Origin of the sequence: Janthinobacterium sp. UMAB-56 (genome assembly GCF_900095265.1) — a bacterium.
Lineage (GTDB): Bacteria > Pseudomonadota > Gammaproteobacteria > Burkholderiales > Burkholderiaceae_D > Janthinobacterium.
The window spans coordinates 1-87,681 of record NZ_LT607661.1 but is presented as its reverse complement, the minus strand read 5'-3'; the positions used below and the strand labels follow the sequence as shown (position 1 = coordinate 87,681).

The window sequence follows — 87,681 nt, the reverse complement described above, 5'->3', positions numbered from 1 at the left end:
CTGACCTGACCCGAGGAGCAGTCGATCAGGTCGGCACCCGCCTGCTTGAACAGGCGCGCGATGACGACGGCATCGTCGGGCGTGATGCCGCCTTCGACCCAGTCGTGGGCCGAGATGCGCACGCTCATGGGTTTATCCTGCGGCCAGGCGGCGCGCATGGCGCGCAACACGCGCAGCGGATAGCGGCAGCGGTTTTCCAGGCTGCCGCCATATTCGTCCGTGCGGCGGTTGGTCAGCGGCGAGATAAAACTCGACAGCAAATAACCATGCGCGCAATGCAGTTCCAGCCAGTCGAAACCGGCGACGGCAGCGGCCAGGGTGGCGCGCACGAAATCCTGCTCGATGCGCGCCATGTCGCCTTCCGTGGCGGCGCGGGCCGTTTGCGACACGCCGGCCAGGTACTGCTGTTCCGAAGCCGAGATCAGCGGCCAGTTATCTTCCTTCAACGGCAGATCGATGCCGTCCCACATGGGGCGCGTCGAGCCTTTCGCGCCCGCGTGCCCCAGTTGCAGGGCGATCTTCGCGTCGCTGTTGGCATGCACGAAATCGACGATGCGGCGCCACGCCTGCGTGTGCGCTTCGCTATACATGCCGGGGCAGGCGGGCGTGATGCGTGCGTCGGCCGATACGCACGTCATCTCGGCAAACACCAGACCGGCGCCGCCCATGGCGCGCGCCCCCAGGTGCATCACATGGTAGTCGCCCGCCACGCCATCGACGGCGCTGTACTGCGCCATGGGCGAGACGGCGATGCGGTTTTTCAGCAACACGCCACGCAGGCGAAAGGGCGTGAGCATGGGCGGCACGGCCTCGTCCGCCATCGCCACGCCTGCCTGTTCGGCCGCGCGCCGCGCCAGCCATCGTTCGTAGCTGGCCACATATTGAGAATCGCGCAGGCGCAGGTTTTCATGCGAGATGCGCTGGCTGCGCGTGAGCATGGAATAGGCGAACTGCGGCGCTTCCATGGCGCTGTAGCGCTCGACGTTCTCGAACCATTCCATGGAATTGCGCGCCGCGCTCTGGATTTTGAGCACCTCGATGGCGCGCAGCTGCTGGTAGGCCGCCAGCGCAGCATCAGTATCGGCATGCTGGCCGAAGCAGCGCGCCAGCTCGATGGCGTCTTCCAGCGCCAGCTTGGTGCCGGAGCCAATCGAGTAATGCGCCGTGTGGGCCGCGTCGCCCATCAGCACGACGGGTACGCCATCCTGCCGGTGCACCCATTGCCGGCAGACGATGCGCGGGAAGGTGATCCACTGCGCGGAACCGCGCAAGTGCGGCGAATTGCTCAGCAGGCCATGGCCATCGAGTTCCTCGGCGAACAGCGCTTCGCAAAAGGCGATGCCCTGTTCCTGACTCATGGCATCGAGTCCAGCAGCGCGCCACACGTGTTCGGGCGTTTCGACGATGAAGGTCGAGGTATCGCCGTCATATTGATAGATATGCGCCTGGAACCAGCCATATGGCGTCTGGCGGAAGGCAAACGTGAAGGCTTCGAATTTCTTGCGCGTGCCCAGCCAGACGAAACGGCAATGGCGCTGCTCGATCTCGGGCTGGTAGCTGGCCGCATAGCGCGTGCGGATGCGGCTGTTCAAGCCGTCGCTGGCGATCACCAGGTCGGCGCCGTACTGGCGCGCGATGGCCTGGTCATCCTGCACTTCCGTCTCGAACACCAGTTGCACGCCGAGCTCCTCGCAGCGCGCCTGCAGGATATTGAGCAGGCGCTTGCGGCCGATGCCGCAAAAACCATGGCCGCCAGAGCGCACGGTCTCGCCCTTGAAGTGGATCTCGATATCATCCCAGTGGTTGAACGCCTGCAGGATGGCGCGCGCCGTCGGCTCGTCCGCGCTGGCCAGGTTGCCCAGGGTCTGGTCGGAAAACACCACGCCCCAGCCAAACGTGTCGTACGGGCGATTGCGCTCGATGACGGTGATGCGATGCGCGGGGTTCTGCTTTTTCATGAGCAGGCTGAAATACAGGCCGGCGGGGCCGCCGCCGATGCAGACGATATTCATGGGGTGTCCGTGCGAAGTTTGAAGCGCTGCAGCTTGCCCGTTTCCGTGCGCGGCAGGGAAGGCAGGAAGCGGATGGCGCGCGGATATTTATATGGGGCGATCTGCTGGCGCACGAAGTCCTGCAGTTCGGCCGCCAGCGCGTCGCTGGCCTGGCAGCCACCTTTCAGCACCACATGCGCTTCGACGATCTGGCCACGTTCGGCATCGGCGCGCCCAACCACCCCGCATTCGGCCACGGCAGGATGACGCAGCAGCGCATCTTCCACTTCCGGGCCGGCGATGTTGTAGCCGGCCGAGACGATCATGTCGTCGCTGCGCGAGCGGTAATAGAAATAGCCGTCAACGTCCATCTCGAAGGTGTCGCCCGTCAGGTTCCAGCCGTTCTGTACATACTCGCGCTGGCGCGGGTCGGACAGGTAACGGCAGCCCGTAGGGCCTTTCACCGCCAGGCGGCCTGTCACGCCGGGCGGCTGCGGCACGCCAGCGTCGTCGACGATGCAAGCCTGGTAGCCGGGAATGGCCTGGCCGATGGCGCCGCGGCGGATGCCTTCGCCCGTGGCGGAAATGAAGATGTGCAGCATCTCGGTGGCGCCGATGCCGTCCGTCATGGCCAGTCCCGTCGCCGCCTGCCAGGCGTCGCGCGTGGCCAGCGGCAGCGCCTCACCGGCCGACACGGACAGGCGCAGGCTGCGCACATCGTGCTGCGCGACCAGGGGCGCCATCTGGCGGTAAAAGGTGGGCGCCGTGAAGCAGATCGTGGCCTGGTATGCACCGATGGCGCGCAGCAAGCCGTCGGGCGTGAGTTTTTCCAGCAGTACGGTGGCCGCGCCAAAGCGCAGGGGAAACAGCAGCAAGCCGCCCAGGCCGAAGGTGAAGGCCAGCGGCGGCGTGCCGATGAAGATATCGTCGGCGCGCACCTGCAGCATGGAACGGGGAAAGCAGTCGCAAATGGCCAGAAGGTCGCGGTGCATGTGCATGGTGCCTTTGGGGACGCCCGTCGTGCCCGAGGTAAAGCTGATCAGGCAGACGTCGTCGGCCGCCGTGTCGCATGCGGCGAAGGGCGCATCGTGGGCCGACATGCGTTGTTCCAGTTGCGCGCCATCGGCGCCAAAGCACAGCATGGCAGGCAAGCCCGGTATGCCATCGAATTCCCCGCGCAAGCCCTGCGCGCACAGCACGGCGTTCACTTGCGCCCTGGCCAGGATGGTAGACAGTTCACGCGCACGCAGCAGTGGCATGGTGGGCACGGCGATGCAGCCGGCTTTCAGCACGGCCAGCAGGCAGGCCGCCATCATGGGGGTATTCGCGCCGCGCAGCAACACGCGGTTGCCGGGGATCAGGCGCAGGTCCGTCCGCAGCACGTGGGCAATGCGGTCAACCTGCCGCGCCAGCTGCGCGTAAGTCCAGCGCTGGCCGTCGGCAAGGATGGCGGTGCGCTCGCCACCACCGCTGGCAACGGCCGCATCGAGCAGCACGGCGACGCAATTGAAGCGCGGCGGATACTGCAGCTCGGGCAAGTCCAGGCATAGCTGCGGCCAGAGTGCGCGCGGCGGCAAATGCGTGCGCGCAAAATCGTCCCGGGGAGTTGCGGTGCTAGGCGAAGGGTCGCTGCTCATGCTCATCCTGGCTGGTGACGGGCGCGTGCACAAGGCCCGGAAGTAGATACTTTAAACCTAAAGTATTTTTCCGGCAAGCAGAAAAAGGCAGAGTCAGGCAGTGCCGTCGTGCTGCCGCAGCAATCGCACCTGCTGTGCCACGCTGCGCGCCAGCGCTGTCAGTGCCGTTTGCATCCGGTCGCCATCGAGCACCGCTGCCTGCAGCAGGGCCAGCATTCCAGCCTCCGCGCCATGCAAGCCCAGGGTGCGGCAACCGAGGTGCAGCCGTTCGAGCTGCTGGCGCGCCTGGGCCGGTTCGCCGCGCGCCAGCAAGGCGTCGACCTGTTCGCTGGCTGCGACTATCTGTCCCTGGAAGCCCGTCAGATAGGCCTGCAGGCGTTCGCCATCGATGCCCAGCCGCTGCAGCGTGTCGCGCGGCGCCTCGGCCGGCAAGGCCGACACGTCGAAGCAGGCGTCGATATGCTGGCGCACCTGCTCCGGCTGGAAAGGCTTGACGATGTAGCCTGCAGCACCGGCCTGCACGGCATCACGCACCGTGTCAGTATCATTGGCCGACGATACCAGCACCAGCACCAGCGGCATGGCGTCGAGCGCGCTGTCGGAGCGGATTTTCTGCAGCAGCTCCATGCCGGACAGGCGCGGCATGCGCAAGTCGCAAAAGCACAGCGAGGGGCGCAAGCCGCCTTCGAGCTGCTCCCACGCCGCCGCGCCATCCTCGGCTTCCACGATATCGTGCACGCCGCAGCTATCGATCAGATGCATCAACACCATGCGCGACACGACATCATCGTCAACCACCAGTACTTTCATTGCTTTCTCCATTGCCGGCAGCGCCAGGGGCCTGGCCGTATTCTATCCAGTTTCGCCGTGCGCTCGATGGCCAGCATTGCCTATTTTACATCTCATTGTCCGTAACGGCTATTTGCGCCAACAGTGCGCGCAATTGCGGCAAATGCAAGGCCACCTGCGTCCAGCGGCCGCCGTCCGCCGCCTCTTCCATGTCCGTGCACAGCATGTGCAGCTGCATTTCATCGAGATAGGCGGCGCTACCTTTCAAACCATGCAGCAGGCGCCCGGCATTGTCACTGTCCTGCACAGCCAGGGCGGCATCGAGTTCGCGCAAGCGCTCCTCCAGGTCGGCGACGAAAGCGACGCGGATGCGCCGCTGCAGTTCGCTGCTGCGAATGGATGGGGAAGGCGCCGCGACGGGCACTGCCGGTGCGATGCCGAACAAGGCATCGAGTTCTGCCTGCCCCGGCGCGGCCCCGCGCGGCGCGTTCGACGGCATGCGCGGCAACATGAAACCACGCTGCAACTGGCGCTCGATGGCGCGCGCCAGCAAGCCGTGCAGCGCCGCCTCGTCCACCGGTTTACTGAGGAAATCGTCCATGCCGACGCCAAGATAGCGGCTGCGGTCTTCTTCGCTGGCATTCGCCGTCAGGGCCACGATCATCAGTTCCTGATCGCGCACGGGCTGGTCAGGCCAGCCGCCCAAGCGGATCAGGCGCGTCGCCGTGGCGCCATCCATCTCCGGCATGCGCCCGTCCATCAGGATCAGGTCATAGCGGGTATGCACGCAGGCCGCCACCGCCAGCACGCCGTTGGCGACTACGTCGACTCTATGCCCCAGCTCTTCGAGCATGACACGGATGATGATCTGGTTGGTGGGGAAGTCTTCCGCGCACAGCACGCGCAGCTGGTGGCTGTGCGGCGCCAGCGCCACCTGCGGCACCAGCGGCGGCGCCACGCCGTCGGCCAGCGGCAAGGTGAAGGCAAAGGTACTGCCCTGCCCCGGTGTGCTGGCCACTTCGATCTCGCCCTCCATCAGTTCGACCAACTGGCGGCAGATCGCCAGCCCCAGTCCCGTGCCGCCGTAGCGCCGCGTGGTGCTGGCGTCGGCCTGCTCGAACTTCTGGAACAGGCGCCCCATCGCTTCCGCATCGATACCGATGCCGCTGTCGCTGACCGTAAAGCGGATCAGGTTGACCTTGCGTCCGCCGCTGCCGCTGGCCACGCCGGCCCGCTCGACGCAGACGCTGACGCCACCGCGCTGCGTGAACTTGAAGGCATTGCCGACCAGGTTGACCAGCACCTGGCGCAAACGGGTCGGGTCGCCCACCACGAAGGGCGGCAGGTCGGGCGCGAAGTCAATGGAGAAACCGATGCTGCGCGCGGCCGCCTGCTCCTCGAACAGGCTGACGACCGTCTCGATCGCCGCACCGAGCGCGAAATCGATGTTTTCGATACTCAGCTTGCCCGCCTCGATCTTGGAAAAATCGAGCAAGTCATTGATGATCACCAGCAGCGACTGGGCATTGGCCTGGCCGCGCAGTATCTGCTCGCGCGTGGCGTCGTGCAGCTGCTCGTCGCGCAGGGCAAAGCCCAGCATGCCGATCACGCCGGCCAATGGCGTGCGCATCTCGTGGCTCATGTTGGCCAAGAACTCCGACTTCTGGCGCGTCGCATCTTCGGCCTTGCGCTTGGCCAGGCGCAGGCTTTCCTCGTTTTTCGTCAGGCTGCTGTTGACTTGCGCCAGCTTTTCCGACTGGGCCAGCACTTCGATTTCCTTGCTCTGCAACTCGGCCGTGCGTTCGCTGACCTGCTTTTCCAGCTCGTTTTGCTGATGCCGCAGCGCGCGCACGCGCTGCCGGTAGGCGACATACACGGCCCCCAGCAGCAGCGCCGCCATCAGGGTGCGAAACCACCAGGTTTTCCAGACTGGCGGCAAAATCGTGATGGCCAGCGTGGCGCCGCTCTCGTTCCACACGCCGTCCTTGTTGGCCGCCTTGACGCGAAACACGTAGTTGCCGGCATCGAGGTTGGTGTAGGTGGCAAAGCGCCGCCCCGCATCCGTCATGACCCAGTCCTGGTCGAAGCCTTCGAGCCGGTAGGCGAACATATTGCGCTGGGGTGCGGCGAAATGCAGGGCCGCGAACTCCAGCGAAAAGACGCTTTCGCGGCTGGTCAGCACCAGCTTGCGCGTATGGTCGATGGCCGCCTTGAGCACGTGCGCGAACTCGCCGCGACCGATCACCACGGGTTTATTGAAGATCTGCAGCTGCGTGATGGCCACCAGCGGCGGCACGCGGTTGTCGTGGATATCCTGCGGCACAAACGCCGTCATGCCGTTAAAGCCACCGAAATACATGATGCCATCGGACGCGCGCAGGGCCGCACCATCGAAGTAGGAACCTTCCACTGTGCCATCCGCGCTGTCGTAGTTGCGAAACAGGCCGCTGCGCATGTCGAGCCGCGTGATGCCGCTATTCGTGCTTAGCCACAGTTGCTCGTTGTCGTCGCCGAGGATGCTGGCGACGGCATCGTCGGCCATGCCATCCTTGCGCAGGAAACGCCGGAAGCGAATCTCGCCCTTGGCATCGACATCCATGCGGTTCAAACCATTCGCCGTGCCCACCCACAGCACGCCGCGCTTGTCCTCGTGCAGGAAATGCACTTCGTCGTGGCTGAGGCTATGCGGGTTTTGCGGATCGTGGCGGAAATGGCGGAAGTGGCCGCTGGCACGATCGAGCAAGTCCAGGCCGTGGAAGGAACCTATCCACAATCGCCCCTTGCCGTCTTCCAGCACCGGCCGCACCATGTTGTCGGACAGGCTGTTCGGATCGGCAGGGTCGTGGCGGTAGGTGGTAAAGCGCCGGCTAGACGGGTCGAAACGGTGCACGCCGCCCCGCGTCGAGACCCACAGCATGCCGCTGCGGTCGCTGACGATATTACGGATGGTATCGCTGTTCGGGTCGCCTGCGGCAAAGCGCATGGTGGAGAAGCGCCCCAGTACCGGATCGAAGCGGTGCAAGCCCGTCGAGCCGCCCACCCACAGGACGCCGTCCGGCGCCTTGTACAGGGTGGTGACCTGCTCGTCGCGCGACATGCCGGGCGCACTGCGCAGGTCGAAAAGCCGCGCGCTGCCGTCGCGCGTGTCATACAGTTTCAGGCCGCCCTTGGTGGCCAGCCACAGCTTGCCATTGCCCGCGTCGGCCACGGCGCGCACCTTCTTGTCCGCCAGCGCGCCCACATCGCCTGGTGCGCGCGCCATGCGCGAAAAACCACCGCTGCCCAGATCGACCCGGCTCACGCCGTTGTACCAGGAGCCGACCCAGAAGGTGCCGGCGCGGTCGCGGTACAGCGACGACAGCTGGTTGTCGGCGAGGCTGAATTTATCGCCCGTCTGGTGGCGGTACTGCAGGAAGCTGTCGCTCCCGGGCAGCCAGCGGAACAGGCCATCGGCATTGCTGCCCAGCCAGACAGTGGCGTCGACATCCTGGTACAGGCTGGCGACGCGGATGGCGGAGAAGCCATTTTTCTCACCGAAACGCACGCGTGCCTGCGGCGCCTGGCCAGCACCGCCCAGGCGCCAGCGCTCGGCGCCGGCCATGGTGCCGATCCACAGATTCTGCTGGCGGTCGATCAGCAGCGACTGGATCACGTTGTACTTCGAGCCTGGCTCCTTGTCGACGGCAAAGTGCTCGAAGCGCTCGCTGCCCGGCGCCAGCATGTCCAGGCCCGTCACGGTGCCTATCCACAGGCGCTGTTGCGCGTCCAGCGCCAGCGCCTTGATTTCATTGTCGCCCAGGCTGTGCGGGTTACCCTCTTCGTGGTGCCAGGTGCGGAAAGCGCCCGTGGCGGGATCGAAATGCTGCAAGCCGTCCGAGGTGGCGATCCAGAAGCCGCGCGCGCCATCGTCGAGAATGGCGTGGATATGCCGGTTGCCGTTGCCGCGCTTGCTCTTTTCGGCCGGCGCATAATGGATGAAAGTCTGGCTGGCGGCATCGAAGCGGTCCAGGCCATTGTCGGTGCCCACCCATAGCTGGCCCTGGCTATCGACATGCAGTTCGCCGACCCAGTTGTCGACCAGGCTGGTTTTGTCGCCCTCGATATTCTTGTAGACGACCATGCGGTAGCCATCGTAACGGCTCAGGCCAGACTGGCTGCCGAACCACATATAGCCCTGCCGGTCCTGGGCGATGGCCAGCACCGATTCCTGCGCCAGGCCCTGGTCGACGCTGAGCTGCTCGAAACGCAGGGTGGGCGCAGGCGCCGCCGCGACCTGGCCACCCAACAATAGACACAACAGCAAGACAACATCGCAAACACGTCGAAATACCAGCACAATCGTCCTGTCAAAAAAAACGCGAAAACTCCGGCTACTCTTCCGGGGGCCGTCTCAAGAACCAAAAAACGCCAGTACATCGTCCTTGCGGGCCTGCGTATCGCGCTGTCCAAGACGGATCAGCTCATTAGTATACGTCGATTCGAACAATAAATACGATGCCAGCGCCGCGCCGCGCGCCTCGGCCGCGCCGATGCCCGACAACATGGTGCGGATAGGACGCGGCAAACTGCCGATATGCCGGCTGGCGATGGCGTCGAGCCGCTCGGACGGCGCGATGACCAGCAATTCCACCGGCCGCAAGGCCGTCCTGCCCAGCAACTCGGGCGGCAGCATCGACAGGGTCAGGTTGATGCGGTTCAGGCGCTCGATGTCGACGGCCAGGCCATCGAGGAAAATCGACGACAGCGCGTGCCCGGCGATCTGCGCCAGGCTCGGGTAGCGCGCCGCTTCGGACGCGGCGGGCGCCGCTTCCGTCATGCGTCCCGCGCCCACCACCAGCACCTTGTTCGCGCCCAGGTGGATGGCCGGCGAGATCGGCGCTAGCTGGCGCATGGAACCATCGCCACAGTATTCGCGCTGGCCGCCCACGTACAGGGGCACGGCGGGGAAAATAAAAGGGATGGCGGCCGAGGCGAGCAAGTGTTCCACGCCGATCTGGTCCGGCAGGGCCAGGCGCTGCGTACGCACCCAGGGCGCGATATCCTCGGCCGTCTGGTAAAACGTCATGTGGCGGCTGCCCGAATACGACGACGCCGTCACGGCCAGCGCATGCAGCAAACCGTCGGCCAGGGCCGCGTCCAGGCGCGGCAGGTCGAGCATGCGGTGCAGCAGGCTGACCAGCGGGGTATTGTCGAGCAGGGAACTGGGCGGCGAAGCATGCCACTGGCGCAGCAGCCAGCCGAACGACAGCAGCGACAGCCAGCGCGCGCCCGAGCGGATCACGCCCAGCGAATCGGCCCGATACACTTGCTCGACCTGGATGTGCTGCCACACGTCGAGCAGCTTTTGCACGCCTTCGCCGAAGTTGTCCGCACGGCAGGCCAGCGCCGTGGCGTTGATGGCGCCGGCCGAGGTGCCGCAAATGATGTCGAACGGATTGCGCGCCGGCGCCCAGCCCGCTTCCCACAGAATCGCCGAAATCGCCTGCAGCACGCCCACCTGGTAGGCGGCACGGGCGCCTCCTCCCGTGAGTATCAAGCCTGTTTTATTTTGCATTCCCATGCCGGCAGATTAGCAGGGTCTGTATGCTTTGTGGAAAAGTTTCGGGGTGAATCAATCACCTCTGACCATGCCTTCCCTGCGCGGATCGGCGCCCCCAAACCAGAAATCCTTGCCGTGCGCGTTCAGGCGCATGATGCCCTGCAAGCCGGAATTCTGTTCGATCACGCGCACCTCGTGGCCCATCGCCTGTAGCGCCTCGACTTGCGCTGCGGGCGCGCGGCCCTTTTCCAGCTCCGTCGGACCGTTGCGGCTGCCGAAGTTCGGCAGGTTGATCGCTTGCTGCACGTTCAGGCCCCAATCCATGGTACCGACCAGTACCTTGGCGACATAATTGATGATGGACGAGCCGCCAGGCGATCCCGTCGCCAGCACCAGCTTGTGCGTGCCTTTTTCAAACACCAGGGTGGGCGACATGGAACTGCGCGGACGCTTGCCAGCCTGTACGCGGTTGGCGATGGGACCGTCCGCATCGCGCGAATCGAACGAAAAATCCGTCAGCTGGTTATTCAGCAAAAAGCCGTCGACCATCTGGCGCGCACCGAAGGCGTCTTCCACGCTGGTGGTCATCGACAGGCCGCCGCCGAAGGCGTCCACCGCCACCAGATGCGAGGTCGATGGACGCTGCAGCGCGTTGTCCATGCCCCACGCCACCTGCATGCCGGGCGGCGTACCGGGCAAGGCGCGGCCCATGGATTTGTCGCCGATCAGGGATGCGCGCTGCGCCAGATAGGTTTTATCGAGCATCGAGGCGATGCCGTCACCGGGCAACGGCACGAAGTCCGTGTCGGCCACGTAGCGGTTGCGGTCCGCATAAGCCAGACGCCCCGCTTCCGAAAACAGGTGTATCGCTCGCGCATCGAGCACGCCGCCGACGGGCGGATACGGACGAATATCCTTCACTTCCAGCATGCCCAGCATCTGCGCAATAGCGATGCCGCCCGACGATGGCGGCGGCATGCCGCACACGGTCCAGGCCTTGTAGTCGCTGCAGACGGGTTCGCGCACCTTGGCCTGGTAGCCGGCGATATCGAGCGCCGTCAGCTTGCCGGGATTGGTCGGGTGCGAGGCCACCTTGGCGGCGATGTCGCGCGCGATGCGGCCCTGGTAAAAGGCGTCGGCGCCGCCACGGGCGATCTCGCGCAGGGTGCGCGCCAGCTGCGGGTTTTTCAGCACATGGCCGACGGGCCAGGCCTTGCCGTCCTGATCATAAAAATAGGCGGCGGCGACGGGGTCGCGCTTCAGGGCCTGGTCCCAGTTTAACAGGCCATTGAGGCGCTGGCTGACGGGAAAACCGCCATGCGCCAGCTTGATGGCGGGACCGAACAGGGTCGCCCACGGCAGCTTGCCATGTTCCTTGTGCGCCAGTTCCAGCATGCGCAGCACGCCAGGCGCGCCCACGGAGCGCCCGCCCACCACGCCCGTGGCGCGCGAGACGGGACTGCCGTCCGCATTCTGGAACAGATGTTCATCGGCGGCGGCGGGCGCCGTTTCGCGCCCGTCGAAGGCTTGCACGCGCTTGCCGGTCGAGTACAGCAAGAAGGCGCCGCCGCCGATGCCCGACGATTGCGGTTCAACCAGCGTCAGTACCAGCTGCGTGGCGATGGCTGCGTCGATGGCGCTGCCGCCTTTTTTCAGCATCTGGTAGCCGGCATCGGCGGCCAGCGGATTGGCGGCAGCCACCATGAATTTCTGCGCTGCCCAACCCGATTTTTCCGCATACGCGGTGGCGATTTCCGGCGCCTTTTGCGGCACTTCGGCAAATACGGGACTGGCAGCGAGCGCTCCCAGCAAGGTCAGGCGCAAGGCCAGCGGCTTCAATGTGATCATGGATTCTCCGATAAAAAAAGGGCGCACAGCCGAGCAAGGCTGTACGCCCCATACGGGGATATCCTACATCAAATCGCGCCTGGCTTACTTCGGCTGCATGCGGATCGCGCCGTCGAGGCGGATAGTCTCGCCATTGAGCATGACGTTTTCCACGATGGCTTTTACCAGTTGCGCGTATTCGCCGGGCTTGCCCAGGCGCGATGGGAACGGCACCATCTTGCCCAGCGCATCCTGCACTTCAGCCGGCATGCCGAGCAGCATCGGTGTTTCGAAAATGCCGGGCGCCACCGTCATCACGCGGATGCCGTTGCGCGACAGGTCGCGCGCCATCGGCAGCGTCAGTCCCACCACGGCCGCCTTCGACGAGGCATACGCGGCCTGGCCGATCTGGCCATCGTAGGCCGCCACGGAAGCCGTGTTGATGATGATGCCGCGTTCGCCCTCAACGGTGGCATCCTGTTTGGCCATGGCGTCGGCCGCCAGGCGGCACATATTGAAAGTGCCCACCAGGTTGATGTTGACGACCTTCTGGAACAGGGCCAGCGGATGCGGGCCATCCTTGCCCACGGTTTTCACGGCGGGCGCCACGCCGGCGCAGTTGACCAGGCCGCGCAAGGTGCCCAGCTTGGTCGCCGCGGCCACCACGGCCATGCCGTCTTCTTCCGAGGTGACGTCGCACGGCACGAACACGCCGTTCAATTCAGCGGCCAGCGCCTGGCCCGCCTCGGTCTGCACGTCGGCCAGCACGACCTTGCCGCCAGCGGCCGTCAGCATGCGCGCCGTGGCCGCGCCCAAACCCGATGCGCCGCCCGTGATGATGAATACATTGTCCTGAATCTGCATGAAATCTCCTGAGTATCCTGAGTAATAGGGGCCGTGTTCCCGGCGCCTGATAGTTGATGCACGATGCCATCATTACGCGCTATTACGTTTACGTAAACGTAATGTCGGCGACAATTGTAGCCATTTTTGCGCTGACCGAGCGAAAACTTGCAGCCTTAGCCACTGAAAGGCTTAAAAGCACTGCATGAAAGCCCCGTTGCGGTGGCAGATGCGCCCGTTGGCGTCAAGCGTGGCATTGCCCGCGCCGTTGTAGCGCGCGCCGGCCGCATCGCGACAACCGCCTGTGTCGCAGGCACCGATGGGCTGCGGCGCGCCGGGCAGGGGCACGGCCGGGCTGGGCGGCAGGGGCGCCATGGGCACAAGCGGTGGCGCCGGCTGCGCCGGCATGCGGCCGATCACCTGCGCCACGGAACGGCGCGGCTGCACGGGCGGCGCCGGGCGGCACGGTTCCACCGCCAGCTTGCCGCTATCGCGCGGGTCGAGCCGGCACACGGGCAGCGGATCCGGCACCGCTGGCACCGCCGGCTCCTGCGCCCAAGCATGGCCGCCAGCCGATACCAGCATGGCGCAGGTCAACGCCAGCATGCTTTCTGTCATCCTTGACATACCACCTCCCCCGACATCCAACGCACAAGTTTCATTATTGGCACACGCCGCGCCAGATGTCAGCCAGAGTAACACTCTCACGTCTGCACGTGCCGCACAGGGCCGATACGCCGACGGTAACGGTGTTTTATTTCTGCTCAGCACTTTCCTTCTTGCCAGCATGGCATTACAATAAGAATGATTCTTATTATCATTGCCGAAATTGAGGCGCAGTTTTTTTCATTCATACCCGAGCCACCCGGTAGGCAGCCAGGAAATAAAAACATCCGGAAAGATCACCATGACCAAGCGTAGTTCCGCCTTCGTAGCCCCCGTCGCCACTCCCGCCCGCGCCATGCCTTGCGCCGCCCTGCTCCTGCCCTGCCTGCTGTCACTGGCCGTCAGCAGCGCCTGGGCCGAAGGCAATATGGCCGCCGATCCCACCATGAACACGGTGGTCGTCACCGCATCGGGCACGGCCATTGACATCAAGGATGCGCCGGCCAGCATCAGCGTCATCACGCGCGAGGAAATCGAGCGCCAGCCCGTGTATGACTTGAATACCTTGCTGCGCCGCATCCCCGGCGTCACGGGCGGCACCAGCCCCGAAGGCGAGGCGTCGAAGATCAAGCTACGCGGCTTGCCCGACAAATACACCTTGATTCTGGTTGATGGCAAGCGCGTGGGCAGCTCGGCCGACACCGCCTACCGCCCCGACCTGGGCCGCCAGGACTTGAACTGGATCTCGCCCGACATGATCGAGCGCATAGAAGTGGTGCGGGGGCCCATGTCTTCGCTGTACGGCTCGGACGCCATGGGCGGCGTGATCAACATCATCACGCGCAAGATACCGGGCAAGTGGAACGGTTCGGCCACGGCCAACTACACGCAGCCGCAAGACAGCGACCGCGGCACGGCGCACCAACTGGGCGTGAACCTGGCCGGCCCCCTGTCGGACACGGTCGGCATGCGCCTGGGCGTAAGCCAGTCGCGTCAGAATCCCGATGAAAAATTTTTCGAGAAAGCGGGCAGCATGGGCGGCGAACGCAACCAGACTGTCTCGGGCCAGCTGAACTGGGCGCTGGGCAAGAAACAAAACCTGTCACTGGACGCCAGCTACGGCAAGCAGCAATCGATGGATTCGTCCGCGCGCGATGCGGATGGCGAGCCGCTGGTCTACAGCTGGGGCGCCAACAAACTGATACGCAAGAGCGTCAGCGTCGGCTACGAAGGCCGCTGGGACTTCGGCAAGACCATGGTCAACCTGTATCACAACGACTTCGATAACGAAGTCGTCGGCTCGGTAGCACAATCCAAGGACAGCACGCTCGATGCCAGCCTGGAAAAACGGGTTGGCTGGGGCGGCATCGAGCAAATGCTGGTGATGGGCGGCCAGTGGAAGCACCAGGAACTGACGAATACGAGTACCATCGGCACCGTGCCCACCGATTACCTGGGCAACACCGTGAGCGGCGCGACCCTGTCCGGCACCACCTCGGCCCTGTTTGCGGAAGATCAGTTGTTCCTGCGCGAGGACTTGACGGCCACGGCTGGCCTGCGCCTGGACCACCACAGCAAGTTCGGCAACCACTACAGCCCGCGCCTGTACCTGGTGTACCACCCTGCCCCCGCCTGGACCATCAAGGGCGGCGTCTCGCAAGGCTTCCGCGCCCCGAGCCTGAAGGAAAACTCGCCGGCGGCAGCGACCAACTCGGGCGGACGCGGTTGCGGCAGCCTGAAACCTCTGGGCTACGTCACCGGCTCCTGCTACATGGCCGGCAATGCGGACTTGAAGCCGGAAACAAGCACGGCCGGCGAGATCGGCGTGGCGTGGGAACAGAATGGCTGGGATGTGGGCTTGACGTACTTCCACACGGATTTCAAGAACAAGATCGACTATGCGCCGCTGGGCTTTTACCAGCAGCGCTGGTGGACCAAGATGACGAATATCCAGAAGGCACGTACCAGCGGCCTGGAAGCGACAGCCACCATCCCGCTGACGAAAAACCTGAACTGGCGTAACAACGTGACCTACATGGCGGAAGCGAAAAACCTGACCACGGGCGCCAACCTGCTGTCGACACCGAAGCTGTCGTGGTACTCGGCGCTGGGCTGGCAAGTCAACGACCAGCTGTTCGGCGAAGTATCGGCCCAGTACACGGGCAAGGAACTCGATGCCGGCAAGCTGGCCGAAAAAGCCTACACCATCGTCGACACCGTCGTGTCGTACAAGGTCACGCCCCAGTGGACCGTGCGCGGTGGCGTGCAAAACCTGTTCAAGAAGGGGCCGATGGCCGACGGCCTGGTCGACTATTACGTGCCGGGACGCCGTATGTTTGTTGGCCTGACGTCACGCTTCTGACGCGGCACAGCCCTGCAGCATGTGCCACAGGGCTGCAGGGCGTGACTGGCCTTACTGGGCCGGCAACACTTGCACGGGTGTCGCCGGCGCCAGGATGGCCGGCACGGGCGCGTGGATGGCTGCCGGCGCCTTGACGGCCAGCCAGCCCGTGGCCGGCAGCAGCGGCACCAGCAGCAGTGCCACGATATTGATGATCTTGATCAAGGGGTTCACGGCCGGACCGGCCGTATCCTTGTACGGGTCGCCCACCGTGTCGCCCGTGACGGCCGCCTTGTGCGCCTCCGAACCCTTGCCGCCGAAGTGTCCATCCTCGATGTATTTCTTCGCATTGTCCCAGGCGCCGCCGCCCGTGGTCATGGAAATGGCCACGAACAGGCCCGTCACGATGGTCCCCATCAAGAGCCCCCCCAGCGCCGCAGGTCCCAGCAGCATGCCGACGACGATGGGCACCACCACGGGCAGCAGCGACGGCACGATCATTTCACGGATGGCAGACGCCGTCAGCATGTCGACGGCCTTGTCGTATTCGGGCCGCGCCGTGCCTTCCATGATGCCCTTGATATCGCGGAACTGCCGGCGCACCTCGACCACCACGGCGCCGGCCGCACGGCCCACGGCTTCCATCGCCATCGCGCCGAACAGATACGGTATCAGGCCGCCGATGAACAGGCCGACGATGACCATGGGGTTCGACAAGTCAAAGGTGATGTGCTGGCCCACGGATTCAAGCGCATGCGTGTAGTCGGCGAACAGCACCAGCGCGGCCAGGCCCGCCGAGCCGATGGCATAGCCCTTGGTAACGGCCTTGGTGGTATTGCCGACGGCGTCGAGCGGGTCGGTAATGGCGCGCACGGAGTCGGGCAGGCCCGACATTTCCGCGATGCCGCCCGCGTTATCCGTGATGGGGCCATACGCGTCGAGGGCGACGATGATGCCCGCCATCGACAGCATGGACGTGGCCGCAATGGCGATGCCGTACAGGCCGGCCAGTTGATACGAGACGAGGATGGCGACGCAGACGGCCAGCACCGGATAGGCGGTGGACTTCATCGACACGCCCAGGCCGGCGATGATATTCGTGCCGTGGCCCGTCGTCGACGCTTCGGCGATGTGGCGCACGGGCTTGAAGTCCGTGCCCGTGTAGTACTCGGTGATATACACCATCAGGCCCGTGAGGACGATGCCGACGACCGTGGCACCCAGCATCTTGTAGCGCATCGCGTCGTCGGGCCACAGCAGCCACGTGACCACGGCAAAGCCGACCAGCGACAGCCCTGCCGCCCACCACAGGCCGGTGTACAGGGCCGACATGATCTTCGCGCCCGGCCTGGTCTTCACCATCGAGCAGCCGACGATAGACCCCAGAATGGAGACGGCGCCCAGCAGCAGCGGGTAGATGATGGCCGTGCTGCTCGCCTCTGCCATCAGCAGTGCGCCCAGCAGCATGGTGGCGATCAGGGTCACGACATAGGTTTCGAACAGGTCGGCCGCCATGCCGGCGCAATCGCCCACGTTGTCGCCCACGTTGTCGGCGATGACGGCCGGGTTGCGCGGATCGTCCTCGGGAATGCCCGCCTCGACCTTGCCCACCAGATCCGCCCCCACGTCGGCCCCCTTGGTGAAGATGCCGCCGCCCAGCCGCGCAAAGATGGAAATGAGCGAGGCGCCAAAGGCCAGGCCGATCAGGGGCTTGATCAGGTCATGCTGCGTCAGGCCGGGCGCGCCCGTCGTCAGCAGCAGCCAGTAGAACAGAGTCACGCCCAGCAGGCCCAGGCCGACGACCAGCATGCCGGTGATGGCACCGCCCTTGAAGGCCACGTTCAGGGCCTGGTTGATGCCCAGGGTGGCCGCCTGCGCCGTGCGCACATTGGCCCGCACCGAGACATTCATGCCGATGAAGCCGCAGGCGCCAGACAGCACGGCGCCAATCAGAAAACCCAGCGCCGTATGCAAGCCGAGCAAGGCATAGATGGCGATCAGTAGCACCGCGCCGACGATGGCGATCGTGCGGTACTGGCGCGCCAGGTAGGCGGCCGCGCCCTGCTGGATGGCCAGGGCGATTTCCTGCATGCGCGCGTTGCCAGGATCCTGACGCAGTATCCAGCTACGCGACACCAAACCATAAATGACTGCGACCACGCCGCAGGCTACCGCAAACCACAAACTGGCTGCCATATCGTCCCCTTCTGTTTTTATCCGACGTCATTGCCAACAGCTGCAGACCGCACCGGGTAGGCACGCGCAGCCAGGAAAACACGACCTGCAAAAAACTTCTACCGCGAAAACGATACGGTACCCGGCTCAAGCGCGGGCACAAAAAAAAGCGGACACTCAGGTCCGCTTTTCAAAAACTGCTTATTCCGCCAGTGCAGCAAAGGCGCTGTCGCGGATTTGCTCGACCGGACCGACGCCGGCGATGCGACGGTATTTCGGCGCGCCTGGCAGACCGGACTTGGCCCAGTCATTGTAATAGCCCAGCAAGACCTTGGTCTGGTTGTGGTACACATCCAGACGCTTCTTGACCGTTTCCGCCTTGTCGTCGTCGCGCTGGATCAGCGCTTCGCCGGTGATGTCATCGACGCCGTCGACCTTGGGCGGATTGAATTTGACGTGGTACACGCGGCCCGAACCCGGGTGGCTGCGGCGGCCATCCATGCGCTCGATGATCGAAGCGTCAGGCACGTCGATTTCCAGCACGTAGTCGACATTGATGCCGGCATCTTTCATGGCGTCCGCCTGCGCGATGGTGCGCGGGAAGCCGTCGAACAGGTAGCCATTGGCGCAATCGGCTTCCTGCAGGCGGTTCTTGACCAGGCCGATCATGATGTCGTCCGACACGAGGCCGCCCGCATCCATGACTTTTTTCGCTGCCAGGCCCAGTTCCGTGCCTTCCTTGATGGCCGCGCGCAGCATGTCGCCCGTGGAGATTTGTGGAATATTGTATTTTTCTTTGATGAAATTAGCTTGGGTGCCCTTGCCGGCACCGGGTGCTCCTAAAAGTATCAGACGCATTGAAAAGTTCCTAAAAAACAGATTTTGGATGGTGGTATGTGTAATTATTTTTAGATGATGTTGCTAAGGCTATCTTTCCCTACGAAACTTACCACAAAAAATCCCCGGAGCGCCAGTTTGCTATCGAATTGCTATGCCCTGATTGATCAAAGCCAGCAATTGGCGAGGCGCACGTTTCGAAATGTGGTTTTTACTGCAGGCGCACAAAATTATATTTGCATGCCTGCCGTTTTGCGGGTAGCGCTTACAGGGCGCCGTAGTGGGCTTGCACCCTGGCAAGATCTTCCGGCGTGTCAACACCGGCGGCAGGGGCCGAGTCCGTGACATGCACGGCGATGGCGACGCCGTGCCACAGCACGCGCAGCTGCTCCAGCGCCTCGATGGCTTCCAGCGGCGACACGGCAAGGCCAGGATACGTTTGCAGGAATGCATTGCTGTACGCATACAGGCCGATATGGCGCAGCGGCACATAGCCTTGCGGCAAACTATCGCGCGACTGCGCGAAGCCGTCGCGGTGCCAGGGAATGGTGGCGCGCGAAAAATACAGGGCACGGCCATGCTTGTCCAGCACGACCTTGACCACGTTCGGGTTGAAGGCATCGGCCATGTCATGCAGCGGATGGGCGCAGGTGGCCATGGGCACGGTGGCACTGATCTGCGCCGCACAGGCGGCCAGCAGGGACGGATCGATCAGGGGTTCGTCGCCCTGCAGGTTGACGACAACGGCGTCAGGCGGCAAGTCGAGCGTGCGCGCCACTTCGGCGATGCGGTCGGTGCCCGAGGGATGGTCGGCAAGCGTCATGCACACTTCCACGCCATGCGCGGCGCAGGCGGCGCGGATGCTCTCATGGTCGGTGGCGACGATGACGCGCGCGGCGCCAGACAGGGCTGCCTGCTCGGCCACGCGCACCACCATGGGTTTGCCGCCCAGGTCAGCCAGCGGCTTGCCCGGCAGGCGCGTCGACGCCAGGCGGGCCGGGATGATGACGATGAACGCCATCGTTATTCCACTGCGTCTTGCAAGGTGCGCGCTTCGTCCGCCCACATGATGGGGATGCCATCGCGGATAGGATAGGCCAGGCGGTCGGCGCGGCAAATCAATTCCTGCGCCTTCTTATCGTGTTCAAGCGGACCCTTGCAAACAGGGCAGACCAGGATATCAAGCAGTCGAGCGTCCACGACATTTCTCCACAATTTGTTGCGCCAGCGCGCTATCGATGCGCGCACTGACGGGGACGACCCACAGTCTCGGGTCATCTTTGAGATGTTCAATTTGCGCACATTTTACTGCATCCTTCTCGGTGATCAAGATCACATCCGTGTCGAGGGCAGCAAATGGCTGGTCGAGGAAGTCGTGATGGTCGGGCAAGGGCAGTTCCAGGAAGTCCAGTCCGGCCCCGCGCAGCATGGCAAAGAAACGCTGCGGGTTGCCGATGCCGGCCGCCGCCACGATGCGCTGGCCACTGGCCGCCAGGGCGGCGAGCGGCCGGTGCTCGCTGCGGTCAAGCAGGCGTTCGGCCACGCTGCCATCGAGCAGCATCTGCACGACCAGCGAACCTGCGGGCGCGACACGGCTAACAAGATCCGGCGCCAGCTCGGGCGCATTGATCACCGTCACATCGCGCCGGCGACGCGGCGACTCGCGCAGCGGTCCCGCCGGCAGCAGCCAGCCATTGCCGGCGCCGCGGCCGTCGAACAGCACGATCTCCACGTCGCGCTGCAAGGCGTAATGCTGCAAGCCGTCGTCCGTCACCAGCACGTCGACGTCGGGGTGCGCAGCCAGCAGCGCCCTGCCCGCTTGCGCGCGGTCGCGCCCCACCATCACGGGGCAGCCGCCGCGCTGGAAGATCAGCAACGGCTCGTCGCCCACCTGCTGCGCCGTGGACGCAGCGCTGACGGCGCGCGGCGAACGGTCGGCGCTGCCATGGCCGCGCGAAATGACGCCCGGGCGCATGCCCGCGTCGCGCAGCGCCTGCACCAGCCAGATCGTCAATGGCGTCTTGCCGGTGCCGCCAATAAAGATATTGCCGACGACGACGACGGGTACGGGCAGCCGCGCGGATTTCAGCAGGTTTGCCCGGTACAGGCCGCGCCGCACGGCGCTCAGGGCGCCAAACAGCAGGGAGACTGGCCACAGCGCGCATGCCAGCGGCCCGCGCGTCAGCCAGGCACGGGTGAGATTGGTTTCAAGCTTGGCGGGGGAAGATGTGGGCATGGGGTGAGGGGTAAAGGGCTGGGGTCTGCCCCGGCGGGTCAGACCCCAATTTTGTTGCCGGTAACGATAGGAATTTACTTGCCGCCCGCCTGCGCCGCAAACGTCAGCTTTTCATAGCCGGCCAGACGGGCCGCTTCCATGACGTGGATGACCATCTGGTGCATGGCGAACTGGTCGGCATTGACCACCACCACGGGCGTCTGCGCGGGCGCCTTGCCGCCATTGGCTGCCTTGGCCGCGTTTTGCAAGGCATCGGCCAGGCCGGCCACGTCGCGGAACGAGACGGCTTCCCGGTTGACCGTGTAGTTGCCCTTGGCATCGATGGTGACGTCGATCTGCTGCGGCTTGTCCTTGGCCTGCTCGGCATCGGCCGTCGGCAAGGTAATCTGCAGCTCCGTAAACTTGCTGTAAGTGGTGCTGACCATCAGGAAGATCAGGATCACCAGCAACACGTCGATGAAGGGGATCAGGTTGATTTCGGGGTCTTCACGCCCCTTGCCTTTGCGAAAGTTCATTGGCGGCCACTGTGGACGATGTCGACGAACTTGACGGCTTGCTGCTCCATGTCAATGACGAAACTGTCGACCAGAGCGCGGAAATGACGGTAGAAGACCAGGGCCGGCATGGCGATGGCCAGGCCAAAGCCCGTGTTATACAAGGCCACCGAAATACCGTGGGCCAGTTGCGCGGGATTCGAGCCGCTGGCATTTTGCGAACCGAAGATCTCGATCATGCCCACCACCGTGCCAAACAGCCCCATCAGCGGCGCCAGGGTGGCGATAGTGCCCAGGGTCGTCAGGAAACGCTCCAGCGTGTGGGCCACGCCGCTGCCTGCCTCTTCGATCGATTCCTTCATCACCTCGCGCGGCGCGTCGACATTGCGCAGGGCGGCGGCCAGCACCACGCCCAGCGGCGAATTATTTTCCAGCTTGGCCACCGTGTCCGGCGTGATCTTGCCGCTGCGATATACCTGCACCACTTCATCGAACAGCTTGCGGGGCAGTATCTTGCTACGGCGCAGGTACAACACGCGCTCAATGATCAGGGCCAGGGCGACGATGGAAGCGATCAACAACAGCCAGATGGGCCAGCCAGCGGCTTGAAATATAGCGAGCAAAAGAAACTCCTGGTAAAGGGAAGGCGATGGAGCGCACGGACGGCCTGTATTGTACCGAGCGCCAAAGAACGATGGTAAGTGCGCGCAGGAATGGCGCAATGTAGCGCGTTGCCGCGCCGGCGGCAAGTGGCGCCTGCATGCGCACTTGTCCACACGGCGCGGCGGCGCCGCATTGCGACGCACAGTTTTGCACACTTTGTGTGGATAAGATTGTGAGCAAGCCTGAAGTCCAGCATGCAAGTCATTGATTTGCATGGAAATTATCATGCTGCGCAAAATACAGGCATAGCAGTTTATTGACAGCAGTCAATGTCAATAAATTAATACTTGAAGAGTTCTGCACATTTACTGTGGACAAGATTGTGTGCAAAGCCAAAAAATTCTATTAAGTCATTGATTTAAAAGAAAATTAAATCAATGAGCAAAAAAGTGGCAGCCAGCGCGACATCGGCCCTGGATAGGCCATGAAAGTTCTGCACACAATCTGTGGACAAGATTGTGTGCAAGCGCACGAATAGGCGTCAAGTACATTGATTTATATCGTTTTTATTGCCATGCATAAAAATGTCGCAAGGACCAAAAAACGGGTTTTTGATGGCCCGATTTCGCTGCAAGACGGCACTTTTCCACCGCCAGCGCAGTTCCACACATAAAGTGTGGATAAGATTGTGAGCAAGCTGATTGACTCCATGCAAGTGCATTGATTTTAAAGGGATTTTTCTTTCTGCTGAAAAATAAGGCAGCAATACACCAGGTCCACGCAGTGGAAAACCGGGACACGCCACGTAACGATTCAGGCAGTTTTACACACATACTGTGGATAAGATTGTGAGCAAGGCCTACGACATGATGCTAGTGCCTTGATTTATATGACTATTTTCATTCTGCGCAAAATTCAGGCAAGCCACGCCATGGAGCTTCCGGTGGATAAATCCGGGGCTGAGGCAGAGTTCTGCACATTTTTTGTGGATAAGATTGTGCGCAAGGCCATGCATGGCATACTAAGCGCTTGATTCCTATGTACTTTATTTCCGTGCGCAAAAATGTAGCAAGGCATCTCATCGACAAAATACTAGCCTGTCCGGCAATGTTTATCCAAGGCAAAAAGTTCCGCACACTTTCTGTGGATAACTTTGTGCGTAAGTGGCAGGGGCTGCACTGATGTACTTGATATTAAAGGTATTTTTTCCTGTGCACGCAAATCAGGCATACAGGAATTCTGCATGAAATCAAATACTTAGAAATAGAACTTGTTGTTTTGCGCGATATATGACATAAGCATGACCTCGCCGATAATTTGTGGACAGTTCCTTCCCCGCCTCCAGCATCATGATGACCGAAAACCAGAATGACAGCGGCTTTGCCGCCCCGCCCGTGCTGACCGTCAGCGCCCTGAACCAGGCCGTCGCGCGCCTGCTCGAGCGCTCGTTTCCACTGACCTGGATCGCCGGCGAGATTTCCAACTTCACGCGCGCCGCTTCCGGCCACTGGTATTTCACCTTGAAGGACGATGGCGCCCAGGTACGCGCCGTGATGTTCCGCGGCCGTGCCCAGTACGCGGGCTTCACGCCGCGCGAAGGCGACAAGGTGGAAGTGCGCGCCCTCGTCACCCTGTTCGGCGCACGCGGCGATTATCAGATCAACGTGGAAGCCATCCGCCGCGCCGGCGTGGGCGCCCTGTACGAAGCGTTCCAGCGCCTGAAGGAAAAACTGGCAGCACAGGGCCTGTTCGACCCGGAACGCAAGCGCCCCATTCCCATGTTCGCGCGCAGCATCGGCATCGTCACCAGCCCGCAGGCTGCCGCCCTGCGCGACGTGCTGATCGCGCTCAAGCGCCGCGCGCCGCACGTGTCCATCATTTTGTATCCGACACCCGTGCAGGGACAGCAGGCGCCGGAAAAGATCGCGCAAGCCATCCGCACGGCATCAACAAGGGCCGAGTGCGACGTGCTGCTGGTGTGCCGTGGCGGCGGCAGCATCGAGGATCTATGGTCGTTCAACGATGAAGCCGTCGCCCACGCGATCGCCGACTGTTCCATGCCCGTGATCAGCGGCGTGGGCCACGAGACGGATTTCACCATCGCCGATTTCGCGGCCGACCTGCGCGCAGCGACGCCGACGGCGGCGGCCGAACTGGCCGCCACGCCGCGCGCCGACTGGATGGCGTCCCTGCGCGCCGACGCGACCGACCTGCGCCGCGCCATGCGCCGCAGCCTCGATGATGCATCGCAGACCCTGGACCGCCACAGCCGCCGCCTGCTCAACCCGAAGGCGCAACTGCGGCAGCAGCGCCTGCAGCTGCTGGCCCTGTCGACGGCCATGACGCATGCGGCGCGCGCGCCCCTCAACCAGTCGCAGTACGCGCTGGAGCGCCTGCGTTCGCGCTGGACAGCCTTGCGGCCCGACGTCACGGCGCCGCGCGCGCGCCTGCTCGAAGCGCAGCGCCGCGGCGGCGCGGCCATGGCGCAACTGGTCACGCAGCGGCGCCACCGCCTCGACGGCCTGGCGGCGCAGCTGGAACTATTGAATCCGCAGCGCACTTTGGAACGCGGCTACGCCATCCTGCGCGACGAAAAAGGCGCCATCGTACGCTCCCCGGCGCAGCTGCAGGCACGCCAGAACGTCAATGTGCGTCTGGCCGAAGGCAGCGCGCAGATCGGCATCGCCAGCGTGCAGGCCACCTTGGAATAAGCGTTAGAGTAAAAAAGGCCGGGGAAACTCCCCGGCCCAACACCTGCCCTACTGAGTGAACTTCAACTTCCTTGCCGCACTACCCTGTCAGAACTTCATCGACACGCGCGCGCCTACCGTGCGGGGCGCGTTGTAGAAGGCGCCGTAGATCTGCTGCGTGGGCTGGCATGGCATGCCCACGTCCGTGCAGATTTCATTGACGTCCAGCTTGACCGCCTTGTCCGTGGCGTTCTGCACGAACGCTTCCACCGTATAAGCCTTGTTCGCCGGCTGGAAGCGCAGGCTCAGGTCCAGCGTGGTGTAGGCTTCCTGGCGCTTGACGCCGGCGTGGCCCGGCACGTCGCCGTTGAACGCCCCCGCTCCCACGTACGTCATGGTTTCATAGTGCACCGAGGCGCGCGGCGTGAGCTGGCCGCCGGCGACAGTGAAATCATGCTCGTACTGCACCGTCGTGGCAAACTTCGGCGCATGCTTCATGGTGCTGCCGCCCACGTTCACCAGTGGCGCCGTCGAACCGCAGGACTGGCCATTCGCGCGCGCCGCATCGACGTCGCACGACATAAAATCATCGTACACCGCCTTCAACCAGGTGGCGTTGCCCGTCAGGCGGTCGACCTTCGTTGGCCGCCACACCCATTCCGCTTCCAGACCCTTGACGGTGGCGCCGGCCGCGTTGAAGTTGGCCAGCACGCTGTTGACCACCTGCGATTCGAGCTTGTCCTTGTACTTCATCAGGAAGGCATCGAGGTTCAGGGTCAGTTCGCGGTTCAGCAAGTCCGACTTGAAGCCGATTTCATAGCTGGTCAGCTTTTCCGGCTTGGTGGTGGCGCCGCCGTCGCCGATGGCCGGCGAATGGAAGCCCGTCGTCACGGAACCGAACAGCAAAATATCGGGGCGCAGCTTGTATTCGATGCGACCCAGCCAGGTGGCCTGGCCGTATTTCAGGTCGGCCGTATTGTCGCCCGGCGTACTGCCGCAGCTGGCGGCGGTGATGGCGCCACCGGGCCCGATGTTGTGCGTATTGGCCAGGCCGGTGCCCGGCGTAACCAGCTGGCGCAACTGGTCGGCATTGAGGACCGTGGTGCCCAGCGGTGTGTTCGCTGGCCAGTTCGGGCAAGCCCAGTTCTGGCCGCCGATATCGAACTTATGGTCTTTCGTGTAGCGCGCGCCGGCCGTCAGCTTGATCTGGTCCGTCACTTGCTGGCTGACCTGGCCGAACACGGCTTTCGATTTCAGCTGGCGGTCGCCCTGGATGAAGGACATGGCCGAGGCATACTGGCCCACGGTGGGCCGCACGAAGATCACGGCGCCGTTGGCGATATCCTGCTGCACGGCCGCCTGCGAAATCTGGCTGCGGTCGATATCGAAGCGCACCTTGTTCTTTTCATTGAAGAGGAACAGGCCGGCCACCCACTGGAATGGCGCATCGTCGTCCGAACGGGCCTGCAACTCGTGCGAATAGCTGTCGAACTGCGCCCAGTCGGTGCGGTTTTCCGACTTGAAGCCGGGGAACAGGCCCGCATCCGAGTCGTTGCTGTTCTGGCGCTTGTAACGGCTCCAGCTGCCCAGGTAAGTAAAGTCGAGCGCATCGGTAGGCTTGTAATTGAGCTTGCCCTTGTAAGTCAAAATCGACTGGTCCAGCGTGCCCGGCGTGTCGATCAGGGCCGAACGCAACTTCTCGCCCGCTTTCGGTTCGGCCGCCAGGTAGACATTGCCGGCGCCCTGGTCGAGGAAGTAGTCGGCGATGAAAGTGCCGCGCAGCTGCGGCGTAAATTTCCACAGCAAGGAGGCGCGCACGCCCATCTGGTCGCCGGCGCCATACTTGGCCGTGCCCGGCATGACGTTCGAACCGCGGCGGAAGTCCACCGTGCCGTCGTGGCTATCCTTGATGGCGGCGATGCGCAGCGCCACGTCGTCGGAAAACGGGATATTGAGCATGCCTTGCGTCTGCAAATGGCGGTAGTCGCCCACCGTGATGCCGGCCGAGCCCATGAACTTGGCGGTGCTCGGCGCGGCCGACACCAGGTTGACGGCGCCGGCCGTGGAATTGCGGCCGTTCAGGGTGCCCTGCGGTCCGCGCGCCACCTCGACGTGGGACAGGTCATACATCAATGCCGTGGCGCCCTGGGGACGCGGCGAATACACGCCATCGACATAGAAAGCGACGGCCGGGTCGCCCAGCTCCGTGTGGTTGGCCGAACCAACGCCGCGCATGTAGACGTGCACGCCGCCCGAGTCGCCATGCTGCTCGACGACGAGGCTGGGCACCATGGTGGCCAGCGAGGCCAGATCTTTCACTTGATTGTTTTGCAGGGTGTCCTGGTTGAAGGCGGTGACGGCCAATGGCGTCTCCTGCACGAAGGTGTTGCGGCGCGTCGCCGTGACGACGATGCGGTCCATCTGCTCGCTTCCTTGCGGCGCTGCGCTGGGCGTGGCGGTTGCGGCGTCCTGCGCCATGGCGGCGCCGCTGCCCAGCAAAATGCACTGGGCGAAGGTCGCATGCGCCAGGCTGAGGGCGATGGTATTGCGTTTGAGCTGTTGCATTGTTGTTGTCTCCTGTACCGCTGGTTGAATGATGATCACATAGCTCTTTGGCTACTGCTGCACATTTTTTGGGTGTCAATCTGAAGTCATGTCGCCTCCGTGCGGGGTCAATGGGTGGCCACGGCGCGCCCTGCCGTGTCGAATAGAAAGGCATGGCCTTCTTCTGGCGCGAAGCCGATGGCGCTGCCCTGCGCCAGGGTGTGGCGCGCCTCGCCGTGCAGCTTGATGGCCACCGCATGCTGTCCTCCATCGACGCTGCCATCGAGCGTCGCGTGGATGATCTGTGCGTCGCCCAGTTGCTCGATCAGGGTCACGCTGGCGCCATAGCCTTCCCCGCGCGGCACCAGGCGCAGGTGTTCGGGACGTATGCCGACCAGCATGCCCGCCTCGCCACCCAGGGCATCGGCCAGGGCCGGCACGGCGGCGCACGGCAAAAAGTTCATGCGCAGCGCGCCGATGAAGCCGGCCACGAACTGGCTGGCCGGGTGGCGATACAGGTCCAGGGGCGCGCCTACTTGCTCCAGGTGGCCGCCATGGAAGACGGCGACGCGGTCACCCAGGGTCATGGCTTCGACCTGGTCGTGGGTGACGTAAATCATGGTGGTGCCCAGTTCCTGGTGCAGCTTGGCCAGCTCGATGCGCGTCTGCACGCGCAGCGACGCGTCGAGGTTGGACAGCGGCTCGTCAAACAAAAACACCTTGGGCTGGCGCACGATGGAGCGGCCGATGGCAACGCGCTGGCGTTCGCCGCCGGACAGGGCCTTGGGCTTGCGCTCCAGCAGGTGCGTGATCTGCAAAATCTCGGCCACCTTGCCCACGGCCGCGCGCACCTCGGCCTCCGGTTTGCCCGCCAACTTGAGGGCAAAGCCCATGTTGTCGCGCGCCGTCATGTGCGGATACAGGGCGTAGCTCTGGAAGACCATGGCGATGCCCCGCTCGGCCGGCGCCACGTCGTTGGCCAGCAAGTCGCCGATGCGCAGCTGGCCCGCGCTGATGTCTTCCAGGCCCGCGATCATGCGCAGCAGGGTCGACTTGCCGCAGCCGGACGGTCCGACGAAGACCATGAATTCGCCGTCGTGGATATCGAGGTCCAGGCCCTTGACGATTTCCGGTCCGTCGCCGTAGGTCTTGCGGATGCCGCGCAAGGAGATGGCGGCCATGTCAGTGCTCCCCCGCCAATGCCGGCGCATCGGCATGCGCGGCACGCTGTGCGGCGATGAAATCGCGGTACCACAGGGCGCTGTCCTTGAAGCTGCGCTGCTGCGTGGCGTAATCGACGTACAGCATGCCGAAGCGCTTGGCGTAGCCCGAGTTCCACTCGAAGTTGTCCATCAGGCTCCAGTAGAAATAGCCGCGCACGTCGATGCCCTGCGCGATCACGGCGCGCAAGGCGTCCAGGTGCAGCTGCACGTACTCGATGCGCGCCTGGTCATGGATCTTGCCGTCAACGGGCTTGTCGGCCACGGCCATGCCGTTTTCCGTGATGTAGACAGGCGGCAGCCGGTACTCGCGGTGCAGGCCCACCAACAGCTCCGTCAAACCCTGCGGATAGGTTTCCCAGCCCATGTCGTTGACGCCCAGCTTGCACTCGGGCTTGCGCGGCGGCGTCTCGGCACTCATGAAAGCGCGCGTGTAATAGTTCACGCCGAGGAAATCGATGGGCTGCTTGATATCTATGAAATCGTTTTCAAATATAGCTAAAGCAGAAGCGTCGACGTGTTTCAGGGCCAGGGCCGGGTAGCGACCCTTGAAGATGGCGTCCATATACCACTGCACCGAGCGCGCATATTCGAGTTCGGCCAGCTCGCGGTCTTGCGCGCTGTCGGTGGCCGGCGTGGCCGTCCATTGATTGAGCACGATGCCCAGCTTGGCTGACGGATGGACGGCGCGCATGGCTTGCATGGCCAGGCCGTGCGACAGCAGCAGATGGTGCGACACTTGCACGGCGGCGGCCGTGTCGGCCATGCCGGGCGCGAACTGGCCCGTGCCGTGGCCCAGCACGGCCGTGCACCACGGTTCGTTATGCGTGGCGATGCTGGCGACCTTGTGACCGAAGCGGCGCGCCACCTCGGCCGCGTAGGCGGCGAAGTGGTAGCAGGAGGCGCGATTGAGCCAGCCGCCCTCGTCCTGCAAGGCTTGCGGCAAGTCCCAGTGGTACAGGGTTAGATGGGCATCGAGGCCCTTCGCGGCCAGGGCGTCGAGCAGGCGCGCATAGAAGTCGAAGCCGGCCTCGTTCCAGGCGCCCGAACCAGCCGGCTGCACCCTCGACCAGGACATGGAAAAGCGGTAGGCGTTCACGCCCAGGCTGGCGATCAGCTCCACGTCATCAACGTAGCGGTGGTAATGGTCGCAGGCCACGTCGCCATTGCTGCCATCGATGATTTTGCCGTCCGTGTGGCTGAAGGTATCCCAGATGGATGGGCCGCGGCCATCGATGGCGGCCGCGCCCTCGATCTGGTAAGCGCTGGTGGCCACGCCCCAGGTGAAGCTAGCGGGAAAGTGGGTATTGCTGTCGTCGTTATGCATGGTGGTCATGTCAGTGTGAGTGGATTAAGAGAGTACTAGCCTTTGACGGCGCCTTGCGTCAGGCCCTCGATCAGGCGTTTGGAGGCGACAAAGAACATCAGCAAGAGCGGCAGCACGGCAATCGCGGCGCCCGTCATCAGCGCGCCCCATTCCGTGTTGTTCGGTGCCTGCATGCTGCGCAGCGCCAGCGGGATCGTGTAGTTCTCGACCGAGCGCATGACGACCAGCGGCGTGATGAAATTGTTCCACGAGTTGATGAAGGTGATCAGGCCCAGGGTGCCCATGGCGGGGCCGATCAGCGGCAGCACGACACGCCAGTAAATGGCGAATTCACCGCAGCCATCGATGCGCGCCGCCTCGATCAGATCCTTCGGGATGGCCGTGCCGATGTACTGGCGCATCAGGAAAATCCCGAGTGCGCCGGCCGCTCCCGGCACGTACAGGGCGCGCGGCTGGTCCAGCCATCCGAAGAAATCCATCAGCATGAAGGTCGGGATCATGTTCATGAAAGACGGGATAATCATCGACGCCATCACCAGGGTGAACAGGGGCCGCTTGAAGCGGAATTCATACATGGCGAAGGCATAGCCGCCCAGGGAACAAAAGAACAGGGTCAGCGCGGTGGTCATCAGGGCCACGTACAGGCTGATGCCGATATTGCGCCAGAACGGCAGGCGCTCCTGCAGCAGCTCCAGGTTATGCAGCAGTGCCGTGCCAAACCAGCGCGGCGGCGGCAGGCTGTAGATTTCTGCGCTTGTATGCGTGGCGAAGACGAACATGAAGTAAAACGGCGCGACCATGACCAGGGCGCCCATGGCCACCATGGCGTAGGCCATCGAGCGTGTGGTTTTCATCGGGCGTCCTTGGATTCTCGGCGTTCGTTGCGGCTGAAGATGCGGCTATTCACCCAGGTGGTGCTGGCGATGAGAAGAAACAGCAGCCAGGAAATGGCCGATGCAGTGCCGAAGTCGCCCGAGGCAAACGCTGTCTTGTAGACGAAGATGGCCGTCGTCATCACCGACTGGCTCACGCCGCTCGATTCGGCCACCAGCACGAAGGGTTCCTCGAACAGCTGCAGATTACCCATGATGGTCAAGGTCACGGCCAGGTAGACCATGGGGCGCAGCTGCGGCAAGGTGATATACCAGAATTGCTGGCGCTTCGAGGCGCCATCGATGGTGGCCGCTTCATACAAATCTTTCGGGATCACCTGCAGCGCCGACAGATACAACACCAGGTTCCAGCCCAGGTAGCGCCAGAAAATGACGAAGGCGACGGCCGGCTTGATGAACAGCGAGCTGCCCAGCCAGTCAATCGATTCCGCCGGGAACAAGCCGCCGACCAGCGGCAGGCTGGCGCACCATTGGATCAGCACATTGATCTGCCCGTAGTCGCGCGAGAACAGGGTGTTGAACACCATGGCGATGGCCACGCTGGAGGTGATGAACGGTAAAAAGTAAATGCCGATCACCAGGTTGCGCGAGCGCTTGAAGCTGCTATGGATGAAAGCTGCCAGCGGAATGGCCACCAGGTGCTGCGGCACGCCCGAGGCCAGCGCCAGCCACAGGGTATTGCCCAGCGAGCGCAAAAACCACGGGTCCGTCAACGCATATTTGTAGTTGTCCAGGCCCACCCACTGCATGGCTTCCACGCCGCTGGCCGCTTCCCACTGGTTGAATGACAGATAGATGGAAAACAGCAGCGGAAACAGGCTGAAGACGGCGAACAGGATGAAGAAAGGGCTGATGAAAATGTACGGCGCCCACTGCTTCATGTTGTAGCGTTTCCTGGCGGGCCGCGTGGCAGCTGCGGCGCCTTCGGTACAAGGCATGGTCGTGTTCATGCTGCTCCTAGCGCCGCGCGCGGTGGGTGATCAGGGCCTTGGCGTCGGCCAGGGCCGCCTTGATATCCTTGTTTTGCGCCAGCACGCTTTCCAGCTCCATGTTGACGATGTCGCGCGCCACGGCGTCGAACTTGTCGACGCGGATGACGGGAATCTTCGCCGCCGTGTCGCGCGCCAGCAGGCGCGTTTTCTGGCCGCCGAAATACGCCTGTGGCTCGTCCATCATCGGGTCCGCATACGCCGCCTTCAGTGCCGGGAAGGCGCCGATCTCCTTCAAGGAATGCAGCTGGATGTCCTTGTTGACAGTCATGAACTTGATGAATTCCCACGCTTGTGCCTTGTTGCTCGCCTTTTTCGGGATGCCGTAAAAGGAGCCGCCATACGAGGCCAGCGCGCCGGCCGGCAAGTTTGCCGCGCGCCACTGGCCTTTGGAATCGGGCGCCAGCCATTTCGCCAGGTGGCCGCTGAGCCAGGAACCCATCATCTGGCTGGCCACCTTGTCGCGCTTGAAGCCCTCGGCCCACTCGCCCGTCCAGGCCACGGTGCGCGCATCGATCCCCGCCACCCGCGCCGCCTTGGCCAGCTCGAACGCTTTCACGAAGCGCGGAGAATCGACCAGCACTTGCCCCTTGTCGCCAAAATAAATGCCCTCGCCATCTTTCAGGTTGGCGCGGATATAGATATCGGCCAGGTCGCTGGCGCCGGCCAGCAAGTAGGTGCCGGTGGCGGCCTTGAGCTTCTTGCCGGCGGCGATATACGACTCCCATGACTGCGTCAGGTCGGCCTCCTTGATGCCCGCCTTGTCCATCAAGTCCTTGCGGTAGAACAGGGTGCCAGGTCCCAGGTCGGCCGGCATGGCGCCCAGGGTGCCGCGCGAACTGGTCGCCTGCACAAAGGTGAACGGCACGAACTGGGCACGGTACTGCCCTGCCCCGTAAGGCGGCAGCAAGAGGTCTTCCATGCCCTTCGATTCGGCGAAACTGCCGACATAGCGGAAGTCGATGGCCATCACGTCAGGCAGGCGCGCACCGGCCGCCAGCGCCGTCGTCATCGAATTGTGGTGGTCGTCGATCTGCAGGCTGACCAGCTTGACCTTCACTTGCGGGTACAGCTTTTCCCATAGTGGCAAGGCGGTCTTGACGGCGCGGTCCAGGTCGGGGAACGAGGCGACGGTAATCGTGGCAGGGGCCAGCGCCGGCAGCACTGGGGCCGGCGGGACGGCTGCGGCCACGCCAAAGGCCAGGGTCAGCGCTGCCAGAGGGGCGGCGCCAAGTATGCTTGACTTCATTATTTCATCTCCGTTTATTGAGCGTCTTCTATCTTGAAAACGTTTTCACAACATGTGTTCTATTTAACACCGCAAAGAAAATCAAGTCAACCGAAAAAGTTGTCATTTTTATTGAGGACAGCTTGCGAAGCCGCACGTCGTGACGCGTATTCCCCTATGAAAAGATGCAAAAAATCGCCACTCAGAGGCTGTTGTTTTTTATGAAAACGTTTTCACGCTTGAGTCGGATGAGCGTTTCGACGCGAAATCCGACGCAGAGTTGGCCCTGGGCTGTCGGCTGACGCCGACCTGCGGCCTTATCGGCCAGTTATGGTAATCTTTCGATGAAAAGGTTTTCAGAGCACTGACAACCAGCCATATTGATACCCAGGAACCGCCTTGAACGATAGCGCCCACTCTGCTCCCCCTTCCACCTTGCTCGACGTGGCACGCCAGGCCGGGGTCTCGCCCAGCACCGTCTCGCGCATCCTGAACGGCACGGCCAGGGTCTCGGACGACAAGCGCGACGCCGTGCTGGCGGCCATTGCGCACATGAAATTCGCGCCGAATCAGATGGCCCAGGGCTTGAAGAAGGGCCGCTCGATGACCATCGGCATCGTGGTGCAGGATATTTCCAGCCCCTTCTTCGACGAAAGCCTGCGCGGCGTGGACGACGGCCTGAAAGACACGGGCTATGCATCCGTCATCGTCAGCGGGCACTGGAATGCGCAGGAGGAAGCCGACCGCATCCGTTTGCTGCTGGCGCGGAAAGTCGACGGCATCATCCTGCTGTCGGGGCGGATCTCGGACCAGAGCGTGCTCGATTTTTCGCAGCAGCGGCCCATCGTCTCGACGGGCCGCCTGCTGGCCACGAAAAGCGCCATCGGCTTCAAGCTCGACAACGAATACGGCGCCTACCTGGCCGTGCGCCACCTGGTGGAACTGGGCCACCGCCGCATCGCCTTTGTCTCCGGCCCGGCCAACAACACGGATGCGGCTGAGCGCCTGACGGGCTACCAGCGCGCGCTGCGCGAAGCGGACATCGCCATCGACCCGAAGCTGATGGTGGAAGGCGATTTCCACGAGGCAAGTGGCATGCTGGCCATGAACCATCTGTTCGATACGCAGCAGCAATTCAGCGCCGTCTTCGCCGCCAACGACCTGTCCGCCTATGGCGTGCGCCTGTGCCTGTACCGCAAGGGCATCCGCGTGCCCGACGATATCTCGCTCGTCGGATTCGATGACTTGCCCGGCTCGTCCTACACGACGCCACCGCTGACGACCATCCACCAGCCCCTGTACGACATCGGCCGCATCGCCACCGAGGCGCTGCTTGGACTGATCAATGGCGAAGCCGTGCAGGCGGCCATTCCGCCACTGGAACTCATCGTACGCGAGACCACGCGGCGCATCCGCTGAGGCTTGCGGCTGGGAACGTTTCCAAGCAGCTCAAGCTAAACGAGAATCACTACGCGAACGGCATCCGCGACGCGTGCCGGAATCTGCAGCAATGGCGCATCCGCTTTACAATAGTGGCTCGTTCAGCAAGAATGCTTGGTTCAAGCACGCAAGGCTCAACCCTCCGGCCGCAAGCCGGAAGACTCCGAACACTCACCACAAAGGGACATCACATGGAACATACTCTGCCACCACTGCCGTATGAAATGGACGCTCTGGCGCCGCATATTTCGAAAGAAACCCTGGAATACCACTATGCCAAGCATCACCAGGCGTATGTCACCAACTTGAACAACCTGATCAAGGGCACCGAGTTCGAGAACCTGTCGCTGGAAGAGATCATCAAGAAATCGTCGGGCGGCATCTTCAACAATGCAGCCCAGGTATGGAACCACACCTTCTACTGGAACGGCATGAAGCCGGCCGGCGGCGGCGCGCCTAGCGGTGCCGTGGCAGACGCGATCAACGCCAAATGGTCGTCGTTCGACAAGTTCAAGGAAGAATTCACCAAGTCGTGCGTGGGCAACTTCGGTTCGGGCTGGACCTGGCTGGTGCAAAAAGCCGACGGCTCCGTCGACATCGTCAACACCTCGAACGCCGGCTGCCCATTGACCACGGGCGACAAGCCACTGCTGACCTGCGACGTCTGGGAACACGCCTACTACATCGACTACCGCAACCTGCGCGCCAAGTACGTGGAAACGTTCTGGGGCCTGGTCAACTGGGACTTCGTTGCCAAGAACTTCGCGTAAGCGCGAGTTGTTGGCAATCCTGTCAACTTAGGGCAAGAAGAAGCCTGCGCCTCCCCGCGCAGGCTTTTTTTTGCCTGCTGCAAGGCCAGGCGCTGCGCTACAATCAATGCCCTGCCACCTCCCTCTGCCCCGATGTCCGCTCGCCTGCTGCGCCGCCTGTTGCTTTTGCCCCTGCTGGCGTGCCAGCTGCACGCGTGGGCGGCCGCCCCTGCCCCCCTGCTGTCCGACTACACCCACAACGCCTGGGGCGCCTTGCAAGGCGCGCCCGTCGACGTGCTGAAATTCGCCCAGGGCAAGGATGGCTGGCTGTGGATCGCCACGGCCACGGGTCTGTACCGCTACGATGGCGTGGGCTTCGATCGCGTGGACAGCGTGGTCGGCCACCGCCTGCCGTCGAGCAATGTGCTGGGACTGGCCACGCCGCCGGACGGCGCCGTGTGGGTCGGCTACCGCCTCGGCGGGGTCAGCGTCTTTCGCCAGAATGGCACGCGCACCTACCGCGAAGCGGACGGCTTGCCGTCGGGCGCCGTGTTCCATATCGAGGTTGCGCCCGACGGCGCCATCTGGGTCGGCACGCGCGATGGCGCGGCACGCCTGGCGCCGGGTGCAGACCGCTTTGTTGCGCAGGCAGCCAACGTGGGCCTGCCCGACAAGCGCGTGTACCAGATCCTGTTCGGGCGCGATGGCACGCAGTGGATGGGCACCATGCATGGCGTATTTTTCCGCAAGCCGGGCCAGGCGCGCTTTTCCCATGCCTGGCCGCGCACCATGCTCATCAGCATGGATGAAGGGCCCGATGGCGCCATCTGGGCGGTCGACACGCAAAACAATTACTATCGCGTGCGCACCAGCGCGCCGCGCGGCGGTGCACCCATCCGGCCCGACGCCAGGGGCAACGGCATCCGCTTCGACCGCGCCGGCACCATGTGGCTGATGCAGCCCGATGGCATTGAACGCAAGCTTGACCCTTCCGGCCCCAGCCTGGCGGCCCAGCGCCTGACGCTCCAGAACGGCATCAGCGGCCCGCTGCCGCAAACGTCGTTCCAGGACCGCGAAGGCAATCTGTGGTTCGGCACTTCGACCGGCCTGGACCGGCTGCGACCAAATCGCCTGAAGACCTTGCCCGTCGCCGTGCCCTTCGACCATCCCGGCATGCTGCCGGGGCCCGATGGCGATGTGTGGATCGGCGACTACGTGGGCGACGTGCGCAGCTTTACCGCCGACGGGGAGCAAAAAGTGATCTTGAAAGGGACGCTGTCGGCCAGCCACCGGGCGCCGGACGGCACGCTATGGCTGGGCAACGAGCAGGAGCTGCACCATCGCGCGCGCAACGGCAGCATGACGCGCGTGGCGCCGCCCGTGCGGGGACTCGATCCGCAGGCGCTGCAGCAAGACCGCTCGGGCGCGCTATGGGCCTCGTTTTCCGGCGGCGGCCTGTTTCGCCTGAGCGGCGGAAAATGGCGCGCGAACGGCGGCCTGTCCGGCCTGCCGGCGGTGCTGACCACGGCCATGGCGATCGATGGCGCCGGCACCGTCTGGCTGGGCCATGCCGACAATACAGTCAGCCTGGTGGCCGACGGCCAGCGCGCGGGCGCCGTCAAACGCCTCGGCGCAGCCGAGGGCTTGCAAGTGGGCAGCGTGCTGCAGCTGTACCGCGATGGCGACGCAATGTGGGCCGGCGGCGAAAACGGCGTGGCCCTGTACCGCGCCGGCCGCTTCCACACCTTGCGCGGCACCCACGGCGCCCTGTTTCGCGGCGTGTCTGGCATCGTGCGCCTGCCGGACGGCGACCTGTGGCTGCATGGCGCGGACGGCATCGAGCATATCGGCGCCGCCAGCCTGGCCGCGTGGATGCGGGACGGCAGCCCCGTCGATTCGGAACGTTTCGACGCGCTCGACGGCTTGCAGGGACATGCCTCGCAGCTGCGCCCCGTGCCTTCGCTGATCCATGCGCCCGATGGCAAGCTGTGGTTCTCCACCTCGGCCACCATCGCCATGCTCGACCCGCTGCATATCCGCCGCAATCGCCTGCCGCCGCCGGTGCAGATCCACAGCTTGCTGGCCGACGGCGTGCGCTACGCGCTGGACGATGGCAAGCCGCGCCACCTGCCGCAAGGCAGCAAGGCCCTGCAGATCGGCTTCACGGCCCTGAGCCTGTCGATGCCGGAACGCGTGCGCCTGCGCTACCGGCTGGCGGGCGTGGACACCGGCTGGCAGGAAGCGGTGGGACGCCGCGTGGCGTACTACACCAACCTTGCACCCGGCAGCTATCGCTTCGACGTCACGGCCGCCAACGAAGATGGCGTCTGGAACACGCAGGGGGCGGGGCTCGACATCGTGATCGCGCCCGCCTTCGTGCAAACGCCGTGGTTCGTTCTGCTGCTGGCGCTGGGCGCCGCGCTGCTGCTGTATGGCGGCTATGTGCTGCGCATCCGCCACCTGACGCGCGATATGCAGGAACGCTTGCAGGAACGCTTGCAGGAGCGCCTGGCCGAACGCTCGCGCATCGCCCGTTCGCTGCACGACACCCTGCTGCAAAGCGTGCAGGGCCTGATCCTGTCGTTCCATGCACATGCCGACATGCTGCCCAAGGGCACGCGCGAACGGGCGCGCCTCGATGGCACCCTCAACCTGGCTGACCAGTTGCTGATCGAAGGCCGCGACCAGATCATGGACTTGCGCGCCTCGGCCGAACCCGACGAACTGCGGCTGGCGCTGCAGCAATTCGGCAAGGGCCTGGCCGAGCACCGCGCGCACGCCTTCACGGTACAGGTCAGCGGCAGCTGCCGGCGCCTGCAGCCACGCGTGCATGACGAGATCTATGCCATCGCGCGCGAAGCGCTGTTCAACGCCTCGCGCTATGCGGAGGCGGCAAACATCGTGCTGGAACTCGACTATGCGGAGCAGGCCTTCACACTGCGCGTGCGCGACGATGGCTGCGGTCTCGATGACGCCGTGGCACAAACAGGCCAGCGGCCCGGCCATTGGGGCCTGGTCGGCATGCGCGAGCGCGCCGCCGGCATCCGTGCCAGCCTGCGCATCGACAGCCGGCCCGGCGCCGGCACGCAGATCGAAGTGAGCGTGCCGGGCCGCCTGGCCTACTGACGGCGCTTGCGGGCGCGCGCGCAAGCGTCTGCGGCCTGCGCGGGAAGTGTTGTACGATGCGCAAGAGCTTGCCTTGCGCCTGCCTGTCACTCCACGCCTGTCAATCCACTCTTTTCAGAAAGCCCGCCATGAAAAAATACATCCTTGCCCTGCTGGTATTTGCCTCCGGTTCCGCCTTCGCCAACTCGGCCTGCGATACGCCGCGCAATGACTTCGACGGCCTGTACTGTCTCAACAAGGTATACCAGGAAGCGGACAAGGAACTCAACGCCAACTACAAGAAACTTAGCTCCCAGCTCGATGCCGGCGGCAAGCAAAAGCTGAAATCGGGCCAGCTGGCGTGGATAGACAAACGCAACAATAGCTGTTCCAAACGCGAATCGTCGGGCTTTTATGTCAACCTCGATTGCGCCACCCAGACCACCATCGAACGCGCGCAATTTTTGCAGGACCGCGTGCGCGAATGCGTGAGCGCCGGCTGCCAGAACAGCAAACTGTGAACTGAAACTGCACCAGCGCAAAAGGGAACCGGCTCAGGCCGGCAAGCGGGCCGCCTTGAAGCGCCGCCAGGCCTTGTGCATGCGGCCATCGCGGCCCTGCGCCTGCGCGCGCGCCGCCAGATAGCCGCGCACGAAGGCCGCGTGTTGCCGCAGCCCGTCCTGAGCGGACTGGTCAGCCTGGACCTCGGGTAATTGCCGCAGCAGCCGGTCGGCCACCTGCACATCGTTGAGCCGGCCCAGTTCATCCTGCAGGGTCGATAGCCGCGCCACATACGGTTGCACGGCGCGCGCGGCCAGCAGCGAGGCAAAAAATTCCGTCGCATACCGCGTCTTCTTGGCCGCGATGCGCAAGCGGTGGCGCTGCTGCGGCGTGGCATGCTGCAGGCGCTTGCCGCGCTTCACCAGGCGGCGCTGGTCCTTGCGCAGCATGGCGCGGGCAAACGGCGGGACGTGCGCGTCCAGGCGCCGCACCTGGCGCAGGGAGCAACTGTCGCGCCAGGCGCGTGCCTGCAGCCAGCGCTGCAAGCCCAGCATGCACGCCGTGTAGCGCACCGATGTGACGGCCTGGGCCGCCTGCACGTGCTTGCGCCGTGCCTGCGCATGCGCCGCCTCTGCCAGCGCCGCCGCATCCGCTTGCGCCGCGCCATCGAGCTGCGCCAGGGTATTGCCAGCCAACACATCCCAGTCGCGCGCCTCGCCCAGCGCGCCGCCCAGCCAGGCAAGTTCGCTCTTCAAGGCGTCCGGCAGCGCCAGCAGGGACTTGAACATGCCCAGCGCCGAGCGCAAACGGCGCAGGCCCACGCGCATCTGGTGCACGCTTTCTACACTCTCGCCCCCCGCCACGCCCTCCTGGTTGCCGCCGACTTGCTCCAGGCAATTGCCGGCGATGGCCAGGAACACTTGCTCCACCGACATCGCCGCATCCAGCGCCAGGGGCTGCGCCTTAATAGCGCGCAAGGCTTGCAATGGTTCGGACAAGGCCAGCCGGTAGCCGCGTTCCGCCTTGCTCAGGTGGCCAAGTTGCAGCGGCACGTCTTGCAGCAGGGCCAGCGCCACGTCGAACAGGCTGGCGGCCTGGCCCTGCTTCAATTCCAGTTCGATCTCGCTGACGGGCACGCTGCGCGCAGCGTCATCCGCGCCGCTTTCAATGACACCCTGGTCCAGCACGCATTCGATCTGGTCGCCCTGCGGCGTGCGCAACAGCCATACGGTGCGCTCGATGCGCGTGGTAAACACCGGCTGCAAGGCGTCGCGGACGGTGTCCAGGCGCAGCAGCGCGCGTATCGGCTGCTTGCGGCCGATGGCAGAGTCGAGCGCGGCGAGGTCCGGCTGCGGCCCCGGCACGTCGACTTCCCATTCGTGGCGGCTGTGCAAGCCGCCGCTGACGCTACCGCCTGCCTTCAGGGTTTGCACCCAGCGCCCGTCCACCTGGCGCACGCGCAAGCCCGCCTGGTGGCGGCACAGCTGCAAATCAGGCGTATCGACATAGATATCGTGCATCTGCAGCACCTGCGGCGCTGTTTGCGCAGTCTGCGCCAGCAAAGAATGCGCACGCAGACGGGGCGCATCGTCGGGCGCCAGCAGCAACTTCAGTTCGATTTCCATGACCGCTCCTTGCGAGACTCCTGAACGCCTATTGTACGGCGCGCCCGATTGCGCGCAAGGCGCACGCACGCCCGTCGTGATTTTGCGCGAAAATAAGCGCTTCATTCAACCAGGAGATGCCATGAGCTACCACGCCGCCGAGAACCGCTACGACAGCATGCCATACCGCACGTGCGGACGCAGCGGGCTGAAACTGCCGCTGCTGTCCCTGGGCTTGTGGCACAACTTTGGCGACAGCAACAATCTGGCCTCGCAGCGCGACATGCTGCGCACCGCCTTCGACCTGGGCATCACGCATTTCGACCTGGCCAATAACTACGGCCCGCCGTATGGCAGCGCGGAAAGCAATTTCGGCAAGCTGCTGCGCGACGATTTTTTACCGTACCGCGATGAACTGATCATTTCCACCAAGGCGGGCTGGGACATGTGGCCTGGGCCCTACGGCCAGGGCGGCGGCTCGCGCAAATACGTGCTGGCCAGCCTCGACCAGAGCTTGCGGCGCCTGGGCCTGGACTACGTCGACATCTTTTACTCGCACCGCTACGACGCCGAGACGCCGCTGGAAGAAACCATGGGCGCGCTGGCCACCGCCGTGCAGCAGGGCAAGGCGCTGTACGTGGGCCTGTCGTCGTATTCGCCGCAAAAGACGGCCGAGGCCGCCGCCCTGCTGACGGCGTGGAAAGTGCCGTGTCTGATCCACCAGCCGGCCTACAATATGCTCAACCGCTGGATCGAGGAAGACGGCTTGCTCGACACCTTGCAGCAGGAAGGCATGGGCTGTATCACGTTTACGGCGCTGGCGCAGGGTTTGCTCAGCGACAAGTACCTCGATGGCGTGCCGCAGGATGCGCGTGTCAACCGTCCCGGCGGCGGTTCGCTGACGCAACAGCACCTGAGCGCGGAAAACCTGGCCCGCGTGCGCGCCCTGAACCAGATCGCCGCGCAGCGGGGGCAAACCCTGGCGCAGATGGCACTGGCCTGGGTGCTGCGCGATCCCCGTGTCACCTCTACCCTGATCGGAGCGAGCAGCAGTGCGCAAATCCGCGAAAACGTGGCCGCGCTGCAGCAATTGTCGTTCACGGCCGACGAACTGGCCGCCATCGACGTGCAGGCGCGCGAAGGCCATATCAATCTGTGGGAAGGCCCGTCGCGGGCCGTGTAAAGCGTTCACGGCGGCGACATTCGCGGTGGCAGCAGCGCGCAGAGTTCCTGTGCCACCTGCCGGCGCCGCTCTGGCGTGGCGAAGACGCCCACCGCCACATGCCGGCTAGCATCACGCATATCGTTGATGTGTATCAATTGGCGCGGCCCTTGCGGCACGGCGATGCGCGTGCAACAGAGTGCAAAGTCGTGGCGCCGGCAGCGCCCGGCGCTGACCTGTTCGACGATCAGCACGCCGTCGCGCAAGACGATGTGTTCATAGTCGCGCGCGTGGCGCAGGTAGTGCAGCAAGGCAGCGGCCACCAGGCCCAGTTCGGCGAACGAAAATACGGGAATGATCCAGAGGCCGCGCAGCGCAAAGGCGGCCGCAATCACGAGGGAAAACAGGCATAGCAAGCCGTAGGCGCGCAGCAACTGGCGCGCCGTCAAGGCACTGTGGCGCGCCAGCAGCCATTGCGGCTGCTCGCGCGAGTGATCGCGTGGCATGGTGCCTCCCGCACTATTGCTCCATCACCCTCTCACCGCAGCGGCCCTCGTGGCCGCCGCCAGGTTCAGCCAGCTCGCGCCCGGGTCAGGCGCCCAGGCGCACCAGCGCGTGGCCCACGTGCTGCCACCAGTGGTCGCGCGACTTGACCTGTTTCAGGCAAGACATGTCGATTTCCGTGGGAAACACGCGGTCCTGGCAAGCCTTCGTTTCCAGGGCGTAGCGCTGGTTTTCGGCCGCCGCCAGCGCCACGACCAGCCAGAAAGCCAGCGCCAGCAACACCACCAGCACACTCCAGGCCAGGTGATTGGTATAACTTTTTTCACCAAAAAACTCGCGTGGCCGCGTCTCGCGGTACATCGACATCAAACCTTTTTCTTTCTCTTGCGACATCTGCGTTTGCATCCTCTGACATCCTATGCTGTGCCGGCCGGTTGGCCATGGCGGCGCGCACGCCACCTTGCCTACATTTTACGCTGATGGCGCAGCAGAGGCGGTAATTCGTGGCGGCAATTCGCCCCCCGGCCTCAGGGGCGCGGCAGCGGCGCCTGCGGCGTGCGCGGTTCGTCCCCGCCATCCTGCGCCACCGGCGCGGGCACCATGCTCTCCACATGGTCGACATCGATGTCGCCACCATCGGGCGCCGCGTTGTGCGGTTCCACGCCAGCCCGCACGCCGGTGCCGGCCGCATCGCTGTCGTTCTCGAGCTCTTCCGCATCCTGCCCGGGCACGCCCTGCATGTCGCTACCGCTTTCGGAGCTGTCGCTGGGACCGAGCGCGCCCTTGCCATGGCCGCTGCCCAGTACGCGGTCGGAAGTGGCGGGCAAATTATCCGGATCGAGTGAACTGCTGCTCATGGCTATCTCCCATTAATAAAAGAACCAGCTTACTCCCCTGGACTGGCCGGCGGCGCACGCCTGCACGGCATTCCTGCGGACAAAATGCGGCGGCGCACAAATATTTTCATAAATTACTTCACAAATGTACTATTCATTGCTATAGTTAATTCAAGTAAGCATCTTCTCATCCAGAAACTGCTTCATCGGCGGCAGGGCGCCCACCAGCACCCTGCCGCCGAACCGACCGGTACGTGGCGAGCCGGCCCATCCACCCAGCCATCATGCATATTTTGGAGTCTTATCATGCAAGCCAAATCACTCATCGCAGCATTGTTTGCCATCACCACCGCCACCTCGGCTTTCGCCCAAAGCACGGCACCTGCTGGCAACGGCCAGCCATTGACGCGCGCGCAAGTCACGGCCGAATACATCCGCGCCCGCAACGCCGGCGAAATCGCCACAAGCGAAGTCGACTACCCGAAAACGCCGGCCACCGCCACCAGCCAAGTGACGCGCGAGCAAGTCATGGCCGAGTTCTACGCTGCCCGCAAGGCTGGCCTGATCCCGCAAACGGAAGCGGACTTTGATGTCGCGCAGACGACCAAGCACGTCGTGAAATAAGAAACCAGTCAGCCGGTTTCAAACAGTCATACCTCAGTTGCGGCGCAGCACCCGGGCCACTCCCGGCGCTCACCGCGGCGAGTTGTCAGCATCACCCAACACCATCCCTCCCGGAGTCCCTGCATGTCCCTGCACCGCCGTTTGCTTGCCGCCAGTCTGATCCTTGCCTTGAGCGCTTGCGCCGACATGGGCCATATCGCGCCGCAATCGGCCATGCTCGACGCCAATACACTGCAGGCGAGCAAGGCCATGGATGCCGCCGCCAGCGCCGCCATACAATGGCCGCGCACGCAATGGTGGCAAGACTTGCACGACCCCCAATTGAACCGGTTGATGGAGCAGGCGCTGGCCGACAGCCCCACCCTGCGCGGCGCCCAGGCGCGCGTGCGCCAGGCCGAGGCGCTGGCCGGCGCAGCCGAGGACAAGACCCGCCCGCAAGCGGACGCGAATGTCTCCATCAACCGCGAACTGTATTCGCAGCATGGCAGCACGCCGGCACCGCTGGCCGGCAATTACGCCTGGCGCAACCAGGCCACCGTCACGGCCTCGTACGACCTGGACCTGTGGGGCCGCAACCGCGCCGCCCTGTCCGCCGCCCTGGGCGATGTGCAGATGGCGTCGGCCGAATCGCAGATGGCCCGCCTGGCACTGGAAACGGCCTTGGTGCGCACCTACATCCAGCTATCGTATGAATTCCAGCTGCAGGACGTGATCGAACGCAGCCTGGCGCAGCGCGCCCGCATCCTCGACATCACGCGCCGGCGCAAGGCGGCCGGCATCGGCACCGACATCGACGTGGCGCAAATCGAAACCACCCTGCCGGCCGGCCGGCGCCAGCTGGAGCAGTCGGCCGAGTCGCTGGCCCTGCTGCGCAACCAGCTGGCGGCCTTGTCGGGCAAGGGTCCGGCCGCCGGCGCGGCGCTCACGCGCCCCGTGCTGCGCCTGGACCAGCCACTGGCCATCCCGCCAGCGCTGCCGGCCGACCTGATCGGCCGCCGGCCCGACATCGCCGCCCAGCGCTGGCGAGTGGAAGCGGCGGCGCAGCGCATCGACTCCGCCAAGGCCGAGTTTTACCCGAACGTCAACCTGGTGGCGTTTGCCGGCTTCCAGGCATTTGGCTTCAGCCACTTCCTCGATGCCAATTCGCAGATCCGCGGCGCGTCGCCCGCGCTGAGCCTGCCCATCTTTGCCGGTGCCCGTTTGCGCGCCCAGCTGGGCAGCCAGACGGCCATCTACGACGGCGCCGTGGAGCAGTACAACGCTACCGTCATCAACGCCATGTCGGACGTGGCCAATGCCGTCACCCGCGCCCAGTCGCTGGCCAGGCAGCACCAGCTGACCACGCAGGCGCTGGCCACGGCGCAGCGCGCGCGCGACCTGGCGGAAAAGGCGTACAAGGCGGGCATGAGCGACGCCATCAACATGCTCAACACGCAAGTGGCGCTGCTGGCGGAAGAACAGCAGCAGGCACAAAACGGGGCGCGTGAACTCGATCTGTACGTTTCCTTGATGAATGCACTCGGTGGTGGAATCTAAGCTTGCAATCCTGGCATTGCCCTAGCTCAACAAGATACAATCGGAGCTTTATTCACACATGAAGGAATACGACATGACCGCTTTTGACGCCACCTCCAAGCGGCTGCAAAACATCCGCACGCGCATGCCAGGCTTCCCCATGGAACTGATGCGTTTGTTGCGCATGACGTACCACATTCAAAAAGGCATGAAGGATCTGACCAATGCCGCGCTGAAAAAGCACGACCTGGTCGATGCCAGCTACATGGTGCTGGCCGTGCTGTACGGCACGGACGATGAAACCTCGAACGCCTGCACCCTGGGCATGGCCTGTCATGAAAAGCCGGCCAACCTGACGCGCGTGTGCAACGACCTGGAAACGCGCGGCCTGATCCACCGCGGCACGCGCCCCGGCGACCGCCGCTCGGTGATGATCTCGCTGACCGACAAGGGCCGCGCGCTGATCGAAACGGCGCTGCCCGACGTGTACCAGGAAACCTCGGCCCTGTACGAAGGCTTGACGGAAGAAGAGCTGCAAGTGCTCGACAAGCTGTACATGCGCCAGTTGCGCAACCTGAACAATCTCAACAACCAGAACTGATAGCCTATTGATGACGCCAGCCACAGCAACAACATACACGCGCGGCCCCCTGTCCCGGGCGGCCCACTGGCTGGCGCTGGCGCTGCAGGACTGGCGCACGACGGAGGGCGAACGCTGGATCTACGTCGGCAAGACCCTGATCGCGGCGTTCTGCGCCCTGTGGCTGGCCTACCGCCTGGGCCTCGATTCACCGAGCACGGCGATGACCACCACCATCATCCTGGCCCTGCCCAGCAGCGGCATGGTGCTGGAGAAAAGTTTTTACCGCCTGTGCGGCACCCTGCTCGGCTGCACTGCCGCGCTGACCCTGATCGGCCTGTTCCCGCAGCAACCGGTGCTGCTGTTCGCCGGCCTGGCCCTGTGGGTGGGCCTGTGCACGAGCGGCTCGGCCCTGCACCGCAACGCCCAGTCGTATGTGTATGTGCTGGCCGGCTACACTGCCTGCATGATAGCCCTGCCCGCCATCGAGCAGCCCATGCAGGTGTTCGCGCTGGCCGTCACACGCGTGGCCGAAGTGAGCCTGGGCATCATCTGCTCGGCGGCGGTCTCCAGCGTGCTGCTGCCGCGCCACCAGGGCACGCAGGTGATGCGCACGGTGCAAGCCCGCTACGGAAAATTCCTCAGCTTTTGCCAGGACGTGCTACAGCAAAAGCTCACCCCGGCGCAGGTGGAACTGACGCATTTGCAGTTTGCCGCCGACGTGGCGGCGCTGGAACTGGGCCGTTCTGCCGCGCTGTTCGAAGTCACCAGCAAAGTGAGTCACGTGCGCGCACAAAACCGCAAGCTGCACGCCTTCAACGCCACCTTCATGACGGCGCTGACCACCTTCTATACCTTCCACCGCCTGTTCGACCGCCTGCGGCGCGACGGCGAGACCCAGGTCATGCAGGCGTGCGCGCCGCTGTACGCCATCGTCGCCGAGGCACTGCAAACGACGCCGTCGCAAGGCTCGCTCGACACCATGCAACAGCATCTGCAAACGGCGCTGGGCCAGGCACGCATGGACATCGATGGCGCAACCATCGTGCATGCGCAGCGCATCGATTTCGACACCGTCTGCGAGCTGCTCGAGCGCTTTGCGCGCGACATGAGCCGCTTTCACGAAGTGTATTTCAGCCTGGCGCACGACACGCCTCTGGCCATCGCCACGCCGCAGGCATATGCACCCAAGACGCCGCCCGCGCTGGTGATCGCCAGCGGCGCGCGCGCGGCCATCAGCCTGGCCCTGCTGGCCCTGGGCGCCTACTTCCTGGCCTGGCCTTACGCCAGCACGGCGATGCTGATGGCGGCCGTGTTCTGCGCACTGGCCTCGTCCTCGCCGCGCCCCATCCTGATGATCCGGCAAGTGCTGGCAGGCTTTTTGATCGCCATGCCCCTGTCCCTCGTCTGCGTGTACTTCGTGCTGGTGCACGGCGACGGCTTCCCCATGCTGGTGCTCAGCTTTGCGCCCTTCCTCGCCGTCGGCCTGTATCTGATGACGAATCCGGCCAAGCTGGGCGTGGGCCTGGGCGTGTCAACCTTCATCACGCAAATGGCGCCGACGAATGTGATGCATGTCGATGGCGCCGCGTTCCTGAACACCGGCATGGCGCTGATCGTCGGCCTGATGCTGGCCGCCCTGGTGTTTGCCGTGCTGCTGCCGGAACACACGATGGGCCACAAGGACCATATCGGCCCGGCCCTGTGGCGTGAAGCGCTGCAGGCGTGCACGGCGCCGGCGCGACGAGTCAAGCACCGTTTCGACAACCGCGTGCGCGACTTGCTGAGCCAGCTCAATGCAGCGGCCGGACCGGCGCCGGGAGCAGCCACGCGCAGCGTCGTGCGCCAGGCCCTGACGTTGCTGGAAATCGGCCACTCGGTGATCGAATTGCGCGAACTGATTGCGACCGCGCGGCCGGGCGCCACGCGCGACGCGCTGCAGCTGTGCGTAGACCACATCGCCAGTTGGCTGCGCACGCGCAGCGACACGGCACTGCAGGTTGCGCTGGCGGCCACCCTGCAGGCGGGCGCGGTGGTGCGCACGGCACAAGCGCAAGCAAGAGCGACAGCCGAGCGCAAGCAGGAGCAAGACCTGCGCCTGCACACGGCATTGGCCGACCTGCATTCGATCTACACCTCTTTACTCGACCATATGGCGCCTGGCGCCGGAGACCATCATGCCGCGTGAATTCGCCCTGTTCGGAATTCTGATTCCCACCCTGCTGCCGCTGTTCATCCTCAGCATCGGCCTGCAAACCCTGCTGGACCGGGTGCTGGGCTGGCTGGGCGTGTACCGCATGGTGTGGCACCCGTCGCTGGCGCGGCTGTGCATCTTCGTCGCCATCTTCGGCGCGCTGGCTTTATCGCTGTACAAATAACGTTCGACTAATGTTCAACCTGATCAAGGAAAGGCTGCCGACATGGTAAGCAAAATGACCCGCTATGCAATCACCTTGCTGCTCCTGGCTGCCGCCCTGTGGATAGGCAAGACCGTCTGGGACCGCTACATGGAGTCGCCGTGGACGCGCGACGGCCGCATCAAGGCCGACATCATCAACATCAGCGCCGACGTGGCAGGCACCGTCACAGACGTGCTGGTGCGCGACAACCAGGTGGTACAAAAGGGCGACGTGCTCTTCGTCGTCGACAGGGCACGCTATGCGAGCGCCCTGGCGCAAGCCGACGCCGTGCTGGCCGCGCAAAAAACAGAAATGGGCCGCCGCGGCAAGGAAGCGCAGCGCCGCGCCAATCTGGACGCCAGCATCATCTCCACGGAAAGCCGCGAAAGTGCCGCGTTTTCCGCCAGTTCGGCTTCGTCGCAAGTGCAGGCGGCGCTGGCCGCACGCACGCTGGCGCAATTGAACCTGGACCGCACCACGGTGCGTGCCCCCGTCACCGGCTACGTGACGAACCTGAACGTGCACAAGGGCGATTTCGCCGCCGTCGGCGCGGCCAAGCTGGCCGTCATCGACAGCGCCTCGTATTATGTCGTCGGCTACTTCGAAGAGACCAAGCTGGGCATGCTGGCGCAGGACGACAAGGCGGAAATGAATCTGATGAGCGGCGGCACCCTGCACGGCCACATCGAGAGCATCGCGCGCGGCATCACCGATCGCGACGCCGCCACGGGCCGCGAACTGCTGGCCGACGTCAATCCCACGTTCAACTGGGTACGCCTGGCGCAGCGCGTACCCGTGCGTATCCACATCGACGAGCAACCCAAAGGTCAACTCCTGGTGGCCGGCACCACCTGCACCGTGGTGATCACACCCCATTCAGCGCCCGCCAAAGCGTAAGCTTTAGCGCCCGCCCGCCACGTCGAGGAGGCTGCCCGTCACATAGCTCGCGCCTGGCCCCAGCAGGTAGAGGATGGCGTCGGCGATTTCTTCCGGCTGGCCGCCGCGCTGCATGGGCACGCCCGATGCCAGGCGCGCCACCCGTCCCGGCTCGCCGCCCGAAGCGTGGATCTGCGTATAGATAATGCCTGGCCGCACGCCGTTGACGCGGATGCCCTCGTCCGCCACTTCCTTCGCAAGGCCGAGGGTGAGCGTATCGACGGCGCCTTTCGAAGCCGCGTAATCGATGTATTCGCCCGGTGAGCCGATGCGGGCGGCCACCGACGAGACATTCACGATGCGCCCGCCCTGCCCGCCGTTTGCCGTCGACATGCGCCGCACGGCTTGCTGGCAGCACAGGAAATAGCTGATCACATTCGTGCGCAGCACGCGTTCGAGGCGCTGCACGGAAATGTCGGCCAGCCGGCATTTCTGCTCCAGCACGCCCACGTTGTTGACCAGCGCGGTGAGCGTGCCAAGACGCGCATCGACTTCGTCAAACAAACGCGCCACGTCCGCTTCGTCGCCCACGTCAGCCTGCACGGCGATGGCTTCGCCTCCGTCGGCGACGATGCGCGCGCACAGTTCTTCCGCCGCCTGCGCATCGCGCACATAGTTGACGCAGACGGCATAGCCCTGGCGCGCCGCCAGCAAGGCAGTCGCCGCGCCGATGCCGCGGCTGCTGCCCGTAATCAAGATCACTTCCTTCATCAACCCTCCCGGATGGTTATGGCTTCATCATACGCGGACGAAAAAAAACCCGCGCGCGGCGGGTTCTTCTTGCAGACACATTCAATTCCGGAAGTGCGTCATGGCGTAGCCCAGATGCTGCCACCAGTGCTCGCGCGACTGCACGGACGCCAGGCATTTCGCATCGACCTCGTTCTTGAACGCAGGGTCCACGCAAGCCTTGCTGGTCAGCGCATTGCGCTGGTTTTCCACGTTGACGAGGGCAAGCGCCAGCCAGGCCACGAGGGCGAGGGCCAGTACGCACAAAGTCCAGGGCAGCTGTTTCATGGTAATTCTCCAGTGTTACTTCTTCGCTGGCGCGGGAGCGCGCTCTTTCAGAACGCGCGCCACCAGTTCATCCATCACGCGCAGGGTCGCTGTCTGGGTCTCCGGCTCGGACTGGCCCGGACGCGACAGCTGCGCTGGCGACGTGACGAAGCGGCCATCGATGACGATGGTCGGCGCGCTGTCAATCTTGCTGGCAGTGATCAGCTGCTCGTTGCGTTTCAGCTTGGTCTGCACGCCGAAGGAATTGAACATGTCCAGGTATTTGGCCTTGTCGATGCCGTTTTTCACCAGCAGGTCGAGGATGGCGTCATCGCGGTTCAGGCGGTTGCGTTCGACGTGGATGGCGCGGAAGATCTTGTCGTGGAACTGGTCCAGCTGCCCCATCGCTTCCAAGGTGGCATAGGCGTGCGCCTGCGGATCTTTCGGGCCGCTGAAGGCCAGGTGGATGCGGCGGAAGGCGATCTTGTCGCCCTGCTTCTTGACCCAGTCGTGCATCAACGGATCGAGCGCATAGCAATGCGGGCAGGAATACATGAAGTACTCCACCACTTCCACCTTCTTGCCCGTGTCCGTGCGCACTGGCGAAGGGAGCGTGGTAAAGCCGGTATCGGCCGCCATGGCGCCGCCGGTGGCCGCCACCAGGGTGACGGCGGCGAGCAGGGGACGCAAGAAACGCAGAAAACGCATAATAATCCTTCATCATAAAGTGGTCGTGAACGGGGCGAGATTACCACTTTTTGCGCTGTCCATTGTAGCGCGGGCCGAAAAAAGGGAGTTTTACACGCTCCGTTTGCGCCTGATTAAGCCGCTCTTAAGCGGCGCTGCGCGTCTGTCTCAGAAATGGTAGCGCGCCGACACGCGCAGCTGGCGCGCATCGTTAAGGTAAATGCTGGAACGGCAGCCTGGCGCATCGCCGTAATGGCGGCGGTTGGCCAGGTTGCTGCCGGCCAGTTCCAGCTCCCAGGCGCCCAGCTTGCGCGCATAGCGCCCATCCAGGGTGGCAAACGCGGGCACTTGCGCCAGACAGCTGTTGGCGAAATCCGGGCCATAGCGCAGGGCGCGCAGCCATTGCACGCCAACGTCGGCGCTGGCGCCGGTCTGACCCGTCCAGTACAGGCGCAGGCTGGCCAGGGTCTTGGGCACGAGGGCGATATCCGGGCCGTCGTAGGCGTAGTCGTCATAGCGCGCATGCACTTGCCGCAGCTGAGCGTCGAGGCGCCAGTCGCGCGCCAGCGCCAGGCTGGCCTCGATGGCGATGCCGTCGCGGCGCGAAGGGTCGAGGTTGCCCGCGAAGCCCAGCTGGCCCAGGCTCGGGTCGAAGACGATCTGATTGCTGAGGCGCTCGCTGAAGACGCGCACGGAAGCGCTGCGCGCCGCGTCGCCGTAGGTGGCGCCCACTTCCGTTTCGCGCCGCAGCTGTCCCGCCAGGGGACGGTAGCCGGCGCGGGTATAGCCATCATCATCGATGCGGTAGCTGCGCGCGGCCTTGGCGTACACGCTCAGTTGCGGGCGCAGCTGCAAGCTGCCCTGCAAGTCCCAGGCGTTCTGGTTTTCCCAGTCGCTGCCGCCGGCGGGCATGTCGGCCGGATCGAGCTGGAACTGTTCATGCCGCAGCCCCAGCAGCATGCGCGGCGCATATGGGCCGCCGAAGGCCAGCTCCTCGCGCAGCAGCAGTGCGCGCGAGTACTGGCGGCGCTGCCCATCGCCATCGCGGCCCGAGCGCCGCTGCCACTGCATCAAGTCCAGGCCGACTTCCGTATCCGTGCCCACGCCGCCCAACTTGCCGTAATGGCGCAGGCGGGGCGCCAGTTGCCGGCGCCGGCTGCTATACATCGATACGCTGCTGCCCTCCTCGCCCGCATAGTGGGCCGTGGCGTGCTTTTCCCGCTGCGACAGTTCCACCCCCAGCTCGAACTTGCCGACGTAGCGCTGCACGAAGGCGCTGGCGCGCCGCACCTCATAGCGATACAGATCCTCCGGGCGGGCCGCCAGCAAGGCCAGGAACGGCGCCTCGGGCGCGGGGTAGCGGGTGTCCTGGTTCAACTGGTCGGCGCTGAAGCCAAAGCGGCCCTGGCGCACCTTCCATTCCGCGCCTCCGTTGAAGCCGCGCTGCTGAAACACGCTGCCATCACGGTAATTGCCATTGCGCAGCCCGTCCATGGCCACATCGAGCGTCATGCCGCCCTGCTCGCGCGACAGGGCGCCGCGCACGCTGTGCTGACCGCCCTGCGCCAGCTCGGCGGACAAATCGCCATGCGTGACGCCGGCCGCGCCAGCCTCCACGCCTTCCTGCGCGCACGCCGGCATGGCCAGGGCGCACAGCAACAAGGCGCGCGTGGCAACGGTCAGGGCGGAAGGGGCAGGCATCATGGCGGCAGGCTGAGGCGTCACTGCGGCGCGGACGCACGCCAGTGGCACGGAGGGATGGCAAAAGCCGCTCATTATACGCAGGGTGCATGGCGCCGCAAGCACCAGCCCGGTGGCAATTTCCTTCCGCCAATATTTCATTATTAATTTGGCATTTTTATAGGTATATTAAGTAAAGTGCGAAGTGCGCGCGGCCATCCAGGGCGCAGCCGACTGCATCTGAAAGTCAACAAGTCACTGCGGGAGTCACGCATGGAAAGTCGCAGCACAACGCGCCCGGGGCTGCCAAATCCCCGCAGCACGCGCCGCAGCATTGGTTTTTTCCCCATCTCGGGCAAGCTCAAGGCCCTTTGCATTGTCGCCATGCCGCTGGCGCCATCCGCCGACGGCATTGCCCTGGCTTCGCCGCACGCGTCCTCCGTCACCACGCCCAGCGCCAGCAACGCCTGGGGCGGTGCGCGCACGGGCTTGCTGTTCCTGCTGGCCAGCGCCACGCTCGACGCGGGCCGCGCGGCGCTGGCCGTCGACCGTCGCCGCACCTCGGCCATCAAGGCCTGGTGGCGCGGCCTCGGCATGCTGCGCCGGCGTCCGCTGGCCTGCCTGGCCATCTACCTCGTCATCACCTTGCTGGGACTGACCCTGTATGCGCTGCTGGGCGTGGCGCGCCTGAAGCTGGCCGCACCCGGTCCACAGGCCAGCGTGGCCGGCTTGCTGGTGACGCAGTTGGCAGCGCTGGTACTGGCGTGGATGCGCAGCGCGCGCCTGTTCGCGCTGATCGACGTCAAGCGCTCGCTCGGCTAGTCAGCCCCCAGGCGCCCTTCATCAGCCAGGAAGTCGATGAAGGTGCGCACTTTCGACGACAGGTAGCGGCGACTCGTGTAGACGGCATACACCTTGCCGCCCGCCAGCTGGTAGCCGTCGAAGAGGCGCAGCAGCCGCCCCTCCGCCAGGTCGGCATCCGTTTGCCACGACGGCAGCAGGGCGATACCCATGCCATCGAGCGCGGCTGCATGCAGCAGGCTTTCGTTATTGCATTGCAGTACGGGCGAGAACTTCACCGTCTCGCGTCCCTGCGGTCCGTCGAAGGCCAATTCATTACCATTAGATAATAGCGAATAGCTGATCATGGCGTGCCGCGCCAGGTCTTGCGGCAGTTGCGGCTGGCCCGCGCGCGCCAGGTAGGCGGGAGCAGCCACCAGGTGAAAGGCGATGCTGCCGATGGGCCGCGCGATCAGGGTCGGCGATTGGGCCTGGCTCACGCGCAGGGCCAGATCGAAACCCTCTTCCACCAGGTTGACCACGCGCCCGCTCAAGTCGATGTCGAAGGTCACTTCCGGGTAGCGCTCGCGGTAAGCCACCAGGGTGCGCGTAAAAATGGCGTTGGCGAACCAGACGGGCGCACTCAGGCGCAGCATGCCGCGCGGCACCACCGTTGTGCGGCCCACGGTCGCTTCGACCTCCTCCAGATTGTCGAGCATGTCGCGGCACTGTTCAAAATACACTTTGCCGATTTCCGTCAGGCTCAGGTGGCGGCTGCTGCGGTTCAGCAACCGCGCGCCCAGGTGCCGCTCCAGGTGCATCACGTGCTTGCTGACCATGGCCGGCGACAAATCGAGGCGCTCGCTGGCACGCACAAAACTGTCCAGTTCCACCACGGCGCGAAACACGCGCATGCTGCGCAAGGTATCCATGACGGCCCAATCATCAACAAAATGGAAATGATATATCAATAATTGCGATCTTGATCAACTGGCCGCACATCACTATCATCGGTGGCATCAGTCATTCCACCCCGGAGCCGCCATGCAAGAGCACACCTTCCCCACTTACTTCCTGTCGCACGGCGGCGGCCCGTGGCCCTTCATGAAAGACCAGTTCGGTGGCCGCTACGACGTGCTCGAAGCATCGTTGCAGGATATCCCGCGCCAGATCGGCGCGCGCCCGACAGCCGTGCTGGTCGTCACGGCGCATTGGGAAGGGCCGCAGTTTCTCGTCTCGGCCAGCTCCCGGCCGGGCATGATTTATGACTATTCGGGCTTTCCGCCGCATACCTACCAGATCCAGTACCCGGCACCGGGCGCGCCTGCACTGGCGGCGCAGGTCAAGCAACTGCTCGACGCGGCCGGCCATCCGGCGCGCCTGGACCATGAGCGCGGTTTCGACCACGGCACTTTCAGCGCCCTCTTCCCCATTTACCCGCAGGCGGACGTGCCGCTGGTGCAATTGTCGCTGAAACACGGCTACGATCCGCTCACGCACGTCGAAGTGGGCCGCGCGCTGGCCATCCTGCGCCGGCAGGGCGTGCTGATACTGGGCAGCGGCCTGTCCTACCATAACCTGCGCCAGTTCGGCCAGGCGGGCGCCGTCGCCTCGCACCAGTTTGACGCCTGGCTGCGCCAGACCATGGCCTTGCCGCCGCAGCAGCGCCTGCAGCAATTGCTGGCCTGGGACCAGGCACCCGGCGCGCGCCAGGCCCATCCGCAGGAAGACCATTTGCTGCCGCTGATGGTGGCGCTGGGCGCGGCCGAGCAGGAAGCGGCGCAGGTGGTGTACCACGAGGAGGATTTCTTCGGCGCGCTGGCAGTCACCAGCTTCAGGTTTGGGACAGCGGGCGAAAATTAGCAGTCAGCCGGGGTCAGACGGGGACGCCGAGACCCTCAACACCGCTAACGGCTGGCTCGACGCCAACGTCATCGGGAGTCAGTTCAACTAGCGGCTTTTTTTTACTTACGTGCCGCGCTTGCCGCGCGCCGCATTTTTCGCCTTTTCGGCGGCAATCTCCGCCGCCTTGGCCGCTTTTTCCGCCATCTCGGCCGCGTGCTGTGCCAGCAAGGCCGCGCGCGTATCGGGCGTTTCCAGCGAGATGCGTCCGAGGATGCCGCTGCGGTAGTCGAGCAGCAAGGTGTGCGACGCTTTCTCGAAATCGTAGTCGCCGCCCTTGATGCGGAAGCCGCGCTTGGCGGCGATGCCTTCGACCACGCCGATGGCATCGACTTCATCGACCTTGGTGCCGTAGCGGGCCGTCAGCAAGTCCGGATAGCGCTTGAGCAATTCCTCGGCCAGGAAGACGGCCACTTCCTCTTCGATCAGCGCGTTCGAGCCGATGGCGTGGCTGGCCGCCAGCATCAGGCCGTCACTGGGGATGGCAATCTTTGGCCACAGCATGCCGGGCGTGTCGACGAGGATGGTGTTCTTGTCCAGGTACAGCTTTTGCTGCATCTTCGTCACTGCCGGCTCGTCGCCCACCTTGGCCACGCGCTTTTTCAGCAGCGCGTTCATCAGCGTCGACTTGCCCACGTTGGGGATGCCCATGATCATGATGCGCAGCGGCTTGGTCGGCACGCCGCGGTGCGGCGCCAGCGACTTGGCCAGGTCGGGGATGCGCGCCACGTCGCCAGGCTTCTTGGTCGTCATCGCATACGCGGTCACGCCTTCCTGGGCATTGAAATAAGCGACCCAGGCGGCGGTGGCGGCAGGATCGGCCAGGTCGGTCTTGTTGAGGATCTTCAGGCAAGGGCGCTGGCGGAACAGGCGCAGCTCGTCCACCATGGGATTGCAACTGGCTGCCGGCAGGCGCGCGTCCACCACTTCAATCACCAGATCGGTGTTTTCCATGGTCTCGGCCGCTTTCTTGCGGGCCGCGTTCATGTGTCCTGGGTACCATTGTATCGCCATGCTCTTGCTTTCAAAATCGTTCGGTCAATCCGCTATTTTACGTGGTTGCCGCCACGACGTCGCATTTTCCACCACCAGCGCCAGCCGTGCGACGCGAACGAGACAATTGGTGATAATTTGGCAGTTACTTGAATGATAATATCCGCAGTCCGTCCAGCCTGGCCGGTTTCTCCCATTGCACGCTCAACCTGGCACGCACTCCATGCAACGTCCCCGCTACCTCCTCCCCGCCCTTCTTTGCGCCTGCCTGTCGCCCGCCATGGCCCAGGAACAGCCGGCGGTGCCCGGCGATGCGGCCAGTGTGGAAATGCAGCAGATTGTCGACGTGCAAGGCACGCGCGATCCCGACCTGCGCCCCTACCGCACCATGCTCAAGGGACTCGACGCCTATGCCGACCACCGGCGCCTGGCGCCGGACGCGCCGCTACGCTTCATGCTGATCCCCGCCACGCCCCAGGCCAGGCTCGATGGCGTGACCCTGCACCTGTCGGCCGACAACCTGTCGATCCCTGTGCCACTGTCGGCGGACGGCGGCTTCACCTTGACACGCGACAAGACTGCCTACGATGCGAATGCCGACCTGGTCAGCAACAAGAAGCGCGACACCTTGCGCTGGCGCGCCGACATCCACACACCGGGCCTGCCCGAAAATATGCGCCGCCTGGGCGACTTGCGCCTGGAATGCGAAATCCGCTGGGCCGTCGAGCAGGATGACCTGCCCTTTGTCCGGCGCAACGTGTTCCGCCTGGCGGGCGGGCCATGCCACTCGTCGTTGATATACGTGCCGTTTCCCGTGGCGCGCAAGCTGCTTGCCGTGCAGGCGCGCTCGGGCGAGCGCATCCTGGACATCCGCGTCACGCAAGACCGGCAACGCTACGTGCCGCCCTTGCATGACGTGAGCTGGGACGACAATACCCTGCTGACCCTGACCTACGCCGACGATGAAAAAATGGCCGAAGCCGCCCCCGCAGCGCCCTTGCCGGCAGCACAGCGCCCGTAAGGCGGGCGTGGGCAGCCATGTGAAATATTTCTATATGGATTTTTATATTTACTGAAAGAAACAAAAAAGTATGCTCTAATATCGCCTCTTAAATGAAAAGCAATTATTTCCAGGCTGGCTACAGCCACGCGCAGGGAGATAAGCAATGGGGAAATCGGCGATATGATGATGAAACACACTGGCAAGGCGCCGGCGGCACACGCGCAATGCGAACGCGGCAGCCCGCGCCCGGCCAAGGCGACGCCCAAGCGCGTGCCGGGCAATGGCAGCCTGTTGCAGTGGAAGAAGCAATGCCGGCAGTTGCAGGGGCAAGTGGTGCAACTGGAAGAGCGCCTGAAACGCCAGAGCGCCGACAGCTATGGCTTGCAAATGCTGTATGACCAATTGGTCAATGAAATCAAGCACCACCGCGACATGTTGCAGCTCGACAGCTTTGACGCGGATAAATCATCGCTCGTCTACACACAAGCCTGGCGCCGCTTCATGGCCGGCGACGCGCTCGATTACCAGACCCACCGCCACACGAATTCCCGCAGCCGTCCCAGCCTGCTGTAGTTACAGCTCAACCATTACAGCGCAACCATTACAGCTCCGCCAGCGCCTTCACGTGCGCGGCCACGCTGCGGCCCAGGGACGACAGATTGTAGCCCCCTTCGAGACAGCTGACGATGCGGCCCTGGCCGTACTGGCTGGCCACGGCCATCATCTGCTGTGTCATCCACGTGTAATCGGCCTCCACCAGGCCCATGCCGCCCACGTCGTCTTCGCGGTGGGCATCGAAACCGGCGGAAATGAAAATCATCTGCGGCTGCTGGCGATGCAGCGCGGGCAACCAGTGATCGAGCACCAACTGGCGCACGACATCGCCTTTCGAACGGGCCGGCACGGGCACGTTAACGCGCGTGTCCGTATACGATTCCACGTCGCTGTACGGATAAAACGGGTGCTGGAAAAAGCTGACCATCAGGATGCGCGGATCGTGCGCCACGGATTCGGCCGTGCCATTGCCATGGTGCACGTCAAAGTCGACGATGGCGACTCTTTCGAGCCCGCGCACGTCGAGTGCATGCTTGGCCGCGATGGCGATATTGTTGAACAGGCAAAAACCCATGGGCTCGCTGGGCCGCGCATGGTGGCCGGGCGGGCGGATCGCGCAAAAGGCATTGCTGATCTCGCCATCGATGACGGCGTCCGTAGCTGCCACGGCCGAGCCAGCGGCGGCCAGCGCCGCCTCGTAGCTGTGCGCGTTGAGCAAGGTGTCGCCGTCGAGCGGATAGTAATCGCCCGCCGGCGGTACGTTGTCGCGCACCAGGCCGATGGCCGTGGCGCTGTGGTTGCGCTCGATATCGGACAATTGCGCGCGCACGCCGTCGCGATGCTCGACCAGGTCGCTGATGTGCGCGAGGATCAATTGATCGTTGATGGCCTGCAAGCGGGCCGGCGATTCAGGATGCCAGTCGCCCATTTCATGGCGCTGGCAATCGGGATGGGTATAAATGGCTGTGCTCATGCGCTGTACTGGTGACCTCTGTCTCTGCTCTCTATCCATACCGGAAACGCGCGCCGGAACACTGCAGAGCATTCCTGCCTGCCTGGCGCGTTCCCGCATAAAATCACGGGCTGGTCTGTGCCGCCCTTGCCGCCTTTGCTGTCACGCTAATCTACCACGAGCGCGCAGGTGGTGGGCGGCGCGGCTTGACCTGGCCAAAGCGATTGTAAATTAAATAATCCGTCTTACCGTGATAGAAATAGCATGTTTTCGAAAATTCACCAGGCCGCGCAGCAAATCGGCGAAGTTCTCGTCGGCAAACACTTGCATAGCCGCCAGACCCTCGCCTGCGTACTGGCGGGACGAGCACCTGCTGGCCGACGCGATCAACGGCGCCGCGCCGAAGACGCCATCGGGCTTGCTCGCAGCGATGGAAGAGCGGCAAGTGACGCTCGATGGAAGAGCGGCAAGTGACGCTCGATGGCGTCACGCGCGTGCTGGCGCTGCTGGCGTCAGGCCCGGCATGGCAATCCGCTCGACGCACTGAACGCGCAGTTTTGCCGCCAGCAGTTGCGGCGCGGCTACAGCCGTGCGCCGCATGCAAGCCCGCAAGGTTATGCTGCGCGGCTGGCCGCAGGCCAGGCCACGCCAGAGCCGCACGCCGCCAGCGCACAGTTTCTGGCAATCTATGCCGCGATGCAGTATGGTAACGCCAACCCAGATGAACAACTCCGCGCGCGGCGCAGCTTGCGCCGCCTGTTAACCCAATGCCGATGAGACGCTCCTTGCTACCGATCAAAACCTCCGCCCTGTCCCTGCTGCTCTCCCTTCCCCTGTACCTGTCCGCCGCGCACGCTGGCGAAAACAGCCATATTTCCGCTGCCGACCGCGCCCGTGCCATACGCGCGGCCAAGGCCCAGCCCGTCAAGAAGGTCGCCGGCAAGCCGACTGCGAAGAAAGCACCGGCGAAATTCGACTTTGAAGGCGAATTTGTCGACTATGCCAACTGGAAAGAAGTTCGCGCCTTTCTCGACGACATGTCGGCCAAACATGGCTTTGATCGCGCCGAGCTCGATACCCTGATCGGCAAGGTGCGCTATGTCGAGTCGACCGTGCAGCTGATGAAACCGGCCCCGCCCGGCAAGCCGAAGAACTGGCAAGCCTACAGCGCCCGCTTCATCGAACCCGTGCGTATCAACGCGGGCGTGAAATTCTGGGAAGAGAACGCGCAAGCGCTGGCGCGCGCCGAGCGGGAATATGGCGTGCCGGCCGAGATCATCGTCGGCATCATCGGCGTGGAAACCGTGTACGGACGCAACACGGGGCGCTTCCGCGTGCTCGACGCGCTGACCACCCTGGCGTTTTCCTATCCGGAAAGCCCGACCCGCGCCGCGCGCATGGAGTTTTTCAAGGGAGAACTGGAAAACGCGCTGCTGTACGCGCGCAAGGATGGCATCGATCCATTGACCTTGCTCGGCTCGTATGCGGGCGCCATCGGCCTGCCCCAATTCATGCCTAGCAGCATCATGAACTATGCAGTGGACTTCGATGGCGATAGTCACATCGACCTGCGCAATTCCACGGCCGACGCCATCGGCAGCGTCGCGCATTTCCTCGTCGAACACGGCTGGCGGCGCGATGACCCGGCCATCAGCACGTACCCCGTCACTGTTTCGGCCAGCCGCGCCTGGGAAAAATTCATCGGCCAGGGCTTGCAGGCCAAGTACCGGCTGGGGGAATTGCAGGAGGCCGGCGTGAGTACCGTCTCGGCCACACCCCAGAATATGTTGTTCGGCTTGATCGACCTGCAAAATGGTTCAGAAGCAACTGAGTATCACTTGGCAACCAATAACTTCTTTGCTATAACTCAGTACAACAGAAGTTATTTTTATGCCATGTCAGTCATTGATCTGGGCAAGGCCATCAGTCAAGTTCGCGCACGCTAACCGAAAGTCAGTGTAAAGTTATAATATTACTTGTAAGAAAGCGTAAGCGATGTTGAAGCGACCAGAAAAGACGTCTATGGTAGAGCCGATAACATGTGCCAGCCTTGCTCGCCAGCCTTTGTGCGGCACGGAATGCAGAAATGGTTTTATACTTAACTTTTGTCAAAGTACAATTTTTGTTCTATCATAGAGCATAATAAAGAATAAATAGGTGTTGCAGCTAGACAACACCGTTTTTGTGCAAAGCAAGATTTTCAGGCTTTCCCGCTTGAAACTGAATCCTGCTGTACAATTGTGTATATATCATGAAAAACTGTATCCCGGATCGTACCGTGTGTGAATTCGTTCCTTTTAGTAAAGAATGAACATGAACGCAGCAAGAGCGAGCTCCGAGTGTTTTTTACTTTGCAGTGCAACTACAGAAGGAACAATAACATCATGACAAACCAAGTCGGCATTGATATGAACAGCGATTCGGACTCCGACGATCTGCTCCAGTACAACCCAAACAGATTGCTCGATACCCTGATCGAAAACCTGCGCCTGAAGAACGACGCAGCCCTGTCCCGCGCGCTGGAAGTAGCGCCACCGGTCATCAGCAAAATCCGCCACCACCGCCTGCCGGTCGGCGCATCGCTGCTGATCCGCATGCACGAAGTGAGCGATCTGAGCATCCGCGATCTGCGTTACCTGATGGGTGACCGCCGCAACAAATTCCGCATCAGCGACAAGCAATTCAAACCAAAAGAAGGCGAAACGCCACAAGGCTGATCCTGCCAGTTTCGCAGGTTTTCCCTCCCCGCCGTGGGGAGGGGGTAATTTTCAGGCCGTTCTGGCCGACATTCTTTTCCCGTATCAACAATCAAGCAGGAAACACGCCGGTCGAGAGATAGCGGTCGCCACGGTCGCAGACGACAAACACGATGGTCGCGTTTTCCACCGTTTGCGAGATGCGCAGCGCGATTTCGCAGGCGCCGGCTGCCGAAATACCGCAAAACAAGCCCTCTTCCGCCGCTAGGCTGCGGGCCATGCGCTCGGCCACGCCCTGGCTCACGTATTCCACCTGATCCACGCGCGACTTGTCGTATATTTTCGGCAGGTACGCTTCCGGCCATTTGCGGATGCCGGGAATCTGCGAACCGTCCTCGGGCTGCGCGCCGATGATCTGGATGGCGCGATTTTGCTCTTTCAAATAACGCGACACGCCCATGATGGTGCCCGTGGTGCCCATGGCGCTGACGAAATGCGTGACCCGGCCTTCCGTGTCGCGCCAGATTTCCGGCCCCGTCGTTTCATAGTGGGCACGCGAATTGTCTTCGTTGCCAAACTGGTCGAGGATGATGCCACGGCCATCCTTCTGCATCTGCTCGGCCAGGTCGCGTGCATATTCCATGCCGCCCGTCTTTGGCGTGAGCAGGATATCGGCGCCGTAGGCGGCCATGCTTTGGCGGCGTTCCACGCTGAGATTGTCTGGCATCAAGAGCAGCATCTTGTAGCCGCGCAAGGCGGCGGCCATGGCCAGCGCGATGCCCGTATTGCCGCTGGTCGCCTCGATCAGGGTATCGCCTGGCTTGATGACGCCGCGCTCCTCGGCGCGCTTGAGCATGGACATGGCGGCGCGGTCCTTCACGGAGCCGGCTGGATTATTACCCTCCAGCTTGCCCAGGATGACGTTGTTGCGCGCAAGCGCATCGGCACCCGGCAAGCGCGTCAGCTGCACCAGCGGGGTATTGCCTATCGTATCTTCAAGTGTCTTGTAAGCCATCGTGTCTGTTTGAGTAGATTCAACAAAGACCCATTCTAATATGAGATGCTGGCCGGCGTATCGCTGATCGGCGGCGGTATCCGGGACCGCATGCGCGTCCGGCTGCGCCGCCACTGACCGCATTGCGCCTGCCGCACTGCCATTTCCGGGCGTGCGCAAGGGGTATTGCGGCAGGCGCGCGCCGCATGCGCTAGACTCGTCACTGTTAGTTATTTTTGTTATTTGCTTATTCAGCCTCCAAACGGACTCGCCATGGCCAGCAGCACCCCCGAATTCATTCCCGAAACGACGCAGGACGATCCCGTCCAATTTAGCACGCTCGACTTGCAGGGCCGCAGCCACCAGATATCGCCCGTCTTCCATGCGCTCGAACTGCAGCGCTTGCAGCGCTATGGCACGCTGCAGCGCTTTGCCGATGGCGCTACGCTATTCGAGGCGGGCAGCAGCAGCTTCGGCATGCTGGTGATACTGTCCGGGCGGGTCAGCATCAAACGCCACGAAGTGCTGGGGCAGGCGTCGCAGCTGCGCGAAGTGGGCGTTGGCCACTTCATTGCCGAAGTGGCGCAATTGTCAGGCCGCCCCACTCTCGTCAACGGTAGCGCCGTGGGCGCGGTGGAAGTGCTCGACATCAGCTCGGAATCCCTGCGCGCGCTGATCGTGGCCGAGGCGGAGATGGGCGAACGCATCGTGCGCGCCCTGATCCTGCGCCGCGTGGCGCTGATCGAAGCCAATTCAGGCGGCCCCGTGCTGGTGGGACCGCGCGGCAATGGCAATCTGTTCCACCTGCAAAGCTTTTTATCGAGCAATGGCCATCCGCACACGGTGCTCGATCCGGCCACCGATGCGGCTGCCGCCGCGCTGGCCGAGCGTTACCAGAGCACGCCGCAGGATTGGCCCCTGGTGGTCTGTCCGGACGGCAAGATCATGAAAAATCCCGGCAATGCGGAACTGGGACGCTGCCTGGGCATGCTTCCCGATTTGTCCGGCGACAAGATTTTTGACGTACTGGTGGTAGGTGCCGGTCCCGCAGGCCTGGCCACGGCCGTGTATGCTGCCTCGGAAGGTTTATCGGTGTTGGCCCTGGAACAGCGTGCGTATGGCGGTCAGGCGGGCGCCAGCGCGCGCATCGAAAATTACCTGGGCTTTCCCACCGGTATTTCCGGCCGCGCACTGGCGGGACGCGCCTATGTGCAGGCGCAAAAATTCGGCGTCGAAATCGCCACCCCGGCCAGTGCCGCCAAGCTGCTGTGCGACAGCTGGCCGCTGCGCGTCACTCTGTGCGACGGCACGCAGGTGCGCGCCCGCACGGTGGTGCTGTCGTGCGGCGCGCGCTACCGCCGCCCCTCGCTGGCGAACCTGAAAACGTATGAGGGACGGGGCGTGTATTACTGGGCCTCGCCCATCGAAGCCAAGCTGTGCCGGCAGGAAGAAATCATCCTGGTCGGCGGCGGCAATTCGGCCGGCCAGGCGGCCGTGTTTCTCTCCGGCCACGCCGCCAGGGTCCACATGGTGATCCGCGGCGCAGGGCTGGCGGCCAGCATGTCGAGCTATCTGATCGAGCGCATCGCCGCCACGCCCAACATCACCCTGCACACGCAGACGGAAATCATCGCCCTCGAAGGCGACGACGATGGCTTGACGGAGGTGCGCTGGCGCAACAACCAGACGGGCGAAGAGTGCGATTGCGCCGTGCGGCGCGTGTTTCTCTTCGTCGGCGCCGATCCGAACACGGACTGGCTGCAAGACTGCGCCGTGGCCGTCGACGAACAGGGTTTCATCCGCACGGGCTTCGATGTCACGCGCGCCGAATGCCGCGCCCAGGGCCATGCCGCGCATTTACCCTACCCGCCACCGGACTTGCCCGACCGGGCCGCGCTGGAAACGAGCGTGCCGGGCGTCTTTGCCATCGGCGACGTGCGGGCCGGCTCCACCAAACGCGTGGCCGCCGCCGTGGGCGAAGGCGCGGCGGTCGTTGCGCAGATTCACGGCTTTCTTGCGCGCCTGCCAGTCGCTTCCTGATTAGCGCAAGGGCATGGGGTAGCTTGCCACGCTGATATTGCCGTCGCGATCGATGGCCTGGACGCCAAAGAAATAGTTGTCTTTAGATAGCTTGACCTTGGCCTCTGTGACATTGCCCACGTCCTGTGCGCCCTGCCACTGCTCGGCCGTCGTGGCGCGCCACACGATGCGGTAGCCGGCCAGGTCCGGTTCCGTATTCGGCTGCCATACCAGTGTGGTGGCGTTTTCCAGCTGGGCCGTGCGCACCTGCACGCCGGCGGGCGCGGCCGGCGCCAGGGCCAGCGACGCGAGTGCCGCCGCATTCACGCGGGCCACTTGCGCCACATAGTTGTAATCGACGAAGTGCGGCAGGTCGCCATACTGCACGCCGTTCTCCACGCGCACATCCTGATGCTGGTGGGCAAAATCCTCGTGCGGTTCCGTGAAGCGCAGCGCAGCGTAACCTTGCGCGAGGAAGGGCATATGATCGCCGCCGCGCAGGTAGCGGTCGGCGCGCTGGATGACGTTGACGGTAAATCCGGGCACATAGCGCTCGCCCACCTGTTTCACATGGCGCGCCAGCTGGCGCGAGATGGAATCATTTTCGCCACCCGTCGCCACCAGGGCGCGCACGCCGTCGCTCATCTCCTTCACGGCTGGTATGCCCTCGGCAAACAGGCGCACCTGGCCAGCATCAATGGTGCCGTCTTCGGCGCGCGAACTGCCGATGATGTCGTTATTGAGCATGCCGGCGATGTTGAGCTTGTTCAACTTCGCCTGTTGCGCCCAATGGCCGGAACCCAACAAGCCCTGTTCCTCGGCCGCCACGGCCATGAAGACGAGCGTGGAGTCGAACTGGTAGCGCGCCATCACGCAAGCCATCTCGATCACGGCCGCCGTGCCCGACGCATCGTCGTTGGCGCCGGGCGCGTCACCCTGCGCATCCATTACGTCGGTGGCGCGCGAGTCATAGTGGCCGCTGACGACATACATGCGCCCGGCCGACTGCGGCTGGCTGCCGGGCAGGGTTGCCACCACGTTGACGATTTCCGTTGGCCGCGCAATGCGTTTCGAGACGGGTGCGATATGGCTGTCGAACGCCACCTGCAGCCGTCCGCCCGCCTGTGCGCCACAGCGCTCCAGTTCCGCCTTGATCCAGCGCCGCGCCGCACCGATGCCGCGCGTATCGGACACGGTATCGGACATCGTGTGGCGCGTCTGGAAGCCCACCAGCTTGCGCACATGCGCCTCGATGCGCTGCGGCGAAATGTCGGCCACCACCTGCCGTATCTGCTGCTGTGCCGGTTCGGCGCCTGGCGCCGCAGCCACGCCCGCCGACAGCATTGCTGCCGTCATTGCCATCAAAATTCTTACCATGCGCGCCTCCCCCGACGATTGTTTGAGCTGCTCATTCTCGCATTTTTGACGCCAGGCAAGGATGTTTCCAGATGAAAATCGTGCATTATAGAAACTGCTACAATCGGCCACTTCCCGTTCCGCTTACGAAAGACCCCGCATGCGCCAGCCCATCCGCCACCCAGCACGCCGCAACACGCGGACGGTCCGCTGACGGTGCGCCGCCTGCTCGTCAAAGTGCTGCTGCTGGCCACATTGTTTGGCATGCTCAGCATCGCCGCCCTGTACAGCTACGGGCGCTTCGCCGATCGCTCGCTGGGAGAAGCAGGCACGGCCTTGCCCGTGACTGTCGGCGCCACCCGGCTCGACCGCGTGCTGGCGCCGCAACTGGCGCAACGTCCGGGCCACAGCGGCACGGCGCTGATCGACGACAATCTGGAGGCCTTCGCCTTGCGTGCCCTGAGCGCGCGCGAAGCGGGCCGCAGCCTCGACCTGCAGTACTACATCTGGCAAAACGACGTGACGGGCCGCCTGCTGGTGCGCGAACTGCTGCGCGCGGCCGACCGCGGCGTGCGCGTGCGCGTGTTGCTCGACGATATCAACGCGCGCGGCCAGGACGCCGCCATCCTCGCGCTCGACAGCCACCCGCTGATCGAGGTGCGCATCTTCAATCCAGGCCGCAACCGCGATGGCATCTGGTTGCGCGCCGTGGAAATGGCATTGCGCGCCGTCAGCCTGAACCGGCGCATGCACAACAAGGCCTGGATCGTCGACGGCAGGGTCGCCCTCGTCGGCGGGCGCAATATCGGCGACGAATATTTTGATGCCTCCCAGCAAGTCAATTTCCAGGATGCCGACCTGCTGCTGGTGGGGCCTGCCGTGCAGCAGACGAGCGACATCTTCGACCGTTTCTGGAACAGCCGCGCCGTCATTCCCATTCACGCCTTGCACACTGGCAAGGATGCGGGCGCGCCGGAACTGCAGGCTGTGCGCGCCCGCCTCGACGCGCTCACGGGCGAAGTGGGCGCTTCGCCCTACCTCCGACAGCTGAGCGATGCGGACCAGTTGCAGGCGCATCTCGATGGCCGCCTGCGCCTGCACTGGAGCACGCAAGTGCACGTGCTGTCGGACCCGCCGGAAAAAGCCGCGCCCGTGGCCAGTTTGCAGCGCAGCGAGCACTGGCTCATGCACAGCTTGCTGCCCCTGCTGTCGGACGCGCGCGAGGAAGCTCTGCTGACCTCGCCATACTTCGTGCCCGGCACAGCGCTGACGCAAGCCCTGGCCGACAAGGTCGCCGCCGGCGTCAAGGTGCAGGTGCTGACCAACTCGCTGGCCGCCACCGACGTGGCCCTCGTGCATGCGGGCTATGCGCGCTACCGCCAGGCGCTGCTGGATGGCGGTATCGCGCTGTTTGAATTGAAGACCCTGCACCGCAGGCGCATCAGCCTGATGGGGTCGAGCCGTGCCAGCCTGCATACCAAGGCCGTCGTAGTCGATGGCCAGCGTGGCTTCGTCGGCTCCTTCAACCTCGATCCCCGCTCGGCCCAGCTGAATACGGAGATGGGCGTACTGTTCAACGATGCCGCGCTGGCAGCCGACATGCGCGCGCTGTTCCTGCACTCGACGGCTAGCGACACCAGCTACCGCTTGCTCCTCGACAACGGCGCCATGCGTTGGTCCGACGCCACCGAAGAGCCCGCCAAGGTATGGACACACGATCCCGAAGCGGGCTTCTGGCGCCGCATGCTGGTGTCCGTGATGCGCTGGCTGCCGATCGAATCGCAGCTGTAAGCTGACGGCGCATAAAAAAAACCCCGCGCGGCCGGTACCACGCGGGGTTCTCTTCTCGTGCTGCGCGGCACCACCACGCAACACGCTTCACAGCAACACGCTTACTTTTTCTCGGCTTCGGCCTTCTTCGCATCGGCGGCAGCCAGCTTGGCTTCCTTCTTCGCCGCTGCCTCCGCAGCCTTGGCCTCTTTCTTGGCGGCCGTTGCCGCCTTCTTCGCGGCAGCGGCTTCCTTCTTCGTTTCGGCGGCCGTTTTCACGGGGGCGGCATCGGCTGCTGCTGCAACGGGCGCAGGCGCTGCTGCAGGCATCGCCTTGGCGGCGGCAGCTTCTTTTTTCGCTGCAGCGGCAGCGGCCTTGGCTTCTTTCTTCGCGGCAGCAGCCTCTTTCTTCGTTTCAGCGGCTGTCTTGGCTGGCGCCGCAGCGGTGTCGGTCACAGCAGCTGGCTTCGGTGCGGCTTCTTTCGCTGCAACTTCCTTCACAGCAGCGTCCTTTTTTGCCGGCATAGCTTTCGCCGCCGGAGCGGGCGCCGCCGGAGCGCCGGACTTGGCCTGGCCATTCACCTGCAAACCCGCTTCCGACAGCTTCATGGAACTTTTCGGACCGATGCCCTTTACGCGGGTTTCGAAATCGGCCCAATCCTTGAAGGCGCCGCCCTTGGCGCGCTCATCGACGATGGCTTTCGAGGTGACGGGGCCGATGCCCTTGACGCTGTCGAGTGCCGCCTGGTCCGCCTTGTTGACATCGACCTGGGCAAAGGCAAAGCCCATCGTCGCGATCAGGGTGGCGATGGCCAGCAGTATTTTTTTGAACATGGGTATCTCTCCGTGAGGTGGTTTCAAGATGACTCGAACGCAAGGGAGGAACAGCGCCTTAACGCCTTTAACGGCTGTGGCGTGATACGGTTGACAAGACAGGACGGCTGATGGAGGGGAAAACCTGCGCCAGATCAAACGATGCGGCGCAGGTAGAAGGGGAATGCAGGGGATTATTGCGGGAACAGCTCGTCGCGGGTAACGGTGGCCGTACCCAGCTTGCCGACGACGATGCCGCCGGCGCGGTTGGCCGTGCGCACGGCGTCGCCCAGGGCCATGCCGGTGCCCAGCATGGCCGCCATGGTGGCGATCACCGTGTCGCCGGCACCCGAGACGTCGAACACTTCGCGCGCATCGGTGGGCATGTGCAGCACCTCGTCGGCCGTGTACAAGCTCATGCCTTCTTCGGAACGGGTCAGCAGCAAGGCGTCCAGGCCCAGTTGCGCGCGCATCTGCTGCGCGCGTTCCGTCAATTGCTCTTCCGTATTCCAGCTGCCGATTACGCGGCGCAATTCCGACTTGTTCGGAGTGAGCACTGACGCTCCCGCATAGCGGCTGAAATCATCGCCCTTCGGGTCGACCATGACGATCTTGCCGGCACTTCTCGCCGCCTTGATCATCTCGGCCACATTCACCAGGCTGCCCTTGGCGTAGTCCGACAGGATCACCACATCGTAATGCGGCAGCAGCGCATTGAATTGCTTGAGCTTATCGCGCAGCACCGTATCGCTGGGTGCATCCTCGAAGTCGATGCGCAGCATCTGTTGCTGGCGGCCGATCACGCGCAGCTTGATGATGGTGGAAATGGCCGCGTCGCGCTGCAGATAGCTGTGGATGCCGCCGCCCTCGAGCAGGCGCTCGACCTGGCTGCCGGCCTCATCGTCGCCGACCACGCCCAGCAAGCTCGTCTTCGCTCCCAGCGCGGCCGCATTGCGCGCCACGTTGGCAGCGCCGCCCAGGCGCTCCTCGCGCTTCTCGATACGCACGATGGGCACGGGCGCTTCCGGCGAAATACGGCTGACGTCGCCGAACCAGTAGCGGTCCAGCATGACATCGCCCACCACCAGCAGGCGTACCTGGGCCAAGGCGACCGGCGCCGTCAAGGCGACCACCTCGTGGGCGCTCATGCGCGCGTCAGGATCGAGCGACCGATCCCGTGGTATTCAATGCCATTCTCGGCCATGACGGCCGGCTCGAACAGGTTGCGGCCATCAAAGATCACGGCCTGCTTCAGGCGCGCCTTGACCTGCTCGAAGTCGGGGCTGCGGAAGGCTTTCCATTCGGTCACGATGACCAGCGCATCGGCCTCCAGCAGCGCATCCTTCGGGCTGTCGGCAAAGCGCACCTTCGCCAGTTGCTCAGGCGTCAAGTCCAGTTGCAGCACCCGCTTTGCCTCGGCCATGGCGACGGGATCGTAGACGGCTACCGTGGCGCCGCGACCGAGCAAGTCGGCCAGCAGGACGCGGGCAGACGCTTCGCGCATGTCATCCGTATTCGGCTTGAAAGCCAGGCCCCACACGGCAAAATGCCGGCCCGTCAGATCTTCGCCGAAGCGAGTGACCACTTTGCGTCCCAGCACCTGCTTCTGCTGGTCGTTGACGGCTTCGACGGCACGCAGGATGAGCAATTCCTGGCCATATCCGCGCGCCGTGCGCTCGAGCGCCTGCACGTCTTTCGGGAAGCAGGAACCACCATAACCGCAACCGGCGTACAGGAAGCTGTGGCCGATGCGCGGGTCGGAACCGATGCCGTGGCGCACGGCCTCGATATCGACGCCCACCTTGTCGGCCAGGTTCGCCAGCTCATTCATGAAAGAGATGCGCGTGGCCAGCATGGCGTTGGCCGCATACTTCGTGAATTCGGCCGAACGCACATCCATCCAGTAGGTGCGCTCGTGGTTGCGGTTGAACGGCGCGTACAAGCTTTTCAGCAATTCGCGCGCACGCTCGCCGTCCTGCGTGGCATCGACGCCGATAACGATGCGGTCGGGGCGCATGAAGTCTTCGACGGCCGCGCCTTCCTTGAGGAATTCCGGGTTCGACGCAACCGAAAACGTGGCAGCCACGCCGCGCGCGTCCAGTTCGCCCTGGATGGCGGCGCGCACTTTTTCAGCCGTGCCGACAGGCACGGTCGACTTGTCGACGATGACCTTGAACTCCGTCATGTACTTGCCGATGCCGCGCGCGGCGGCCAGCACGTATTGCAGGTCGGCCGAGCCATCTTCATCGGGCGGCGTGCCGACGGCAATGAATTGCATCACACCGTGCGCGGCGGCGGCCTCGACGTCGGTGGAAAAGGTCATGCGTCCGGCGGCGCGGTTGCGCGCCACGACTTCTTCCAGGCCGGGCTCATGGATGGGAATGCCGCCGCTGTTGAGCAAGGCGACCTTCTGTGCGTCCAGGTCGAGGCAAAAAACGTCGTTGCCCAGTTCCGCCAGGCAGGCGCCGGTCACGAGGCCCACATAGCCCGTGCCGATAATGGTGATTTTCATGGTTATGCCGTATTTGTTATTTGTGAATTGCAGGTACTACATACAAGTACACGCCACATTGCGCGGGGCAAGGTGGCGTGTACGATTGATCAGTTCATGACATTCAATTCTTCCGTGCGGCGTGGCGGATACGTTTCCCACTTGTTGCAGCCCGGGCAGTGCCAATAGAACTGGCGTGCCTTGAAGCCGCAGTGGCTGCACTGGTAGCGGGCCAGCTTTTGCGTATAGCCGTGCACGAGGTTTTTCACCATCGACAGCTCCGACCAGATGGCGGCCGGCGCATCCATCATGCGCGCTTCCAGCAGTTTATCCAGGCCCAGCAGGGTTGGCGTGCGGCGCAGCTCGGCGCTGACCAGCTGCTTCGCCGCTTCCACGCCGTCGAGCTCGATGACGGCCTTGAAGACGACTTCGATCAAGTCGATCGACGACGCCTCTTCCAGGTAGGAACGCAGCAGGTTGACGCCTTCCTGCGCGCGGCCCACCTTGGTGTAGCCATCCATCAGGCGCTGCGCCACCAGGGCCACGTGCGGCACGCTTTGCTGTTCCACGCGACGCCAGGTGGTCAAGGCGCCTTCCACGTCGCCGCGCGCCAGCAGCACGTCGCCCGTCAGGATGGTGGCGCGCACGCTCTTGCGGTCCGTCTGCAAGGCTTTTTCCAGCAGCGGCATGGCGTCGTCCGGCTTCATGTGCACCAGCGCGTCATGCGCCAGCTCGCAATAGAACTGGGCGATTTCCTTCTGGCGCGCACCGGCGCCCGATTCCTGCAAGCCCACGGCCGCTTCGATGGCGCGTGGCCATTCCTTTTCGCGCTGGTAGATTTCCAGCAGCGCGCGCCGCGCCTGGGCCGCATATTGCGTGTCGATCAGGCTATTGAAGGTTTCTTCGGCGCGGTCCAGCAAGCCCGCCTTCAGGTAATCCATCCCGAGCTCGTAGGCGGCATGGCCCTGCTGTTCCAGCGGCAAGTCAGGGCGCGCCAGCAAATTCTGGTGCACGCGGATGGCGCGCTCCGTTTCGCCGCGGCGGCGGAACAGGTTGCCCAGTGCAAAGTGCATATCGGCCGATTCCGGGTCCAGCTTGACGACTTCGATGAAGGCATCGATGGCCTTGTCATGCTGCTCATTGAGCAGGAAGTTCAAGCCCTTGAAGTAATTGCGCGGCAGACTGCGCGATTCGGATACCAGTTGATGTATGTCCACACGCGCGGCAATCCAGCCCAGCGCGAAAAACACCGGGATACCCAAGAGCCACCAGAGTTCAAAATCCATGCGATTGTTTTTATTCGAGTAAGAGAGATAGGAGCGACAACGCCGCTTACTGCGCGCTCACGCTGTCCGGTTGCGGCTGGACATTGCTGCTCACGCCAACGGTCTGCAGCGCGGCAATAGTGGTCTTTTGCTTGCTCGCTTCGCGGCGGTGACGGAACACGGTCGGCGTCAGGGCCAGGACGCCGAGGCTGGCGCCGGCGACAAAAAATCCCAGCAGCATCAGGACCAGAGGGCCGCGAATTTCATAATTGAGGAAAACATGCAGGTCGACAACCTGCGCATTCTTCAGCGCAAAACTGAAGAACAGGACGAAAAGAACACAGCCAACGATGGTGGAGATGATTTTCATCGATAGGTCCAGAGAGAACAAAAAATGCCAGTGCCAACATGACACAAACGTAGAGCGCTGATAAAACCGTAGCGAGCGGCAGTGATTTGTGGCCGAGAAGCGCAACCGTACTGAAGTACGGTGAGCATCGCAGGCCGCAAAGCGCGACGCGCAGTAGGTTTGGTCAGTGCTCTACAGCATATTAACAAAAAAAAGCGGCATCCAAGGACGCCGCTTTCTATGTCGCCTTCCAGCAGACGATTAATCCTCGATGATCGGTTGCCCGACCATCGCGTCCACCCGCTCGCGCAACTGTTTGCCCGGTTTGAAATGAGGTACCCGTTTTTCGGGCACCATCACCTTGTCGCCGGATTTCGGGTTGCGGCCGATGCGCGGGGGCCTGCTGTTCAGGGCAAAACTGCCAAAACCGCGGATCTCGATACGCTGACCCGTCGCCAGGGCGTTGGTCATCGCATCGAGAATGGTCTTGACGGCATACTCCGCATCTTTCGCCACCAGCTGAGAATAACGCTCAGCGAGGCGGTTGATCAGCTCGGACTTTGTCATCTGCCGTATCCGCAGTCTTAGTTCTTGTTATCGAACTTAGCTTTCAACAAGGCGCCCAGGCTGGTGGTGCCCGAAGCTGCGTTGTTGTCGGTAGCTGCCATCTTCTGCATGGCTTCCTGGGTTTCAACGTTGTCTTTCGCTTTGATCGACAGTTGGATACCACGGGCTTTGCGGTCGATGTTCAACACCATTGCTTCGACGGTATCGCCGACTTTCAGGTGCGTACCAGCATCTTCAACGCGGTCGCGCGAGATTTCGGAAGCGCGCAGGTAGCCTTCGACTTCTTCGGACAGTTGGATCACGGCGCCTTTAGGCTCAACCGATTTAACGGTGCCGGTTACCAGCGAGCCTTTGTCGTTCATGGCTGCGAAGTTGTTGAATGGGTCACCTTCCAGTTGCTTGACGCCCAGGGAAACGCGCTCGCGCTCAACGTCGATGGCCAGAACGATGGCTTCCAGTTCGTCACCTTTCTTGAAGCGACGCACGGCTTCTTCGCCGGTTTCGGTCCAGGACAGGTCGGACAGGTGCACCAGACCGTCGATGTTGCCGGCCAGGCCGATGAACACGCCGAAGTCGGTGATCGATTTGATCGCGCCGCGGACTTTATCGCCCTTCTTGTGGGTCACGCCAAAGTCATCCCAAGGGTTGGCTTTGCACTGTTTCATACCCAGCGAGATACGACGACGCTCTTCGTCGATTTCCAGAACCATCACTTCTACTTCGTCGCCCAGTTGGACAACTTTGTTAGGAGCAACGTTTTTGTTCGTCCAGTCCATTTCGGAAACGTGTACCAGACCTTCGATACCCTGTTCCACTTCAACGAATGCGCCGTAGTCGGTCAGGTTCGTTACTTTACCGAACAGACGGGTGCTTTGTGGGTAACGACGGGACAGACCGGTCCAAGGATCGTCGCCCAGTTGTTTCACGCCCAGCGAAACACGGTTTTTCTCTTGATCGTATTTCAGGACTTTGGCGGTGATTTCCTGGCCAACCGTCAGAACTTCCGACGGGTGACGTACACGGCGCCATGCCAGGTCGGTGATGTGCAGCAAGCCATCGATACCGCCCAGATCCACGAACGCGCCGTAGTCGGTGATATTTTTGACGACGCCGGTCACGACCGTGCCTTCTTTCAGCGTTTCCATCAGTTTCTGACGCTCTTCGCCCATCGAAGCTTCGATGACGGCGCGGCGGGACAGAACCACGTTGTTACGCTTGCGATCCAGCTTGATCACTTTGAATTCGAGGGTTTTGCCTTCGAATGGGGTGGTGTCTTTGACAGGACGGGTATCAACCAGCGAGCCCGGCAGGAATGCGCGGATGCCGTTGGTCAACACGGTCAGACCGCCTTTGACTTTACCATTGACGGTACCGACGACGATTTCGCCCGATTCCATCGCTTTTTCCAGAGCCAGCCACGAAGCCAGACGCTTGGCTTTATCGCGCGACAGGATGGTATCGCCGAAACCGTTTTCCAGCGATTCGATCGCCACGGAAACGAAGTCACCAACTTTGACTTCCAGTTCGCCGTGGTCGTTCTTGAATTCTTCGACAGGGATGAATGCTTCGGATTTGAGGCCAGCGTTCACGATCACGAAATTGTGGTCGAGGCGCACGACTTCAGCGGAAATAACTTCGCCGGAGCGCATATCTTGACGCGACAACGATTCCTCGAAGAGCGCAGCAAAACTTTCCATACCGGTAGATTCGTTAGTTGTAACAGTAGACATAGGGTTCACACAGGTTATCCAGCAGAGATCGCACGATGCGACTTAAACTGGGTTAGGTTTTTGACACACCCGGACAGGCCAGGAGCCGTCAACGGGCACCACATAGCATAGAAATCACACTATTTCGCAACGGAGGCATACCATTTCAACACGGTTTCAACGGCAACATCTGCCGTCATTGCCGACGTATCGAGGACATGCGCCCCTTCCGCAGGGACCAGCGGCGCAATCGCACGGTGAGTATCACGTTCGTCCCGCGCCTGCAAATCCATCAGAAGGTCTTCCATATTAGCAGAAAAACCCTTGTCTATCAATTGCTTGTAGCGCCGTTGTGCGCGCGCCTCGACGCTGGCGGTGAGGAATACCTTCAATTGGGCATGCGGGAAGATCACCGTGCCCATGTCGCGCCCGTCGGCCACCAGGCCCGGCGTCTTGCGAAAGCCCAGCTGCAAACTCACCAGGGCATGGCGCACCGTTGGCAACACGGCGATTTTTGACGCCGTATTGCCCACTTCTTCGGCACGGATCTGCTCGGTGACATTTTCCTGTGCCAGCAGTATCTCGCCGCCCGCAAAATGGCAGGGCAAGTGCTCGGCCAGCTTGGCCAGCGCATGCTCATCGCGCAAGTCGGTGCCGCGGCGCAGCGCGCTCAGGGCCGTCAGCCGGTACAGCGCGCCCGAGTCCAGGTAATGAAAGCCGAGCTTGTCGGCCACGCGGTGCGCCACCGTGCCCTTGCCGGAAGCGGTGGGGCCGTCGATGGCGATGACGGGAATGTTAAAAGTCGACATAGTATTAAACAATCAATTAAATCAAGGTGTCTTTGGCTATCCCCGCAAACGCGGCGAAATACTCGGGGAAGGTCTTGGCCACGCATTTCGGGTCGTTGATGCGCATGGCGTTGCCACGCCGCGCCGCGCCATCGAGCGAGGCCAGCGAAAAGCACATGGCCATGCGATGGTCGTCATAGGTGTCGATGGTGGCGGCGGCAATGTGGGCCGGCGGCGTCACGCGCAGGAAGTCAACGCCCTCTTCCACTGCGGCGCCCAGCTTGCGCAATTCCGTTGCCATGGCGGTCAGGCGGTCCGTTTCCTTCACCCTCCAGCTGGCGATATTGCGCAAGGTGCTGGTGCCGTCCGCGTACAGGGCGGCCACGGCGATGGTCATGGCCGCGTCGGGAATGTGGTTGAAATCCATGTCGACGGCTTTCAGCACGCCGTTCGAGCGCGCCTCGATCCAGTTCTCGCCCATGGTGATGGTCGCGCCCATCTGCTGCAGGGCTTCGACGAAACGCACGTCGCCCTGGATGCTGTCGCGCCCCACGCCTTCGACGCGCACAGGGCCGCCACCGATGGCGCCGGCCGCCAGGAAATACGAGGCCGACGAGGCGTCGCCTTCGACGTGGATGGTGCCCGGGCTTTGATATTGCTGGCCCGGCTGCACGGTGAACGACTGCCAGCCGTCATGCTCGACCGTCACGCCGAAACGGCGCATCAGGTTCAGCGTGATCTCGATGTAGGGCTTCGAGATCAGCTCGCCCGTTACTTCGATGGTCACCGCATGCTCGCGCGCCATCAATGGCGCCACCATCAGGAGGGCCGTCAGGAACTGGCTCGACACGTTGCCGCGCACGGCGATGCGCTGCGCGTGGATGTGGCCGCGGCGGATGCGCAGCGGCGGGAAGCCCTGCTCGCCCGTGTAGTCGATCTGCGTGCCGACCGCGTTCAGCGCGTCGACCAGGTCGCCGATGGGACGCTCGTGCATGCGCGACACGCCATGCAGGGTGTAGTCGCCGCCGATCACGGCCAGCGCCGCCGTCAGCGGGCGTATCGCCGTGCCGGCATTCCCCATGAACAGGTCCGCCTCGTGGTGCGGGAAGACGCCGCCGCAGCCTTCCACGTGGTGTACCTGGTGTGCCGTGGCCGGGTCGCCCGTCAATTCATCCTGCGTCCATTTCACGCCCAGCGAGGTCAAGGCCGTGAGCATGACAAAGGTGTCGTCGGAAGCGAGCAAGTCGATGATTTTCGTCGTGCCCTTGGCCAGCGCGGCCAGCAGCAGCACGCGGTTGGAAATGCTTTTCGAACCGGGCAGGCGCACCGTGCCTTCGGCGTGCATCACCGGTTCCAAATCGATATGATGGGGGTAGTGCTTGGTCTGGGTCATGCTGGAATCCTTGAGTATTTATAGTGCGGGCGCGGCTGGTATTTCCGCCGTTTCAATCGCCTCGATCCATTGCTGGCGCGCGTGTTGGGCGTTCGCATACACGCCCTCGATGGCGGCGCCGTCGTTGGCGGCCAGGTGGGCGCGCAAAGTCGTCAACTGCGCCAGGTAGGCGTCCAGTTCGTGCAGCAGCGCCGGCTGGTTGGCCAGGCTGATGTCGCGCCACATTTCCGGCGATGAGCCGGCGATGCGCGTAAAGTCGCGAAAGCCGCTGGCCGCATATTGAAACAGCCGGCCAGCGTGTGGTTTGTTGGCAATGTCGTCGACCAGCGCAAAGGCCAGCAGATGCGGCAGATGGCTGACGGCGGCAAACACCTGGTCATGTTCTTCGGGCGTCAATGTATGCACGATGGCGCCGCAGGCGCGCCACGCGGCCGCCACCCGTTCGACGTCAAGCGCGCCATTTTCCGCCAGCGGCGTGAGCACCACTTTCTTGCCTTGATACAGATCGATGATGGCCGCATCGGGGCCATTCGTCTCGCGTCCCGCGATCGGGTGGCCGGGGACGAATTGCCCCACCTTGCCGCCGAGCGCCGCGCGCGCGGCCGCCACCACGTCGCCCTTCGTGCTGCCAGCATCGGTGACGATGGTGCCCGCTTGCAGGTGCGGCGCGACGGACGCCAGGATGGCGCCCGTCTGCGCCACGGGCGCGGCCAGCAGCACCAGGTCGGCGCCAGCCATCGCACTGGCCATGTCGCCGCCGATCTCGTCGATGATGCCCAGTTCGAGCGCGCGCGCCAGCGAGGCCGATGAACGGCCCATGCCGACCACCGTGCCCACCGCACCTGCGTGTTTCAGAGCGCGCGCGAACGAGCCGCCGATCAGGCCTACGCCAAAGATAACTACCTTGTTCAGTGCAGGCGTCGTCATATCGTCAGGCCAGCGCTTTCGTCAGCGCGGCGATGAAGACGGCATTTTCCTGCGGCAGGCCGATGGAAATGCGCAACCATTGCGGCAAGCCGTAGCTGCCCACAGGGCGCACGATCACGCCCTGTTGCAGCAGCGCCAGGTTAACGCGCGCGCCCGCTTCATCATCGTCGCCCACTTTGACCAGCACGAAATTGCCGTGCGACGGCACGAATTCCAGGCCAAGCTGCGTGAACGCTTGCGTGAACTGCTGGTAACCGGCCGCGTTGTTGCGCGCGCTTTGCTCGAGGAAGGCCTTGTCGTTCAGGGCGGCAATGGCGGCCGCCTGCGCCAGCGAATTGACGTTGAATGGCTGGCGGATGCGGTTCATCAGGTCTGTCAGCGCCGGCTGGGCGATGGCGAAGCCGATGCGCAGGCCGGCCAGGCCATAGGCCTTCGACAAGGTGCGCGAGACCACCAGGTTCGGATACTGGCGCACCCACGCCGTCGACTCGTACTGGTCGTCGGCCGAGAGGAATTCGTTGTAGGCTTCATCCAGCACCACTACCACGTGCTGCGGCACTTTCTGCAGGAACGCTTCGAGCTGCGCGGCCGACAGGAAAGTGCCGGTCGGGTTGTTCGGGTTGGCGATGAAGATCAAGCGCGTGTCGTCGGCGATCGCCGCCGCCATGGCGTCGAGGTCATGGCCGTACGCTTGCGCCGGCACGACGAGGTGGCGCGCGCCCAGGCCTTGCGTGGCCAGCGCGTACACGGCGAACGAGTACTGCGAGTACACCACGGATTGGCCATGCTGTACAAATGCATGCGCGGCGATTTCCAGGATGTCATTGCTGCCATTGCCCAGGGTGATCCAGTCGGCCGGCACGTCATAGCGCTTGGACAGCACGGCTTTCAAGTCAAAGCCGTTGGCGTCCGGGTAGCGGCCCAGGTCGTCGATGGCGGCGATCATCGCCTGCTTGGCCGATGCCGGCATGCCGTACGGGTTTTCATTCGACGCCAGCTTGACGATGGCTGCCTCGTCGAGGCCGAATTCGCGCGCGACTTCCGCGATCGGTTTGCCGCTCTGATAAGGGGCGATGGCGCGGACGTATTCTGGACCGATATTTTTAGACATGGTGCTCTTTACAAAGTGGGTAATTGTTGGAATAGCGACAACTTCACAGGCTGACCGGATACGACCCCAGTACCTTGAAAAACGCCGCATTGCTCTGCAACTCGGCCAGCGCCTGGGCGACGGCTGCATCATGCACGTGGCCCTCCACGTCGACATAGAAATAATACTCCCAGCTGCCCATGCGCGCCGGGCGCGACTCGAAGCGCGTCATCGACACGCCGTGTTTCGCCAGGGGCGCCAGCAACTGGTACACGGCGCCCGCCTTGTTCGGCACGGCCAGCACCAGCGAAGTCTGGTCCTTGCCCGACGGCGCCGTCTGCAAGGTGCCCACGATGGCAAAGCGCGTGCGGTTGTGCGGGTCGTCCTGGATATGGCCCTTGACCACGCCCAGTTTGTACTGCGCGCCCGCCAGTTCGCTGGCAATCGCCGCCACTGTGCCATCTGCGCCGGCCATGCGGGCAGCTTCGGCGTTCGAGGCCACGGCGTGGCGGGCGATGTGCGGGTAGTTGTGGTTCAGCCACACCTGGCACTGCGCCAGCGCCTGCGAATGGGCGCAGATGGAGGTGACGCCATCCATGTTGCCACTCTTCGTCATCAGGCTGTGGTGCACGGCAATCGATACCTCGCCGCTGATGATGAGGCTCGTCTGCAGCATCATGTCCAGGGTGCGGTTGACGGCGCCTTCCGAGGAATTCTCGATCGGCACCACGCCGAAGTCCGCCGTTCCCGCTTCGGCGGAACGGAACACTTCATCGATGGACGCGCACGGCAAGCCTTCGACGGCGCTGCCGAACTGCTGATACACGGCCTGTTCGCTGAAGGTGCCGGCGGGGCCAAGGTAGGCCACGGTGACGCGCTTTTCCAGCGAGCGGCAGGAAGACATGATTTCGCGGAAGATGGTCTGCACTTCGCGGTCACCCATGGGGCCGGGATTGCGCTCGGCCACGCCGCGCAGCACCTGCGCCTCGCGCTCGGGGCGGAACACGGGCGCCTGCGTCTCGGCCTTCACGTGGCCCACTTGCTGGGCGATTTGCGCGCGGCGGTTCAGCAGCTCGAGGATTTGCGCGTCGATCGCGTCGATCTGCTCGCGCAGCGGTTTCAATTTATCGGTCATGGTTGTTTGTTTCGTCAGCTGTACTTCAATCATGGCCGCGCGGCCTGCGCCGGCGGCGGGCCGGCGCGGTCGTCTATGCGACTCAGCGTCCGGCAAACTCGTTCAAATAGTTGACCAGGGCTTGCACGCCCTCGATCGGCATCGCGTTATAAATCGATGCACGCATGCCCCCGACGGACTTGTGGCCCTTCAGTTGCAGCAGGCCGCGCTGCTTGGCGCCGGCCAGGAATGCGTCGTTCAGACTTTCGTCGCGCAGATAGAACGGGATGGTCATGCGCGAGCGGTATGCGGGGTCGACCCGGTTCTGGTAGAAGTCGTCCGCATCGAGCGCCGCATACAGCAGCGCCGCTTTCTCAATATTACGCTGTTCCATGGCTGCCACGCCACCTTGGCGTTTGAGCCACTGGAAAACTAGGCCGGCGATATAGATGCCGTAGGTGGGCGGCGTGTTGTACATCGACTCGTGTTCGGCCACGATGCTCCAGTCAAAAGCCGATGGGCAGATCGGCAAGGCCTTGCCCAGCAAGTCTTCGCGCACGATGACCAGGGTCAGGCCGGCCGGGCCGATATTTTTCTGCGCGCCGCCGAAGATGACGCCGTATTGCGACACGTCGATCACGCGCGACAAAATGTGCGAGGACATGTCGGCCACGATGGTGGTCCCTGCTGGCACGTTCGGCGCCTGCTGGAATTCCACGCCGTCGATGGTTTCATTGGTGCACAGGTGCAGGTAGGCGGCTCCCGGCGTCAGCTTCCATTCGGAAGCTGGCGGCACGCCCGTGAAATGGGCGGCCTTGGATGACGCGGCCACGTTGACCTTGGCATACTTGGCCGCTTCCTGGATCGACTTGCCCGACCACGAGCCCGTGTGCACGAAATCGATGGTGGCCGGCTGCTGCGCGGCCAGGCCCACCAGGTTCATCGGGATGATGGCGTTCTCGCCCAGGCCACCGCCCTGCAGGAACAGAATCCTGTAGTTGTCAGGCACGGCCAGCAGCTCGCGCAGGTCGGCCACCGCCTGCTTGTAGATGGAAATGAATTCGGGACCACGGTGGCTCATTTCCATCACCGACATGCCGCTGCCATGCCAGTCCTGCATTTCAAAGGCCGCCTGTGCCAGCACTTCCTTGGGCAGGACGGCAGGGCCGGCGGAGAAATTGTAGATATGGGTCACGATACGGTCCTTAGTCAGATGGAATTATTGGGGCGACTTCGTGGCCGCCCGCATGACCTGGTCGAGCACGGCATTCACGCGGGGAGTCAGCACGCGCTGGCTGATGGCCATCGATTCGGCAGACAGTTGCGGCATGGTGGCCAGCATCTTGCGTCCGAGAGGCGTCTGGTAGAAGGTCGTCAGCTGCTGGACTTCCTGCACCGTGTAAAAGCGCGCATACAGGGGCACCATTTCGGCGGCCAGCTCGTCGATCAGCGTCGGGTCGGCCAGCACCTGCGTCAGGGTCGCGATGGCGAAGGGGATTTCCTCTTCGGCGCTGGCCAGCGCGCGCGCCTTGCGCTGCTCGTCCAGCTTGGGGTTGCTGATGATTTGCTGCTGCGCCGACTGGCGGATCATGGCGGGCACCGTCTGCAGCATCTGGTCGAAGATACTGCGCGTCAGTTGCGGGAACTGCATCGCGTCGAGCATGCGCCGCACGGCCACCGTCATGGCGGGGCTGGGCGCGGCCTGGCGCGCGGGCGTGGCTTGCGTACTCTGGGCCAGGGCCGGCAGGGTCGCAAGAAAGGCCAGCGAAAACGCGGCGAAGAAGGTGGCGACGATTTTTCTCATGGCATGCGGGACTTTACAAAAGCGGGGGGAACTACCTGAGGGTAGACAAAGCTGGCGCCGCAAGTGGCACGCCAATAGCAATTGGGGCTCCCGAAAGAGCCCCAATCATCTTACTCCGGCTGGGCCGGATCGGCTGGTTCAGCCGCTGCCGGCGCAGCCGCAGCATCCAGGCCGGCCTCCGTCGTCAGCTCGACTTCGTCGATATCAGTTTCCACTACGCGCTGCAGGCCGGACAGCTTGGTGCCGTCTTCCACGGCGATCAGGGTCACGCCCTGCGTGGCGCGGCCCATCTCGCGGATTTCCGACACGCGGGTGCGGATCAGGACGCCACCGGTGGTGATCAGCATGATTTCATCGCTGGTATCGACCAGGGTCGCGGCAACCACTTTACCGTTACGCTCGCTGGTCTGGATGGCGATCATGCCTTTCGTGCCACGGCCATGGCGCGTGTACTCGGTGATCGGCGTACGCTTGCCGTAACCGTTTTCCGTGGCCGTCAGCACCGACTGCTGCTCGTTCTCGGCCACCAGCAGGGCGATCACGTGCTGGCCTTCTTCCAGATTCATGCCGCGCACGCCGCGCGCCGTGCGGCCCATCGGACGCACATCGTTTTCGTCGAAGCGCACTGCCTTGCCCGAATCGGAGAACAGCATCACGTCGTGCTGGCCGTCGGTCAGCGCCGCGCCGATCAGGAAGTCGCCGTCGTCCAGGTCGACCGCGATGATGCCGGCCTTGCGTGGATTGCTGAAGTCCTTCAGCGGCGTCTTCTTGACGGTACCGAGGCTGGTCGACATGAACACGTAATGGTCTTCCGGGAACGTGCGGTTCTCGCCCGACAGCGGCAGGATCACGGTGATCTTTTCGTTGTCCTGCAGCGGGAACATGTTGACGATCGGCTTGCCGCGCGAGTTGCGCGAGCCTTGCGGCACTTCCCACACCTTCAGCCAGTACATGCGGCCACGATCCGAGAAGCACAGGATGTAGTCGTGCGTATTGGCGATGAACAGCTGGTCGATCCAGTCTTCCTCTTTGGTCGCCATGGCCTGCTTGCCGCGTCCGCCGCGCTTCTGCGCGCGGTATTCGGAAATCGGCTGCGCCTTCATGTAGCCAGTGTGCGACAGGGTCACGACCATGTCCTGCGGCGTGATCAGGTCTTCCGTCTCCAGGTCGGTCGCATTCAACTCGATCTGCGAGCGGCGCACATCCTTGTTGCCGGCGCCGTATTCGTTTTTCGCCGCCGTCATTTCATCGGTGATGATGACGGTGACGCGTTCCGGCTTGGCCAGGATGTCGAGCAAGTCGGCGATATGTTCCATCACGTCCTTGTACTCGTTGACGATCTTGTCCTGTTCCAGGCCGGTCAGGCGCTGCAGGCGCATCTGCAAGATTTCCTGCGCCTGGTCGTCCGACAGCTTGTACAGGCCATCCGTCTGCATGCCGTAGTGCTTGGGCAGGTTTTCCGGACGGTAGGCATCGATGCCGCCTGGCGTCGTGCCGTCACCCGTGCGGGCCAGCATTTCGCGCACGACAGACGAATCCCAGGCCTTGGCCATCAGCTCGACCTTGGCGATCGGCGGCGTCGGCGCGGCCTTGATGATGGCGATGAAGTCATCGATGTTGGCCAGCGCGACCGCCAGGCCTTCGAGCACGTGACCGCGTTCGCGCGCCTTGCGCAGTTCGAACACGGTGCGGCGCGTGACCACTTCGCGGCGGTGCGACAGGAAGCATTGCAGCATCTGCTTGAGGTTCAGCAGCTTCGGCTGGCCATCGACCAGGGCCACCATATTCATGCCGAAGGTGTCTTGCAACTGGGTCTGCTTGTACAGGTTGTTCAGCACCACTTCCGGCACTTCGCCCCGTTTCAGCTCGATCACCACGCGCATGCCCGACTTGTCGGATTCGTCGCGGATGTCGGAAATGCCGTCGAGCTTCTTGTCGCGCACGTTTTCGGCGATGCGTTCCAGCAAGGATTTCTTGTTGACCTGGAATGGCAGCTCGTCGACGATGATGGCGATGCGGCCGCCATCCTTGCCGTATTCTTCGAAGTGGGTCTTGGCGCGCATGACGACGCGGCCACGGCCCGTGCGGTAGCCGTCGCGCACGCCGGACACGCCATAGATGATGCCGGCCGTCGGGAAGTCCGGCGCCGGGATCAGTTCGATCAATTCATCGATCGTGCACTCGGGGTTGCGCAGCACGTGCAGCGCACCGTCGATGACTTCGGTGATGTTATGTGGCGGAATATTCGTCGCCATGCCGACCGCGATACCGGACGAGCCATTGATCAGCAGGTTAGGAATACGCGTCGGCAAGACCGTCGGTTCCTTTTCCTTGCCGTCGTAGTTGGGCTGGAAGTCGACGGTGTCCTTGTCGATATCGGCCAGCAGCTCGCTGGCGATCTTGTCCAGGCGGCACTCGGTGTAACGCATCGCCGCGGCGCCATCGCCGTCGACGGAACCGAAGTTGCCCTGGCCATCGACGAGCATGTAGCGCAGCGAAAAATCTTGCGCCATGCGCACCAGTGTGTCGTAGATCGAGGCATCGCCGTGGGGATGGTATTTACCCATGGTTTCGCCGACCACGCGGGCGCACTTGACGTAAGGGCGGTTCCACACGTTATTCATTTCATGCATCGCGAACAAGACGCGGCGGTGCACTGGCTTCAAGCCATCGCGCGCATCGGGCAAGGCGCGACCGACGATCACGCTCATGGCGTAATCGAGGTAGCTCTTGCGCATCTCTTCTTCGAGGGAAATAGGAATTGTTTCTTTTGCGAATTGATCCATTGGCGGTTCGACTGATCTCAGGCTGTGGTTAACTTATCTGTTACGCAATGTATGACGCAATACTGCATATCCTGGGTGGCTGTCGTCGTGGACGCCGCGCCGCGCGCTGCTGGCGCGGCCCGGCTTCCATGTCGCAGAGTGCCTGTACAAATCGGCGGGCTGGCGGCACAGCCAGAACGGGTACCGCAAGGGTAGCTCCTGGTCATACGTCGCCGCCGTGGGCATTTGCTCGACACTCTTAACAGTCAAGCGCACGATTTTAGCATGCGCGCCCAGCTACCTGTACAAATTGGCCATACCGACAAGACAGGCAGTTTGCACCGGCGGCGTGCAGCCAGCCCTCTCGATAATGCACAATGGCAATACCAGTTCAAGACACCTGCCCTAAAAAGTGGCAAAAAAAGCGATCAATTGTTACAGATGCGTTACAAATGGGCATTTTCGTTGCGCGAAAACAACGTACGATCTAAAATCGCGCAGGCTTTGATTTAACCACGGTCGTGTGCCACTGATGCGTGTGGCAAAATGACTGGGAAGTTAATTGCTAGTTTCGCAATCTGAAACGAGCGCATATGGTCTACATGATAAAATCTTGGCACGTAGCACCAGTAGCGCAGTGTTGTTCTGCGGATATCACCCCCCGAAAGGAAAAAAGAATGAATAAATTTGTAACGCTGTTTTTCGCTGCATCCGCAGTGATTGCTGGCTCGGCTTCGGCCCAAACCCCAACCTCCCCACCGTTCGCGCCAGTTACCACTGACATCAAAGCACCAAGCCCAAAAAGCGCTTACGTGCAAGATGCCCGCGGCGTGATCGTGCGTGACCCATTCGGTCTGTGCTGGCGTACCGGCTACTGGACACCTGCTGACGCGGTGCCAGGTTGCGACGTGCCACTGTGCGTAGAGCCAGAAACCCTGCAAGACGGCAAATGCGTAGCCCCACCAGCGCCAGTCGTACCTGCACCAGCACCAGCACCTGTCGTGCCAGTACCGGTCGTCGTTGCTCCAACCTCGGAAAAAGTCAGCTTCGCCGCTGATGCATTCTTCGATTTCGACAAAGCTACGCTGAAGCCAGAAGGCAAAGCCAAGCTGGACGAACTGTCCGCACAACTGGGCGGCATCAACCTGGAAGTCATCATCGCTGTGGGTCACACCGACTCCGTCGGCACCGATGCTTACAACCAAAAACTGTCGGTACGTCGTGCTGATGCTGTCAAAGCCTACCTGGTCACCAAAGGCGTTGAAAGCAACCGCGTGTACACCGAAGGCAAAGGCGAGAAACAACCTGTTGCTGATAACAAAACTGCCGAAGGCCGTGCGAAAAACCGTCGCGTGGAAATCGAAGTTGTTGGTACCCGCAACAAGTAATAGCTGAAGCTCTGGACTTGCCCCAAGTCATCGCGCAAGTCAAGAACAGCATGAAAAACCCCGCCACGGCGGGGTTTTTTTTCGTCCGTGGCTGCCCGATTGTAAAATTGCCGCTATTATTCGACCTATGAACGCCGACCCTCTCGAAATCCAAAAATTCAGTGAGCTGGCCCACCGCTGGTGGGACCCCACTTCCGAGTTTCGTCCCCTGCACGAAATTAACCCCCTGCGCCTGGAATGGATCAACGCGAAAGTGCCGCTGGCCGGCAAGCGCGTGATCGACATCGGCTGCGGCGGCGGCATCCTGGCCGAATCGATGGCCCGCAAGGGTGCCGACGTGACGGGCATCGACCTGTCCGAAAAGGCCTTGAAAGTTGCCGACCTGCACAGCCTGGAATCGGGCGCCAAGGTACGCTACAAACTGATCGCCGCCGAAGCCATGGCCGAAGAAGAGGCAGGCCAGTACGACGTCGTGACGTGCATGGAAATGCTCGAACACGTGCCGGACCCCGCCGCCATCGTCAAGGCTTGCGCCACCCTGGTGAAACCGGGCGGCCACCTCTTCCTGTCGACCCTGAACCGCAACCCGAAAGCGTATCTGTTCGCCATCCTGGGCGCCGAATACCTGCTGCGCCTGCTGCCGAAAGGCACGCACGACTATGACAAATTCATCACCCCGGCCGAACTGTCGCAGTACCTGCGCAGCGCTGGCCTGGACGTCAACAGCATGCGCGGCATGGGCTACAATCCGCTGACCAAAATTTACTCACTTAATAACGATACCAGCGTCAATTATCTGGTGGCCTGCACCCGGCCACTGTAACCATCACGCACAATACAAGGCGGCTGCGGCCGCCATTTTTCATTCCCTCTTGACACATTTCGCCCGCCATGATTACTGACCATCTGCCAGCCCCGCGCGCCATCCTGTTTGACCTCGACGGCACCCTGGCCGACACCGCGCCCGACCTGGCAGCGGCCATCAACCTGTTGCGCGCGCGCGCCGGCCTGGCGCCGACCCCGTATGACATCCTGCGCCCCACGGCCTCGGCAGGCGCGCGCGGCATGATAGGCGCGTCGTATGGCATAGGCCCTGGCGAAAGCGGCTACGAAGCCCTGAAAGACGGCTTCCTGAGCAATTACGCAGCAGCCCTGGCCTTGGAAAGCCGTCTATTTAACGGCATCCCTGCCCTGCTCGACGGCTTGCAAGCGCTGGGCCTGGCCTGGGGCGTGGTGACCAACAAGGCCGCCCGCTTCACCGACCCGCTGGTGGGCCAGATCGGCCTGGGCGCGGCCGGCTGCGTGATCTCGGGCGACACCATGGCGCACCCGAAACCGCACCCCGCCCCCCTGCTGGAAGCGGCGCGCCGCCTGGACCTGGCACCGCAAGACTGCTGGTACGTGGGCGACGACCTGCGCGACATCCAGGCCGGCCGCGCCGCCGGCATGCGCACGGTGGCCTGCGCCTGGGGCTACTGCGGCCCCACCGAACCGCTGCACTGGAACGCCGACCACCTGCTGGACACGCCGCAAGCGTTGCTGGAACTGGTCAGCGCGGTGGTGAAGGCGGCACAGGAGCGGCAACTGGCGGCATAAATCATCCTGTGCCGGACTTGTCGCACGTCGATACGAATGCATCATGCAAGAGTGGGCGGATTGCGCTACAATGAAGGTTCTGTGGGGACGACCTGGTTTCGACGTGGGTTGCAAAGCAGCGCAGGGCATACCGAGGGCGGGCTACCTCGTAAATACAACCTGAAAAAACTTAACTGCAAACGATAACTCGTACGCACTGGCAGCTTAATCGCTGTTAGCTCTAGAACACCTCGTCCCTGGGGTGGGCCGTCAAAAGCTCTAGAGTCATTTACAGGGACTCGTCGTATGCTGGGTTACTTAGCGTCCGACTAAATAATAGGTAACTCGCTTGCCCATAACGTGCACATCCGTGCTGGCTGAGTTAAATTAAATGATAGTGCTAAGTATGTAGAACTGTCTGTAGAGTGCTTGCGGACGCGGGTTCGATTCCCGCCGTCTCCACCACCGAATTGTTTAGAATCAAGTAGTTAGCAAGA

General features: G+C 63.2%; 77 protein-coding genes and 1 other RNA gene. 29 read left to right on the top strand and 49 right to left on the bottom strand.

Translation table 11 applies throughout. The annotated features are described in order from the left end of the window. The 8 genes from K0F85_RS19045 to K0F85_RS19010 all read right to left on the bottom strand — a co-directional run. Positions 1–2,012: bifunctional salicylyl-CoA 5-hydroxylase/oxidoreductase (locus tag K0F85_RS19045; protein WP_257572884.1), on the bottom strand; the 2,012-nt coding region annotated here is incomplete at its 3' end. Continuing rightward, positions 2,009–3,628: an AMP-binding protein gene (locus K0F85_RS19040; RefSeq protein WP_219117522.1), complete on the bottom strand. Its 1,620-nt coding sequence runs from the start codon at positions 3,626–3,628 to the stop codon at positions 2,009–2,011. The genes K0F85_RS19040 and K0F85_RS19045, both read right to left, overlap by 4 nt. Positions 3,629–3,721: 93 nt before the next feature. Then, on the bottom strand, positions 3,722–4,438 hold the full coding sequence (locus K0F85_RS19035) for a response regulator (protein WP_219117521.1): 717 nt from the start codon (positions 4,436–4,438) through the stop codon (positions 3,722–3,724). Between the two features lie 85 nt (positions 4,439–4,523). Next, on the bottom strand, positions 4,524–8,720 hold the full coding sequence (locus K0F85_RS19030; protein WP_219117520.1) for a two-component regulator propeller domain-containing protein: 4,197 nt from the start codon (positions 8,718–8,720) through the stop codon (positions 4,524–4,526). An 87-nt stretch (positions 8,721–8,807) separates the two neighbouring features. After that, positions 8,808–9,977, bottom strand: coding sequence for a patatin-like phospholipase family protein (locus K0F85_RS19025; protein ID WP_219117519.1), 1,170 nt, complete (start codon positions 9,975–9,977; stop codon positions 8,808–8,810). A gap of 51 nt (positions 9,978–10,028) precedes the next feature. Continuing rightward, entirely contained in the window at positions 10,029–11,804 is a 1,776-nt protein-coding gene (gene ggt, locus K0F85_RS19020) for a gamma-glutamyltransferase (protein ID WP_219117518.1), read from the bottom strand. A gap of 84 nt (positions 11,805–11,888) precedes the next feature. Beyond that, positions 11,889–12,647, bottom strand: coding sequence for a 3-hydroxyacyl-CoA dehydrogenase (locus tag K0F85_RS19015; RefSeq protein WP_219117517.1), 759 nt, complete (start codon positions 12,645–12,647; stop codon positions 11,889–11,891). A 171-nt stretch (positions 12,648–12,818) separates the two neighbouring features. Then, positions 12,819–13,232 carry a hypothetical protein gene (locus tag K0F85_RS19010; protein ID WP_219117516.1) on the bottom strand — a complete coding sequence of 138 codons (414 nt, stop codon included), beginning with the start codon at positions 13,230–13,232 and terminating at the stop codon, positions 12,819–12,821. A gap of 301 nt (positions 13,233–13,533) precedes the next feature. Here K0F85_RS19010 and K0F85_RS19005 point away from each other — a divergent pair, with 301 nt between their 5' ends. Continuing rightward, on the top strand, positions 13,534–15,594 hold the full coding sequence (locus K0F85_RS19005; protein ID WP_219117515.1) for a TonB-dependent receptor domain-containing protein: 2,061 nt from the start codon (positions 13,534–13,536) through the stop codon (positions 15,592–15,594). 51 nt (positions 15,595–15,645) lie between these two features. Here the strand turns inward: K0F85_RS19005 and K0F85_RS19000 are convergent, their stop codons facing one another. The 7 genes from K0F85_RS19000 to K0F85_RS18970 form a co-directional block, all read right to left on the bottom strand. Continuing rightward, complete coding sequence (locus K0F85_RS19000; protein WP_219117514.1) at positions 15,646–17,769, bottom strand: sodium-translocating pyrophosphatase; 2,124 nt, start codon at positions 17,767–17,769, stop codon at positions 15,646–15,648. 180 nt (positions 17,770–17,949) lie between these two features. Then, positions 17,950–18,606: an adenylate kinase gene (gene adk / locus K0F85_RS18995; RefSeq protein ID WP_219117513.1), complete on the bottom strand. Its 657-nt coding sequence runs from the start codon at positions 18,604–18,606 to the stop codon at positions 17,950–17,952. Between the two features lie 244 nt (positions 18,607–18,850). Then, positions 18,851–19,606 (bottom strand): 3-deoxy-manno-octulosonate cytidylyltransferase, encoded by a 756-nt coding sequence (gene kdsB, locus K0F85_RS18990; RefSeq protein ID WP_219117512.1) that lies wholly within the window; start codon positions 19,604–19,606, stop codon positions 18,851–18,853. A 2-nt stretch (positions 19,607–19,608) separates the two neighbouring features. Then, the gene (locus tag K0F85_RS18985; RefSeq protein WP_010395789.1) at positions 19,609–19,785 is read right to left on the bottom strand and encodes a Trm112 family protein; all 177 of its coding nucleotides are present in this window, start codon (positions 19,783–19,785) and stop codon (positions 19,609–19,611) included. Then, positions 19,766–20,821 carry a tetraacyldisaccharide 4'-kinase gene (lpxK, locus tag K0F85_RS18980; protein WP_219117511.1) on the bottom strand — a complete coding sequence of 352 codons (1,056 nt, stop codon included), beginning with the start codon at positions 20,819–20,821 and terminating at the stop codon, positions 19,766–19,768. Before lpxK ends, K0F85_RS18985 begins: the two co-directional genes overlap by 20 nt. 74 nt (positions 20,822–20,895) lie before the next feature. Beyond that, positions 20,896–21,336: a biopolymer transporter ExbD gene (locus K0F85_RS18975; RefSeq protein WP_219117510.1), complete on the bottom strand. Its 441-nt coding sequence runs from the start codon at positions 21,334–21,336 to the stop codon at positions 20,896–20,898. After that, entirely contained in the window at positions 21,333–21,938 is a 606-nt protein-coding gene (locus tag K0F85_RS18970; protein WP_219117509.1) for a MotA/TolQ/ExbB proton channel family protein, read from the bottom strand. Before K0F85_RS18970 ends, K0F85_RS18975 begins: the two co-directional genes overlap by 4 nt. 869 nt (positions 21,939–22,807) lie before the next feature. Between K0F85_RS18970 and K0F85_RS18965 the strand changes: the two genes are divergently transcribed. Then, complete coding sequence (locus K0F85_RS18965; RefSeq protein WP_219117508.1) at positions 22,808–22,951, top strand: hypothetical protein; 144 nt, start codon at positions 22,808–22,810, stop codon at positions 22,949–22,951. Between the two features lie 316 nt (positions 22,952–23,267). Continuing rightward, the gene (gene xseA, locus K0F85_RS18960; RefSeq protein WP_219117599.1) at positions 23,268–24,629 is read left to right on the top strand and encodes an exodeoxyribonuclease VII large subunit; all 1,362 of its coding nucleotides are present in this window, start codon (positions 23,268–23,270) and stop codon (positions 24,627–24,629) included. Positions 24,630–24,716: 87 nt separating this feature from the next. On the opposite strand, the gene K0F85_RS18955 is transcribed toward xseA, so the two are convergent. The 6 genes from K0F85_RS18955 to K0F85_RS18930 all read right to left on the bottom strand — a co-directional run bounded on the left by K0F85_RS18955 (position 24,717) and on the right by K0F85_RS18930 (position 32,830). Continuing rightward, entirely contained in the window at positions 24,717–27,173 is a 2,457-nt protein-coding gene (locus K0F85_RS18955) for a TonB-dependent receptor (protein ID WP_219117507.1), read from the bottom strand. Between the two features lie 107 nt (positions 27,174–27,280). Further along, on the bottom strand, positions 27,281–28,333 hold the full coding sequence (locus K0F85_RS18950; protein WP_219117506.1) for an ABC transporter ATP-binding protein: 1,053 nt from the start codon (positions 28,331–28,333) through the stop codon (positions 27,281–27,283). Position 28,334: 1 nt separating this feature from the next. Further along, the gene (locus K0F85_RS18945; protein WP_219117505.1) at positions 28,335–29,708 is read right to left on the bottom strand and encodes a GH1 family beta-glucosidase; all 1,374 of its coding nucleotides are present in this window, start codon (positions 29,706–29,708) and stop codon (positions 28,335–28,337) included. Between the two features lie 26 nt (positions 29,709–29,734). Next, entirely contained in the window at positions 29,735–30,553 is an 819-nt protein-coding gene (locus tag K0F85_RS18940; protein WP_219117504.1) for a carbohydrate ABC transporter permease, read from the bottom strand. Beyond that, positions 30,550–31,542 (bottom strand): carbohydrate ABC transporter permease, encoded by a 993-nt coding sequence (locus K0F85_RS18935; protein WP_257572883.1) that lies wholly within the window; start codon positions 31,540–31,542, stop codon positions 30,550–30,552. The genes K0F85_RS18940 and K0F85_RS18935 overlap by 4 nt, the downstream gene beginning before the upstream one ends. A gap of 7 nt (positions 31,543–31,549) precedes the next feature. After that, positions 31,550–32,830: an ABC transporter substrate-binding protein gene (locus K0F85_RS18930; protein ID WP_219117503.1), complete on the bottom strand. Its 1,281-nt coding sequence runs from the start codon at positions 32,828–32,830 to the stop codon at positions 31,550–31,552. Between the two features lie 378 nt (positions 32,831–33,208). On the opposite strand from K0F85_RS18930, the gene K0F85_RS18925 reads away from it, so the two are divergent. The 4 genes from K0F85_RS18925 (at position 33,209) to K0F85_RS18910 (ending at position 38,624) form a co-directional block, all read left to right on the top strand. Beyond that, positions 33,209–34,228 carry a LacI family DNA-binding transcriptional regulator gene (locus tag K0F85_RS18925; RefSeq protein ID WP_219117502.1) on the top strand — a complete coding sequence of 340 codons (1,020 nt, stop codon included), beginning with the start codon at positions 33,209–33,211 and terminating at the stop codon, positions 34,226–34,228. A gap of 212 nt (positions 34,229–34,440) precedes the next feature. After that, on the top strand, positions 34,441–35,019 hold the full coding sequence (sodB, locus tag K0F85_RS18920) for a superoxide dismutase [Fe] (protein WP_035825732.1): 579 nt from the start codon (positions 34,441–34,443) through the stop codon (positions 35,017–35,019). Positions 35,020–35,151: 132 nt separating this feature from the next. Beyond that, positions 35,152–38,124, top strand: a complete 2,973-nt coding sequence (locus K0F85_RS18915) for a sensor histidine kinase (RefSeq protein WP_219117501.1) — start codon at positions 35,152–35,154, stop codon at positions 38,122–38,124. A gap of 128 nt (positions 38,125–38,252) precedes the next feature. Then, the gene (locus tag K0F85_RS18910; protein ID WP_219117500.1) at positions 38,253–38,624 is read left to right on the top strand and encodes a lysozyme inhibitor LprI family protein; all 372 of its coding nucleotides are present in this window, start codon (positions 38,253–38,255) and stop codon (positions 38,622–38,624) included. 33 nt (positions 38,625–38,657) lie between these two features. Here the strand turns inward: K0F85_RS18910 and K0F85_RS18905 are convergent, their stop codons facing one another. Further along, entirely contained in the window at positions 38,658–40,229 is a 1,572-nt protein-coding gene (locus K0F85_RS18905) for a CYTH and CHAD domain-containing protein (protein ID WP_219117499.1), read from the bottom strand. A 121-nt stretch (positions 40,230–40,350) separates the two neighbouring features. On the opposite strand from K0F85_RS18905, the gene mgrA reads away from it, so the two are divergent. Continuing rightward, positions 40,351–41,391 carry an L-glyceraldehyde 3-phosphate reductase gene (mgrA, locus tag K0F85_RS18900; protein WP_219117498.1) on the top strand — a complete coding sequence of 347 codons (1,041 nt, stop codon included), beginning with the start codon at positions 40,351–40,353 and terminating at the stop codon, positions 41,389–41,391. Between the two features lie 5 nt (positions 41,392–41,396). Here the strand turns inward: mgrA and K0F85_RS18895 are convergent, their stop codons facing one another. The 3 genes from K0F85_RS18895 to K0F85_RS18885 all read right to left on the bottom strand — a co-directional run bounded on the left by K0F85_RS18895 (position 41,397) and on the right by K0F85_RS18885 (position 42,731). Continuing rightward, on the bottom strand, positions 41,397–41,876 hold the full coding sequence (locus tag K0F85_RS18895; RefSeq protein WP_219117497.1) for a DUF2244 domain-containing protein: 480 nt from the start codon (positions 41,874–41,876) through the stop codon (positions 41,397–41,399). 85 nt (positions 41,877–41,961) lie between these two features. Further along, positions 41,962–42,279, bottom strand: a complete 318-nt coding sequence (locus K0F85_RS18890; RefSeq protein WP_219117496.1) for a hypothetical protein — start codon at positions 42,277–42,279, stop codon at positions 41,962–41,964. A gap of 122 nt (positions 42,280–42,401) precedes the next feature. Next, positions 42,402–42,731: a hypothetical protein gene (locus tag K0F85_RS18885; RefSeq protein ID WP_219117495.1), complete on the bottom strand. Its 330-nt coding sequence runs from the start codon at positions 42,729–42,731 to the stop codon at positions 42,402–42,404. Between the two features lie 285 nt (positions 42,732–43,016). On the opposite strand from K0F85_RS18885, the gene K0F85_RS18880 reads away from it, so the two are divergent. From K0F85_RS18880 to K0F85_RS18855, 6 genes are all read left to right on the top strand, one after another. After that, positions 43,017–43,334 (top strand): DUF4148 domain-containing protein, encoded by a 318-nt coding sequence (locus K0F85_RS18880; protein ID WP_219117494.1) that lies wholly within the window; start codon positions 43,017–43,019, stop codon positions 43,332–43,334. A 123-nt stretch (positions 43,335–43,457) separates the two neighbouring features. After that, positions 43,458–44,870 carry an efflux transporter outer membrane subunit gene (locus tag K0F85_RS18875; protein ID WP_219117493.1) on the top strand — a complete coding sequence of 471 codons (1,413 nt, stop codon included), beginning with the start codon at positions 43,458–43,460 and terminating at the stop codon, positions 44,868–44,870. 73 nt (positions 44,871–44,943) lie between these two features. Then, complete coding sequence (locus tag K0F85_RS18870; protein ID WP_219117492.1) at positions 44,944–45,450, top strand: MarR family winged helix-turn-helix transcriptional regulator; 507 nt, start codon at positions 44,944–44,946, stop codon at positions 45,448–45,450. 10 nt (positions 45,451–45,460) lie between these two features. Further along, positions 45,461–47,617, top strand: coding sequence for an FUSC family protein (locus K0F85_RS18865; RefSeq protein ID WP_257572881.1), 2,157 nt, complete (start codon positions 45,461–45,463; stop codon positions 47,615–47,617). Then, positions 47,607–47,807 (top strand): DUF1656 domain-containing protein, encoded by a 201-nt coding sequence (locus K0F85_RS18860; RefSeq protein ID WP_219117491.1) that lies wholly within the window; start codon positions 47,607–47,609, stop codon positions 47,805–47,807. The genes K0F85_RS18865 and K0F85_RS18860 overlap by 11 nt, the downstream gene beginning before the upstream one ends. 54 nt (positions 47,808–47,861) lie before the next feature. Then, on the top strand, positions 47,862–48,725 hold the full coding sequence (locus K0F85_RS18855) for an efflux RND transporter periplasmic adaptor subunit (protein ID WP_257572880.1): 864 nt from the start codon (positions 47,862–47,864) through the stop codon (positions 48,723–48,725). Between the two features lie 3 nt (positions 48,726–48,728). On the opposite strand, the gene K0F85_RS18850 is transcribed toward K0F85_RS18855, so the two are convergent. The 4 genes from K0F85_RS18850 to K0F85_RS18835 all read right to left on the bottom strand — a co-directional run bounded on the left by K0F85_RS18850 (position 48,729) and on the right by K0F85_RS18835 (position 52,151). Beyond that, positions 48,729–49,475 carry an SDR family oxidoreductase gene (locus K0F85_RS18850; protein ID WP_219117489.1) on the bottom strand — a complete coding sequence of 249 codons (747 nt, stop codon included), beginning with the start codon at positions 49,473–49,475 and terminating at the stop codon, positions 48,729–48,731. 81 nt (positions 49,476–49,556) lie between these two features. Then, positions 49,557–49,781 carry a hypothetical protein gene (locus tag K0F85_RS18845; protein ID WP_219117488.1) on the bottom strand — a complete coding sequence of 75 codons (225 nt, stop codon included), beginning with the start codon at positions 49,779–49,781 and terminating at the stop codon, positions 49,557–49,559. Between the two features lie 15 nt (positions 49,782–49,796). Next, the gene (locus K0F85_RS18840; RefSeq protein ID WP_219117487.1) at positions 49,797–50,468 is read right to left on the bottom strand and encodes a thiol:disulfide interchange protein DsbA/DsbL; all 672 of its coding nucleotides are present in this window, start codon (positions 50,466–50,468) and stop codon (positions 49,797–49,799) included. A 147-nt stretch (positions 50,469–50,615) separates the two neighbouring features. Beyond that, positions 50,616–52,151 carry a TonB-dependent receptor gene (locus K0F85_RS18835; RefSeq protein ID WP_219117486.1) on the bottom strand — a complete coding sequence of 512 codons (1,536 nt, stop codon included), beginning with the start codon at positions 52,149–52,151 and terminating at the stop codon, positions 50,616–50,618. A 249-nt stretch (positions 52,152–52,400) separates the two neighbouring features. Between K0F85_RS18835 and K0F85_RS18830 the strand changes: the two genes are divergently transcribed. Next, positions 52,401–52,949, top strand: a complete 549-nt coding sequence (locus tag K0F85_RS18830) for a hypothetical protein (protein WP_219117485.1) — start codon at positions 52,401–52,403, stop codon at positions 52,947–52,949. Here K0F85_RS18830 and K0F85_RS18825 read toward each other — a convergent pair. Beyond that, entirely contained in the window at positions 52,946–53,839 is an 894-nt protein-coding gene (locus K0F85_RS18825) for a LysR family transcriptional regulator (protein ID WP_219117484.1), read from the bottom strand. The two genes, K0F85_RS18830 and K0F85_RS18825, sit on opposite strands and share 4 nt — an antisense overlap. A gap of 112 nt (positions 53,840–53,951) precedes the next feature. Here K0F85_RS18825 and K0F85_RS18820 point away from each other — a divergent pair, with 112 nt between their 5' ends. Further along, positions 53,952–54,770, top strand: coding sequence for a class III extradiol ring-cleavage dioxygenase (locus K0F85_RS18820; protein WP_219117483.1), 819 nt, complete (start codon positions 53,952–53,954; stop codon positions 54,768–54,770). Positions 54,771–54,875: 105 nt separating this feature from the next. Here the strand turns inward: K0F85_RS18820 and ylqF are convergent, their stop codons facing one another. Next, entirely contained in the window at positions 54,876–55,796 is a 921-nt protein-coding gene (gene ylqF / locus K0F85_RS18815) for a ribosome biogenesis GTPase YlqF (RefSeq protein WP_374198743.1), read from the bottom strand. Positions 55,797–56,025: 229 nt separating this feature from the next. Between ylqF and K0F85_RS18810 the strand changes: the two genes are divergently transcribed. Further along, on the top strand, positions 56,026–56,823 hold the full coding sequence (locus K0F85_RS18810; RefSeq protein ID WP_219117481.1) for a hypothetical protein: 798 nt from the start codon (positions 56,026–56,028) through the stop codon (positions 56,821–56,823). Between the two features lie 162 nt (positions 56,824–56,985). Continuing rightward, positions 56,986–57,378, top strand: a complete 393-nt coding sequence (locus tag K0F85_RS18805) for a hypothetical protein (protein ID WP_219117480.1) — start codon at positions 56,986–56,988, stop codon at positions 57,376–57,378. A 28-nt stretch (positions 57,379–57,406) separates the two neighbouring features. Here the strand turns inward: K0F85_RS18805 and K0F85_RS18800 are convergent, their stop codons facing one another. Next, complete coding sequence (locus K0F85_RS18800; RefSeq protein ID WP_219117479.1) at positions 57,407–58,333, bottom strand: histone deacetylase family protein; 927 nt, start codon at positions 58,331–58,333, stop codon at positions 57,407–57,409. 229 nt (positions 58,334–58,562) lie between these two features. Here K0F85_RS18800 and K0F85_RS28905 point away from each other — a divergent pair, with 229 nt between their 5' ends. The 4 genes from K0F85_RS28905 to K0F85_RS18780 all read left to right on the top strand — a co-directional run bounded on the left by K0F85_RS28905 (position 58,563) and on the right by K0F85_RS18780 (position 61,029). Then, positions 58,563–58,859 (top strand): AAA family ATPase, encoded by a 297-nt coding sequence (locus K0F85_RS28905; RefSeq protein ID WP_374198742.1) that lies wholly within the window; start codon positions 58,563–58,565, stop codon positions 58,857–58,859. Then, entirely contained in the window at positions 58,793–59,089 is a 297-nt protein-coding gene (locus tag K0F85_RS18790; RefSeq protein ID WP_219117478.1) for a DUF4129 domain-containing protein, read from the top strand. Before K0F85_RS28905 ends, K0F85_RS18790 begins: the two co-directional genes overlap by 67 nt. A gap of 8 nt (positions 59,090–59,097) precedes the next feature. Further along, positions 59,098–60,258 carry a lytic murein transglycosylase B gene (gene mltB / locus K0F85_RS18785; protein ID WP_257572877.1) on the top strand — a complete coding sequence of 387 codons (1,161 nt, stop codon included), beginning with the start codon at positions 59,098–59,100 and terminating at the stop codon, positions 60,256–60,258. Between the two features lie 438 nt (positions 60,259–60,696). Further along, positions 60,697–61,029, top strand: coding sequence for a hypothetical protein (locus K0F85_RS18780; protein ID WP_034751784.1), 333 nt, complete (start codon positions 60,697–60,699; stop codon positions 61,027–61,029). A gap of 91 nt (positions 61,030–61,120) precedes the next feature. Here K0F85_RS18780 and cysM read toward each other — a convergent pair whose 3' ends face one another. Then, positions 61,121–62,023: a cysteine synthase CysM gene (cysM, locus tag K0F85_RS18775; RefSeq protein WP_219117476.1), complete on the bottom strand. Its 903-nt coding sequence runs from the start codon at positions 62,021–62,023 to the stop codon at positions 61,121–61,123. A 252-nt stretch (positions 62,024–62,275) separates the two neighbouring features. Here cysM and K0F85_RS18770 point away from each other — a divergent pair, with 252 nt between their 5' ends. Next, the gene (locus K0F85_RS18770; protein WP_219117475.1) at positions 62,276–64,042 is read left to right on the top strand and encodes an FAD-dependent oxidoreductase; all 1,767 of its coding nucleotides are present in this window, start codon (positions 62,276–62,278) and stop codon (positions 64,040–64,042) included. Here K0F85_RS18770 and K0F85_RS18765 read toward each other — a convergent pair whose 3' ends face one another. After that, complete coding sequence (locus K0F85_RS18765) at positions 64,043–65,377, bottom strand: M28 family metallopeptidase (protein WP_257572876.1); 1,335 nt, start codon at positions 65,375–65,377, stop codon at positions 64,043–64,045. Between the two features lie 216 nt (positions 65,378–65,593). Between K0F85_RS18765 and K0F85_RS18760 the strand changes: the two genes are divergently transcribed. Then, positions 65,594–67,168, top strand: coding sequence for a phospholipase D family protein (locus K0F85_RS18760; protein WP_219117473.1), 1,575 nt, complete (start codon positions 65,594–65,596; stop codon positions 67,166–67,168). A gap of 101 nt (positions 67,169–67,269) precedes the next feature. On the opposite strand, the gene K0F85_RS18755 is transcribed toward K0F85_RS18760, so the two are convergent. The 15 genes from K0F85_RS18755 to gyrA form a co-directional block, all read right to left on the bottom strand. Further along, positions 67,270–67,980, bottom strand: a complete 711-nt coding sequence (locus K0F85_RS18755) for a helix-hairpin-helix domain-containing protein (protein WP_219117472.1) — start codon at positions 67,978–67,980, stop codon at positions 67,270–67,272. Between the two features lie 173 nt (positions 67,981–68,153). Continuing rightward, positions 68,154–69,107 carry a D-glycero-beta-D-manno-heptose-7-phosphate kinase gene (gene rfaE1 / locus K0F85_RS18750; RefSeq protein WP_219117471.1) on the bottom strand — a complete coding sequence of 318 codons (954 nt, stop codon included), beginning with the start codon at positions 69,105–69,107 and terminating at the stop codon, positions 68,154–68,156. Continuing rightward, entirely contained in the window at positions 69,104–70,471 is a 1,368-nt protein-coding gene (locus K0F85_RS18745; RefSeq protein ID WP_219117470.1) for a UDP-glucose/GDP-mannose dehydrogenase family protein, read from the bottom strand. Before K0F85_RS18745 ends, rfaE1 begins: the two co-directional genes overlap by 4 nt. An 89-nt stretch (positions 70,472–70,560) precedes the next feature. Next, a complete protein-coding gene (lapB, locus tag K0F85_RS18740; RefSeq protein ID WP_100875966.1) occupies positions 70,561–71,736 on the bottom strand; it encodes a lipopolysaccharide assembly protein LapB in 1,176 nt (391 codons plus the stop codon). A gap of 46 nt (positions 71,737–71,782) precedes the next feature. Continuing rightward, positions 71,783–72,085, bottom strand: a complete 303-nt coding sequence (locus K0F85_RS18735; RefSeq protein ID WP_219117469.1) for a lipopolysaccharide assembly LapA domain-containing protein — start codon at positions 72,083–72,085, stop codon at positions 71,783–71,785. A 240-nt stretch (positions 72,086–72,325) separates the two neighbouring features. Beyond that, positions 72,326–72,631 (bottom strand): integration host factor subunit beta, encoded by a 306-nt coding sequence (locus tag K0F85_RS18730; RefSeq protein WP_008446215.1) that lies wholly within the window; start codon positions 72,629–72,631, stop codon positions 72,326–72,328. 17 nt (positions 72,632–72,648) lie between these two features. Next, a complete protein-coding gene (gene rpsA, locus K0F85_RS18725) occupies positions 72,649–74,361 on the bottom strand; it encodes a 30S ribosomal protein S1 (protein ID WP_071650172.1) in 1,713 nt (570 codons plus the stop codon). 119 nt (positions 74,362–74,480) lie between these two features. After that, positions 74,481–75,149 carry a (d)CMP kinase gene (gene cmk / locus K0F85_RS18720; protein ID WP_219117468.1) on the bottom strand — a complete coding sequence of 223 codons (669 nt, stop codon included), beginning with the start codon at positions 75,147–75,149 and terminating at the stop codon, positions 74,481–74,483. A gap of 16 nt (positions 75,150–75,165) precedes the next feature. After that, the gene (aroA, locus tag K0F85_RS18715; protein WP_219117467.1) at positions 75,166–76,521 is read right to left on the bottom strand and encodes a 3-phosphoshikimate 1-carboxyvinyltransferase; all 1,356 of its coding nucleotides are present in this window, start codon (positions 76,519–76,521) and stop codon (positions 75,166–75,168) included. An 18-nt stretch (positions 76,522–76,539) separates the two neighbouring features. Further along, positions 76,540–77,448 (bottom strand): prephenate dehydrogenase/arogenate dehydrogenase family protein, encoded by a 909-nt coding sequence (locus K0F85_RS18710; protein WP_219117466.1) that lies wholly within the window; start codon positions 77,446–77,448, stop codon positions 76,540–76,542. Positions 77,449–77,452: 4 nt separating this feature from the next. Continuing rightward, positions 77,453–78,559 (bottom strand): histidinol-phosphate transaminase, encoded by a 1,107-nt coding sequence (gene hisC, locus K0F85_RS18705; protein WP_219117465.1) that lies wholly within the window; start codon positions 78,557–78,559, stop codon positions 77,453–77,455. A gap of 43 nt (positions 78,560–78,602) precedes the next feature. Next, a complete protein-coding gene (gene pheA / locus K0F85_RS18700) occupies positions 78,603–79,673 on the bottom strand; it encodes a prephenate dehydratase (RefSeq protein ID WP_219117464.1) in 1,071 nt (356 codons plus the stop codon). A gap of 82 nt (positions 79,674–79,755) precedes the next feature. Next, the gene (gene serC, locus K0F85_RS18695; RefSeq protein WP_219117463.1) at positions 79,756–80,847 is read right to left on the bottom strand and encodes a 3-phosphoserine/phosphohydroxythreonine transaminase; all 1,092 of its coding nucleotides are present in this window, start codon (positions 80,845–80,847) and stop codon (positions 79,756–79,758) included. Between the two features lie 24 nt (positions 80,848–80,871). Beyond that, entirely contained in the window at positions 80,872–81,456 is a 585-nt protein-coding gene (locus tag K0F85_RS18690; protein ID WP_219117462.1) for a DUF2059 domain-containing protein, read from the bottom strand. A gap of 110 nt (positions 81,457–81,566) precedes the next feature. Further along, a complete protein-coding gene (gene gyrA / locus K0F85_RS18685) occupies positions 81,567–84,242 on the bottom strand; it encodes a DNA gyrase subunit A (protein ID WP_219117461.1) in 2,676 nt (891 codons plus the stop codon). Positions 84,243–84,506: 264 nt separating this feature from the next. Here gyrA and K0F85_RS18680 point away from each other — a divergent pair, with 264 nt between their 5' ends. The 5 genes from K0F85_RS18680 to ssrA all read left to right on the top strand — a co-directional run bounded on the left by K0F85_RS18680 (position 84,507) and on the right by ssrA (position 87,649). Then, positions 84,507–84,734, top strand: coding sequence for a hypothetical protein (locus K0F85_RS18680; protein WP_219117460.1), 228 nt, complete (start codon positions 84,507–84,509; stop codon positions 84,732–84,734). A 164-nt stretch (positions 84,735–84,898) separates the two neighbouring features. Beyond that, a complete protein-coding gene (gene ompA / locus K0F85_RS18675) occupies positions 84,899–85,609 on the top strand; it encodes an outer membrane protein OmpA (protein ID WP_035825645.1) in 711 nt (236 codons plus the stop codon). A 127-nt stretch (positions 85,610–85,736) separates the two neighbouring features. Next, positions 85,737–86,432 carry a bifunctional 2-polyprenyl-6-hydroxyphenol methylase/3-demethylubiquinol 3-O-methyltransferase UbiG gene (ubiG, locus tag K0F85_RS18670; RefSeq protein ID WP_219117459.1) on the top strand — a complete coding sequence of 232 codons (696 nt, stop codon included), beginning with the start codon at positions 85,737–85,739 and terminating at the stop codon, positions 86,430–86,432. Between the two features lie 68 nt (positions 86,433–86,500). Beyond that, the gene (locus tag K0F85_RS18665; RefSeq protein ID WP_219117458.1) at positions 86,501–87,205 is read left to right on the top strand and encodes an HAD family hydrolase; all 705 of its coding nucleotides are present in this window, start codon (positions 86,501–86,503) and stop codon (positions 87,203–87,205) included. An 83-nt stretch (positions 87,206–87,288) separates the two neighbouring features. Then, positions 87,289–87,649, top strand: a transfer-messenger RNA (tmRNA) gene (gene ssrA, locus K0F85_RS18660). Positions 87,650–87,681: the final 32 nt, after the last annotated feature.

What these genes read in the sequence shown, in the direction of transcription:
- K0F85_RS18865 (WP_257572881.1), top strand. Translation starts at nt 45,461, where the DNA reads ATGACGCCAGCCACAGCAACAACATACACGCGCGGCCCCCTGTCCCGG.
- K0F85_RS18965 (WP_219117508.1), top strand. Translation starts at nt 22,808, where the DNA reads ATGACTATTTTCATTCTGCGCAAAATTCAGGCAAGCCACGCCATGGAG.
- mgrA (WP_219117498.1), top strand. Translation starts at nt 40,351, where the DNA reads ATGAGCTACCACGCCGCCGAGAACCGCTACGACAGCATGCCATACCGC.
- cmk (WP_219117468.1), bottom strand. Translation starts at nt 75,149, where the DNA reads ATGTCGACTTTTAACATTCCCGTCATCGCCATCGACGGCCCCACCGCT.
- K0F85_RS18870 (WP_219117492.1), top strand. Translation starts at nt 44,944, where the DNA reads ATGACCGCTTTTGACGCCACCTCCAAGCGGCTGCAAAACATCCGCACG.
- K0F85_RS18680 (WP_219117460.1), top strand. Translation starts at nt 84,507, where the DNA reads ATGCGCGCCCAGCTACCTGTACAAATTGGCCATACCGACAAGACAGGC.
- lpxK (WP_219117511.1), bottom strand. Translation starts at nt 20,821, where the DNA reads ATGCCCACATCTTCCCCCGCCAAGCTTGAAACCAATCTCACCCGTGCC.
- K0F85_RS18850 (WP_219117489.1), bottom strand. Translation starts at nt 49,475, where the DNA reads ATGAAGGAAGTGATCTTGATTACGGGCAGCAGCCGCGGCATCGGCGCG.
- K0F85_RS18955 (WP_219117507.1), bottom strand. Translation starts at nt 27,173, where the DNA reads ATGCAACAGCTCAAACGCAATACCATCGCCCTCAGCCTGGCGCATGCG.
- K0F85_RS18940 (WP_219117504.1), bottom strand. Translation starts at nt 30,553, where the DNA reads ATGAAAACCACACGCTCGATGGCCTACGCCATGGTGGCCATGGGCGCC.
- K0F85_RS18950 (WP_219117506.1), bottom strand. Translation starts at nt 28,333, where the DNA reads ATGGCCGCCATCTCCTTGCGCGGCATCCGCAAGACCTACGGCGACGGA.
- hisC (WP_219117465.1), bottom strand. Translation starts at nt 78,559, where the DNA reads ATGTCTAAAAATATCGGTCCAGAATACGTCCGCGCCATCGCCCCTTAT.
- K0F85_RS18880 (WP_219117494.1), top strand. Translation starts at nt 43,017, where the DNA reads ATGCAAGCCAAATCACTCATCGCAGCATTGTTTGCCATCACCACCGCC.
- ggt (WP_219117518.1), bottom strand. Translation starts at nt 11,804, where the DNA reads ATGATCACATTGAAGCCGCTGGCCTTGCGCCTGACCTTGCTGGGAGCG.
- K0F85_RS18710 (WP_219117466.1), bottom strand. Translation starts at nt 77,448, where the DNA reads ATGACGACGCCTGCACTGAACAAGGTAGTTATCTTTGGCGTAGGCCTG.
- K0F85_RS19015 (WP_219117517.1), bottom strand. Translation starts at nt 12,647, where the DNA reads ATGCAGATTCAGGACAATGTATTCATCATCACGGGCGGCGCATCGGGT.
- K0F85_RS18830 (WP_219117485.1), top strand. Translation starts at nt 52,401, where the DNA reads ATGGAAAGTCGCAGCACAACGCGCCCGGGGCTGCCAAATCCCCGCAGC.
- K0F85_RS18935 (WP_257572883.1), bottom strand. Translation starts at nt 31,542, where the DNA reads ATGAACACGACCATGCCTTGTACCGAAGGCGCCGCAGCTGCCACGCGG.
- K0F85_RS18910 (WP_219117500.1), top strand. Translation starts at nt 38,253, where the DNA reads ATGAAAAAATACATCCTTGCCCTGCTGGTATTTGCCTCCGGTTCCGCC.
- K0F85_RS18665 (WP_219117458.1), top strand. Translation starts at nt 86,501, where the DNA reads ATGATTACTGACCATCTGCCAGCCCCGCGCGCCATCCTGTTTGACCTC.
- rfaE1 (WP_219117471.1), bottom strand. Translation starts at nt 69,107, where the DNA reads ATGAGCGCCCACGAGGTGGTCGCCTTGACGGCGCCGGTCGCCTTGGCC.
- ylqF (WP_374198743.1), bottom strand. Translation starts at nt 55,796, where the DNA reads ATGAACGCGGCCCGCAAGAAAGCGGCCGAGACCATGGAAAACACCGAT.
- K0F85_RS18765 (WP_257572876.1), bottom strand. Translation starts at nt 65,377, where the DNA reads ATGACGGCAGCAATGCTGTCGGCGGGCGTGGCTGCGGCGCCAGGCGCC.
- K0F85_RS18820 (WP_219117483.1), top strand. Translation starts at nt 53,952, where the DNA reads ATGCAAGAGCACACCTTCCCCACTTACTTCCTGTCGCACGGCGGCGGC.
- ubiG (WP_219117459.1), top strand. Translation starts at nt 85,737, where the DNA reads ATGAACGCCGACCCTCTCGAAATCCAAAAATTCAGTGAGCTGGCCCAC.
- gyrA (WP_219117461.1), bottom strand. Translation starts at nt 84,242, where the DNA reads ATGGATCAATTCGCAAAAGAAACAATTCCTATTTCCCTCGAAGAAGAG.
- K0F85_RS18810 (WP_219117481.1), top strand. Translation starts at nt 56,026, where the DNA reads ATGCAACGTCCCCGCTACCTCCTCCCCGCCCTTCTTTGCGCCTGCCTG.
- aroA (WP_219117467.1), bottom strand. Translation starts at nt 76,521, where the DNA reads ATGACCCAGACCAAGCACTACCCCCATCATATCGATTTGGAACCGGTG.
- K0F85_RS18805 (WP_219117480.1), top strand. Translation starts at nt 56,986, where the DNA reads ATGATGATGAAACACACTGGCAAGGCGCCGGCGGCACACGCGCAATGC.
- K0F85_RS18835 (WP_219117486.1), bottom strand. Translation starts at nt 52,151, where the DNA reads ATGATGCCTGCCCCTTCCGCCCTGACCGTTGCCACGCGCGCCTTGTTG.
- lapB (WP_100875966.1), bottom strand. Translation starts at nt 71,736, where the DNA reads ATGGATTTTGAACTCTGGTGGCTCTTGGGTATCCCGGTGTTTTTCGCG.
- rpsA (WP_071650172.1), bottom strand. Translation starts at nt 74,361, where the DNA reads ATGTCTACTGTTACAACTAACGAATCTACCGGTATGGAAAGTTTTGCT.
- K0F85_RS18790 (WP_219117478.1), top strand. Translation starts at nt 58,793, where the DNA reads ATGGCGTCACGCGCGTGCTGGCGCTGCTGGCGTCAGGCCCGGCATGGC.
- K0F85_RS18690 (WP_219117462.1), bottom strand. Translation starts at nt 81,456, where the DNA reads ATGAGAAAAATCGTCGCCACCTTCTTCGCCGCGTTTTCGCTGGCCTTT.
- K0F85_RS18905 (WP_219117499.1), bottom strand. Translation starts at nt 40,229, where the DNA reads ATGGAAATCGAACTGAAGTTGCTGCTGGCGCCCGACGATGCGCCCCGT.
- K0F85_RS19005 (WP_219117515.1), top strand. Translation starts at nt 13,534, where the DNA reads ATGACCAAGCGTAGTTCCGCCTTCGTAGCCCCCGTCGCCACTCCCGCC.
- K0F85_RS18890 (WP_219117496.1), bottom strand. Translation starts at nt 42,279, where the DNA reads ATGCAAACGCAGATGTCGCAAGAGAAAGAAAAAGGTTTGATGTCGATG.
- K0F85_RS18735 (WP_219117469.1), bottom strand. Translation starts at nt 72,085, where the DNA reads ATGAAAATCATCTCCACCATCGTTGGCTGTGTTCTTTTCGTCCTGTTC.
- K0F85_RS18770 (WP_219117475.1), top strand. Translation starts at nt 62,276, where the DNA reads ATGGCCAGCAGCACCCCCGAATTCATTCCCGAAACGACGCAGGACGAT.
- ompA (WP_035825645.1), top strand. Translation starts at nt 84,899, where the DNA reads ATGAATAAATTTGTAACGCTGTTTTTCGCTGCATCCGCAGTGATTGCT.
- cysM (WP_219117476.1), bottom strand. Translation starts at nt 62,023, where the DNA reads ATGGCTTACAAGACACTTGAAGATACGATAGGCAATACCCCGCTGGTG.
- K0F85_RS18945 (WP_219117505.1), bottom strand. Translation starts at nt 29,708, where the DNA reads ATGACCACCATGCATAACGACGACAGCAATACCCACTTTCCCGCTAGC.
- K0F85_RS18895 (WP_219117497.1), bottom strand. Translation starts at nt 41,876, where the DNA reads ATGCCACGCGATCACTCGCGCGAGCAGCCGCAATGGCTGCTGGCGCGC.
- K0F85_RS19000 (WP_219117514.1), bottom strand. Translation starts at nt 17,769, where the DNA reads ATGGCAGCCAGTTTGTGGTTTGCGGTAGCCTGCGGCGTGGTCGCAGTC.
- K0F85_RS18885 (WP_219117495.1), bottom strand. Translation starts at nt 42,731, where the DNA reads ATGAGCAGCAGTTCACTCGATCCGGATAATTTGCCCGCCACTTCCGAC.
- xseA (WP_219117599.1), top strand. Translation starts at nt 23,268, where the DNA reads ATGATGACCGAAAACCAGAATGACAGCGGCTTTGCCGCCCCGCCCGTG.
- kdsB (WP_219117512.1), bottom strand. Translation starts at nt 19,606, where the DNA reads ATGGCGTTCATCGTCATCATCCCGGCCCGCCTGGCGTCGACGCGCCTG.
- K0F85_RS18800 (WP_219117479.1), bottom strand. Translation starts at nt 58,333, where the DNA reads ATGAGCACAGCCATTTATACCCATCCCGATTGCCAGCGCCATGAAATG.
- K0F85_RS19010 (WP_219117516.1), bottom strand. Translation starts at nt 13,232, where the DNA reads ATGCTGGCGTTGACCTGCGCCATGCTGGTATCGGCTGGCGGCCATGCT.
- sodB (WP_035825732.1), top strand. Translation starts at nt 34,441, where the DNA reads ATGGAACATACTCTGCCACCACTGCCGTATGAAATGGACGCTCTGGCG.
- K0F85_RS18875 (WP_219117493.1), top strand. Translation starts at nt 43,458, where the DNA reads ATGTCCCTGCACCGCCGTTTGCTTGCCGCCAGTCTGATCCTTGCCTTG.
- K0F85_RS18825 (WP_219117484.1), bottom strand. Translation starts at nt 53,839, where the DNA reads ATGGATACCTTGCGCAGCATGCGCGTGTTTCGCGCCGTGGTGGAACTG.
- K0F85_RS19025 (WP_219117519.1), bottom strand. Translation starts at nt 9,977, where the DNA reads ATGGGAATGCAAAATAAAACAGGCTTGATACTCACGGGAGGAGGCGCC.
- K0F85_RS18930 (WP_219117503.1), bottom strand. Translation starts at nt 32,830, where the DNA reads ATGAAGTCAAGCATACTTGGCGCCGCCCCTCTGGCAGCGCTGACCCTG.
- adk (WP_219117513.1), bottom strand. Translation starts at nt 18,606, where the DNA reads ATGCGTCTGATACTTTTAGGAGCACCCGGTGCCGGCAAGGGCACCCAA.
- K0F85_RS18755 (WP_219117472.1), bottom strand. Translation starts at nt 67,980, where the DNA reads ATGTTCAAAAAAATACTGCTGGCCATCGCCACCCTGATCGCGACGATG.
- K0F85_RS19040 (WP_219117522.1), bottom strand. Translation starts at nt 3,628, where the DNA reads ATGAGCAGCGACCCTTCGCCTAGCACCGCAACTCCCCGGGACGATTTT.
- K0F85_RS18915 (WP_219117501.1), top strand. Translation starts at nt 35,152, where the DNA reads ATGTCCGCTCGCCTGCTGCGCCGCCTGTTGCTTTTGCCCCTGCTGGCG.
- K0F85_RS19035 (WP_219117521.1), bottom strand. Translation starts at nt 4,438, where the DNA reads ATGAAAGTACTGGTGGTTGACGATGATGTCGTGTCGCGCATGGTGTTG.
- K0F85_RS18845 (WP_219117488.1), bottom strand. Translation starts at nt 49,781, where the DNA reads ATGAAACAGCTGCCCTGGACTTTGTGCGTACTGGCCCTCGCCCTCGTG.
- K0F85_RS18855 (WP_257572880.1), top strand. Translation starts at nt 47,862, where the DNA reads ATGACCCGCTATGCAATCACCTTGCTGCTCCTGGCTGCCGCCCTGTGG.
- K0F85_RS18780 (WP_034751784.1), top strand. Translation starts at nt 60,697, where the DNA reads ATGACAAACCAAGTCGGCATTGATATGAACAGCGATTCGGACTCCGAC.
- K0F85_RS18975 (WP_219117510.1), bottom strand. Translation starts at nt 21,336, where the DNA reads ATGAACTTTCGCAAAGGCAAGGGGCGTGAAGACCCCGAAATCAACCTG.
- pheA (WP_219117464.1), bottom strand. Translation starts at nt 79,673, where the DNA reads ATGACCGATAAATTGAAACCGCTGCGCGAGCAGATCGACGCGATCGAC.
- K0F85_RS18745 (WP_219117470.1), bottom strand. Translation starts at nt 70,471, where the DNA reads ATGAAAATCACCATTATCGGCACGGGCTATGTGGGCCTCGTGACCGGC.
- K0F85_RS18860 (WP_219117491.1), top strand. Translation starts at nt 47,607, where the DNA reads ATGCCGCGTGAATTCGCCCTGTTCGGAATTCTGATTCCCACCCTGCTG.
- K0F85_RS18730 (WP_008446215.1), bottom strand. Translation starts at nt 72,631, where the DNA reads ATGACAAAGTCCGAGCTGATCAACCGCCTCGCTGAGCGTTATTCTCAG.
- K0F85_RS18840 (WP_219117487.1), bottom strand. Translation starts at nt 50,468, where the DNA reads ATGCGTTTTCTGCGTTTCTTGCGTCCCCTGCTCGCCGCCGTCACCCTG.